This is a genomic window from Pseudomonas sp. P135 (assembly GCF_020312125.1).
GTDB classification, from domain to species: domain Bacteria; phylum Pseudomonadota; class Gammaproteobacteria; order Pseudomonadales; family Pseudomonadaceae; genus Aquipseudomonas; species Aquipseudomonas fragariae.
In genome coordinates this window covers 287,200-402,076 of the sequence record NZ_JAGPYR010000003.1, presented here as the reverse complement: position 1 = coordinate 402,076, position 114,877 = coordinate 287,200, and the positions used below count along the sequence as shown (strand labels likewise).

Genomic DNA, 114,877 nt, shown 5'->3' with positions numbered 1-114,877 from the left:
GCACCATGGCTGGCACCTTACGACCCCATCTATCAGAACACCGAGCTGCGCATGCTTGCCCCGCACCTCGCGCATCCGTTCGGCACCGACAATTTTGGTCGCGACATTCTGTCCAGGGTGATCTGGGCGGCACGCGTCGACCTGCAGATCTGCGTGATCGGGGTGATCTTCCCGTTCATGATCGGGACCTTCGTCGGCGCCTTGTCGGGCTACATCGGCGGACGTTTCGACAACCTGTGCATGCGCGTGATCGACATCGTGCTGGCATTCCCGTTTCTGGTGCTGATGCTGGCGATCATCGCGATTCTCGGGCCAGGCCTGGGCAGCTTCTACATTGCCATGGCACTGGTGGGCTGGGTGTCTTATGCGCGGCTGATCCGCTCACAGGTCCTGGTGCTCAAGGAAAGCGATTTCGCCCTGGCGGCCAAGAGCCTGGGCTTTGGTCACCTGCGTATCCTGTTCCGCCATCTGCTGCCCAACGCGATGTTCGGCTCGATTGTGTTTTCCATGTCTGACGCGGTTCTGGTGCTGCTCAGTGGCGCATCGGTCAGCTACCTGGGCCTGGGTGTGCAACCACCGATGGCGGAGTGGGGGACCATGGTCGCCGAAGGGCAGGCGTTCCTCACTTCTGCGTGGTGGATCTGCACCTTTCCGGGCCTGGCCATCGTGACCTTGGCCATGGGCTTCAGCCTGTTGGCGGACGGCGTCGCCGAAACCCTGGGAGAACGGCAATGAGTACGCCCGTGCTGCAGGTCAGCGAGATGAGCGTGGTGGCGAGCCATCGCGGCCGCGAAGTGACGCTGGTCGACCGGTTGTCGTTCGACCTGCACCAGGGCGAGATCCTCGGGCTGGTCGGTGAAAGCGGCTCTGGCAAGACCATGGCCTGCCGGGCGCTGATGCAATTGATGCCGTCGCCGGATCTGCACGTGCGTGGCGGCTCGGTACGGCTCAATGATGTCGACCTGTTGAAGCTGAGTGCCGCTGGAATGCGTGCCATGCGTGGGCGGCGGATCGGCATGATTTTCCAGAACCCCGCCAGCCATCTGGACCCGCTGATGCGTATCGGCGAGCAGATCGCCGAAGGTGTTCGTCTGCATCAGGGCGCATCGAAGCGTGAAGCCCGGGCGCAGGCGATCGATCTTTTGCGCCAGGTCGGTATTCCCGATCCGGCGTCCCGTGTGGATAACTTCCCCCATGAGTTTTCCGGTGGCATGCGCCAGCGCGCGATGATTGCCGTGGCACTGGGCTGTGGGCCGCAGGTCCTGATTGCCGACGAGCCGACGACTGCGCTGGATGTGACGGTGCAGGCGCAAATCCTGCGTCTGTTGCTGGACCTGCGCGATCGTCACGGGCTGTCGTTGATCATGATCACCCACGATCTCGGCGTGGTGGCGCAAACCTGCGACTCGATTGCGGTGATGTACGCCGGTCGCCTGTGTGAGCACGGCAGCAAGCGCGATGTGCTCGCCCGCGCACGTCATCCTTACACCCACGGTCTGATCGAATGCCAGCCCGCCAGCAGCGCGGGCAGCGAACTGCTACGGACCATTCCCGGCCAGCCGCCCTTGCTCGACGCACTGCCCGGCGGCTGCCGTTTCCATGCCCGCTGCAGTCATGCAGGAGCAGACTGTCCTGACAGGCTACCGCTGATGCGGCCGATGGGCGTTGCCCATGCGGCGGCCTGTCACTACCCGTTGGTGCAATCGCGGGAGGCCGTCTCATGAGCGGCCCAATACTGCTGAACGTCAATGATCTGGTGGTGCGCTTCCCGGCACCCGGCTCGGGTTTCATGGGCCTCAACAAGCGTTGGGTGCATGCCGTCAACGGTGTGTCACTGAGCATTTGCGCGGGTGAAACGCTGGGGCTGGTCGGCGAGTCCGGCAGCGGCAAGAGCACGCTGGGCCGCGCCATTCTGCGCCTGAATGACATTACCTCCGGGCAGATCGTCTTCGATGACGTCGACATGGCCCAGGGCAGCGGTATCAATCTGCAACGCCTGCGCAGCGAAACCGCGATGGTCTTTCAGGACCCGTCCTCTTCGCTCAATCCGCGCATGACCATCGGTGCGACGCTGGCCGAGGTGCTTGCCGTGCAGCGCAAGGTCGCCACTTCCGACATTCCGGCGCGGGTCACCGAGCTGCTCGACATGGTCGGTCTGCGGCCCGAATTTGCCGAACGCAAGCCGGGTGCCTTGAGCGGCGGACAATGTCAGCGTGTCGGTATCGCTCGCGCGCTGGCCATCGAGCCACGGCTGATCATTGCCGACGAATGCGTGGCGGCGCTGGACGTTTCGATTCAGGGGCAGATCATCAACCTGCTGCTGGAGCTGCGCCAGCGCATGAACCTGGCGATTCTGTTCATCGCCCATGACCTGGCCATCGTGCGTCGCCTGTGTGATCGGGTGGCGGTGATGTACCTGGGCAGAATCGTTGAAGAAGGCCCGGTCGAGGATGTCTTTGTTTCGCCGCGCCACCCCTATACCGCGGCGCTGATTCAGGCGATTCCGGAAATCGATCCGGATCGTCCTTTGTCCGGCGAGCCGTTGCAGGGTGAGCCGCCAAGCCCCCTGAATTTACCCGACGGCTGCGCGTTTCATCCGCGTTGCCGGTTTGCCAGGCCGACCTGCTCCAGCGTCGCGCCACCGACCCGGCATGTCGGCCAGCAGCGCTACGACTGCGTGCTGGAAGCCCCGGTTTTTTGATCTCAACCTGTAACGACATCTGTCCCGACATCGACAAGGAGTTCATGCGTATGAAAGCTCGACCAATGAAAATGCTGACCGTCGCCATGCTGGCGGCCTGTTCCCTGGCGGCGGGCGTGGCCGAAGCTGCGGGCGTGCTGACCATCGGCCGTCGTGAGGATGGCACCACGTTCGACCCGATCAAAAGTGCGCAGAACATCGACAACTGGGTGTTTTCCAACGTTTACGACGTGCTGATCCGGGTCGACGACAAAGGCACCAAGCTGGTGCCGGGGCTGGCGGAAAGCTGGTCGATCTCGCCTGACGGGCTGACCTACACGCTCAAGATGCGTCCGGCCAAATTCTCCGATGGCTCGGACCTGACGGCCAGTGACGCGGTGTTCAGCCTGCTGCGAATCCGCGACGACAAGGGTTCACTGTGGAGCGATTCCTACAAGATTATCGACAAGGCCATCGCGACAGATCCGCATACGCTGGTGATCACGCTGAAGAATCCTTCGGCCTCGTTCCTCTCGCAACTGGCCCTGCCCAACGTGTCGATTCTCTCCGAGAAAGCCATGAAGAGCATGGGCGAAGAGGCGTATGCCGAGCAGCCTGTCAGCTCCGGCGCATTTACCGTGAAGGAATGGCGGCGCGGTGACCGGGTGATTCTGGCGAAGAACCCCAACTTCTGGGAAGCACCGAGCGTGAGCCTGGACGGGGTCGAGTGGATCTCGGTGCCGGACGATAACACCCGCACGCTCATGGTCCAGAAGGGCGAGCTCGATGCTGCGATATGGATACCGTTCTCGCGCATCGAAAATCTGCAGAAGGACCCCGATCTGGTGGTCCATCTCGACCCCTCCACCCGTGAAGATCATCTGCTGATCAACCACGAACACGGCGCATTGGCCAAGCCTGAAGTGCGCCAGGCGCTGGACATGGCCATCGACAAGAAATCGCTGGTCGATGCCGCCACCTTCGGGCTGGGCACCGTGGCCAATTCCTACATTCCTAAAGGCGCGCTGTACCACTACGCCGACAACCTGCAACGCCCTTATGACCCGGTGAAGGCCAGACAGATGCTGGCGGACGCCGGTGCGTCTGACCTGAAACTCAATTACGTGGTCAACGCGGGCAACGAGGTCGACGAGCAAATCGCGGTCATGCTGCAACAGCAACTGGCCAAGGTCGGCGTGACCACAACGCTGCAGAAAGTCGACCCGAGCCAGAGCTGGGACATGTTGATTGCCGGTGACTACGACATCTCCGTGATGTACTGGACCAACGACATCCTCGACCCGGACCAGAAGACCACCTTCGTGCTCGGCCACGACACCAACAATAACTACATGACCCGTTACAAGAACGACAAGGTCAAGGAGCTGGTCGCTGCCGCACGGGTCGAGATGGACCCGAAAAAGCGTGAGCAGATGTACATCGACCTGCAGAAAATGGCCAAGGCGGACGTCAACTGGATCGACCTCTACTACAGTCCCTACATCAGCGTGTCGCGCAAGAACATCGAGCACTTCGGCCAGAACCCGCTGGGCCGCTTTACGCTCGAAGAAACGGTCAAGAACTGAGATGAGCAGGGCGCCTGTCTGAACGGCAGGCGCTATTCAGCAACGCTTTCCGATGCCTATTCGGCCGGGAAACGTTAATTTGTATCCTCAGGTTTACCAGGCCTTTGACAGGTTCTGCCGGTGGTAAAATTGCGGCCTTTTTGCGCTGTACCCCCGCGGAGCTGTCATGCACAAACCCACCCCTCGTACCGAATCTCCGAATGCACTAGCGTTCATCACGCGTTTCTTCGCTGCTGAATCCGCTGGCGGGCTGGTGTTGATGGCAGCCGCGCTGGCGGCCCTGATCGTTGCCAACTCACCGCTGGCCGACAGCTACTTCGCCGCGCTGCACGCAGTGTTCGCCGGTTTGTCGGTTTCGCACTGGATCAACGACGGTCTGATGGCGATCTTCTTCATGCTCGTCGGCCTGGAGATCAAGCGCGAGGTGCTCGCCGGTCAGCTTGCCTCCTGGAGCCAGAGAGCCTTGCCGGGCTTTGCGGCGCTTGGCGGCATGCTGGTTCCGGCGCTGATCTACGTGGCCTTCAACTGGGGGCGGCCAGACACCATCGGCGGCTGGGCCATTCCGGCAGCGACCGATATCGCGTTCGCCCTGGGTGTGCTGTCACTGCTGGGCAAGCGCGTGCCGCTGTCGCTGAAGATCTTCCTGTCGGCACTGGCGATTCTCGATGATCTCGGCGCGGTGCTGATCATCGCGCTGTTCTACACCAGCGATCTTTCCATTCCCATGCTGCTCGCAGCGCTGGGCTCCATCGCCGTGCTCGTCGCGCTGAATCGTCTGGGCGTTAAAAAACTGCTGCCTTACCTGGTTGTAGGCGCGCTGCTGTGGTTCTTCATGCTCCAGTCCGGTATCCACGCCACCCTCGCGGGCGTCGCGCTGGCGCTGTGCATCCCGCTGGGCAAACCCGATGAGGAGGCTCGCTCGCCGCTGCTGCACCTGGAAGAAAAGCTGCACCCGTGGGTGGCGTTTGCCGTCGTACCGATCTTCGGTTTTGCCAACGCTGGCGTGTCACTGTCAGGCATTACCGCCGACACGCTCGTGGACCCGGTCCCGCTCGGCGTTGCGCTAGGACTGCTGGTCGGCAAACAGGTCGGCATATTCGCCATGGCCGCGCTGGCGATTCGCGCTGGCCTGGCGCGCTTGCCGGATGGCAGCAACTGGGGCCAGCTTTATGGCGTTGCAGCCTTGTGTGGTATCGGCTTCACCATGAGCCTGTTCATTGGCGCACTGGCCTTCCCGGGCGCGCCGGAACTGGTCGATGAGGTCAAGGTGGGCGTGCTGATCGGTTCGGTGTTGTCGGCTGTGCTGGGTGTGGTGGTGTTGCGCAGGTTTGCGCAGCGGGGGTGAAGTTGCAGTAGTCCTTGGCACGATAGTTACAAGATTATCGTTCCTCACGCTCCAGCGTGGGAATGCCGTTCTGGACGCTCCGCGTCCGGGTAGCGGAGTCGGTGGCAGGGCGCAAACCGATCAGCAGGCCGTGAAGTTGATTCTGGATCGGATGTCCATGATCTGATCGCAATCCGACATACAGAAACCTCACGGCATGTCGATAAAGAAGTGACATGCCAGGGACTCGGCAAATCCGACTTTATTTTGAGAGCCCACAGCATGCTTCACCTGTTCAGCCCCCGTCGTGACAAAAAGGCCCTTCAGCAACTTATTTCCTCGCTCAAGGGCGGCACTGAGCCCGCGGTAGGGGGATGTGCTGAAAAAAGTGCGGTACTGGAATGCTGGAGCTCGCTGAGCACCCAGCGTCGTCTCGACGAGCAACGTATTGCCGCGCTTGAGCAAGAACTGGAAACCGCCCGCCATCTGTTGGGCGAAGCCTCTGCTTCGGCTGCCGCTTATGAAACCCGCTTTGATCTGGTCAACCGTGCGTCAAGTGAAGGCCTCTGGGACATGGAGGTGGTCGCGGGCGATCCGGTCAATCCGAACAATCGATTCTGGTGGTCGCAGCAATTTCGCACATTGCTCGGTTTCAACGACGAGCGCGATTTCCCCAACGTACTGGCGAGCTGGGCAGACCGGCTTCATCCTCAAGATAAACAAGCCTCGCTGGACGCATTTGCCAAACACCTGAATGACCGTTCCGGCAACACGCCGTATCGGATCAAGAATCGTCTGGCGATGAAGGACGGCACCTACCGCTGGTTCTATGCCCAGGGCGAAACATTAAGGGATGCGCGCGGAACGCCGCTGCGGGTCGCCGGTTCTCTTCGGGATATTCACGACGAGCTTGAGCGTGATCTTGAACACGATGTGATCATTACTCGCTTCGAACTCGCTCGGGAAATGCTCTCCGACGGTCTTTGGGACATGGAAGTCATTGCCGGTGACCCGGTCAATGCGCGCAATCCTTTCTGGTGGTCCCCCCAGTTCAGGCGCCTGCTGGGTTTTGAAACGGTCGAAGAGTTTCCTGACGTACTGGATAGCTGGGCGTCACGGCTGCACCCTGAAGACAAGGAGCGCAGTCTGACGGCATTCGGTGCGCACTTGAATGACCGGACTGGCAAGACGCCGTTCGATATCGAGTACCGCCTGAAGATGAAAACCGGCGAGTACCGCTGGTTCCGTGCGCGCGGCCAGACTCGGCGCAATCCCGAAGGTGTTCCGCTGAGGGTGGTCGGTGCGTTGGTGGATGTGCATTTGAAACATGAGCAGGACGCTCTTCGCGATACCGAAGCACAGCATCAGAAAAACCTGGAAGAGAACATCGCTCAACTGACCCAGATAGTTGGCACTATCCAGAGCATTGCCAGCCAGACCAACCTTCTGGCGCTCAATGCGGCAATCGAGGCTGCGCGCGCCGGTGAGGCAGGGCGGGGCTTTGCGGTTGTGGCGGATGAAGTCCGCAAGCTGGCGACCAGAACGACCGAAGCGACGGAGCAGGCGGCAAGCATGATGAGCCGCTGATAAAACCAGCGTTCGCTGGTTGATAGCGGCAAAAAAAACGCCTCCGCAAGGGAGGCGTTTTTTCAACTCAGCACATCAGATACATCAGGCCTGGTCGAAGCGGTCCAGGTTCATCACCTTGGTCCAGACTGCCACGAAGTCTTTGACGAACTTCTCGTGTGCATCCGAGCTGCCATACACTTCGGAAATCGCACGCAGTTGAGCATGCGAGCCGAAGACCAGATCGACACGGGTGCCGGTCCATTTCACTGCGCCAGTCTTGCGGTCACGGGCTTCGAACGTATCGGTGCCACCCGCAGTCGCTTTCCACTCCACGCCCATGTCCAGCAGGTTCTTGAAGAAGTCGTTGGTCAGGGTGCCCGGCTGATCAGTGAAGACGCCATGCTTGCTCTGTCCGACGTTGATGTTCAAGACTCGCAGGCCGCCCAGCAGTACAGTCATTTCCGGTGCAGTCAGGGTCAGCAGTTGCGCCTTGTCGACCAGCAACGATTCTGCCGAGACCTTGTAATGCCCCTTCTGGTAATTGCGGAAACCATCAGCGATCGGCTCGAGGAAGCTGAACGACTCAACATCGGTCTGCTCCTGAGACGCATCGGCACGGCCCGGTGCGAACGGAACGGTGACGTGCTGGCCTGCATTTTTTGCAGCCTGCTCGACACCTGCGTTACCGGCCAGGACGATCAGGTCGGCGATTGAAACCTTCTTGCCGCCCGACTGAGCTGCGTTGAATTCGCTCTGAATACCTTCAAGGGTCTTCAGCACGCCTGCCAGTTGCTCAGGCTGGTTGACTGCCCAATCCTTCTGCGGAGCCAGACGCAGACGGCCGCCGTTGGCACCACCGCGCTTGTCCGAGCCACGGAAGGTAGAAGCTGCCGCCCAGGCCGTCGACACCAGCTGCGAGACCGAAAGGCCCGAAGCGAGAATCTTGGCCTTGAGTGTGGCCACATCCTGATCATCCACCAACGCATGATCAACGCTTGGAATCGGGTCTTGCCACAGCAGCTCTTCGGCCGGTGTTTCCGGGCCGAGGTAGCGGGCAAGCGGGCCCATGTCACGGTGAGTCAGCTTGAACCAGGCGCGGGCGAACGCGTCGGCCAGTTGCTCAGGGTTGTTCAGGAAGCGACGGGAGATCTGCTCGTAAGCCGGATCGAAGCGCAGCGCCAGGTCAGAGGTCAGCATGCTTGGTGCATGACGCTTGGATGGATCGTGGGCATCCGGAATCTTGCCGGCGCCTGCGCCGTTCTTCGGCGTCCATTGATGCGCGCCTGCCGGGCTCTTGGTCAGTTCCCATTCGAAGCCAAAGAGGTTTTCGAGGTACTCGTTGCTCCATTTGGTTGGCGTCGAAGTCCAGGTCACTTCCAGGCCGCTGGTAATGGTGTCGCCACCCTTGCCGCTGCCGAATTTGTTTCTCCAGCCAAGACCCTGTTCTTCCAGGCCGGCTGCTTCAGGCTCCGGACCAACGTTGTCGGCAGGGCCGGCACCGTGGGTCTTGCCGAAGGCGTGGCCACCGGCGATCAGCGCCACGGTCTCTTCGTCATTCATCGCCATGCGACCGAAGGTTTCACGGATATCCCTTGCCGAAGCAACCGGGTCCGGCACACCTTCAGGGCCTTCAGGGTTCACGTAGATCAAGCCCATCTGCACGGCGGCAAGCGGGTTTTCCAGATTGCGTTCGCCACTGGCGGTACGGCTTTCTTCGTTGGCGTGATTCTCCGGCTCGGCCACCAGCGTGCCGTCGCCCGGTTGCTGCATTTTCTTCTGCGCGCCGTAGCGTTCTTCACCACCCAGCCAGGTGGTCTCGGAACCCCAGTACACGTCCTCTTCCGGTTCCCAGACATCCGCGCGACCACCGGAGAAACCGAAGGTCTTGAAGCCCATGGATTCGAGCGCGACGTTACCGGTCAGCACGATCAGGTCAGCCCAGGAGATCTTGCGGCCGTACTTCTGCTTGACCGGCCAGATGAGGCGGCGAGCCTTGTCCAGGCTGACGTTGTCGGGCCAACTGTTGAGCGGCGCAAAACGTTGCTGACCGGCACCTGCACCGCCACGACCATCGCCTGTCCGGTAAGTACCGGCGCTGTGCCAGGCCATACGGATGAACAGCGGGCCATAGTGGCCGAAGTCTGCCGGCCACCAGTCCTGGGACTGGGTCATGACGTTACGCAGGTCCTGTTTGACCGCTTCGATGTCAAGGCTCTTGAACTCCTTGGCATAGTCGAAATTCTCGCCCATCGGGTCGGAGAGCGTGGAATGCTGATGCAGAATTTTCAGGTTCAGCTGCTTGGGCCACCAGTCACGGTTGGTGGTGCCGCCGCCGGCAGCGTGGTTGAAGGGGCATTTCGATTCAGTTGACATGCTTGATACACCTTTTTGTCATTTGCATCCGGCCATCCAGTCCACTCGTGGGACCTCAGACAATGATGACGGAACTCAACAGCACTGGGTTCATGCCGGCCGCTCGGTGAACGATCAGGCCAGCTCTACAGATACGCGGCACAGCGATCGTCAGATTGCTGCGAGCCGAGCCCACAACGTGCATAGCAGACTTGAGCTCATTGTTATCTCCTTATCAGGGTGAAACCGCACGACTTTCGCCGATGCTTATGCAGATTAGCCTTCTTCACGAAGATTTCTAATAGAAAGAACATTACGGGGCGATAGGCAGACTCTGGCAGCGCTGTCATCAAGGCATCAAGCGGCTCTGCTAATCTGCTCAGCCCATGAGACCGCAGGCCTGGCTTATCCCATGATCACGATTCGCAGCATGACCCTGGACGACTACGATGCGGTCATCGAACTGATGCGCAGCACGCCAGGCATCTCCCTGCGCGACGCCGATTCGCGCGAAGCGACCGCTCGCTACCTCGAACGCAACCCCGGCATGAGCTTCGTCGCCGAGGCGGACGGCACCTTGTGCGGCTGCGTGATGTGCGGGCATGACGGGAGACGCGGTTATCTGCAGCATCTGATCGTGCTGCCCGAGTATCGCCGGCGGGGGATTGCCCATGAGCTGGTCGAACGCTGTCTCGAGTGTCTGGAGGCGCTGGGTATTTACAAGTGTCACCTGGACGTCATGAAGAGTAATGAAGCGGCCGGACGTTATTGGCAGGGGCAGGGGCAGGGATGGACATTGCGGGAGGATATCGATCGGTATTCGAAGGTGCGGCGGGGCGGGAATGTTTGAAGGGGAAGACGGGTGCTAGGCATGCGTAGGCTTTTCAACTGATTGCGTCGCTTGATTGTGCTTTGTCGTGCTGACAGCGTTCGATGAAACTATCCTGCCTTCAAAGGCGATACATGTTCTGCCACTGCGCTTGGCGTAATACAGGTTTTCATCGGCCTCTTTCAACAGGTCATTGATCGTTTCAACCCGCGACAAGCTCGCCACACCGGCACTGAATGAATAGGGGACTTGAGCCGCTTCATCATGTTGCGCGAGCATCAATAACCCTTCCAGTGCATGTATAGCGTCTGTGGCGTTCGCCGCCGATAAGATCACGCCAAACTCTTCCCCACCCAAACGACCGAAGCTGATGAGCCCCTTTGTGCTTTTCAGCAGTGTTGCAAAACTGATAAGAACATTGTCACCCACGTCGTGACCATGGGTGTCGTTGATACTTTTAAAGTGATCCAGATCAAGCATGGCAAACCACAACGACGATTTATCAGCAGATGCCAGCGCGGTATTCAGACCGGCAACCAGTGCACGACGGTTGGGGGCGTGCGTCAGGGTGTCGGTTTCGGACAGTTCCTGATAACGGTCCCTGGCTGCCATGGTCTGCATGATAAGGCTCAGGAAGGTTGCATTCAGGCAGCCGCCCAGTAACGTCGAGCTGATCAGGAACACATAAAACAGAGGTACATGGTCGACGCCGACGGCCGTCAGGTCCGTTTGCCACATGATTAACCAGATCAGCGCAGCCGCGGCGATGTAATCAATAAACTTGACGAAGAATACGCTCATTCCCGTGATGAGCAGGGAGGTGACAACCAGCCCCCACATCGACGCTTCCTCGCCCATGCGGTCGATCTGTTCATTGAACAGAAAGGTCAGTGATGCCATGTAAATGATGCCGAACAGGCGCCACGCCAGCATGCTCCTGCTATTAGACGTGACAATGATCGACAGCGCCGCCCCCGCCAGCGCGCAGCAGATGAGTATATCCAGTGATCGATCAATGGACGGATTCAGACACCAGCTGATAACCCAACTGAAAAGACCGATCAATTGAGACAGCTTCAAGGGTACGAAAATAGAGTTTTTCAGGTTTCTTCTTTGCGGCACGTGCAGTTTTCCATACTGATGCCAGCCGAACCGTTATCGACGGCACACGCCTTGGTCGAACAGGGTGATGATATATGGCCACTATACGTGATTGTCAGATGAGCGGGATGGCCGCTGGTCTTGCGGTGGGCAGTGCGCGCAGGCCTTGTTGAATGAGGGGCAGGGCAGCGGCCGGTCTGGTCTACAGTTGCTTGCGCAGCCAGACGTAGCCCTATGGTCAGATGTAGACCGCATGAGCGCTTCCGCCCTGGCCCATGAATGCGGGCAATACGAAGATTGCCTATCTCCCTGCTCTTGAGATGGGTCAGCCCTGTTGCCACTGGAATTCCATCGACGCGGGCCAGGTAAATAATCTTTTTCCACCCAGGAACTGTATTTATCCGAGGTTGACAGTGTTACGAAATACTCAGCCAATCCGATACGTTTTGCAACGCAAAGGGACAGGAGACGTTGAATAAAATCCCACGCAGACGTGAGACGCTTGAAACCTTAAACGTAAAGTGAGTTATTTAGAAAACAGCATTCTGGAAAAAGCGCAACGTCATCAGCTATATCGATCTATAAACCTGCTCGCCTAAAGCATTCTCGCCTAAAAGACGAGCGTCCGGTTTCAACCGGTCATCATGAATTTAATTTGTTCGCGTTGCTAAAGATTCATGGCTACGCTCAATTATCATGAACAACACTTGAGCGCCAGGCCCCTCACTTTGAGAGGTGGCAATGTATTTTCGACTGTAATTGTGACAGTGCTTTCATAGCCCCAAACACAGCCATGTGTGCGAATTTAATTATAAGGATATTTCCATGGGTCTTAATAGATTGTCCAGAATAAAACGCTTGTCAGCGCGTGCGGGGCTGGATTCATTGGCTGCACAGGCGTTGATATCCCCCGCAGCCTTTCGTAACAAACTATCGACGAGTGGTTTATCATTCCGTGAGGTCGATGAGCTGTATGAATCAGCCCGTGACGAGCGAGAGGCGGCGCTAATTTACGAGAAATGCTTGCTGACTCGCTCCTCTCCATTGCTGAAAAACGCAGTGCGTTTGGGCATCAACCCTCCGGACGCATCGCTACGTGATTATGAAGAGCAGTTTGGTCATCGCGCCAGTAGCTATACCTTGCCAGGCTCTGTGTCATCGATGTTCTCCCCAGCGGCCTACCTTTCGGCTCTCTACCGGAATGCTCGCGGCCTGTACCCGGAAGAGTCGCCTTATCACATTGACAAGCGCCGGCCCGACCTGAAGGGGTTATCACTCAGTCAAAGCAATATGAACAAGGAGGTTTCTGCGCTCTCGCTCTCGAACGAGGTGCTGATGACCCTGGCTGGAGAGTCGCTGAAGCTGGAAGTAACGGCAGAGGGTCAGGGGTCGGTATTGGAATGGCTGTCTACGTATCGACTCAGTGGCTCGACACCGTATCATCACCCCCATGCTCGTTTGCGTCAGAGTCAGATACAGAAGGATCCCAAGTTTAAACAGTTGGCGGCTAACCCACGAGTAACGGGTTTGTTTTCCGGGGCCACCATGGCGGGAATGGCGTTTGATATTTCCCCTGAGGTGTACGCCATATTGACGGAGGAAGTAACGGCGGGAAGCGCTGATGAGTTATACGCCAGAAACTTCGGCGCTATTGATCCGGAGACGTTGATCACGCCACAGAGTCTGCGTCGTTATTACGGACTTAGTGATGAGGAAGTGGCGCTATTTTCAACAGATTATGCCAGTGGGGAGGAGGGGGCTGAAGAATACATCAACAATTTATTGGTGACCAGGATAGGGGATAAGATTTATCGTCTACAAAGCGGACATCCTACGAATACGTTAAACTACGCTTGGTTACTGCCTCAGACGGACGGAACGTGGTTGTTGAGATTTAGCTTTAGTGATGCTCAGCCTGGTTATGATATTTTTCAGGTGAGGGTTGATACTGCAGACGCTATCATATATGAAGAAAACCAGGAGTGGGGGGATTTTGTTCCTGGGCAATCGTATACGGTAAGCATTGAGGCTTCGGATCTTCTGCAGGGTGAATTTACAATGTCCCTGCGACGTTATCATTATAACGGCTCCTATGTGGGTGGGGTCGTAAGTTATAATGTAAATATTATTGATTCGTTCCAGTTTTACGTGCTTAAATTGAATAAGGCCATACGCCTGTGGCGTGCCACGGGTCTGCATCCTAAAAGCTTGGAAGTCATTGTCAATAGCGTTAATCCTGTTAATATCACCGATGAGACTTTGCAGTTACTGTTTCAGGTTCAGCGATGCGTACAGCGCTATGGCGTTGAGCCTGAAGAAGCCTTGGTTCTCTGCGGAGGACTACTGTCCAACAACAGTTATGACGATAATCAAAGTCTGTTTGATCAGGTATTTAATAGCCCGCCGCTAAATGGCGAGACGTTCGCACCCTCAACGACCTCAATAAACCTGCTGCCGACGAACGCTACCGACAACACTGTTGAAAAAGCTATTTTGAAGCGCGCGCTTAACGTTGACGACGTGGGGCTGTTTGCCTTGCTCAGGATTTTTGACAACGCCGCCTCTTCAGGCGTATTGACTCTTAATCTTAAAAATTTGTCAGCGATGTATGCCCTGAGCCGCTGGGCCCAACTCCACGCGTTAAGTGTGACGGAGTTAGAACAATTATTGAAGGCTGCTGGCTTGCCTAGGCTCACCTCTGAGCTGGAAAGTACTCAGCTATGGTCAGGCTGGTTGCAAAAGGTCGACAGCCTGACGCAATGGCTGAACTCGCGAAAACTGTCCGTGGCCGACCTTGATTTGTTAACACGCCCGACATTTACGCAGGCGGCTACCACCGAAATTTCGGCGCTGTTGGACGAGCTTAAGGGTGTGATAAGTGCTCATCCTGACGCCGATACCTTGGAAAAGCGTATCGCCCTTCTAGCACCCGTTTTGGTTTCGTCTTTAGCGCTACCGTCCGCCCCAGTGGCTGAATCGGTTCTTGCTTGGGCCAATGGCCTCCAGCCAGCTGAGTGGACCGTGGATCAATTCTGGGACGGGGCGGAGACCGACGATGATAGCGTCGTTGCGTTTTGCTACGGTCTAGCGCAGTTGGCATTGATTTATCACGCCACAGGTATCAATCCTCAAGCCTTTTCATTGTTTGTAGCCACTCCTGCCCGGCTCTTGGGGCCTGCACCAGAAGTTGCGGTGTTGCCGCGTTCTTTGGCAACGGTACAAGCGCTTTGCAACTTCAGTGCCTGGCTAAAAAGCCTGGGTGATGGAGCGTCTGCCGTGCTGGCAGCCTTTGTGGCCGACACCCTCACTCCGGCTGATCTTGCAAGGGCGCTGAATGATGATGCGACAAGGTTCGAGCAGGCTACCAGGCAAGCCTATGCTAATACTCAAGCAGCTTCAGAAACGAAACTCAGTGCCTGGTCGGAGATCGACGTCGTGCTGCAGTGGGCGGCGTTGAGCACCACCTTTGGTGTGACACCCGTGAATATCGGGCAGCTTCTTGCGCTGAACTATACCGCAGGTAACCAGCCGCCATGGGACGACTGGGTGCGCGTTGCGGATGCGTTCACGGCAGGGCTGACACCCTACGAGACCAAAGGCATGGAGGCCGCTTTGGCCTCCGGACTGAGCGCCGCCCTGTGTGGCTATCTGCTCAAGTCCGGGATGACTGCCCAGTTGGCAAATAATTCGCGTGAAGGGCTCTATCAATATCTACTGTTAGACAACCTCAACGGGCCACAGGTAATGACCTCTCGCGTGGCTGAAGCCATCGTGAGCGTACAGACATTTATACAGCGGACCTTAAGTGCCGCCGAGTCACAAGGTACCGTAGATAAGGCGGCAGTCACGGGGCAATTCTTTACCGACTGGGAACGGTATAACCAGCGCTACAGCACCTGGGCTGGCGCGGCGAAGTTGGTCTACTACCCGGAAAACTATGTCGATCCCACGGTGCGTCTGGGCCAGAGCGGCATGATGAATACGATGCTGCAAACGTTGGGGCAGGCGCAACTCAATACCGATACGGTAGGGGACGCCTTTAACACCTACCTCAACAGTTTTGAGGAAGTGGCCAACCTCAGGGTGATCAGTGGCTATCACGATAACCTTGACGTTCATGAAGGGAAGACCTACTTCATCGGTACGAACCAGAGCGAAGTGCGTGAATTCTACTGGCGCAGCGCGGACGAAGGCCGGCGCAGTGAGGACGGGCAATTAGCGGCGAACGCCTGGACCGACTGGCGCAAGATTGAGTGTGCCGCACAGCCGTGGGGGGATTGCATCCGGCCGGTGATTTACAAATCGCGCCTTTATCTCTGCTGGTTAGAGCGAAAAGATGTCACTCCACCTAAGGCGGACGGCTCGCCGGGCGATCCAAAGATGTTTGATTACGCCATCAATATTTCCTACCTACGTTACGACGGTAACTGGACGTCACCGAAAATCATTGATGTGACCGAGGAGGAAAATGGCTTTGCGGCTGGCGGTAAGCCACCAGGGATTTATTGCACGAGTTTTGACGCAGAAACAACCATGGCAGTGCTGCTCTATAGAAAAGCAGATAGTTATGCGGATCAACTGCCAGTTCAAGCGGATATGCGTTTAGTCTACATTTATGAAGACATGGCATCGGATCAAAGACAAAGCTCTGCTGAAACTTTTCTTTCGTCTATGAAGTATGAGCTTGATCCCACTGAAGGCAACGTTGTCAATAATAAATATACTCACGGGTTGAGTTTGGGGGGCGAGTCAGTTCATGGATTATATGAACGGAATTATGATATCTCAGTCAGTTATGGAAGTTATACGCTCGATGTCAATGGATCTGAGGCTGTCGCGAAAATTTCCATACGTAAGCGGATTACGCTGGTGCCGAGAATTCCCAACCCGTTAAGGCTGCTGTATGAATACTATAGTTCGTTCGCTGAAACACCCTTTCTTCGCGCCCTGAGCTCTGACGACGGCAAGATATGGTTCGTCAGGCAGGGAGGGAAGATATATTTAGCGCTGAGTACTATTTTAACATGGGGAGTTCCTCTTTCTGTCTGGGTGTACTACGGTGATGCACATGCCAGGTTGTTAGTGCGTGAAGATGCTGTGAGTGCTGTGACGTTTGTGCTTGCGGTTTACAATGATCCGTATCCTGATTCGATGCTTTGTCCGAGTCCCGCAGGATTTACTGTAATGATACAACTTGTTACGGGTAGTTATCAATTTGATACGCCGCCTCAGTGGATGGCGAATCCTTTTTACCCTTTTTCTTTCGATCTTCTTCAGTTAAATATTTTTGATGTCAACGGACCTCAGGTTTTTTTGGCCGGAGATTATGTAAGTGCTCTTCCTCCCTTTGATATAAGTGGAATGGTTTTTGACTTTGATGTTAGCAATGTGTCGATTAGTAAAGAATGGGGTGTCCTTCCCTCTTATGATGTGGCGTTCAGCTTCAGCATTGGCGGGGTTGACAGTGATGATCGTATACAGTGGATTGTTCCCGTTACTCGAAATGCATCTGATTCAAAAAACATCATCAAAATAAAAAACACCCCTGAAAAAGCTCAGTATATGGAGTTCGACGCCTGTCGCACGCGCCTCAATACACTGTTTGCACGCCAATTAGTGGAAAGGGCTGCTGCAGGCATCGACACGATTCTTAGCTACGAGACGCAAGAGATTCAGGAGCCTCAATTGGGGGCAGGTTTCTTCACCACGCTCACACTCCCGATCCATAAGCCCGGTGTACACGGCGATGAGCCTTGGGTAAAAATTTACTACAACTATTTTCTTGCTGTTAATGATAGCTATTTGGCGTGGTCCGGTAGTCTTAGTGCTACGAGTACAACAGTGGTGAATCTATTTATACCCTATCCCGATGGCGGTTGGTTCACAACGAACGAGGTTCATCTGCGTTTACAATACAAAGAGGCTGACTACAATGGTCTAAATTCCCAGAGTGTTTGGTTGCTCTATGCGCCTGATACTGGAGTGGCTACTGTCAGCAGGCCTGGAACCAATTCTCTCTCAGAAGACATTGTCAAAAGTGTTACTGTTAAATCGCGTAGCACCGTGCCAATGGACTTCTCAGGCGCCAATGCCCTGTATTTCTGGGAGCTGTTCTACTACACCCCAATGATGGCGGCGCAACGCTTCCTTCAAGAACAACAGTTCACATTGGCGGACCCATGGCTACGTTATGTATGGAGCCCATCAGGTTATGTTGTTCGCGGTCAGCATGTCGACCGTAACTGGAACGTGCGCCCACTTCAAGAGGACACCAGTTGGAACGACGCCCCACTCAAAGCTGTAGATCCTGACGCAGTGGCGCAAAACGACCCTATGCACTACAAGGTCGCTACCTTCATGCGGGCGTTGGACTTGCTTATTGCGCGAGGCGACGCTGCCTACCGTAAGCTTGAGCGAGATACCCTCGCCGAGGCGAAAGTCTGGTACAGCCAGGCTCTGAACCTGCTGGGGGAACAGCCTTACATCCGCGCCAATGCGCTATGGGCTGAGCCATCGTTGGGCGAGGCATCCTCTGAGGCGTTGGCTGAGCAACACTTGACCGTATTGAGCTTGCTGCGTGACGGGCGAGTCGAAACCCTTAAGTCGATGGCATCGACAAAAACGGCAGCGGCGAGTGCCTTGTTCCTGCCGGAAATCAACGAGGTCATGCAGGGCTACTGGCTAACGTTGCGCCAACGGATGTACAACTTGCGGCATAACCTGACGCTGGACGGCCAGCCGCTGCTGTTGCCGCTATTCGCCAAGCCGGCGGATCCAAAGGCCCTGCTCAACGCTGCCGTGGCGGCGGAGAGTAGTGGCGGGTCAGATATCCCCGTGACATCTCTCCCTCTGTGGCGCTTCGAGCCGATGCTCGACAGTGCTCGCGGTTTGGTGTTCCAGCTCATACAGTTCGGTAATGCTGTTCTGGGTGTGCTTGAACGTCAGGATGCAGAGTCGCTGAACGCCTTGTTGCAAAATCAAGGCACTGAGCTGATGGCTAGCACTATCCAGGTACAAGAAGGCACGCTCAGAGAGCTGGAGGCTGAAAAAAAGGTCCTTTCTCGTTCCAAAGACAGTGCACAGCGACGATTTGACAGTTACTCCCGCTTATATGATGAAGACATCAATTCCCGCGAACGCCTGTCTATAAGTTCACTAGAAAGCGCCAAATCGCTTGGTGCTGGAGCTAAGGCGGCGTATATAGCCGCTGCGGCTTTGGATCTTGCCCCCAACATCTTTGGGCTGGCCAATGGTGGTATGAAGTTTGGTGCTGTCGGCACCATGGCGGGGCTTGGTATCTCTATAAGTGCTGAAAATCTAATGATGGATAGCTCGCGCATTTCCCAGGAAGAAATCTACCGTCGCCGGCGCCAGGAGTGGGAGATCCAGCGCAACAATGCAGAGGGCGAGATCCAGCAGATAGAGGCCCAGCTAGCATCGCTCGAGGTGCGCCGCGAGTCTACTGAACTGCAGAAAGCGCACCTGGAGATGCAACAAGGACAAGCACAGGCGCAGTTAGACTTCCTGCAGACCAAGTTTAGTAATGGCGCTCTTTACAGCTGGCTGCGTGGTCGTTTGGCAACCATTTACTTCCAGTTTTACGACCTGGCGGTGTCGCGCTGCCTGATGGCCGAAAAGGCGTGGCACTGGGAGAGTGGCAAGAGCGATACCTACATTCGCGGTGGTGGATGGCAGGGTACCTGGGCCGGACTTACCTGCGGGGAAGGGCTCATGCTCAATCTGGCGCAATTGGAAACTGCCCGGATGAAGTGGTCTAAACGCGCCCTTGAAATCACACGGACAGTTTCGCTGGCTGATTTTTACCGCAGCACATTGGCAGAAACCGATCAATTTGAACTGTCAGCAGCGGTGTCGGCGTTGCTGAACGGGGATACGCCCCCAGAGGGCAGCGCCGAGCGTGTCAGGCTGGACGAAAGCGGCGCGTTAACGGCTTCAATTACACTGGCAGATCTGAATATAGTTGATGACTACCCCGGCGGGCTGGGAGATCAGCGCCGAATCAAACAGGTCAGCGTATCACTGCCCGCCTTGTTGGGGCCTTACCAGGATATTCAGGCGGTACTCAATTACACCGGCGGGGGGAACGTTTTACCGCCGGGTTGCGACAACATGGCAATTTCGCGAGGAGTGAATGACAGCGGTCAGTTTCAACCCGACTTTAATGACCCACGTTGGTTACCGTTTGAAGGGGCAGATATCAGGGAGGGCAGCATGATAATCAGCTTCCCGCAGGCCGAAACGAAACAGAAGGCGCTGCTGGAAAGCCTGAACGATATCATTTTGCACATCAACTACACGATCCGCTCTTTATAGTCTCCCTGGCTGGACCCGTCTGCAAAGGGGCGGGTCCTTTGGGGAGTCGTATGAGTGACCCGGTGTTAGTGGCATGGCTGCACGTTGGCACTCCCGGGGTCATGATTGCTTCCACGTCGATAAGCGCTCAACCATCCGCAGCCCTGTACCAGATTTCTCCACCTCGCTGAACTCCATCACGGTTTTTCGGGGTTGGTGGCGTCCTTGCGTTAGCCAGACTCGCTGACGAATTTCCTGATAGTCATGTTGCGCTCATTCACGCGAATACCTGCTCAGGCATGCTTTAAGATAAGCACTACCTTGTCCTTATGCTAAACCCATTGATAGGAATTTCCTCGGTTTTGTTATAAATTGGCAAAGTGCTAAAGCTTTTTTGCTCAAGAGCTTCGCAGTTCCATGCCTTAGTTTGGGCTGCGTTATACAACATGCCTAAGGAAGGTCTGAAGTAGCCGGATGTTTTCCGGCTACCGAGTCCTCAGCACTTTTCAAAAAACGATGCATGTCGAAATTTGCTCAATTTTCTTCGTTTTTCAGCTCTTTCGGCCGCTGCAAAGCCCTTTGCAGTAACCATTTCCTGCATTACACGCGCACCTCTCCTGCGCTCGCCAACAAATGTCGGCGGGCCATCCACAGGTTTGACAGGGCGAACAACGTCACCATCTGCGCGGTGTTCTTGGCCAAGCCCCGAAAGCGCACTTTTTCATAGCCAAACTGGCGTTTGATTACCCGAAACGGATGCTCGACCTTGGCGCGAACCTGGGCCTTGGCCTTCTCGATTTTGCGGATCGCCTTGTACAAAACATTGCGTTTCCCGTGTTTTTTGTAAGTGCTACGGCGGGCGGCAATCTGCCAAATGACCTTGCGCCCAGTATGTTCTTCGCGCTTCTCGACCCCGGTGTAACCTGCGTCGGCGCAGACTACGTTTTCCTCGCCGTGCAGCAGTTTGGCAACCTGCGTGACGTCTGCCACATTGGCCGCTGTTACTACCACGCTGTGCACCAGGCCTGACTCGTCGTCGGCGCCGATGTGAGCCTTGGCGCCGAAATAGTACTGGTTACCTTTCTTGGTTTGATGCATCTCAGGGTCGCGTTTGCCATCTTTGTTCTTGGTCGAACTGGGCGCGTGAATCAGCGTGGCATCGACGATGGTGCCTTGACGCAACGACAAGCCACGGTCGCCCAGATAACCATTAATTACGCCGAGAATTCCAGTCGCCAACTCGTGCTTTTCCAGCAGACGACGGAAGTTGAGAATGGTGGTTTCGTCTGGAATGCGCTCCAGGCTCAGGCTTGAAAACTGACGCAGGATGGTCGTCTCATACAGTGCTTCTTCCATCGCCGGATCGCTGTAGCCGAACCAGTTCTGCATCAGATGAACACGCAGCATCGCCATCAGTGGGTAGGCGGGACGGCCACCTTCTCCTTTTGGATAATAGGGCTCAATCAGGGCAATCAAACCTTTCCAGGGCACCACCTGATCCATCTCGATCAGGAACAATTCCTTACGGGTCCGCTTGCGCTTGCCGGCGTATTCGGCGTCGGCGAAGGTCATCTGTTTCATCATCGAAAAGCTCGGCGACTGGTGTCCGGAGATTTTGCCAAATTAGGAAGTCTTTTTCAGAGTTTCCCTAACGTCATTACTGTCTTTGCGCGCCGATCTTTGGATCTGAAGAACACAAAAATATCGGTTCCTTCGGGCTTGAAATAACGATAGTGGTCGTAGTCACCGGGGGTAACACCAAAGTGTTCGAAAAAATCTTCCATAAAGTCACTGGCGTCGTCACCGTCAAGCCCTAGATCCCAACTGACTCTAGTGGCGAGGCTGAGCGTTTCAAACGCTTTTTTGCCAAATCCAACATAAAAGTAGATTCTCTCGATGAGATAATTAAGTATGTCATGGTTCAGATCGTTTTTATCCATCTTAAAAAACCTGATCTTGTTCATCTACGATAGAATAGAATTGTAGGTGTTCACGGTTATTTATTTTATCTTACCGAATTTTATTTGTTGTAGGATCATGCGATGACTAGTGCTGCCTGTACAGGGTGGTCCCTAGGCGCTGGTGTATCTCAAAACTTAACAATCAAAGTCGCTCCGCCCAGTCTAGAAGGTTTAACTGCTTAGGCCGGGCACAAATTATCAGTACAGCCAGCTCTAAAGGTAAAGTCTTATTTCTCAGTCCTTTGGCGTAGGATCTTCTTGAGTTAGCGTAATCCTGTAACTTCTAAGGTTGTCGCCTTCAGTGACATACTCCTTGCTAAAGTAACGGTAGACAGCACCCTTTACCGTAATTCCTACGCCATTGGGTGTATCATGGATGGCGACGTTTTCTAAAGAGCTATCCGTGATCAGAAATTCGCTTTCCTTATTAAGTTTATGCAGTACTTCTGAATCGTCGCCTTCAAGCGGTTTACTGATGAAAAAACGTAGTGTGTCCATGTCAGTGGCCATGGCGCCATAGCGTGTAATATACAGCCAATCACCCTGAGGAAGCGCCCGCTTCAACACTACTTCATCCGCGTCACTACCGAAATCAAAAAGGTCGCCAAGAAATGCCTTCGCTATTAAAAAGACTACAAGTATCCAAAACGAATTCTTGTAAGTAAATCTAAAGTTAGTATCCTTTGGATTTTGCATACAAGATCCCCATTTTTATCCATTTCTGGTCTTTGGGGTCATCCCCGTATGGAGGCAGCCAGAACCAATGGCCCCACTTATGTTTTCGTGTTTTGGCTTCTCCTTGGGCGAACCCAGCGGCTCTCAGTAGAAGCTGCTCAGTTAATTGGCCGGCTGTCCCCACAGCGCCGTAATGAAAATTGCCGAAGTCCTCCCACTCAGGATGTTTCTGCTTGTAGTCCCACGGGCCCTTGTTACGGACTTTGTAGTAAAACCAACTCATTAAAGCACCCGTGCTAGGATCTTTTTTCCACTGATCGTTCGCGAGCTTCATGTGGACATCTACATTGACTCCGGGAGGAATGAATGCTGGTATTTCGTAATTCATCGCCTGTCCCTGCGAAATCTAATGGGTGGTTATGAAAATATCTTGTTGCTGATAGCATCCCAGCCGCCAGCAATTTGTCCAGCGCTTTGCCCTGTTTTCCGACTTTGCTTGGAGTAAATAAGTTGAATTCTTCCATAGTTCAGAGCGATAAGTTCGCTTGGAAAGCTGTTGTCCTGGTCGCCATTGCCCGTTAATGAAAAAGAACTGATAATAACCTCTTCAAGTTTTATCTCCAGGTATTTGACTTTTGGGTCGCCTGCACGGAAAAGATGCACAGATACCTGCTTGAAGTGCTTACCACTGCAGCAAGCCTCATGAAGCTTTGGGGTGGCATTATCAACAGCCTTACGAACGAGCATGTCGCTCATGTAAGCCCTGCCCGAGGTTGCGCCGCCGGCTGACGTGGAGGTAGCTGAGGCCGTCTGACTAGCCGAAAGGTCGAAGTCTTGCAGCTCGATCCAGTTTTCGTAGCCTTCTGAGAGTGTCTCGCCGGGAACTCCTTCGATCTGCAGATATGCTTCCAATGACATATTCAATTCCTTTTAATGCGATCCTGAGCTTTTGATAATACACGGAAGCATTTTTGATGTGAATCGCTCGGTCGGTTGGGGCAGGGCGCGCATTGTGCAGAGAGGCTGGACAAAAATTGTCAGTAGAAAGCCGCGCCCGCCGCCAGCCTTTGGGGGCATTGGAGACGGTCATAAAGCTGGAATTACTGAGCCAATACGGCCCAACAAGGCACAAAAAAAGCACTTGCGATAAACGCTAAGTGCTTGATTTGTAACGCTTGTTTGGTGGAGCCGGGGGGATTTGAACCCCCGTCCGCCAGTACTCCGCTGTCGGTACTACATGCTTAGCCGTGTCTATTAAGTTAACCCTCAGCGACCCGACGGGCAGGGTGCTTTGGGCGAGTTGTGTAAGTTTTAGTCGCTTCGTCCACAACGTACTAGGCGACGATCCTGTTCTATATGACAATCATTTCGGGTTTACAGGCATCCCCTGATGATTGCTGGAGCCGAAGCTACCAGAAGGAAGGCTAGCACCGCTTACGCGGCGAGAGCGTATTCCCCGTAGGTTTCGTCATTGGCAACTATAGAAAGTTGCAACAGTGGATTTACGAGTTCTGTTACCAACTCGGCATGCACCTAAAGTTTCATCACCGGCGTCGAATCCAAATCGGCCCCGAGACTGCTTTCGCAATCACTGGGGCGCAGTGTACGCCAATTGGCGTGGCACGTCGACCCGTCTGCTGCAATCGTTCAGGCCAGCCTGGCTGGCCTGCTCGAAGCTTTACTTGGCGCCTTCGCTACCCGAGCCGGTGTTGTTCAATGACGTGATAGCTTTCTGAGTGATCTCAATGCATTTTTTCTCGTCTTTTTGAGCTTGGGCCGCCTTAGCGTTCTTCACCGTGGTTTCGAGCATGTCCGTGTTTCCGGTGCTCAGGTTTGTGTTGGTAGAGCCCACAGAGTTTTCAAGAGTCTTGATATTGGCAGAGCACAAATCATCGTCGGCAAAAACCGGCGAAGCCAACAGGGCGGCGCTGAGGAACAATCCAGTGAGGGCGGTACGCTTCATATGTCTCTCCTTGTAACCTGTGGACTCGGTATGGCCGGTGTTTGAGGCCGTCGCCCGAGGGGGTTGAAAGCCCGTTAACAGTTGGGCCTAAAGGATTGACTGTGGTGTAACGCAGGCGTTCTATTTTATTTTCGCAATACTGCGAAATAGCCACATTGCGCATTCAAGCACCAAAATGAGGCGATCTTCGCTTGGAGGTATCGAAAAGGTTGAAGCGGGGGAGTGGGGCGGGGTGTGGGGGTAAAGGGGTAGATATGAAGTGCCAAATATCCGGGTCAGGACATCTGGCACACGCCGGCGCCAGAAACTAGTCGTCCTTGCCCTTGGAGCGCACGGCACGCTGCAGCTCACGGTCCGAATCGCGTTCGCGTTCGGTGTGACGCTTGTCGTATTCCTTCTTGCCTTTACCCAGCGCAATTTCGCACTTGACCAGGTGCTCCTTCCAGTAAACGGAAAGGGCGACGCAGGCATAGCCTTTCTGCTGAACCGAGCTGGTGAGCTTTTCGAGCTCGCGCTTGTTCAGCAGCAGTTTGCGGGTGCGTGTCGGGTCAGCGATGACGTGTGTGCTGGCAGTCTTGAGAGGCGTGATGTGGCAACCCATCAGCCAGGCCTCGCCATCCTTGAGCAGCACATAACTGTCGACCAGCTGTACCTTGGTGGCACGCAGGCTTTTTACTTCCCAGCCAGACAGGACCAGACCGGCCTCGAACTTGTGTTCGATGAAGTAATCGTGACGCGCTTTCTTATTCTGCGCGATGGTCCCTGTAGGGTGTTTCTTGAGCTTAGCCATAGGGGGCGCATTATAGGCAGTTGCATCAATGTCGGCTACGGGAAAGCGCGTGCTTGAGCACAAAGGTTGAATCCCGGACAATGCGCGATCTTTTTTGGCTGGGCGTTTCGATAATGTCGACGGACAAGGTTTCGGTCCACGGTAGCTGGGCAAGCCGCTGGGTGTTCATCCTGGCTGCCACCGGCTCTGCTGTGGGGCTGGGCAGTATCTGGAAATTTCCGTACATGGTCGGTGCCTACGGCGGCGGTGCATTTGTACTGGTTTTTCTGGCGTGCATCGCGCTGATCGGTATTCCGGTCATGATCGCCGAGACGCTGATTGGTCGTCGTTCCCGGCTCAGTCCTGCGAATGCGCTCAAGACGCTGGCGCAGGAAGCGGGGCATTCGCCGCGCTGGTCCTGGGGTGCGTTTGCCGGGATGATCACGGCGCTGCTGATTCTCTCCTTTTATAGTGTGGTGGGCGGTTGGTCGCTGGATTACATCATCGACATGGGGCGCGGCGACTTTCAGGGTGTGTCGCCGGATCAGGTCGGTGCGTATTTCGGTGCGGTGATTGCCGACCCATGGCGTCTGATTCTGTGGCACACCATTTTCATGCTGCTGTCGGCGGTGGTGATCGGCAAGGGTGTCGAGGCCGGGCTGGAGAAAAGCCTGCGTATCATGATGCCGATGCTGTTCCTGCTGATGCTGGCGCTGTTGGGCTACAGCCTGACCACCGGGCATTTCATGGAAGGCGTGCATTTCATGTTCGACTTCAATCCCGAGAAGGTGCTGGATGGCTTGCTGCCCGCGATGGGGCATGCGTTCTTTTCCCTGAGCGTCGGTGTGGGCTCGATCATGGTCTACGGCGCGTACATGACCAAAGGCGCGTCGATCAGCAGCACGGTCGTCGGCATCGCGTTGCTCGATACCTTCGTTTCGCTGTTGGCCGGCCTTGCGCTGTTCCCCATCGTGTTCGCAGCAGGCCTGAACCCCAGCGAGGGGCCGGGCCTGATGTTCGTCACGTTGCCGTATGCATTCGGCAACGTCGCGTTCGGCCAGTTGATGGGCATCGTGTTCTTCGTATTGGTGGCCGTTGCAGCCTGGAGTTCGGCAATTTCGTTACTTGAGCCGATGGTCGCCTATCTGGTCGAGCGCACCCGTATTCGTCGCGCCTGGGTGACGTTCTGGCTGGCCTTTACCTGCTGGTTTGTCGGGCTGGGCACGGTGTTCTCGTTCAATATCTGGCAAAAAGCCAAGTTTTTCGTGAACGATGGAGGCGCATTCCACCTCTATCAATGGGGCGCATCGACTGGCCTGGACTTCTTCGGAGTCATTGATTTCTTCACTTCGCGGATCATGTTGCCGCTGGGTGGGTTGTGTTTTGTAGTATTCGCTGGTTGGGTGATGAGCCGTGAGACGGTGCGCGACGAATTGTCGATTCGCAGTCCGCTGTTCTTCAACCTGACGTACTTTTTGATGCGCTACGTGGCGCCGCTCGGCATTCTTGTGGTGTTTGCCGCTCAGCTCTGGAAATGACGCTCACATGACTACGCATATACAACGCTCTGCTTTACTGCCGTACCCGGCCGGGTTTCTTTATGACCTGGTCAATGATGTGGCTCGTTATCCCGAGTTTCTGCCGTGGTGTTCGTCCGCTACCGTGGTTGAAGCCAGTGAGGCGCAGATGCGCGCCAGCCTGGAGATCGCCAAGGGCGGTCTGAGCCAGAAGTTCATGACGCGCAACACGCTGGTTCCCGGTGAGTCGATCGTGATGGACCTGGTCGAAGGGCCGTTCGAACAGTTTCACGGTGTCTGGACATTCAAGCCGCTGGGCGAGAAAGCCTGCAAGATCAGTCTGGATCTGTCCTTCGATTATGCCGGCACCATCGTTCGCGCCACACTGGGGCCGCTGTTCAATCAGGCGGCCAACACGCTGGTGGATGCGTTCTGCCAGCGAGCGAAAGAGCTGCATGGCTGACGCATCGATTCAGATAGAGGTGGTCTACGCCTCTGTACAGCGCCAGGTATTGAAGACGGTCTATATCCCGGCCGGCTCTTCGGTGCGTCAGGCGCTGGCACTCAGCGGCATCGACAAGGAGTTTCCCGAACTGGATCTGAGCCAGTGCGCCGTGGGTATTTTCGGCAAGGTGGTGACTGATCCTGCTGCGCGGGTGCTGGAGGCGGGGGAGCGGATAGAGATTTATCGTCCGCTGGTGGCCGACCCCATGGAGATCAGGCGTCTGCGTGCCGCCAGGGCGCGTGAGAAAAGAGGGCTTCCCGGCTGAACGCAGGCTGAATGGAAAGCACAAAAAAGCCCGGCATGCCGGGCTTTTTGTTGGACGCTTTGGACTACCGGGAGTTGGTGTCCAGCGGTTCCTGAGTCGGGACCGGTACGGTCTCGACGCTGTCCACGTCTTTCTGGATTTTATCCAGCAACGAACCTGGCTTGGCCGGCTCTTCAGGCTGCTGCACTGGCTGGTTCTCTGCCGGGACAGTGGTGTTGCTGTCCTTGCCGAGAATGGCTTCATCGCGGCTGACGCCGGGCATGAAGTCGCCAGACAGGCTCACGAGCTGGTCATTGCCGTTGAATATGAGGCTGACACGCTCCTGCTGGCGTTCACCGCCACCTGGCTGCAGGCTGTACAGGTAATCCCACCGATCGGAGTGGAAAGTGTCGGTCAGCAGGGGGTTGCCCATGATAAACCGTACTTGCCGCCGGGTCATTCCGGGGCGTAACTGGTCTATCATGTCCTGCGTGACGACATTACCCTGCTGGATGTCGATTTTGTAAACCCCGGGGAATGAACAACCGGCGAGTGCGAGCAGTCCCACGAAGGTGAAACTGGTTAGCAAGAGCTTGGTGTTTTGCATCGGTGGGCGACTTCCACTATCTTGGCTGGGACAACGTAAACTCCGATCATACCTGCATTAAGAGAAGCTGCGAAGCAGCGTCTGCGAGAAAGCTGACCATGGTTGAAAATAGCGAACTACGTAAAGTAGGACTCAAGGTAACCCTACCGCGGGTCAAAATACTGCAAATGCTCGATTCTGCAGAGCAACGCCACATGAGTGCCGAGGATGTCTACAAGGCTCTCATGGAGGCTAGCGAGGACGTCGGTCTGGCCACGGTTTACCGTGTTCTGACTCAGTTCGAGTCCGCTGGGCTGGTGGTGCGCCACAATTTCGACGGCGGTCATGCTGTGTTCGAGCTGGCTGATGGCGGCCACCACGACCACATGGTCAATGTGGAATCGGGTGAGGTGATCGAATTCTTCGACGAAGAAATCGAGAAGCTTCAAAAAGCCATTGTCGAGAGACACGGCTTTGACCTGGTGGACCACAATCTGGTGCTTTACGTCCGCAACAAGAAGGCGTAATCAGCAACAGGGGCGACCGCGGTCGCCTTTGTGCGTTCTATAGCTCAGCTTTTCGCCGTAACGACCATCTTTTTGGCGTGCGCCAGAGATTCCTTGGTCAGATCGATGCCGCCCAGCATTCGGGCGACTTCCTCTATACGTTCAGTCTTGCTGAGCCTGGACACCGCTGTGCGCGTTGCGTCGTTGTCGCGCACCTTGTGCACGAACAGGTGCTGATGACCCTGCGCCGCGACCTGCGGCAGGTGAGTGACGGTCATGACCTGGCCGCGCTCGCCCAGGCGACGCAGCAGTTGCCCTACGATCTCGGCGGTCGGTCCGCCAATCCCCACATCCACTTCATCGAATACCAGCGTCGGCACCCGCGAAGTTTGTGCGGTGATGACCTGGATCGCCAGGCTGATGCGCGACAGCTCACCCCCCGACGCGACTTTTGCCAGCGCTTTCAGTGGTTGGCCGGGGTTGGCGCTGACCAGTAGCTCCACCTGCTCCAGGCCGTGAGGCGAGGGTTCAACGCTGGCATTGGCTTTGAGGTCGATCTGGAAACGGCCGCCGGGCATGCCAAGGCGATGAATTTCCTGTTCCACAGCGCTGGCCAGTTTCGTCGCCGAATTGTGGCGCAGGTCGCTCAGCTCACGGGCTTTATCCTGATAGTGCCGGGCGAATGCCTGCACTTCATGCTCCAGGCGTTCGATGGATTCGTCGTTGGCATTCAGCGTTTCTATTTCATCCAGCAGCTTTTGTTGCAGTGTCGCCACTTCGCCCGGCTGGATGCGGTGCTTGCGCGCCAGTGTGTAAATGGCATCGAGGCGTTCTTCGAGCTGTTGCAGCCTGGCTGGGTCGGCATCGAAGTGATCCAGAAAGCGGTTCAGTTCTCCTACCGCTTCTTCTACCTGGATCTGTGCGCTGGACAGCAGGCCTGTGGCTTCGCTCAGGGCGGACGGGGAATGGTCGACGCTGCCAAGACGATGCAGGCTGGCGGTCAGGGCATTGAGCACGTTGCCGGAATCGCTTTCGCTGCACTGCTCGACCACTTGTCGGCAAATGCTCAGCAGGCTTTCGGCGTTGGTCAGGTCCTTGTGTTCCTGTTCGAGCTGTTCAAGCTCGTTTTCGCCCAGGCTCAGGCTTTCCAGCTCTTCGAGCTGATAGCTCAGCAACTGATGCCGTGCGCGTTGCTCGTCACCCGAGTTGGAAAGACGCTCGAGCTCCTGCCGCGTCTGCCGCCAGCGCTGTGCGGCGAGATGGACCTGACGGGCCAGATCGGTTGCGCCCGCGTATTCGTCGAGCAGGCGCCGATGGGTATCGGTCTTGAGCAGCGACTGGTGCTCATGCTGGCTGTGAATATCGATGAGCAGTTCGCCCAGCGCCTTCAGGTCGCCCTGAGGGCAGGGCGAGCCATTGATATAGGAGCGTGACCGACCTTCGGCAGTGATGACCCGGCGCAGGATGCAGGGGCCGTCGTTGTCCAGGTCGCGCTCTTTGAGCCAGGTCTGTGCCTCGGGAATGTCGCCCAGGTCGAACGTGGCCAGGATGTCGGCCTTGTCGGCGCCGGGCCTGACCACGCCGCTGTCGGCACGGTCGCCCAGGGTCAGGCCCAGGGCGTCGAGCATGATCGACTTGCCAGCGCCGGTTTCGCCGGTGATGACGCTCATGCCTCGATCCAGTTCAAGATCAAGGTGTTCGACAATGGCGTAGTTGTGTACGGAAAGGTGCACCAGCATTGAGCGGCTCCCGGGCTGTTTGTCTGGTTATTTATACAGTGTTTTATTTATGGCTGACAATGCCCTTGCTTAGCTCGATTTCATCGGTCTGCAGTGGTTTTTAGTCTCTCTTGAGTCGTTTCGCCATTTTTTGTCGGGCTGGAATCCGGATTATTTGTCAGGGGATGCGTATCTCGATCGCACGAAACCCTTGAAGCCGGAAAATCCGATCCCATATAGGTGGGCAGAAGCGCGAATCGGGATCGCGGACGTTTTTAGAGGAGAACATGTATGGCTGACGAACAGAATCTGGATGCGCAGGCTCAGGATCAGGCTGCCGAGGCGGGCGCGGGTGACGAACTGACAACCCGCGTGCAGGTGCTCGAAGAGCAACTGGCTGCTGCGCAGGACCAATCCCTTCGCGTGGCTGCGGATCTGCAGAATGTCCGCCGCCGTGCCGAACAGGATGTTGAAAAGGCGCACAAGTTTGCGCTGGAAAAATTTGCCGGTGATCTGTTGCCGATCATCGATAGTCTGGAGCGAGGCCTTGATCTGTCCAGTCCGGACGATGAAAGCATTCGCCCGATGCGTGAAGGCATCGAGCTGACCTTGAAGATGTTCCAGGACACCCTCAAGCGTTATCAGCTGGAAGCCATCGATCCGCACGGCCAACCGTTCAGTGCCGACCAGCACCAGGCGATGGCCATGCAGGAAAGTGCCGACGTTGAGCCCAACACAGTGCTCAAGGTATTTCAGAAGGGTTATCAGCTTAATGGTCGCCTGTTGCGCCCGGCCATGGTCGTGGTCAGCAAGGCACCATCGCCTGCAACGCCGTCAATCAACGAGCAGGCTTGAAATCAGCTGTAAGGCCCCCATTTAAAGGTCAAGCGTTTAAGAGCTACCGCACGGTGTAAACGCACTGGCGGCAACCAAATCCAAGTTTTGCAAGTTTCGGGAGAGTCAAAGATGGGCAGAATTATCGGTATCGACCTGGGGACTACCAACTCCTGCGTCTCCATTCTGGAAAACGGTAACGTCAAGGTTATCGAGAACGCCGAAGGTACACGTACTACACCTTCGATCATTGCTTACGCAAATGATGGCGAGATTCTGGTCGGCCAGTCCGCGAAGCGTCAGGCGGTCACCAACCCGCACAACACGCTGTACGCGGTTAAGCGTCTGATCGGTCGCAAGTTCGAAGAGGATGTCGTTCAGAAAGACATCCAGATGGTCCCTTACAAGATCGTCAAGGCTGACAACGGTGATGCCTGGGTTGAAGTGAATGGCCAGAAAATGGCGCCTCCTCAGATTTCCGCTGAAATCCTGAAGAAAATGAAAAAGACTGCCGAAGACTATCTCGGTGAAGCGGTTACCGAAGCGGTCATCACCGTTCCGGCCTACTTCAACGACAGTCAGCGTCAGGCTACCAAGGACGCTGGCCGTATTGCCGGTCTGGACGTCAAGCGCATCATCAACGAACCTACCGCAGCCGCGCTGGCTTACGGGATGGACAAGGCCAAGGGCGACCACACTGTCATCGTGTATGACCTGGGTGGCGGTACCTTCGACGTCTCGGTCATCGAGATCGCTGAAGTCGATGGCGAGCACCAGTTCGAAGTGTTGGCCACCAACGGCGACACGTTCCTGGGCGGTGAAGACTTCGACATTCGTCTGATCGACTACTTCGTCGACGAATTCAAGAAAGAAAGCGGCATGAACCTCAAGGGTGATCCGCTGGCCATGCAGCGTCTGAAAGAAGCTGCCGAAAAAGCCAAGATCGAGCTGTCTTCCAGCACCCAGACCGAAGTCAACCTGCCGTACATCACTGCAGACGCAACCGGTCCGAAGCACCTGGTAGTGAAGATTTCCCGCTCCAAGCTGGAATCGCTGGTTGAAGACCTGGTTCAGCGCACCATCGCTCCTTGCGAAATGGCGCTGAAAGATGCTGGCATCGACAGAAGCAAGATCAACGACGTGATTCTGGTCGGTGGTCAGACACGTATGCCGCTGGTTCAGAAGCTGGTGACCGAGTTCTTCGGCAAAGAAGCACGCAAAGACGTCAACCCTGACGAAGCCGTTGCCATGGGTGCTGCCATTCAGGGCGCAGTCTTGGCCGGTGATGTCAAAGACGTTCTGCTGCTGGACGTCAGCCCGCTGACTCTGGGCATCGAAACCATGGGCGGCGTGATGACTGCGCTGATCGAGAAAAACACCACGATTCCTACCAAGAAATCCCAGGTGTTCTCGACTGCCGATGACAACCAGAACGCGGTAACCATTCACGTCCTGCAGGGTGAGCGTAAGCAAGCCGCTCAGAACAAGTCTCTGGGCAAGTTCGACCTGGCCGAGATTCCACCTGCTCCACGTGGCGTGCCACAGATCGAAGTAACCTTCGACATCGACGCAAACGGTATTCTGCACGTTGGTGCGAAAGACAAGGCCACCGGCAAGCAGCAGTCCATCGTTATCAAGGCCAACTCCGGTCTGTCCGAGGAAGAAATTCAGCAGATGGTTCGCGATGCTGAAGTCAACTCCGAAGAAGATCGCAAGTTCGAAGAGCTGGCCTCTGCCCGTAACCAGGGTGATGCGCTGGTCCACTCGACTCGCAAGATGATCGCTGACGCGGGTGACAAGGTCACTGCTGAAGAGAAGACTGCGGTAGAAGCTGCGCTGGTTGCTCTGGAAGCCGCTATCAAGGGCGACGACAAGGCTGCCATTGAAGCCAAGGTCGAAGAGCTGTCGAAGGTTTCCGCGCCAATCGCTCAGAAGATGTATGCCGAGCAGGCTGAAAACCCGGACGCTGCGGCCAAGCCAGCTGAAGAAACTGCCAAGGCTGACGATGTTGTCGACGCCGAGTTTGAAGAAGTAAAAGACCACAAGTAAGCGCAGGCTCACTTGAACGCCGGTTGACCTCTTTCGAGCGCTGACTGGTAGGATGTCGCCGCGCGGGAGCTTGCTCCCGCGTTGGCGTGTCTGGAACAGGCAAAAATTTCGGCGTGTGGAGTTGCTCCGCACGCCACGTGGCAAGATCGCGACGCTCCTGCGTGGCGAATCATTCTGCCGCTTTCTCGGCCGGATGCATCTGGCTGCTGAACGAAGACCAGGATCGTTGAATCGACGTGAGTTGGGTCCGGGCCTGTATGGGGCTCAACGAGTTTGGTGCGGCTCAGGAGAGCCTTCGCCGAACGTCCTCAAGAGTGCGGAAGAATTATGGCAAAGCGTGATTATTACGAAGTGTTGGGAGTGGAGCGAGGCTCCAGCGAGGCGGACCTGAAGAAGGCTTATCGCCGTCTGGCGATGAAGCATCACCCTGACCGCAACCCTGATGACAAAGCATCGGAAGAGCTGTTCAAAGAGGCCAACGAAGCCTACGAAGTGCTTTCCGACGCCAGCAAACGCGCGGCCTACGATCAGTATGGCCATGCCGGTGTCGACCCGAGCATGGGTGGCGGCGGTGGTTTTGGTGGCGGTGCCGGTGGCGCCAACTTCTCCGATATCTTCGGCGATGTGTTCAGCGACTTCTTTGGCGGCGGCCGTGCCGGTGGCGGCGGTGGTCGTGGCGGCGCTCAGCGTGGCAGCGACCTGCGCTATACGCTGGAGCTGAATCTGGAAGAGGCGGTTCGCGGTACTAACGTGAATATCCGCGTTCCGACGCTGGTCAACTGCAAGCCGTGCGACGGCAGCGGCGCCAAGAAAGGTTCTTCGCCGGTCACATGCCCTACGTGCGGCGGCATTGGTCAGGTGCGCATGCAGCAGGGGTTCTTCTCTGTGCAGCAAACCTGTCCGCGCTGCCACGGCCACGGCAAGATCATCTCTGACCCGTGCGATTCCTGCCATGGCGAAGGCCGCGTCGAAGAGTCCAAGACGCTTTCCGTCAAAGTGCCGCCAGGTGTTGATACTGGTGACCGCATTCGTCTGTCTGGCGAAGGCGAGGCGGGTACCCAGGGTGGCCCGACCGGCGACCTGTATGTCGTGATCAATGTGCGCGAGCACGCGATCTTCCAGCGTGACGGCAAGCACCTGTTCTGCGAAGTGCCTATCAGCTTTACCGATGCAGCGCTGGGCGGCGAGCTTGAGGTGCCGACGCTCGACGGTCGCGTCAAACTGAAGATCCCCGAAGGTACCCAGACCGGCAAGCAGTTCCGCTTGCGTGGCAAGGGCGTCGCTCCGGTGCGTGGTGGTGGTGCCGGTGACTTGATGTGCCGTGTTGCCGTCGAAACCCCGGTTAACCTGAGCAAGCGTCAGCGCGAGCTGCTTGAAGAGTTCCGCACCTCGCTTGAAAACGACGAGTCCCACTCTCCGAAAGCCAGTGGCTGGTTTGAGGGTGTGAAGCGTTTCTTCGGCGATCTGTAAGGCTATCAACGGGAGCAGGGCATGCGACGTATTGCTGTAGTTGGCGCCGCCGGGCGTATGGGCAAGACCTTGATCGAGGCGGTTCAGCAGGCGCCGGGCGCCGGGTTGACCGCCGCTATCGATCGTCCTGACAGCACGCTGGTGGGGGCTGATGCGGGCGAACTGGCTGCGCTGGGCCGTATCGGTGTGCCGCTTTCAGGTGATCTGGCAAAGGTGGCGGACGAGTTCGACGTCCTGATCGACTTTACCCACCCGTCGGTGACGCTGAAAAATCTGGCGTTCTGTCGCAAGGCAGGCAAGGCGATGATTATCGGCACCACCGGTTTCAGCGCCGAAGAGAAGCAGCGTCTGGAAGAGGCGGGCAAAGACATTCCCATCGTCTTTGCTGCCAATTTCAGTGTCGGCGTGAATCTGTGTCTGAAGCTGCTCGACACCGCTGCGCGCGTTCTGGGTGATGAGGTCGATATCGAAATCACCGAAGCGCACCACCGGCACAAGGTCGATGCGCCGTCCGGCACCGCCTTGCGCATGGGTGAAGTGGTTGCCAATGCGCTGGGTCGCGATCTGGAAAAAGTCGCGGTCTACGGCCGTGAAGGTCAGACCGGTGCGCGTGATCGTCAGACCATCGGGTTTGCGACCCTTCGTGCCGGTGACATAGTGGGTGATCACACCGTGCTGTTCGCCGCGGACGGTGAGCGGGTCGAGATCACGCACAAGGCGTCCAGTCGCATGACCTTCGCCAAGGGTGCTGTGCGGGCTGCAATGTGGCTCGACGGCAAGGCGCCAGGGCTTTACGACATGCAGGATGTGTTGGGTCTGCATTGATTTCATACAGGGCCATTCGTGGCCCTGTCGCATTTCCCCGCATTTCAGGCTCATTGGTGGTAGACCAAAATGGGCCTTTTCTGTAAGCTACAGCTTTAGTGTGTCCACTAAAAGCGCGCAGATGATTCCATAAGAAAGCGGGGTGACGTAACTACGTCATTCCGCTTTTTTGCAGCCTGCGATCGCCCTTTCAGGTTTTATTTACGGGAGGTCTTCTTGACTAAGCCAGCCATACTCGCCCTTGCTGATGGCAGCATTTTTCGCGGCGAAGCCATTGGAGCCGACGGTCAGACCGTTGGTGAGGTGGTGTTCAACACCGCAATGACAGGCTATCAGGAAATTCTTACCGATCCTTCCTACGCCCAGCAGATCGTTACCCTGACTTACCCGCATATCGGCAACACCGGCACCACCCCTGAAGACGCAGAGTCGGATCGCGTCTGGTCCGCCGGCCTGGTCATTCGCGACCTGCCTCTGGTCGCCAGCAACTGGCGTAACAAGCTGTCCCTCGGTGATTACCTGAAAGCCAACAACGTCGTTGCCATCGCTGGCATCGATACGCGTCGCCTGACCCGCATCCTGCGTGAGAAAGGCGCCCAGAACGGCTGCATCCTGGCCGGCGATAACATCACCGAAGAGGCAGCCATCGCCGCTGCCCGCGGCTTCCCGGGCCTCAAGGGCATGGACCTGGCCAAGGAAGTCTGCACCAAGGACACCTACGAGTGGCGTTCCAGCGTCTGGGATCTGAAAACCGACAGCCATCCTGAAATCGCCGCGTCCGAGCTGCCTTATCATGTGGTCGCCTACGATTATGGCGTCAAGGTCAACATTCTGCGCATGCTGGTCGAGCGCGGTTGCCGGGTAACCGTGGTGCCGGCGCAAACGCCTGCCAGTGAAGTGCTCGCCTACAAGCCGGACGGCGTTTTCCTGTCCAACGGCCCAGGTGACCCGGAGCCGTGCGATTACGCCATCAAGGCGATCAGGGAAGTGCTGGAAACCGACATTCCGGTGTTCGGCATCTGCCTTGGCCACCAGTTGCTGGCACTGGCCGCGGGTGCCAAGACCGTGAAGATGGGCCACGGCCACCACGGTGCCAACCACCCGGTCCAGGATCTGGACACCGGTGTGGTCATGATCACCAGCCAGAACCACGGTTTTGCGGTGGATGAGGCAACCCTGCCGAGCAACGTTCGCGCCATTCACAAGTCGCTGTTCGACGGCACCCTGCAGGGTATCGAACTGACCGACAAGAGCGCATTCAGCTTCCAGGGTCACCCTGAAGCGAGTCCGGGCCCGAACGACGTCGCGCCTTTGTTCGATCGCTTTATCGAAGCCATGGCCAAGCGCCGCTGACCGGTTGCCTTGAGACTGTAATACGCAGGTGCCCAGGGCGGCCCCGGACTCAGTGTCCGGTCGCTGCCGCCCAGGCCACCTCAGACAAATGTTCAAGACGGCTTGCCGACTGACCTGCGGATTTGAGTGACAACCCATGCCAAAACGTACAGATATTAAAAGCATCCTGATTCTCGGCGCCGGCCCCATCGTGATCGGCCAGGCCTGTGAATTCGACTACTCCGGCGCCCAGGCCTGCAAGGCTCTGCGTGAGGAGGGTTACCGCGTCATCCTGGTGAACTCCAACCCGGCCACCATCATGACCGACCCGGCCATGGCCGACGCCACCTACATCGAGCCGATCAAGTGGCAGACCGTTGCCAAGATCATCGAAAAAGAACGTCCGGACGCACTGCTGCCAACCATGGGCGGCCAGACCGCTCTGAACTGCGCACTGGATCTTGAGCGCGAAGGCGTTCTGGAGAAGTTCGGTGTCGAAATGATCGGCGCCAACGCTGACACCATTGACAAGGCAGAAGACCGTTCGCGCTTCGACAAGGCGATGAAGTCCATCGGCCTGGCGTGCCCGCGCTCCGGCATCGCGCACAGCATGGAAGAAGCCAACGCGGTTCTTGAAAAGCTCGGCTTCCCTTGCATCATCCGTCCGTCGTTCACCATGGGTGGCACCGGCGGCGGTATCGCTTACAACCGTGAAGAGTTCGAAGAAATCTGCGCCCGTGGTCTGGACCTGTCGCCGACCAAGGAACTGCTGATCGACGAATCGCTGATCGGCTGGAAAGAGTACGAAATGGAAGTTGTCCGCGACAAAAAGGACAACTGCATCATCGTCTGCTCGATCGAAAACTTCGACCCGATGGGCGTGCACACCGGTGACTCGATCACCGTTGCGCCGGCACAGACCCTGACCGACAAGGAATACCAGATCCTGCGTAATGCCTCGCTGGCAGTGCTGCGCGAGATCGGCGTTGAAACCGGTGGCTCCAACGTTCAGTTCGGCATCTGCCCGAACACCGGCCGCATGGTCGTGATCGAGATGAACCCGCGTGTATCGCGCTCCTCGGCGCTGGCCTCCAAGGCGACCGGCTTCCCGATCGCTCGCGTTGCCGCCAAGCTGGCAGTCGGCTACACCCTCGACGAGCTGTCGAACGAAATCACTGGCGGCAAGACCCCGGCATCGTTCGAACCGTCAATCGACTACGTCGTCACCAAGCTGCCGCGCTTTGCCTTCGAGAAATTCGCCAAGGCCGATGCGCGTCTGACCACTCAGATGAAGTCGGTCGGTGAAGTCATGGCCATCGGTCGTACCTTCCAGGAATCCCTGCAGAAAGCCCTGCGCGGCCTGGAAGTCGGTGTGTGCGGTCTTGATCCGAAGCTGGACCTGAGTCATCCGGAAAGCATGAGCACGCTCAAGCGCGAGCTGACCGTGCCGGGCGCCGAGCGTATCTGGTACGTCGCCGATGCCTTCCGCGCCGGCATGACGGTCGAAGAAATCTTCGCCATGAACATGATCGACCCATGGTTCCTGGTGCAGATCGAAGACCTGATCAAGGACGAAGAGAAGATCAAGACTCTGGGGCTGTCGGCGATCGACCGCGACGTCATGTTCCGTCTCAAGCGCAAGGGCTTCTCCGACGCGCGTCTGGCCAAGCTGCTGGGCGTTACCGAGAAGAACCTGCGCACGCACCGTCACAAGCTCGAAGTGTTCCCGGTCTACAAGCGCGTCGACACCTGCGCCGCCGAGTTCGCAACCGACACCGCGTACCTGTACTCGACCTACGAGGAAGAGTGCGAAGCCAACCCTTCGACGCGTGACAAGATCATGATCCTGGGTGGCGGCCCGAACCGCATCGGCCAGGGTATCGAGTTCGATTACTGCTGCGTACACGCCGCGCTGGCACTGCGTGAAGACGGTTACGAGACCATCATGGTCAACTGCAACCCGGAAACCGTGTCCACTGACTACGACACCTCGGACCGTCTGTACTTCGAGCCTGTCACCCTGGAGGACGTGCTGGAAATCGTCCGTGTCGAGAAGCCGAAAGGTGTGATCGTCCAGTACGGTGGCCAGACGCCTCTGAAACTGGCGCGTGCTCTTGAAGCCGCCGGCGTACCGATCATCGGCACCAGCCCTGATGCCATCGACCGTGCCGAAGACCGCGAGCGCTTCCAGCACATGGTCGAGCGTCTGAACCTGCGTCAGCCGCCAAACGCCACTGTGCGCAGCGAAGACGAAGCGATTCGTGCCGCAGCGAAGATCGGTTATCCACTGGTGGTGCGTCCGTCCTATGTACTGGGTGGCCGTGCGATGGAAATCGTTTACCAGGAAGACGAACTCAAGCGTTACCTGCGCGAAGCGGTTCAGGTGTCCAACGACAGCCCGGTGCTGCTCGACCACTTCCTGAACTGCGCAATCGAGATGGACGTCGACGCGGTCTGCGACGGTACTGACGTAGTGATCGGTGCGATCATGCAGCACATCGAGCAGGCGGGCGTTCACTCCGGTGACTCCGCGTGCTCGCTGCCGCCGTACTCGCTGCCGGCTCACATCCAGGACGAAATGCGCGAGCAGGTCAAGAAGATGGCACTGGAGCTGGGCGTTGTCGGCCTGATGAACGTGCAGCTGGCGCTTCAGGGCGAAGACATCTACGTCATTGAAGTCAACCCGCGTGCATCGCGTACCGTGCCGTTCGTTTCCAAGTGCATCGGTGTTTCCCTGGCAATGATCGCTGCCCGCGTGATGGCAGGCAAAACGCTGAAAGAGCTGAATTTCACCAAGGAAATCATTCCGAACTTCTACAGCGTGAAAGAGGCAGTGTTCCCGTTTGCCAAATTCCCTGGTGTTGACCCTATCCTCGGCCCGGAAATGAAATCGACCGGTGAAGTGATGGGCGTGGGTGATACCTTCGGTGAAGCGTTTGCCAAGGCCCAGATGGGCGCAAGCGAAGTGCTGCCGACTGGCGGTACCGCGTTCATCAGCGTACGTGACGATGACAAACCTCTGGTTGAAGCGGTCGCTCGTGACCTCATCAATCTCGGCTTCGAGATCGTCGCCACCGCAGGCACTGCCAAGCTGATCGAAGCGGCGGGCCTGAAAGTGCGTCGCGTCAACAAGGTGACCGAAGGCCGTCCGCATGTGGTCGACATGATCAAGAATGACGAAGTCACTCTGATCATCAACACCACCGAAGGTCGCCAGTCGATCGCGGATTCCTACTCCATCCGTCGCAACGCCCTGCAGCACAAGATTTACTGCACCACTACCATTGCAGCAGGCGAAGCGATCTGTGAAGCGCTCAAGTTCGGTCCGGAGAAGACCGTACGTCGCTTGCAGGATCTCCATGCAGGATTGAAGGCATGATCAAATACCCAATGACCGTCCAGGGCGCTCGCGCCCTGGAAGAAGAGCTGACCCACCTGACCAAGGTGGTCCGTCCCAAGTTGAGCCAGGACATCGGTACTGCGCGCGAACTGGGCGACCTCAAGGAAAACGCCGAATACCATGCTGCCCGCGAGCAGCAGGGGATGGTCGAGGCGCGTATTCGTGATATCGAAGGCCGCATGCAGAACGCTGTGATCATCGACGTCACGACGATTCCGCACACCGGCAAGGTGATTTTCGGCACGACAGTCGAAATCGCCAACGTCGAGACTGACGAAAGTGTGGTCTATCAGATCGTGGGTGAGGACGAAGCGGATATCAAGAAAGGCAAGATTTCAGTGGGTTCGCCCATTGCCCGTGCCTTGATTGCCAAGGAAGAGGGTGACGTCGTCGTGGTGAAAACGCCGAGTGGCGTTATCGAGTACGAAATCATCGAAGTGCGTCATATCTGATGCTGGCGCCCGTTTTTACGGGCGCTTTCGGCGGCAAAAAAGAGTCAGGGCGCGCTTTTGGCGGCCCTGACTTCTGTTTTTATCCGTGCGCGCGGTGGACGTTGGACAGTTGCTTGTTTACCTTTGGGTTCTTGCGATAGATCAACGCCATTTTGCCGATGACCTGAACCAGGTCGGCAGAACCGGCCTTGCACAGTTCTGCGATGGCGCCGAGACGGCTTTCGCGGTCGAGGATGTTGAGCTTGATCTTGATCAGCTCATGATCGCTCAGGGCGCGTTCAAGCTCTGCAAGTACACCTTCAGTCAAACCATTGTCAGCCACGATCAATACCGGTTTCAGATGGTGGCCAATGGATTTGTATTGTTTCTTCTGCTCTGGAGTGAGCGGCATAATCTGACCTCTGCGTCTGATCTTTTAAAAGCGGCGGCCAGTTTACCCGAGCGAGTCCGGGACCGCCCAGTTAATCACGACTCGTTTATTTTTGAGGTGCCCCGTGGCCCGTTCCAAGACAAGCCATAACTGGCTCAAAGAACACTTCGACGACAAGTACGTCAAAATGGCGCAGAAGGACGGCTACCGTTCGCGCGCCAGTTACAAGCTGCTCGAGATCCAGGAAAAGGACAAACTCATCCGTCCGGGCATGACCGTGATCGACCTCGGCGCAGCGCCGGGAGGCTGGTCACAAGTGACCAGTCGTCTGATCGGCGGTCAAGGTCGTCTGATCGCTTCCGACATCCTTGAAATGGACAGCATCCCCGACGTGACCTTCATTCAGGGGGATTTTACCGAGGATGCGATTCTTGAGCAGATCCTCGAGGCAGTCGGTAATACGCAGGTAGACCTTGTGATTTCCGATATGGCCCCCAATATGAGTGGATTGAGCGCTGTAGATATGCCGCGTGCAATGTTTCTCTGCGAATTGGCGCTCGATCTTGCCGGTCGGGTACTGCGTCCCGGTGGCGATTTTCTGATCAAGGTCTTCCAGGGTGAAGGCTTCGATGTCTACCACAAGGACATTCGCAAGCTGTTCGACAAGGTGCAGATGCGCAAACCGTCGTCGTCCCGCGACAGGTCACGCGAGCAATACCTGCTGGCTCGCGGCTTTCGCGGAATTGATGGCGCGGCCAGCATCGAACGTTTTTGACAAGGCGCGATAGCTTTTTTCAAATGGCGTTACCGATGCAGCATGACTGAACATTATGTTGTCAAAGTTTCACAAAGGGTTACAGACGGTGTCTGCCGCATCTGTAGGTTCTGTAGTAAGTTAGGCCGGTGAATATCATGCGAGGCACGCTTGCTGCGTGGAGCTTGCTTCAGAGGGTAGCTAATTGAACGATATGGCAAAGAATTTGATCCTGTGGTTGATCATCGCGGCTGTCCTTGTGACGGTGATGAACAACTTCTCCAGCCCGAACGAGCCGCAGAACCTCAACTATTCCGAGTTCATCCAGCAGGTCAAGGATGGCAAGGTCGAGAAGGTTTCTGTAGACGGCTACGTCATTACGGGCAAGCGCAGCGATGGCGACACCTTCAAGACCATCCGCCCGAACATCCCGGACAATGGCCTGATCGGTGATCTGGTCAGCAATAACGTCGTGATCGAAGGCAAGCAGCCTGAGCAGCAGAGCATCTGGACCCAGTTGCTGGTGGCCAGCTTCCCGATACTGGTGATCATCGCGGTGTTCATGTTCTTCATGCGCCAGATGCAGGGCGGGGCGGGCGGCAAGGGCGGCCCGATGAGCTTCGGCAAGAGCAAGGCGCGTCTGTTGTCAGAAGATCAGGTCAAGACGACCCTGGCTGACGTTGCCGGTTGCGACGAAGCCAAGGAAGAAGTGGGCGAGCTGGTCGAATTCCTCCGCGATCCGGGCAAGTTCCAGCGCCTGGGCGGTCGGATTCCGCGCGGCGTGCTGATGGTCGGCCCTCCGGGTACCGGTAAAACGCTGATCGCCAAGGCCATTGCCGGCGAAGCCAAGGTTCCGTTCTTCACGATCTCCGGTTCCGACTTCGTCGAGATGTTCGTGGGTGTTGGTGCGAGCCGCGTTCGCGACATGTTCGAGCAAGCCAAGAAACACGCGCCATGCATCATCTTCATTGACGAAATCGACGCGGTCGGTCGCCATCGTGGCGCCGGCATGGGCGGTGGTCATGACGAGCGTGAGCAGACTCTCAACCAGTTGCTGGTCGAGATGGACGGTTTTGAAATGAATGACGGCATTATTGTCATTGCCGCAACCAACCGCCCTGACGTACTGGATCCGGCGCTGCTGCGTCCAGGTCGTTTCGACCGCCAGGTGGTTGTAGGTCTGCCGGACATTCGTGGCCGCGAGCAGATCCTCAAGGTTCACATGCGCAAGGTGCCAATGGGCGAAGACGTCAACCCGGGCGTTATCGCTCGCGGTACGCCGGGCTTCTCCGGTGCGGACCTGGCTAACCTGGTCAACGAAGCTTCGCTGTTCGCTGCTCGCTCCGGCAAGCGCGTTGTAGAGATGAAAGAGTTCGAACTGGCCAAGGACAAGATCATGATGGGCGCCGAGCGCAAATCGATGGTCATGTCCGATAAGGAAAAGCGCAACACGGCTTACCACGAGGCGGGTCACGCTATCGTCGGTCGTCTGGTGCCAGAGCATGATCCGGTCTACAAGGTTTCCATCATCCCGCGCGGTCGTGCGCTGGGTGTGACGATGTTCCTGCCGGAAGAAGACCGTTACAGCCTGTCCAAGCGTGCGTTGATCAGCCAGATCTGCTCGCTGTACGGTGGTCGTATCGCGGAAGAAATGACTCTGGGTTTCGATGGCGTCACAACCGGTGCCTCCAATGACATCATGCGTGCCAGCCAGATCGCCCGGAACATGGTCACCAAGTGGGGTCTGTCTGAAAAGCTCGGCCCGCTGATGTACTCGGAAGACGAAGATGCAGGTTACCTGGGGCGCGGCGGCAGCCAGAACTCCAGTGTTTCCGGCGATACTGCCAAGCTTATCGACTCCGAAGTGCGCAGCATCATCGATCACTGCTATGGCACCGCCAAGCAGTTGTTGACGGACAATCGCGACAAGCTGGAAGCGATGGCCGACGCGCTGATGAAGTATGAAACCATTGATGCCGACCAGATCGACGACATCATGACCGGTCGTACTCCGCGCGAGCCGCGTGACTGGGGTGGTGGTTCAGGTACCAACGGTACTCCGATCACGCCTGACCCTCGTCCGGAAACTCCGATTGGCGGCCCTGCTGCCGAGCACTAAGGTCTGACATGACATCTGCGCTGTACCCAACCCGGTTGCCTTGCGGCAACCGGGTTCTTGATTTGGCCCATACGCACGTGATGGGCATCCTCAACGCAACCCCAGACTCATTTTCCGATGGCGGCCGCTACAGCCAGCTCGATGCGGCGCTGCGTCACGCCGAGGCAATGGTGCAGGCTGGCGCGACGCTTATCGATATCGGTGGCGAGTCAACGCGTCCAGGCGCGCGTCCAGTCTCTGCATCTGAAGAGGTCGAACGTGTGGCCCCGCTGGTCGAGGTCATCGCGCGCGAGCTGGATGTGATCATCTCGGTGGATACCTCCACGCCTGAGGTCATGCTGGCGACGGCTGGGCTGGGTGCCGGGCTCATCAACGACGTTCGCTCGCTGCAGCGCCCAGGCGCGCTTGAGGCGGCCGCAAGCACCGGTTTGCCGGTCTGTCTCATGCATATGCTGGGCGAGCCCGGAACCATGCAGAATGACCCGCACTACGATGACCTGGTGGGCGAGGTCTGTGCCTTCCTGGCTGAGCGCATGAAGCAGTGCGTCGCTGCAGGCATCGGTCAGCAGCAGATCATTCTTGATCCGGGCTTTGGCTTTGCCAAGACACTGGAGCACAATCTGAGCCTGTTCAAGCATATGGAAGCGCTGCATGCGCTCGGCCGGCCTTTGCTGGTGGGTGTTTCGCGCAAGAGCATGATCGGTGCTGTGCTGGGGCGTCCCGTCGACCAGCGTCTGTCCGGCGGGCTCGCCCTGGCGGTTCTGGCGATGGCCAAAGGGGCAAGAATTCTACGTGTGCATGATGTCGCCGAAACGGCTGACGTGGTGCGCATGATCGCAGCTGTCGAAGCAGCTGAATAACAACAGTGGGGCATCCATGACTACCAGAAAATATTTCGGAACCGACGGCATTCGCGGTCGTGTAGGGCAATTCCCGATCACTCCCGAGTTCATGCTGAAACTGGGTTGGGCCGCCGGCATGGCTTTCCGCAAGATGGGCGCCTGCCGGATTCTCGTCGGCAAGGACACGCGCATCTCCGGCTACATGTTCGAGTCGGCCCTCGAGGCCGGCCTCTCCGCTGCGGGCGCTGACGTTCTCTTGCTGGGCCCGATGCCGACACCGGCCATCGCCTACCTGACACGTACCTTCCATGCCGAGGCAGGCATCGTCATCAGCGCCTCGCATAACCCGCACTACGACAACGGCATCAAGTTCTTCTCCGGTCAGGGCACCAAGCTCCCTGACGAGATCGAAATGATGATCGAAGAGCTGCTCGACGCACCGATGACCGTGGCTGAGTCCGAGAACCTCGGCAAGGTCTCGCGGATCAACGATGCGGCCGGGCGTTACATCGAATTCTGCAAAAGCAGCGTGCCTACCAGCACCGACTTCGCCGGCCTCAAGGTCGTCATCGACTGCGCTCACGGTGCGACCTACAAGGTGGCGCCCAACGTATTTCGTGAGCTGGGCGCGCAGGTCGTGGTGCTTTCCGCGCAACCTGACGGGCTCAACATCAACAAGGACTGCGGCTCTACGCATATGGAAGCCCTGCAGGCGGCCGTGCTTGCCGAGCATGCGGATATGGGCATCGGTTTCGACGGTGACGGCGACCGCGTGTTGATGGTCGATCACACCGGGACCATCGTCGATGGCGACGAATTGCTCTACATCATCGCCCGCGACCTGCATGAGCGGGGTCGCTTGCAGGGCGGCGTCGTCGGCACATTGATGAGTAACCTGGGGCTTGAACTGGCCCTGGCCGAGCAGGGCATTCCCTTTGTTCGGGCCAATGTCGGTGACCGTTATGTGATCGCCGAACTGCTCGAGCGCAACTGGCAGATTGGCGGTGAAAACTCCGGTCATATCGTCTGTTTCCAGCACGCTACCACCGGTGACGCGATTATCGCCTCATTGCAGGTGATACTGGCCCTGCGTCGCAGTGGTGTAAGCCTGGCTGAGGCGCGTCTGAAATTGCGTAAGTGCCCGCAAATCCTGATCAATGTGCGCTTCGCCGGGTCGGCTGTTGACCCGGTTTCGCATCCGTCGGTCCAGGAGGCTTGCGCCCGTGTCACCGAGCAGATGGCCGGGCGTGGCAGGGTGCTGCTGCGCAAATCGGGTACCGAGCCGTTGGTGCGCGTCATGGTCGAAGGCGAGGACGAAACGCAGGTCAGGGCGTACGCCGAAGAACTCGCAAAACTGGTTACTGAAGTTTGCGCCTGATTTCGGCTTGCCAGTGTCGGAACTGTTGGGTAACATCTGCGCCCACTTTGACCCACGAGGTGTAGCATGCGTCGCCCAATGGTAGCTGGTAACTGGAAAATGCACGGTACCCGCGCCAGCGTCGCTGAGCTGATCGAGGGTTTGTGCAAGCAGTCGTTGCCAGGCAGCGTCGATATCGCCGTGATGCCTGCCAGTCTGTTTACCTGTCAGGTGGTCGATGGGCTCAAGGCCACGTCGATCATCGTCGGTGCGCAGGACGCAGCCATTCAGGCTGAGCAGGGCGCGCTGACGGGTGAAGTTGCATCTAGCCAGCTGGCTGATGCAGGTTGCAAGCTGGTACTTGTCGGTCACTCCGAGCGTCGTCAGTTGATTGGCGAACAGGATGATGTTCTGAACAAGAAGTTTGCGGCAATCCAGGCGAAAGGTCTGACACCTGTGCTTTGCGTAGGTGAAACCCTGGAAGAGCGCAAGGCGGGGCAAACGCTTGAAGTGGTAGGGCGTCAGCTGGACAGTGTTATCGCCGAGTTTGGCGTCAATGCACTGGTCAACGCCGTCATTGCCTACGAGCCGGTCTGGGCCATTGGCACCGGATTGACTGCTTCGCCTCAGGAAGCGCAGGAAGTGCACGCAGCCATCCGTGCGCAACTGGCAAAAGAGAATGCCGAAGTCGCACAAGGCGTGCGACTTCTCTATGGCGGCAGCGTGAAGGCGGCCAATGCGGTCGAGCTCTTCAGCATGCCGGATATCGATGGGGGGCTCATTGGTGGAGCTTCCCTGAATGCAGATGAGTTCGGTGCGATCTGTCGCGCCGCGGGAAACTGAAAAAATGCTGGAAACAGTCGTAATCGTTTTTCACCTGTTGGGCGCTCTGGGCGTTGTCGCTCTGGTATTGCTGCAGCAGGGTAAAGGTGCCGACGCAGGCGCGTCGTTCGGAGCAGGTGCATCAAATACTGTCTTCGGAGGTCAAGGAACCTCTACCTTTCTCAGTAAGTTTACTGCTATACTTGCGGCATGTTTTTTCATAACCAGCTTGGGGTTAGGTTACTTTGCTAAAGAGAAAGCTCAACAGCTGACTCAGGTAGGTTTGCCAGACCCGGCAGTACTGGAAGTGAAGCAAAAGCCGGCAGCAGATGATGTACCGGTTCTCGAAGGGCAAAAGCCAGCCGCTGTTCCAGCTGACGTACCTCAAGCCCCAGAGAAGAAGTAATACAGAATTCGGCGATGTTCGTGAGGTCGCCAAAAAGAGTTGTAATGCCGAGGTGGTGGAATTGGTAGACACGCAACCTTGAGGTGGTTGTGCCCATAGGGTGTAGGGGTTCGAGTCCCCTTCTCGGTACCAATTAACAGGAGAGCCCGCACTAGCGGGCTTTCTTGTAGGTGGATGTTGGATTGACCCAGCAATGGATCGGTCGTATACTTCCGCCCCAGCTTTGTCGCGGGGTGGAGCAGTTTGGTAGCTCGTCGGGCTCATAACCCGAAGGTCGTTGGTTCAAATCCAGCCCCCGCAACCAGTTTTAGCGGAGCCCCTTTTAAGGGGCTTTTTGTTAGCTGGACAGTACATGACGTCGATGTTCAGCGGCGTTTTCAGGGATGGGCTTTTGCCCATTTTTTTATTTCTAAAGCATGCACGAGGGGGTTCAGGTGTCGAGCAAGCTAGAACAGTTGCAGGACTTGTTGGCCCCAGTGGTCGTGGCCCTTGGCTACCAATGCTGGGGAATCGATTTCAGTTCCCAGGGCAAGCATTCGGTGCTGCGCATTTATATCGACAAGGAAGGGGGCGTTCTGGTCGACGACTGTGCAATCGTCAGTCGCCAGATCAGCGGTGTGTTGGACGTAGAAGATCCAATCAGCACCGAGTACACCCTTGAAGTATCTTCTCCTGGCATGGAGCGCCCGCTGTTCACTATTGAGCAGTTTGCTTCGTACGCCGGGGAACAAGTGAAAATAAAGCTGCGTTCACCTTTCGAAGGTCGACGCAACTTTCAAGGCCTTCTCCGCGGGGTGGAGGAGCAGGATGTCGTGGTGCAGGTTGAAGACCATGAGTTCCTGTTGCCGATCGACATGATCGACAAGGCCAACATTATTCCCACGTTTGACTGAGACGTGCCGGTTACTGCGGATCCCGCGGATCCAATGGCTTGCGAAAGGCGAGGCGTACGATGAGCAAAGAAGTACTGCTGGTTGTTGAGTCGGTGTCCAATGAAAAGGGCGTTCCGGCTAGTGTCATTTTTGAAGCGCTGGAGCTGGCTCTGGCCACCGCTACCAAGAAGCGTTTTGAAGATGAAGTAGAACTGCGTGTAGAGATCAATCGCCAGACAGGCAACTACGAGACTTTCCGTCGCTGGACAGTTGTCGAAGACGAAGATCTGGACGATCCTGCCTACGAATTGGCTGTGGATCAGGCTCAGGCGAAAAAGCCGGGTGCTGTTGCAGGCGACCTGATCGAAGAAAAAATCGATTCCATCGAATTCGGTCGTATCGCGGCGCAGACCGCCAAGCAAGTCATTGTGCAGAAAGTTCGCGAAGCCGAGCGTGCTCAGGTAGTCGATGCCTACCGCGAGCGTCTGGGTGAAATCATTTCTGGTACTGTTAAAAAGGTTACACGTGACAATGTCATCGTTGACCTGGGTAACAATGCCGAAGCCTTGCTGGCTCGTGAAGACATCATTTCCCGGGAAACTTTCCGGGTCGGTGTTCGCGTCCGTGCTCTGCTGAAGGAAATTCGCACCGAAAACCGTGGCCCTCAGCTGATCCTGTCGCGTACTGCGCCAGAGATGCTGATCGAGCTTTTCCGCATTGAAGTGCCGGAAATTGCCGAAGGTCTCATCGAGGTGATGGCTGCCTCCCGTGACCCGGGTTCTCGTGCGAAAATCGCTGTTCGCTCCAAGGATAAACGAATCGACCCGCAAGGTGCCTGTATCGGCATGCGCGGTTCGCGAGTTCAGGCTGTTTCCGGCGAGCTGGGTGGCGAGCGTGTGGATATCGTTCTTTGGGACGATAACCCGGCGCAGTTCGTGATCAATGCAATGTCCCCTGCAGAAGTAGCGGCAATCATCGTAGATGAAGACGCGCATGCAATGGATATCGCAGTGGGAGCGGACAACCTGGCCCAGGCTATTGGTCGTGGCGGTCAGAACGTGCGTCTGGCAAGTCAGCTGACTGGCTGGACCCTGAACGTAATGACCGAATCGGACATCCAGGCCAAGCAGCAAGCTGAAACCGGTGACATCCTGCGCAACTTCATCGAAGAGCTCGAAGTCGATGAAGAATTGGCACAGGTGCTGGTTGATGAAGGCTTCACCAGCCTGGAAGAGATTGCCTACGTACCGTTGGAAGAAATGCTCAACATCGACGGCTTTGACGAAGACATCGTCAACGAGCTTCGCGCTCGTGCCAAGGATCGTTTGTTGACTAAAGCCATCGCTACAGAGGAAAAGCTGGCAGACGCCCATCCGGCCGAAGACCTGCTCTCGCTTGAGGGTATGGACAAGGATTTGGCGATGGAACTGGCGGTGCGCGGCGTAATTACCCGCGAAGACCTGGCCGAGCAGTCTATAGATGACCTGCTCGACATCGACGGCATTGACGATGATCGTGCCGGCAAGTTGATCATGGCCGCCCGAGCCCACTGGTTCGAGTAATTGGGCGCGGCCTGAGGAGAGAAGTGCATGACGCAAGTCACGGTGAAAGAACTGGCCAAAGTGGTCGACACACCGGTAGAGCGCCTGTTACAGCAGATGCGTGAGGCAGGTCTGCCGCACACCGCCGCCGAGCAAGTTGTGACCGATAACGAAAAACAAGCCTTGTTGACGCACCTGAAAAGCGGTCACAAGGCCAAGGTGGAAGAGCCTCGCAAGATTACCTTGCAGCGCAAGACCACCAGCACCCTGCGCGTTGCTGGCAGCAAGAGCATCAGCGTTGAAGTGCGCAAGAAGAAAGTCTTTGTGCAGCGTAGCCCGGAAGAGATCGAAGCCGAGCGCAAGCGCGAGATGGATGAACGCCGTGCGGTAGAAAACGCCGCCCGTCAAAAGGCTGAAGAAGAAGCCAAGCGTCGCGCTGAAGAAGATGCGCGCAGCCAGCCTGCTGCCAGCCAGTCGGCTCCGGCTGCTGCCGAGCCTGTTGCCGCCGCCGAGCCTGTGCGCGAAGCAGCGCCAGCCGCTGCTCCGGCACCGGCCAGCGCCGCGCCTTCTGCCGATGCTCGCAAGCGTGACGAACAGCGTCGCCCTGACAAGCCTCGTGCTGACGACCGCAACGCCCGTGGCGGCGACGGCGAGCGTAAAAACGCTCCGCATCGCGCTTCGGTCAAGGAGAAGGCTCCGGCCCCTCGCGTTGCTCCTCGCACTACCGACGAAGAAAGCGACAGCTTCCGTCGTGGTGGTCGTGGCAAGGGCAAGCTGAAGAAGCGTAACGCGCATGGTTTCCAGAGCCCTACCGGCCCGGTCATCCGTGACGTTGCCATTGGCGAGACCATCACTGTCGGCGAATTGTCGGCACAGATGTCGGTCAAGGCCGCTGAAGTCATCAAGTTCATGTTCAAGATGGGCACCCCGGTGACCATCAACCAGGTACTGGATCAGGAAACTGCCCAGTTGATCGCTGAAGAGTTGGGCCACAAGGTCACGCTGGTCAGCGACAACGCTCTGGAAGATTCCCTGGCTGAATCGCTGAAGTTCGAAGGTGAGTCGTTCTCCCGTGCACCGGTTGTGACCGTAATGGGCCACGTCGACCATGGTAAGACCTCGCTGCTCGACTACATCCGTCGTGCCAAGGTTGCAGCTGGCGAAGCCGGCGGCATCACCCAGCACATCGGTGCCTACCACGTTGAAACCGAGCGCGGCATGGTCACGTTCCTCGACACCCCTGGTCACGCTGCGTTTACCGCCATGCGTGCTCGTGGTGCCAAGGCAACGGATATCGTGATTCTGGTTGTTGCAGCTGACGACGGCGTGATGCCTCAGACCATCGAAGCTGTTCAGCATGCTGTTGCGGCTGGCGTTCCGCTGGTTGTTGCGGTGAACAAGATCGACAAGCCTGGTGCTGACCTCGATCGTATCCGCAGCGAGCTGTCGGTCCATGGCGTGACGTCCGAAGAGTGGGGCGGTGATACGCCTTTCGTTTCGGTCTCCGCGAAGATGGGTACTGGCGTCGACGAATTGCTGGAAGCTGTTCTGCTGCAGGCCGAAGTCCTGGAACTCAAGGCAACCCCGTCGGCCCCTGGTCGTGGTGTTGTTGTCGAGTCCCGTCTGGACAAGGGTCGTGGCCCGGTCGCTACTGTTCTGGTTCAGGACGGTACGCTGCGTCAGGGCGACATGGTGCTGGTCGGTTCGAACTTCGGCCGCATCCGCGCCATGCTCGACGAGAACGGCAAGCCGGTCAAAGAAGCAGGTCCTTCGATTCCGGTCGAAATCCTGGGTCTTGACGGTACACCGGACGCTGGCGACGAGATGAGCGTGCTGTCGGACGAGAAGAAAGCCCGTGAAGTGGCTCTGTTCCGTCAAGGCAAGTTCCGCGAAGTCAAACTGGCCCGTGCTCACGCTGGCAAGCTGGAAAACATCTTCGAGAACATGGGTCAGGCAGAGAAGAAGACGCTCAATATCGTCCTCAAATCTGACGTACGCGGTTCCCTCGAGGCGTTGAACGGCGCCTTGAACGGTCTGGGTAACGACGAAGTGCAAGTGCGCGTGGTCGGTGGCGGTGTCGGTGGTATCACCGAGAGCGACGCCAACCTGGCACTGGCCTCCAACGCTGTACTATTCGGCTTCAACGTGCGTGCCGATGCCGGCGCGCGCAAGATCGTCGAGCAGGAAGGTCTGGACATGCGTTACTACAACGTGATCTACGACATCATCGAAGACGTCAAGAAAGCCCTCACCGGCATGCTTGGCAGCGACGTCCGGGAGAATATCCTGGGTATCGCCGAAGTCCGCGATGTGTTCCGTTCGCCGAAATTCGGCGCGATCGCAGGGTGCATGGTTCTGGAAGGCACCGTCTACCGTAACCGTCCGATTCGTGTTCTGCGCGAAGACATCGTTATCTTTGAAGGCGAGCTGGAATCCCTGCGCCGCTTCAAGGACGACGCTGCCGAAGTACGTGCAGGCATGGAATGCGGTATCGGCGTCAAGAGCTACAACGACGTCAAGGTCGGTGACAAGATCGAAGTCTTCGAGAAGGTCCAAGTGGCTCGCAGCCTCTAAATCGCGAGCTTCAGGAGTCATGGTGGGAGCCTCGCATGCAAATGCCCTGCTTTCCCCATGGGCTCTAAACGCAACGCCCGGTCTGGCAATTGTCAGGCCGGGCGTTTGCCGCTTTCAGACTGTCAGGGTTTGGTCCCGGATCAGTAACAGGTAACAAGCATGGCAAAAGAATACAGCCGTACCCAACGTATCGGCGATCAGATGCAGCGCGAACTGGCGCAGCTGATCCGTCGCGAAATCAAGGACCCACGCGTGGGTCTGGTCACCATCACCGCCGTAGACGTCAGCCGTGACGTGGGTCATGCGAAGATTTTCATGACCGTCATGGGCCAGGACAGCGCCGAAGAGATCGCGCAGACCATCAAGGTGCTCAACTCTGCCGCAGGTTTCCTGCGCATGCAGCTGGCCCGCGAAATGAAGCTGCGCAGCGTGCCTCAACTGCATTTCCACTATGACGAAAGCGTCGTGCGTGGCGCGCATCTCTCGGCACTGATCGAGCGTGCCGTGGCAGAAGACGGTCAGCATCAGGAAGACCCTGCATCGGCGGATGCAAAGCCTGAAAGTACCGAGGAATAAAGAGTGGCTCAGGTCAAGCGTATACGCCGCAATGTCAGCGGGATCATCCTGCTCGACAAGCCACTGGGTTTCACCTCCAACGCCGCTCTGCAAAAGGTTCGCTGGCTGCTCAACGCCGAGAAAGCCGGGCACACCGGCAGCCTCGATCCTCTGGCAACGGGCGTTCTGCCGTTGTGCTTTGGTGAGGCGACCAAGTTCTCTCAGTACCTGCTCGATTCGGACAAGTCCTACGAGACCCTGGCGCAACTGGGCAAGACCACTACCACTGCCGACTCTGAAGGCGAGGTTTTGCTCACGCGTCCGGTGACCGTTGGTCGCGACGATATCGAAGCGGCTCTGCCGCATTTTCGCGGACAAATCAGCCAGATACCTCCCATGTACTCGGCCCTCAAGCGTGATGGCCAGCCACTTTACAAGCTGGCACGTGCAGGGGAAGTAGTGGAGCGCGAGCCCCGTTCTGTTACTATTGCGCGCCTGGAATTACTTGCTTGTGACGGTGACACAGCACGTCTGTCCGTCGATTGCAGCAAAGGCACCTATATCCGCACGCTGGTCGAGGATATCGGTGAGAAGCTTGGTTGTGGTGCTTACGTCGCAGAGCTGCGTCGTACCCAGGCCGGGCCTTTCACGCTGGCTCAGACAGTGACGCTGGAAGAGCTCGAGCAGGTGCATGCCGACGGCGGCAATGAAGCGGTTGACCGTTTCCTGATGCCATCGGACAGCGGTCTGCTGGACTGGCCGCTGTTGAAGTTTTCGGAACACAGTTCGTTTTACTGGTTGCATGGTCAGCCAGTACGCGCGCCGGACGCACCGAAATTCGGTATGGTTCGCGTGCAGGATCACGAAGGTCGCTTCATCGGTATCGGTGAAGTCGCCGAAGACGGGCGCATTGCGCCGCGTCGCCTGATTCGGTCAGAGTGACCGAAACCAGTCCAGCCGTCGGCTTGCCGGCGAGTGGGGTGGAACGAGGATGGCTGTCAACAGGCACGGTCATACCTCATTTTTTAATACGAGGATCTGTCCTCGGCCTGTTGGAAACGTTTCTCCGGAAGCGCTTCCTTGCACAAAAGGATTGCCCACATGGCACTCAGCGTTGAAGAAAAAGCTCAGATCGTAACCGACTACCAGCAAGCTGTTGGTGATACTGGTTCGCCAGAAGTGCAAGTTGCACTGCTGACCGCCAACATCAACAAACTGCAAGGCCACTTCAAGGCCAACGGTAAGGACCACCACTCGCGTCGTGGTCTGATCCGTATGGTAAACCAGCGTCGCAAGCTGCTGGATTACCTGAAAGGTAAGGACGTTAGCCGTTACAGCGCCCTGATCGGTCGTCTGGGTCTGCGTCGCTAATAACGACGCTGCTAGAGGTTGGTTGTCTGTCACGATCCGTCGGGTTTGCCCGGTGGTTCTGGCAGGCTCCCAGCCTCAAGTTTTATCTGGGCTGTGGAAGGGGCCGATTCCCCACGCTGCCCAAGAATTCGCAAGAAACCAGTTCCCCAAGAGCCACAAAGAAAGGTAGGAAACCGTGAACCCGGTAATCAAAAAGTTTCAGTTCGGTCAATCGACCGTAACCCTCGAGACAGGCCGTATCGCCCGTCAAGCCTCTGGTGCAGTATTGGTCACCGTTGACGACGACGTCAGCGTACTCGTGACTGTGGTCGGCGCCAAACAGGCTGACGCTGGCAAAGGCTTCTTCCCTCTGTCCGTGCACTATCAGGAAAAAACCTACGCTGCCGGCAAGATTCCTGGTGGTTTCTTCAAGCGTGAAGGCCGTCCTTCCGAGAAAGAAACCCTGACTTCGCGCCTGATCGACCGTCCGATCCGCCCGTTGTTTCCAGAAGGCTTCATGAACGAAGTGCAGGTCGTCTGCACCGTCGTCTCCACCAGCAAGAAAATCGATCCGGACATCGCTGCGATGATCGGTACTTCGGCTGCCCTGGCCATCTCCGGTATCCCGTTTGACGGTCCGGTCGGTGCTGCCCGCGTTGCTTTCCACGAAAGCACCGGCTACCTGTTGAACCCGACTTACGAGCAGCTGCAGGCTTCGAGCCTGGACATGGTCGTTGCCGGTACTTCCGAAGCCGTTCTGATGGTCGAGTCGGAAGCCAAAGAGCTGACCGAAGACCAGATGCTGGGCGCCGTGCTGTTCGCGCATGACGAGTTCCAGGTCGTGATCAACGCCATCAAGGAACTGGCTGCCGAAGCCGCCAAGCCTACCTGGGACTGGCAGCCAAAGCCTGAAGCGACTGCACTGCTGGGCGCTATCCGTGCCGAGTTCGGCGACGCGATCTCCCAGGCTTACACCATCACCGTCAAAGCCGACCGCTATGCGCGTCTGGGCGAACTGAAAGATCAGGTCGTTGCCAAGCTCGCTGTCGAAGACGGCAGCCCGTCTGCCAGCGAAGTCAAAGCGGCTTTCGGCGAAATCGAATACCGCACCGTTCGCGAAAACATCGTTAACGGCAAGCCGCGTATCGATGGTCGTGACACGCGCACCGTTCGTCCTCTGAACATCGAAGTCGGCGTTCTGCCGAAGACTCACGGTTCGGCACTGTTCACCCGTGGCGAAACTCAGGCGCTGGTGGTTGCCACGCTGGGTACTGCACGTGACGCACAGCTGCTCGATACCCTCGAAGGCGAGAAAAAAGACCCCTTCATGCTGCACTACAACTTCCCTCCGTTCTCGGTGGGCGAGTGTGGTCGCATGGGCGGCGCAGGTCGTCGTGAAATCGGTCACGGCCGTCTGGCCCGTCGCAGTGTCCAGGCCATGCTGCCAGGCGCTGACGTGTTCCCGTACACCATCCGTGTCGTGTCGGAAATCACTGAGTCCAACGGCTCCAGCTCCATGGCTTCGGTCTGCGGTGCTTCCCTGGCTCTGATGGACGCTGGTGTGCCGATGAAGGCGCCGGTTGCCGGTATCGCCATGGGTCTGGTCAAGGAAGGCGAGAAGTTCGCGATTCTGACCGACATCCTGGGTGACGAAGACCACCTGGGCGACATGGACTTCAAGGTAGCCGGTACCTCCAAAGGTGTTACCGCGCTGCAGATGGACATCAAGATCAAAGGCATCACCGAAGAAATCATGGAGATCGCCCTGGGCCAGGCCCTGGAAGCTCGCCTGAACATCCTCGGCCAGATGAACCAGATCATCGGTCAGTCGCGTAACGAACTGTCGGCCAACGCTCCGACCATGATCGCGATGAAGATCGACACCGACAAGATCCGTGACGTGATCGGCAAGGGCGGCGCAACCATCCGTGCCATCTGCGAAGAGACCAAGGCTTCGATCGACATCGAAGACGATGGCTCGATCAAGATCTTCGGCGAGTCCAAGGAAGCGGCTGAGGCAGCACGTCAACGCGTTCTGGGCATCACCGCAGAAGCGGAAATCGGCAAGATCTACGTCGGTAAGGTTGAGCGCATCGTCGATTTCGGCGCATTCGTCAACATCCTGCCGGGCAAGGATGGTCTGGTTCACATCTCGATGCTGAGCGATGCTCGCGTAGAGAAAGTGACCGACATCCTCAAGGAAGGTCAGGAGGTCGAAGTACTGGTACTGGACGTGGACAACCGCGGCCGTATCAAGCTGTCGATCAAGGACGTAGCCGCAGCGAAAGCGTCGGGCGTCTGATTGATCTGAGCGGCATGTGAAAAAGGACTCTTCGGAGTCCTTTTTTTATGAGCGCAATTAAAGGCTTACACATGGAGCATGCAAACTGCTCGGTGCAAACATGCATCTTGCAACCCCGGGTTTGAGCGAACGGGCAATCTGCACGACTCAGCAAAATAGAGAAAAACATAAGCTATTGATTATAAAGGTTATTTTGACTGTCTCATTTTTGGCACACCGCTTGCGATACACCTGTTAACCCTGCCACCACATGCTGGTGCAGATTTTGAGAAAAACAGGAGTTATCGTATGAAGAAGTTTGCTATTGCCGCTGCTACCGCTACTGCCCTGACTCTGACCATGGCCAATGCTGCTTTCGCACAGACCTCGGCCCAAGCGCCAATGGTTCTGGCAGCTAACACCACTACTCAAGAAGTCAAAGAAGACGTGTCCGATTCCTGGATCACCGGCAAAGTCAAAGCTGATCTGGTAACCGAGAAAGGCATCCCTGGCACCGACATCAAGGTTGAGACCAACAAAGGCGTGGTTTCCCTGTCCTCCATGGTAAAAGTGACTGAAGCTCAGAAAACTACTGCCGTCGCTATCGCCAAGAAAATCAAAGGCGTTAAAGACGTATCGGCTGCTGGCCTGAAAGCCGAGTAATCGAATACTGCTCATGAACAGCCGCAGTCATTGATTGATGGAAGGTTCATGCGAGGCTACAAGGATGTAGCCATTAAAGGCCCCGACTGAAGAGTCAGGGCCTTTTCTATGGGCGCTACGAAACAGATGAAGGGCCGGGAAGCAAGGCGGGGATCAGTTGCGGCGTTTGCTCTCGATGCCTATCAGGCGACCGCCTTCGAAGCGCAGGTATTGATACATGCCGTTATCAGGACCGTAGATCCATTCCTCGATCCTCACGGCTTCGGACCTTCGATAATTGCTATTGAAGGTTTCCTGAGTGCCGAGCACCTCCTGGCTGACCGGTTCGCCGCATTTCTGCTGGACTTCGAACGCCCGGTCACCGGTGCTGACCAGCTGGCTGCCGCAACGCAGGGTTGAGCTGGCATATGCCGAGGCGACAATTGACCCGGCCATGGCGGCGAGGGTCAGGTTGATCAGTCGTTTGATCCGGGTGTGTGCCAAAGGCTTCATTCGCTGTCGAGGTGCAGAGGGCTGATGACTTTACCATCCGGTTGGGCCTGGCCCAGGCGGGCATCGACGAAGTACACGCGAGCGTCTTCGAGCTTGCCCTTGTCCACCAGGTAATCCTTGATGCTACTGGCTCTGCTCTGGCCCAGTTCGCGCAGCAGCACCTCATTGCTGCTCCAGAACTTGAGCACGGCGGCACGCATCTGGGCAGCACGTTGCTCCTTGCCCAGACTGGCCCATTCAGCGGGCGGTTGCTGTTTCAGGCGTGTCCTGTAGATACCCTCGAGCATAGGCGCCTTTTCCTCTTCCGGGACCTGTACCAAGCCGGCCCTGGCTGGAACCTTGTCGCCACGTCGCTGGAGGATCTTGTAATACGTGTACTGGTATTCGCGTTCCAGCCTTTGCTGGGCGATCAATGGACCGTCACTGCTGGCGGCGCTGGTGCCTTCGATCTCCAGCTTCAGGTCCGGACGCTCCTTGAGCGCTACCGAGAGCTTGTCCAGGGCATTTTGCGCCTCTGCCGACAAGTCACTGGTGCCTGGCGCGAAACTTACGCTGCCGAGGTCCTCGGAGCTTCCACCGGCGACCAGCCCGCCGAGCATCTTGAACGGTGCCTGTGCGGCACGCAGCACCAGATTGCGCAGGGTCTGCCAGACAATCGGCATGACGCTGAACTGCGGGTTGTTCAGGTCGCCTTCGATGGGCAGCTCAAGGGAAATACGCCCCTGGGTATCCTTGAGCAGCGCGACCGCCAGACGAATAGGCAGGTCCAGCGCATCCGGGCTGTCGACCCGCTCACCCAGTTGCAGCTGCTCCACCAGCACCTTGTTCTGGGCCTTGAGCTGGCCCTTGGTGATCAGGTAGTGCAGGTCGAGATTGAGCCGGCCCTTGCGGATCCGGAAACCTGCGAACTTGCCGGAGTAGGGAGTCAGGTTGGTCAGCTCGACGCGCTTGAAGCTGGTGGTGATATCCAGGCTGGCCATCGGGTCGAACGGGTTGAGGCTGCCCTTGATGGTCACCGGCGCATAGCGGTCGACCTTGCCCTCGATGTTCACCGGGGCCGGTGTAGGCTTGCGGTTGTCGATGGTGCCGATACGACCGTTGAGCTGCTGCACGGCGGTGGCGAAGTTGGGGGTCAGGGTCATGTCGGCAAAGTTTGCCGAGCCATCGTTGATATTCACTTCACCCACGTAGATCGCCAGCGGGTTTTCCTTCTTGCCTGCGGCTTGGGTTCTGGCTGCCTTTGGCTGGCTGGCGGTCTTGCCAGTAGCTGCGTCGGCTGGCTGCGGGATCAACAGATCGTCGATGTTAGTGGTCCGGTCCTCATTGATCATGAAGCGTGCGTAAGGCTGATCCATGTTCACTTTGGCAATCGACAGGCCCTTGCCGTGCTGGTAGTCCAGCCCCTCCAGCGCCAGTTGCTGCCACTTCAGGAAGTCGCGCTGTTTGAGCGTATCCAGCGTGTGCAACTGATTAACCTGTGCTTTACCGGTGACGCTGAACGCCAGTGGCTCGGTGCTTTTCAGGTCGACCGCCAGATCGCTGCCGAGCATGCCGCTGCGCAGCTCCAGACGAATGAACGGGCTGATGTAGGCCTGGGCGAGGCGCAGGTCGATGTCGCGGGTGGTTACGTTGAGTCGTGCGCTGACCGGATTGAGGTTCACGTCACCGGCGGCAGTGAGATTGCCCTGTTTGCCCAGCCCGGTATCCAGCTTGAGCGTGAAGGGCGCCTTGTTCAGGCTGTCGAAATTCTGGATGTCCAGATTCAGCGGGCCAACGTCCAGCGCGACCGGCTCTTGAGGCACGCGATCTGCCAGATGGACCATGTAGTTGCGCAATTGCACATCCCGCAACAGGACCTGCCAGGGTTTGCTCTGCGCCACGGGTTGAGCGCTGACTTTGGCTGAGGCCTCGGTGGCAGGCGCCGGCTCGGCGGCTTTTTCGTCCACGGCTGGGGTGTGCGGCGCTGCGGGCTTGCCCGGTTGGCTGGCGAACAGTTTTTGCCAGTCCAGTTGCCCGTCGGCTTCACGCGCGGCCCAGGTTTCCAGTTTCTGGCTGCGGACCTTGCCTACGGTAACCAGCTGCTTTGCCAGGTCGACCGATGTTTCGCTGACGTCCAGGCGTTGCAGGCGTACCAGGGGGCGACCGTCGGGAGCGTTGAGCGCGAACGGCGCAACACTGGCCGAGACGTTGGTCAACTTCAGTTCGGTTTCCTTGGACAGGTTCAATGTGTAGGCCGTGCTGAAATTCAGCACGCCGTCCTCGAGCGCCAGTGGCAAGGCATCGCGCACATAAGGCCACCACAGTTTCATCTTGCTGTCGGTGACTTTCAGTGTGCCCTCAGAGGTGATCGGGATCAGGCTGATACGGCCGACCCAGTCGATCTGCCCACCGTCCGGACCCGCCGCGACCAGGGTCATATCGGCATTGTCTTCAGGCAGTGTGCTGAGGTTCTTGAGCTCGAAATCCAGCGCGTCGTAGAGAAACTCGATGGGCTGGCTGGGACGCAGGTCCTGGAAGTGAACGTAGCCTCCCGCCAGTTTGATTTCGTCGATACGCAGCGGGAATGGCTTGCTGGCGGGTTGGTCCTGTGTCGGTTCGCTGGCGGGCAGCTTGAACAGCTGCGCCAGATTGAGCTTGCCCTGTTTGTCGAACAGCAGCTCGGTGCGCGGTTTGATCAGCTCGACGCGTTGCAGATGCAGGGCCCGTGTCCACAGGCTGTTGATTTGCAGATTGGCATAAAGCTTTTCAAACGCCACCTGCTCCTTGCCTGGCGTGCCGATGTTCAGGCCCCAGAGTGTCAGCTCCAGGGTGAAGGGGTTGAACTCCAGGCGTTCAAGCTTTGCCGGCACCGTGGCGTAATTGGCCAGTTGCTGGTTGGCGATCCGCAGAGCGACGCCGGGAAGAATGAAAAACCCCAGCAAACTGTAGAGCGCGATCACAGCCAGCAGGGAGCCGAGTGTGCGTTTCAATCCTCTGGACATGGGCAGCGGCGTCTCTCTCTTTTGGAAGCCCTTGGAGTATGGCATGCCTGTTCGGTTCCCAAGGCATTGCCCTCGCGGCTTGTAGGATTTTTCCGGTTGCGCTTGACGATATCAGGCGCCGAGTCAGAGTTGCAGAATCAGCGTTTTCAGCGGTGGTTGATTATCCTGAGACGGGAAGTCTGCGGCGGGACGCATTTCCTGGCAGTCGCGCACTGGACGCCCGGCCTTGGTGGCGCAGCGCAGCACCTGCTCGCGCCAGTCCTGCATGCTGACTTTCGCCAGATTGTTGCAGCAGATCAGCACGCCATCGTCTGCTGTGGTCAACAGTGCAGGTTTGAGCAGGCTCTGATAGTCGCGCAGCAAATCAACGGTGCCGAACGCACTCTTGGCCCAGGCCGGTGGATCGAGCAGGACCAGATCATATTGGCGCTGTTGCAGTTTCACGTAGCTGGGCAATTGCTGGCTGCGGCGCGCAGCAATGGGCAACCCGGCCAACTGGCGGATCGCCGGAAAATAATCCGACTGGATGAATTGCATGGGTGGCAGTTGCGGGTTGAGCGCACCATTCTCGCGACCCACCGCCAGATTGCCCTCGGCGAAATCGAGATTGCACACTTCACTCGCGCCACCGGCCGCCGCACTCAGGCCGACGCCGCAGGTGTAGGCGAACAGGTTCAGCACGCTTTTGCCGGCGCTGTGCTGCTTGACCCAGCCGCGGGTGTTGCGCAGGTCCAGAAACAACAGCGGGTCCTGGCCTGCATGCCGACCGCGGACCCGGTAATTGAGCCCCCATTCGTGGCCGACATGATCGGCCAGAGCCGCGTCTTCAGCCTTGTACACGGTGTCGTGGCGATCGACGCGCGAGTTGCCTTGCGAGCGATCGTTATAGACCAGCAGGGTGTCCAGGCCCAGGCGCGTGTTGACCCGTTCATGCAGCGCCAGCAGGGCATCGCGATCCAGGCGGGTGTGAAAGCTCTGTACCAGCAATTGCGGGCCGTAGCGGTCGATGGTCAGCCCGCTGGCACCCTCCTGGCTGCCGTGAAACAGTCGATAGCAGTCCGTGCCCTGTCCATGCAATTGGTCAAGCAACGCCTGGCGATTGTCGAGGGCGACGCTGAGCGCCTGATTCAAGGAAGACATGCTGAGCGCCTCGGGCTGGAATAAGGCGCGGGAGTTTACCAGTTACCGGGCGCCGGGGGTTTTTGGCGTCTGCCATGCGCTTGATCTCCTGCGTTGTCATACAGCGCCAATATTCCCCTGCTACGGTGCTTTTTTGCCTGTCAGCGAGGGGATAACCGTGAGCCAGTTCGATCTCAAGCGTCGCCGTGTCATCCAGGCCGTCGGAACGGTAGGTGCCGGTCTGCTGTTACCGGGTGTTGCACCGGCGGTCATCGCCTCGGTGCAGGATCGTCCGAAGATGATGGATGGCGTGCAGTCCGGCGATGTGTTCGGTGACAAGGCGATCGTCTGGAGCCGCAGCGACCGGCCTTCGCGCATGGTCGTCGAGTGGGACACGCGCAGCATGTTCACCCAGCCACGCCGCGTGGTGTCGGCGCTGGCCGATCAGCGTAGCGACTTTACCGCGCGGGTCGAGTTGAGCGGGCTGCCTGTCGATCAGGCGATTTTCTACCGGGTGTCTTTCGAGGATGCGCAGAGCGGTGTCGTCAGCGAGCCGTGGTTCGGTCATTTGCGCAGCACGCCGCAGCAGCGCCGCGACATCCGCTTCGTCTGGAGCGGCGACACGGTGGGGCAGGGCTTTGGCATCAACCCCGACATTGGCGGCATGCGTATCTATGAAGCCATGCGTTTGCGCTTGCCGGACTTTTTTATCCACAGCGGTGACACCATTTACGCCGACAGCCCGGTGCCGGAGCAGCTCACCACGGAGGGCGGGCGTGTCTGGCGCAACATCACCACCGAGGCGAAGAGCAAGGTGGCGGAGACTCTCGACGAATACCGGGGCAATTACCGCTACAACCTGATGGATGAAAACCTGCGCCGCTTCAACGCCGAAGTGCCGCAGATCTGGCAGTGGGACGATCACGAAGTGACCAACAACTGGTCGCCCAGCAAACAGCTCGATGATCGCTACAAGGTCAAGGACATCGGCCTGCTGTCCTCGCGTGCCCGCCAGGCTTATCTGGAATACGCGCCGCTGCGCTTGCAGGAAGCCGACAACGGCGGGCGCATTTATCGCAAGATCCCCTACGGTCCGATGCTCGACGTCTTCGTCCTCGATATGCGCAGCTACCGCGCCGGCAACGATGCCAACCTGGCCGACAAGCCGGGGCCGACCACCGCATTCATGGGCCGTGAGCAACTGGACTGGCTCAAGCGTGAGCTCAATGCGTCGCGCGCGCAGTGGAAAGTCATCGCGGCGGACATGCCCATCGGCCTGGGTGTGCCGGATGGTGAGGTCAGCCCCGGCGTGCAACGTTGGGAGGCCATCGCCAACGGCAATGACGGTCCGGCGTTGGGGCGTGAGCTGGAGGTCGCCGAATTGCTGGCGTACCTGCGCGCGCAGAAGATTCGCGATTGCGTCTGGCTGACCGCCGACGTGCATTACTGCGCGGCGCATCATTACCAGCCGGACCTGGCCGTGTTTCAGGACTTCGACCCGTTCTGGGAGTTCGTCGCCGGGCCATTGAACGCCGGTAGCTATGGTCCCAACGTGCTGGACAAGACCTTTGGTCCCGAGCTGGTGTTCCAGAAAGCGCCACCTGCGCAGAACACCTCGCCGTTTGCGGGTTTTCAGTTTTTTGGCGAAGTGAATATCGACGGGCAGACCGGTGAGATGACCGTGGCGCTGCGCGATCTGGACGGGGTCTCGGTCTTCGAGCGCAAGCTCCAGCCTGTGAAGGAAGTCAGCCGCATCGTCTGATGAACAACAGACGCGGCGCGGTGATCAGGGTTTCGGAAATTCCGTGCAACATGCTCGTCCTCGGTGGCCTATCATGAGCTACCTAACGACGGGACCGGATGCGTTGCATGCTGGCTATTTTTCTCGAAACCCTGAACATCACCGCCCCGGTGTTTGCCATGCTGTTTCTGGGCGTGTTCCTCAGGCGTATCGGCGCGATCAATGATGGCTTCATCGTTGCGGCTTCCGGGCTGGTGTTCAACGTCACCATGCCTGCACTGCTGTTTCTGGGCATTATTCACGCCGACCTGCGCACCGCCCTGCAGCCCAAGCTGCTGATTTTTTTCAGCATCGCTACGCTCCTGAGTTTTGCATTCGCCTGGTGCTGGGCGATCTGGCGTTGCCCGCACGAAGAGCGCGGGATCTACGTCCAGGGCGCGTTTCGTGGCAATAACGGGGTCATCGGTCTGGCCCTGGCGGCCAGCATGTACGGGCCTGATGGCATTTCACTGGGCGCGATTCTCGCCGCGCTGGTCATCGTCTTCTACAACACGTTATCGACGGTAGTACTGGCGGTTTACAGCCCGGTGATCAAGTCCGATCCCTGGAGCATCTTCAAAAGCGTGCTGGCCAACCCGCTGATCATCAGCGTGATCATCGCCTCACCCTTCGCTTACTTCGCCATCGGCCTGCCCAAATGGCTGGAAACCTCCGGCAGCTACCTGGCCCAGATGACCCTGCCTCTGGCACTGATCTGCATCGGTGGCACATTGTCGCTGGCGTCATTGCGCAAGAGTGGGAAACTGGCTGTCAGTGCTAGCGTCATGAAAATGATCACGCTGCCAGTGCTGTGCACGCTGGCCGCCTGGCTGGCCGGTTTTCGCGGCGCTGAACTGGGGATTCTGTTCCTGTATTTCGGCAGCCCGACGGCGGCTGCCAGCTACATCATGGCGCGCACGGCCAACGGCAATTACGAGCTGGCTGCCGCGATCATTGTCATCACCACACTGGCTGCCGCGGTCACGACCAACGTGGGGATTTTCATCCTGCAATGGGGCGGCTGGATCTAATCCGCTTTGACGTAGCTGTCGATCACTTCCTGCGCCGCACGAAACGCGTCGATGGCCGCTGGCACGCCGGCGTACACCGCGCAGTGCAGCAGCGCTTCGCGAATCTCCTCGACCGTGCAGCCATTGTTCAGTGCGCCACGAACGTGGCCCTTCAGTTCTTGCGGGCATTTCAGGGCGGTGAGGGTGGCCAGGGTGATCAGGCTGCGGGTTTTCAATGGCAGGCCCTCGCGACTCCAGACGCTGCCCCAGGCGTGCTCGTTGACGAAATCCTGCAGTGGCTGGCTGAACTCGGTGGCATTGCCCAGCGCGCGGTCGACGTAGACATCGCCCATCACCTGGCGACGGATCTGTTCGCCGTCACTGATCGTCTTGTCTGTCATGGCCTTGCTCCTTGTATCGATGCGGGTTGGAGGTCAGTGCTGACGTCGCCAGGCGCGAATCGTGCCCCAGACAACCACAGCGCCCAGCACAGGTAACACCAGCGTGAGCATTTTGCTTTCAAGCCGTTCGGCCAGCGCCATACCGGTGCTGATCGACAGGATATGCAGCCCGTAGGTCAGGTACAACGACAGCAGAAACAGGCCTTCCAGACGGTCTATCCGGTATCCGGAATAAAACAGCGGCACACACAGCAGCGACACGCCGAGCATGATCGGCAGGTCGAACACCAGTGCATTTGGCGAGATCGTCAGCGGCACCGGGGCGACCAGTGCGGTCAGCCCCAGCACGCCCAGCAGATTGAACAGGTTGCTGCCGATCACGTTGCCCACGGCAATATCGCGTTCGCCGCGAAACGCTGCGATCAGCGAGGTCATCAGTGCCGGCAATGAGGTGCCGATGGCAATGATGGTAAGGCCGACGATGCGTTCGGACAGCCCAAGATGGATGGCAATCACCACTGACGCGTCGACCAGCAGGTGTCCGCCAGCGGTCAACAGCAGCAAGCCAGTGGCAAGCATGAGGATACGCGTGAAGGTACGAGGTTTTGCGGTTGTCTCGGCATGTCCGTGACGCGGCGCATGACCGCCCTGACGGATGATGACGATCAGGCAGAACAGCAACCCGGCGAGCAGCAGTGCGCCGTCAAGCTTGCTGAATTCGCCGCTCCACGACAGGCCGATAGCCAGCAGGCAGGCACCGATCATCAGCGGAATGTCGACGTGCAACACCTGACGGGCAACGCGTAACGGAATGATCAGCGCGCACAGGCCCAGGATCACCAGTACATTGAAAATGTTACCGCCGATGACACTGCCCACCGCGATGTCGGTGTTATCGGCAAACGCGGCTTGCAGGCTTACTGCCATCTGCGGCGCGCTGGTGCCCATTGCCACGACGGTCAGGCCGACGATCAGTGGCCGGACCTTGAAAATCGCCGCCAGATGCACCGCTGCACGCACTGACAGTTCTGCCCCGATCAGCAGCAATAACAAGCCACTGAGCATCTGGATAAGTGCGGGGGCGGGCAGGGCCGATAGCTGGAGAATACGAGTGTCCTTGTTGGCGGTGATCGGGGGTTGGGTTTAATCCAGGGCCTGCACACGGACTGGCGCTGTCCCGCTGCGCAGCATACCCAGTTGTTCGGCCGCTTCGCGAGAGACATCGATCAGACGACCACGGGTGTGAGGGCCGCGATCGTTGACGCGCACGACTACCGACCTGTCGTTGTCGAGGTTGGTGACCTTGACGCGCGTGCCGAAGGGCAGTTGGCGATGTGCAGCGGTCAGCGCGTTCTGATTGAACGGCTCGCCGCTGGCAGTGCGGTTGCCGTGATGGCGGGCGCCGTAATAGGCGGCGGTGCCGGTCTCGTCATAACCATGGGGGTCGATGATGTGATTGGCGCACCCTGCCAGTAACGTCAGCAGGCTGCAGGTAAAAATAAGGCGGCGCATGGGGTGGGTTCCTGAGTGCCGGAGTAGTTGTGGTTGACGCTCGTGCCAATCCTCCATGCTGGCATGCATTTCGTGACGCTCCGCGTCGCAACTCAGTGTTGCAGTGCGTACTCAACAGCGGACGCAGAGCGTCCAGAACTGCATTCCCACGCAGAGCGCTCATCGTTATACACAAGTCATGAAGAGCCCAGAAGGCGGGGTCTTTGACCCTAATCGCGATGTGAATAAAGACCTCTGTGGGAGTGAGCTTGCTCACGAAGACCTTGGTCCAAACGCCCTGTCTCTAGAGGCTGTACCGGCCTATTCGCGAGCAAGCTCGCTCCCACAAGACTCGTGTATAACGCTGATCGCATAGTGTGGGAACGAGAGTGACGAGGATCAGCCCTCCAGCTTGGCCTTCAGCAGTTCGTTGACCTGCTGCGGGTTGGCCTTGCCTTTGGAGGCTTTCATCGCCTGACCGACGAAGAAGCCGAACATCTTGCCGCGCTTGGCTTCATCGGCGGCGCGATACTGTTCGACCTGTTCCGCGTTGGCTGCCAGTACCTCGTCGAGCATCGATTCAATGGCGCCGCTGTCGGTGACCTGCTTCAGGCCGCGCTTTTCGATGACTTCATCGGCGCTGCCTTCACCATTGGCCATCGCCTCGAAGACCATTTTCGCGATCTTGCCGGAAATGGTGTTGTCGGTGATGCGCTTGAGCATGCCGCCCAACTGCTCGGCACTGACCGGCGACTGGTCGATTTCCAGGCCCTGCTTGTTGAGCAGGCTGCCCAGCTCGACCATGACCCAGTTGGCTGCCAGTTTGGCGTCACCGCTGATGCTCACCACCTGTTCGAAGTAATCAGCCTGCTCGCGGCTAGAAGCCAGTACGCTGGCGTCGTAGGTCGACAGACCGAACTGGCTCTGGAAGCGTTCGCGTTTCTGCGGTGGCAGCTCCGGCAAGGTGGCGCGGGTTTCTTCGAGGAACGAGTCCTCGATGATCACCGGCAACAGATCCGGGTCGGGGAAGTAACGGTAGTCGTTGGCTTCCTCCTTGCTGCGCATGGCGCGGGTTTCGTTGGTGTTCGGGTCATACAGGCGTGTCTGCTGGATAACCTTGCCACCGTCTTCGATCAGGTCGATCTGGCGCTGAATCTCGCTGTTGATCGCTTTTTCGATGAAGCGGAACGAGTTGACGTTCTTGATCTCGCAACGCGTGCCGAACTCGACCTGACCCTTGGGGCGAATCGATACGTTGCAGTCGCAGCGCAGCGAACCTTCGGCCATGTTGCCGTCACAGATGCCCAGGTAGCGGACAATCGCATGGATGGCCTTGACGTAAGCCACGGCTTCCTTGGCGTTGCGCATGTCCGGCTCGGAAACGATCTCCAGCAACGGGGTGCCGGCACGGTTCAGGTCGATACCGGTCATGCCCTGGAAGTCTTCGTGCAGGCTCTTGCCCGCGTCCTCTTCCAGGTGCGCACGGGTGATGCCGATGCGCTTAACGGTGCCGTCTTCAAGGGGGATGTCCAGGTGGCCCTTGCCGACAATCGGCAGCTCCATCTGGCTGATCTGATAGCCCTTGGGCAGGTCCGGGTAGAAGTAGTTCTTGCGGGCAAACACGTTGTGCTGGCCGATTTCGGCGTTGACGGCCAGGCCGAACTTGACGGCCATGCGCACGGCTTCCTTGTTCAGCACCGGCAATACGCCGGGCATGCCCAGGTCGACGAGGCTGGCCTGCGTGTTGGGCTCGGAGCCGAACGTGGTCGCGCTACCGGAAAAAATCTTTGATTGGGTCGAAAGCTGGGTATGAATCTCCAGCCCGATGACGACTTCCCATTGCATGTGTTTCTCCTCAGAAGCCTTCAGGTGCGCGAGTGTGCCAGTCGGTGACTTGCTGATACTGATGCGCCACATTCAAGAGGCGGCCTTCCTGGAAATACGGAGCGAGCAGCTGCACGCCGACCGGCAGGCCGTCGACGAAGCCCGCAGGCATGGACAAGCCGGGCAGGCCCGCCAGGTTGGCGGTGATGGTGTAGAAGTCTTCCAGGTATTCGGCAATCGGTTCGTGGGTCTTGGCGCCGATTTTCCAGGCCGGGTTGGGCGTGGTCGGACCGAGAATCACGTCGACATCGGCGAACGCGTTCATGAAATCGTTCTTGATCAGGCGACGGATTTTCTGCGCCTGCAGGTAGTAGGCGTCGTAGTAACCCGCTGACAGCGCGTAGGCGCCTACCATGATGCGTCGCTGGACTTCCGGGCCGAAGCCTTCGGCGCGCGAGCGCTTGTACAGGTCGGTCAGGTCTTTCGGGTCTTCGCAGCGGTAGCCGAAACGCACACCGTCGAAACGCGACAGGTTGGACGAGGCTTCAGCCGGGGCGATGACGTAGTAGGCCGGGATCGCGTGTTGCAGGTTCGGCAGGCTGACTTCCTTGACGATCGCGCCGAGTTTTTCCAGCTCCTTGACGCTTTCATGCACCAGTTGCGCGATGCGCGGGTCAAGGCCTGCGCTGAAATACTCTTTCGGCACACCGATACGCAGGCCCTTGAGCGAGGTATTGAGGCTGGCGGAGTAGTCCGGAACCGGTTCGTCGATGCTGGTGGAGTCCTGCGGGTCGAAACCGGCCATGCCTTGCAGCAGCAGCGCACAGTCTTCGGCCGTGCGTGCCATCGGCCCCGCCTGATCGAGGCTGGACGCGTAGGCAATCATGCCCCAGCGCGATACGCGGCCGTAGGTCGGCTTGAGGCCCGTGAGGTTGGTCAGTGCTGCAGGCTGGCGAATCGAGCCGCCGGTGTCGGTGCCGGTTGCGGCAGGCAACAGGCGTGCAGCGACCGCGGCTGCCGAACCACCCGAAGAGCCACCAGGGACGCATTCCAGGTTCCACGGGTTTTTCACCGCGCCGTAATGGCTGGATTCGTTGGCCGAACCCATGGCGAATTCGTCCATGTTGGTCTTGCCCAGCGTCACTGTGCCGGCCGATGCCAGACGCGACACGACCGTGGCGTCGTAGGGTGCCTTGAAATTGTCGAGCATCAGCGAGCCGCAACTGGTGCGGATGCCCTGGGTGCAGAACAGGTCCTTGTGGGCCAGCGGAGCACCGAGCAACGGGCCGTTTTCACCGGCGGCACGGCGCGCGTCTGCCGCCTGCGCCTGGGTGATGGCCAGGTCTTCGGTGAGGCTGATGAAGCTGTTGAGCTGCGGGTCGAGCGTCGCGATGCGCGACAGCAGAACACGAGTCAGCTCTTCGGAAGAAAACTTTTTATCGGCGAGTCCGCGAGCGATCTCGGCCAGAGTCATTTGGTGCATGCAGGCGCTTTCCCTTACTCGATGACTTTCGGAACCAGATAGAGGCCGTCTTGGACCGCTGGTGCGATGGCTTGGTAAGTGTCACGGCGATTTCGCTCGGTGACGGCGTCTTCGCGCAGGCGCTGGGTGGCTTCCAGCGGGTGAGCCAGCGGCTCGATGCCAGCGGTGTCGACCGCTTGCATCTGATCGACCAGCCCAAGAATGCTGTTCAGTGCTTCGGTGGTACGCGGGATATCGGCGTCATTGAGACCCAGTCGGGCCAGATGAGCGATCTTTTCCACGTCGGAGCGTTCAAGCGCCATGGGGTATCTCCAGTGGAATGCTTATGGATTTGCTTTGTTGCCAATTGCGGAACACTATCGCGTTATTACTGTCTCAAGCCGCTAACGTCGAGGGTGGTGTTCGGAAAACCGCCAATTTAGCATATTGGCTCCTTGCCCAAAATCCCTGTCGTTGTTAGAGTTTGCCGCACTTTTTTTACCACGCGTTCCCTAGGGTCCCTTTCCCATGTTCAAGAAACTGCGTGGCATGTTTTCCAGTGATCTATCCATCGACCTGGGCACTGCCAACACCCTTATTTACGTGCGTGAGCGCGGTATCGTTCTGAATGAACCCTCTGTCGTTGCCATTCGTACTCACGGCAACCAGAAGAGTGTCGTGGCCGTCGGTACCGAAGCCAAGCGCATGCTGGGCCGTACTCCAGGCAACATCGCAGCCATTCGTCCAATGAAAGACGGCGTTATCGCCGACTTCAGCGTCTGCGAAAAAATGTTGCAGTACTTCATCAACAAGGTTCATGAAAACAGCTTTCTGCAGCCCAGCCCTCGTGTGCTGATCTGCGTTCCGTGCAAATCCACCCAGGTTGAGCGTCGCGCGATTCGCGAGTCGGCCCTGGGTGCAGGCGCACGCGAAGTCTTCCTGATCGAAGAGCCAATGGCCGCTGCAATCGGTGCCGGTCTGCCGGTGGAAGAAGCTCGCGGTTCGATGGTTGTCGACATCGGCGGCGGCACCACCGAAATTGCCCTGATCTCCCTGAACGGTGTGGTGTATGCCGAATCCGTCCGTGTTGGCGGTGACCGTTTCGACGAAGCGATCATCACCTACGTGCGCCGCAACTACGGCAGCCTGATCGGCGAATCGACTGCCGAGCGCATCAAGCAGGAAATCGGTACTGCCTATCCGGGCGGTGAAGTACGTGAAGTCGACGTGCGTGGCCGCAACCTGGCTGAAGGCGTTCCACGTGCGTTCACCCTGAACTCCAACGAAGTGCTCGAGGCACTGCAGGAGTCGCTGGCGACCATCGTTCAGGCGGTCAAGAGCGCTCTGGAGCAATCGCCTCCGGAACTGGCCTCGGACATCGCCGAGCGTGGTCTGGTCCTGACCGGTGGTGGTGCGCTGCTGCGTGATCTGGACAAGTTGCTGGCTCAGGAAACCGGTCTGCCGGTGATCGTCGCCGAAGACCCGCTGACCTGTGTAGCGCGTGGCGGTGGCCGTGCGCTGGAAATGATGGATAAGCACACCATGGATCTGCTCTCCAGCGAATAATTCGCCGGGGTGCCTTTCACGGAGTCTTTTGTATGCAGGTGGCGGATATGCTACCTGTATGCTTCAGGCTGACGCCGAAACAGGGTGCCTATCTCTTTCATTTGTCCAGGCCGGTTACATACCGCATGAATAATTGCCAATCGAAGTTCGATCCAACGATCGCATGCCCCGGAGGAGCGGCCTATTAAACCGCTTTTCTCAAAAGGCCCGTCGCTGGGTGTACGTCTGCTGGTGCTGGCCGTTCTGTCGGTTGCGTTGATGGTTGTCGACGCCCGCTTTACGATCCTCAAGCCCGTGCGCAGCCAGATGTCGATGGTGCTCATGCAGTCCTACTGGATCGTCGACCTGCCGCAGCGTCTGTATCAAGGCGTCGCCAGCCAGTTCGGCAGCCGCACAGAGCTGATCGCCGAAAACGAAAAACTCAAGACCGAAGCCCTGCTCCTGCAAGGTCGCCTGCAAAAGCTGGCGGCACTGACCGAGCAGAACGTTCGGCTGCGTGAGTTGCTGAACTCCTCGGCGCTGGTCAACGAAAAGGTCGAGGTCGCCGAGCTGATCGGCATGGACCCGAACCCCTTCACCCATCGCATCATCATCAACAAGGGCGAACGCGACGGCGTGGTGCTCGGCCAGCCTGTGCTCGATGCGCGCGGCCTGATGGGGCAGGTGGTCGAGTTGATGCCCTATACCTCACGCGTCTTGTTGCTGACTGACACCACCCACAGCATCCCGGTGCAGGTCAACCGCAACGGTCTGCGTGCCATCGCCAGCGGCACCGGTAACCCGGAGCGTCTGGAGCTTCGGCATGTGGCGGACACTGCAGACATCAAGGAAGGCGACCTGCTGGTCAGTTCGGGCCTTGGGCAGCGTTTCCCGGCCGGTTACCCGGTGGCGACGGTCAAGGAAGTGATTCACGACTCCGGCCAGCCGTTTGCGATCGTTCGTGCAGTGCCGACCGCTGCGCTGAATCGCAGTCGCTATCTGTTGCTGGTGTTCTCCGACGGGCGCTCGCCGGAAGAGCGCGCTGCCGATGCCGCGCAAGCACAGGAATCCCTCGACAAGGGCGTCGAGCCCTCCGTGATGGCGACACTGCCGCCGCCGACACCCGCCTTCCCGATGTGGCCGCAGGCCGTCGTTCCGGTCTTTCCGGGCAGTACGCTGACGCACAAGCCTGCAGCGCAATCGGCAACACCTGCACCTGCACCTGCACCGGCGGCCACGCCCGCGACACCGGCAAGGCCTGCTGCCCGGCCTGCGGCGTCACAGCCGCCTGCTTCACGACCTTCCACTGCCCGGGAGCCTATCGATGGTTAGTCATGTTTCCGGGCGCAATGGCTGGGTGGTCTGGCTGACGTTTGCGATCGGTCTGCTGCTGAGCGTTTCGCCGCTGCCGCAATTCATGGAAATCTTCCGGCCACTGTGGCTGGCCCTGCTGCTGACCTTCTGGGTTCTGGCGCTGCCGCACAAATACGGCATGACCACCGCGTGGATACTGGGCCTGATGGAGGATGTGCTGTACGGCACATTGCTCGGCCAGAATGCCCTGATCCTCAGTCTGATCACCTTTCTGGTGATGTCCTTGCAGCAGCGCCTGCGCATGTTTCCCATGTGGCAACAATGCCTGGTGCTGCTGGTGGTATTCGGTCTGGCACAGCTTGCGCAACTCTGGCTCAGCGCGCTGACCGGCAACCGTCAGCCAACGCTGGCGCTGGTGCTGCCCGCGTTGGTCAGTGCTCTGTTGTGGCCCTGGATCAGTTATGGCCTGCGTGGATTGCGCAAACGTTTGAAAATCAATTAAGCGCAAGGTGAGCGCGACGCCCCGCTGCGTTGTTCGCGCTCACCCGCACAGACACGGAGATGTCCTTATGCCCTCGCTTTATCTGGCTTCTGGCTCGCCGCGCCGCCGCGAACTTCTGACTCAGATCGGTGTGCCCTTTACCGTACTGAGCGCTCAGATCGACGAAACCCCCTTCGACCATGAAACCCCGGCTGCCTATGTCGAGCGTCTTGCGCTGGGCAAGGCTCAGGCCGGGCTGTCCCTGCTGCCAGCCGAACAACAGGCCTGCGTGATGGGGGCCGACACGGCGGTGGTGCTCGATGGACGCATTCTCGGCAAGCCGGTCGATGAAGCGGATGCCCAGGCCATGCTCATGGCCCTGTCCGGGCGCGAGCATCAAGTGCTGACGGCTGTCGCGCTCTGTGATCGGCAACGCAGCGACACCCGTATTGTTACCAGTCGTGTGCGCTTTCGCCCGATTCAAATCCATGAAGCTCAGGCCTACTGGACCAGTGGCGAGCCCGCCGACAAGGCTGGCGGCTATGCCATCCAGGGGTTGGCAGCGATTTTCGTCGAGGGCCTGCAAGGCAGCTATTCTGGGGTGGTGGGTCTGCCCCTGTGCGAAACCGCAGAACTGCTTGGCCATTTCGGCATACCCTGCTGGCAATGCCTGGAAGGTGACAAGTCATGAGTGAAGAGATTCTGATCAACATCACGCCGATGGAATCGCGCGTGGCCGTGGTGGAAAACGGGGTTCTGCAAGAAGTGCATGTCGAGCGTACCCAGCGTCGCGGCATCGTCGGCAATATCTACAAAGGCAAGGTTGTGCGGGTGCTTCCCGGCATGCAGGCGGCGTTCATCGACATTGGTCTGGATCGCGCGGCGTTCATTCATGCATCGGAAATATCCATGCGTGAAGGGCCGGCGGTCGAGAGCATTGCGTCGCTGGTACATGATGGCCAGAGCCTTGTCGTGCAAGTCACCAAAGACCCGATCGGCAGCAAGGGCGCACGGCTGACCACGCAACTCTCCATTCCGTCGCGTTATCTGGTGTACATGCCGCGCACGGCGCATGTGGGCATCTCGCTGAAAATCGAGGACGAAGCCGAGCGCGAACGACTCAAGAAAGTGGTCAGTGATTGTGTTGCCCAGGAAGGTATCAAGGAAGCCGGAGGTTTCATTCTGCGCACCGCTGCCGAAGGCGCCGGGGCTGATGAAATCCTCATGGACATCCGTTATCTGCGCAGGCTCTGGGACCAGATCGGCGAGCAGATCAAGACGGTCAGCCCGCCCACGGTGATTTACGAAGACCTGGGCCTGGCGCTGCGCACCTTGCGCGATCTGGTCAGCCCGCGCATCGAGAAGATCCGTATCGACTCGCGGGAAACTTTTCAGAAAACCACCCAGTTCGTCGCCGAGCTGATGCCGGAAATAGCCGACAGGCTCGAGCACTATCCGGGCGAGCGGCCGATCTTCGACCTCTATGGGGTCGAGGACGAAATCCAGAAGGCCCTCGAGCGCAAGGTGCCGCTCAAGTCGGGCGGCTATCTGGTAATCGATCCAGCCGAAGCGATGAGCACCATCGACGTCAACACCGGCGCGTTCGTAGGGCATCGCAACCTCGAAGAAACCATCTTCAAGACCAATCTGGAAGCTGCCACGGCCATCGCCCGGCAGCTGCGCCTGCGCAATCTGGGCGGCATCATCATCATCGATTTCATCGACATGGAAGACGGTGAACACCAGCGTCAGGTGCTGCGCACGCTGGAGAAACAGCTGGAACGCGATCACGCCAAGACCAACATCATCGGCATCACCGAGCTGGGTCTGGTGCAGATGACCCGCAAGCGCACCCGCGAAAGTCTCGAACAGGTGCTGTGCGAACCGTGTCATTGCTGCGCAGGGCGGGGCAAGCTGAAGACCCCCGAGACCATCTGCTACGAAATCTTCCGGGAAATCCTGCGCGAGGCCAGGGCCTATCAGGCAGTGGGCTATCGCGTTCTGGCCAATCAGCGCGTGGTGGATCGCCTGCTCGACGAGGAGTCCGGCAACGTGGCTGAACTGGAGAGCTTTATTGGCCGCACTATCCGTTTTCAGGTAGAAACCATGTACTCGCAGGAACAATACGACGTGGTGCTGCTCTGAGGGTGCTGATCGTTTGAAATCTATGACAAGTGCCCTACGGGTTTCTGGCAGGTATGCCGTTTTATCGAGAATGATGCGTGGCGAATGAGCAAAACCTGTACCTGACCGCACCTGCGCATCCGAGCCTGACTCCGTTCGCCGATTCTGCTCTTTGCACCCCGCAGTGGAGGACCTCCTGAGATGGGACGTCTTCCTCGCCTCGTTGCAACCCTGACCCGCTGGGGGCTGAGCCTGTGCGCACTGATTCTGGTGCTTGCGGCGCTGTACGTGAGCCTCGGCCGTCAGTTGACGCCGCTGGTTGCCGAATACCGTGTCGATGTGGAAACCCGTGCCAGCAGCGCGCTGGGCATACCGCTGAGCATCGGCAGTCTGGAAGGTAGCTGGAGCCGCTTTGCCCCGGTACTGCTGGCCCACGACGTGATGGTCGGCGAGGGTGCCAGTGCTCTGCGTCTGGATCGCGTAAGGGTGGTTCCCGACCTTTGGGAAAGCCTGCTGGCGCGTGACGTGCGCATCGCTCATCTTGAAGTGGACGGCCTGCAGTTCAGCCTCAGGCAGGACAAGGACGGCGCGTGGTCGATTCAGGGCTTGCCGGTGCACAACGACAGCCCGTTCGATCCCGAGCAGGCGCTCAAGCAGATGCAGATGGTCGCGCATGTGTCGTTGCTCGACAGCCAGGTCACGGTGCAACCGTTTGACGCTGCGCCGCTGACCCTCACCTATGTAAACCTCAGCCTGGACACCGGCAGCTATGCCCAGCGACTTGACGCACGCCTGACTCTGCCGGATGGTCAGCCGGTCGCGCTGAACGTGCGCTCGCGCATCCAGGCCAGTCAGTGGAAGGACGGCGAGGCCGATATCTACGCCAGCCTGCCGCAAAGCGACTGGGCCAGGTGGCTGCCGAAAAGCCTTACGCGCGAATGGACGCTGGCGAAGCTGCAGGCCGGCGGCGAGGTCTGGTTGAGTTGGGGCAAGGGCACCGTGCAAAGCGCGACCACGCGCCTCAATGCACCACAGGTCAAAGGCGTTTATGCCGGTCGCAAACCGTCGACGATCAATAACCTTGCGCTGAACGCATGGTTTGCACGCACTGAAACAGGTTTCGACCTGAACCTCGATTCACTGGCGATGAGCCTTGGCGACGCGCGTTGGGAAAGTCGTGTGCAACTGACGCAAACCGCCGCGACGCCTGACAGCGAAGAGCTCTGGCACGTACAGGCGGATCGTCTGGACCTGACCCCCGTCACGCCGCTGATCGACTCGCTCGCGCCCCTGCCTGACAAGGCCATGGCAGTGGTCGACGGCCTCAAGGTGACAGGCGGGCTGCATAACGTGCTGCTCGACTACCGGCCACAGGCAATCGGTGACCAGCGCCTGAGCTTTGCGGCCAATCTGGACAAGGTGGGTTTCAACGCGTATCGCGGAGCGCCTGCGGCCGGAAATGTCAGCGGTGCCATCAGCGGCGATCTGGGGCAGGGCGAGCTGCGCCTCGACACCGATGACTTCATGCTGCACCTGGACCCGATCTTCGCCAAACCCTGGCATTACCAGAAGGCCAATGCCCGTCTGACCTGGAAACTGGATGATCAGGCATTCACGCTGATTGCCCCGTACATCAAGGTGCTCGGCGACGAAGGCAAGATTGCGGCGGACTTTCTGATCAAGATTCATCTCAATCATGATCAGGAAGACTACATGGACCTGCGGGTCGGTATGGTCGACGGCGACGGCCGTTACACCAGCAAGTACCTGCCGACCGCGCTCAGTCCGGAGCTTGATCACTGGTTGCGTACCGCCGTGGTCAGTGGCGCGGTCAAGCAGGGTTTCTTCCAGTATCAAGGGTCGCTGAACAAGAACTCGCCCGATACGGCGCGTGTCATCAGCCTGTTCTTCGATGTCAGCAACGCAACGCTGGCGTTCCAGCCGGGCTGGCCGTCGCTGACCGGGGTGGATGGCAAGGTCTACGTCGAAAACAGCGGTGTACGTGTCAAGGCAAGCAAAGGCCAGTTGCTGGATACCAAGGTCAGCAACGTGCTGGTCAATATTCCTCATGTGCCGTCAGGTCAGGACAGTCACTTGCTGGTGGACGGTAATTTCTCCGGAAACCTGATCGACGGCCTGAAGATTCTTCAGCAGGCGCCCATCGGTACGGGCAGCACGTTTGCCGGATGGCAGGGCGAGGGCCCGCTGGACGGTAAGCTGAAGCTGGATATCCCGCTGGCCAAGGGCGTCGAGCCAAAGGTCGTGGTGGACTTCAGCACCGACAATGCGCGCTTGAAACTGGCCGACCCGGTGCTGGAGCTGACTCGCCTGAAAGGCGACTTCCGTTTTGACAGCTCCAGCGGGCTGAGTGGCAAGGGCATCAAGGCCCAGGCATTCGATCGCCCTGTGACCGCAGAGATCGCCGCCGAGGGCAAGCCTGGCGGCAACGTGACGCGCATTGTGGCGAACGGACAAATCACCTTGAAGCGGCTCACCGATTGGCTGAACGTGACCCAACCGCTGCCGGTCTCCGGTGACCTGCCATATCAGTTGCAGCTGATTCTGGACAGCAAGGACAGCCCGCTGGTAATCAACTCCACGCTCAAGGGCGTGGCGATCGATTTGCCCGCACCGTTTGGCAAGACCGCCGAGCAGGAGCGTCCCAGCGAATTTCGCATGACCCTGCAAGGCGCGGAGCGCAGGCTCGGCGCGGCCTATAACGATCAGGCCAACTTTGCGTTCGCAGCACCGAATGGCAAGTTTGCCGAAGGTCGTGGCGAGCTTTATCTGGGGCGCGGCGGGGCGATCGTGCCGGACGCCAAGGGCTTGCGGATCCGTGGAGAGTTGTCCGAACTGGACATCGCGCCCTGGCAGGAACTGGCCGCTCGCTACACCGGGAATGATCCGGGCGGCAACGCAAAACAACTGCTTAACAGCGTTGATCTGCAGATCGGCAAGCTGACCGCGATGGGCACCACACTCAATGACGTGCGTGTCCAGTTGCAGCGCAACGCGGCAGCCTGGGCCCTGTCGCTGGACAGCGCAATGGCCAAAGGCACGGCAACGCTGCCCGACGCCAAGTCTGCACCGATCGGCGTCAACATGCTCTACGTTCGACTGCCTGCATCAGATCCGACAGCGACCGTGGTGGAAAACGCGCCTGATCCTCTGGCGGATATCGACCCGCACAATATCCCTGCGCTGGACGTGAAGATCTCCCAGCTGTTTCAGGGCGATCAGTTGCTCGGGGCCTGGGCATTGAAAACCCGGCCGACGCCTGCCGGCATGCGCATGTCGGACATGAGCCTGGGGCTCAAAGGTATTCTGCTGGAGGGTGACGCTACCTGGGAGGGTACGCCCGGGAACAGCAGCAGTTCGTTCAAAGGCCGTCTGGCGGGCAAGAACCTCGCGGATGTGCTCAAGGCCTGGAACTTCGCACCCACTGTTACCAGTGAACGCTTCGAGATGAACGTGGACGGGCGCTGGCCGGGTTCGCCTGCCTGGGTTGGTCTGAAGCGCTATTCCGGCAGTCTGGATGCCACGCTCAACAGAGGCCAGTTTGTCGAGGTCGAGGGCGGCGCTCAGGCATTGCGGGTGTTCGGGCTGTTGAATTTCAACTCCATCGGCCGGCGTCTGCGTCTGGACTTCTCCGACCTATTGGGCAAAGGCCTGAGCTACGACCGGGTCAAAGGGCTGTTGGTCGCCAGCGACGGTGTCTATGTGACGCGCAACCCGATCACCCTGACCGGGCCGTCGAGCAATCTGGAGCTCAACGGTACGCTGGACATGGTCCGCGATCGTGTCGATGCGAAGCTGCTGGTGACCTTGCCGGTCACCAACAACCTGCCTATCGCTGCACTGATTGTCGGCGCGCCGGCCATTGGCGGGGCGCTGTTTCTGGTCGACAAGCTGCTGGGCGACCGGGTTGCGCGTTTCGCCAGCGTGCAATACAAGGTCGAAGGGCCTTGGAAAGAGCCGAAGATCACCTTCGACAAGCCATTTGAAAAGCCCCAGTAGCGTCTCATGGAGTACAGTGGTGGCCATCTCATTCAGGAGCGGGTTGCCATGTCCTTCGCGGTGATTCAGATGGTCAGCCAAAGCGATGTCCTGGCCAATCTGGCCAGCGCTCGGCGTTTGCTGGAGCAGGCAGCCGACGGTGGCGCGCGGCTGGCGGTGCTGCCCGAAAACTTCGTTGCGATGGGGCGCCGTGACGTCGCCGATATCGGGCGTGCCGAGGCTCAGGGGCACGGACCGATCCTGCCATGGTTGAAACTGGCCGCTCGCGACCTCAAGTTATGGATTGTTGCCGGAACCTTGCCACTGCCGCCGGATGAGCGGCCGGATGGCAAGGTGACGGCGTGTTCGCTGTTGATCGATGAGCACGGTGAGCAGGTGGCCCGTTATGACAAACTGCATCTGTTCGATGTGGATGTCGCTGACAACCGTGGCCGCTATCGTGAATCGGATGACTATGCTCATGGGAGCAGGGTGGTGGTGGCCGACACGCCGGTGGGGCGTCTGGGGCTGACCGTCTGTTATGACCTGCGCTTTCCCGAACTGTATACCGCGCTGCGTGAAGCCGGTGCTGAACTGATTACCGCGCCGTCAGCGTTCACTGCGGTAACGGGGGCCGCGCACTGGGACATTCTGATCCGCGCGCGTGCCATCGAAACCCAGTGTTACGTGCTGGCGGCGGCACAGGGCGGGGTCCATCCGGGACCTCGCGAGACTTACGGACACGCGGCCATCGTTGATCCATGGGGCCGCGTACTGGCCGAGCAGGCACAGGGTGAAGCGGTACTGCTGGGCACACGTGACAGTGAAGAACAGGCGTCCATACGGGCGCGGATGCCGGTGTCCAGTCACCGGCGCTTTTTTTCGCAGGACGCCATGCGGCCTGCTTCGGAGTGAATATGAGTGATCTGTCCTCAGTCAGCGAACACCTTCTGGCACCCGGCGGCCTGAACCTCGACAGCCTGCAGTCCGTGCTGGGCGATCTGGCCGGACCAGGCATCGACGCGGCCGATCTGTATTTTCAGGGCATGATCTCCGAGTCCTGGTCGCTCGAAGACGGGATCGTCAAGGAAGGCAGTTTCAATCTCGATCAAGGCGTGGGCGTGCGTGCCCAGTCGGGTGAGAAAACCGGCTTTGCGTACAGCAACGCGATCACCGCCGAGGCCCTGCGCACCGCCGCACAGGCCGCGCGCTCTATTTCCCGCGCAGGCCAGAATGGTCGCGTGCAGGCTTTCACCTCGCAGGACGTGGCACAGTTGTATGCCCCGGACAACCCGCTGGAAGTACTGAGCCGCGCCGAGAAAGTCGAGTTGCTCAAGCGCATCGACGTCGCAACGCGCGCGCTGGACTCGCGTATCCAGCAGGTTTCGGTGAGCATGGCCGGTGTCTGGGAGCGCATCCTGGTGGCCGCCGCGGATGGCAGCCTGGCCGCCGATGTGCGCCCGCTGGTGCGTTTCAACGTCAGTGTCATCGTCGAGCAGAATGGCCGTCGCGAGCGGGGCGGGCATGGCGGCGGCGGGCGTACCGATTACCGTTATTTCCTGACCGACGATCGCGCCATGGGCTACGCCCGTGAGGCCCTGCGTCAGGCACTGGTCAACCTGGAAGCGATTCCTGCACCGGCAGGCACCTTGCCGGTGGTACTCGGCTCTGGCTGGTCCGGTGTGCTGCTGCACGAAGCGGTCGGTCACGGCCTTGAGGGTGACTTCAACCGCAAGGGCAGCTCGGCCTACAGCGGGCGCATGGGCGAGATGGTTGCGTCGAAACTCTGCACCATCGTCGACGACGGCACCCTGGCGGGGCGTCGTGGCTCGCTGAGCGTCGATGACGAAGGCACACCAACCGAATGCACTACGCTGATCGAGAACGGCGTACTCAAGGGCTACATGCAGGACAAGCTCAATGCACGCCTGATGGGCGTGGCGCGCACCGGCAACGGCCGTCGCGAGTCCTATGCCCACCTGCCGATGCCGCGCATGACCAACACCTACATGCTGGGCGGGCAGAGCGATCCACAGGAAATCATCGCTTCAGTGAAGCGCGGCATCTACTGCGCCAACCTGGGCGGTGGTCAGGTGGATATCACCAGCGGCAAGTTCGTGTTTTCGACCAGTGAGGCCTATTTGATCGAAGATGGCAAGATCACTGCGCCGGTCAAAGGCGCGACCTTGATCGGTAACGGGCCGGAAGCCATGAGCAGGGTATCGATGGTGGGTAACGATCTGTCGCTGGACAGTGGCGTCGGCACATGCGGGAAGGATGGCCAGTCGCTGCCGGTCGGTGTGGGTCAGCCTACGCTGAAAATCGACGCGATTACCGTGGGTGGCACCGGTAGCTGAAGGTGAGTCGGGGCCGGCTGCTTGCTGCCGCCGGCCCCGAGGGCGAAGTCAACGCAGACCGCGTTGAAGTTCGTCCAGCTCACGGATGTATTTGAAGATTTTGCGGCTGGTGGCCGGCGGTTTGTTGCGTGCAACTTCGTGTTGCGCCTGACGGATCAGCGAACGCAGCTGCTGACGGTCGGCATCGGGGTATTCGACAACGAATTTCTCGAGGTCGGCGTCATCGCCCGCGATCAGGCGGTCACGCCAGCGCTCCAGATTGTGGAAACGTTCATTGTATTGGCGAGTGGAGGCATCGAGTTGGTCCAGCAACACCAGAATGGCTTCCTGGTCCTGATCGCGCATCAGCTTGCCGATGAACAGAATGTGCCGCTTTCGCGCGATGTTCGCCGTGTGCTTGGGCGCTTCGGCCAGGGCCTTGCGCAAAGCGTCGGTCAGCGGCAGCTTGGCCAGCACATCGGCTTTGAGTGTTGTCAGTCGCTCGCCGAGGTCGACCAGAGCATGCAGCTCTCGTTTGACCTGGGTTTTGCTTTTCTCCCCGTCGAGGGAGTCGTCGTAAGAATCAACCATGGGGGCAGTCCGCAAAGAAACGCCGCCATGATAACCAGTCGTGGGCCGCTTGTCCGGCCCGGTCGGTACTCGGCCTGTGCTGAAAGAAGAATTTGATGGAGAAAGTCATGAGTGCAACCCAAAGCGTCGGCCCACAAGCCTTGCCCGAGCTGCAGGAACAGGTCGAGCAGATCATTGCCGAAGCCCGGCGTCAGGGCGCCAGCGCCTGCGAAGTCGCAGTCTCGGTGGACCAGGGGCTGTCGACCTCGGTCCGTCAGCGTGAAGTTGAAACCGTCGAGTTCAACCGCGATCAGGGCTTTGGTATCACCCTGTATGTCGGGCAGCGCAAGGGCTCGGCCAGCACGTCGGCAACCGGTGCCGATGCCATTCGTGAAACGGTCGCCGCTGCACTGGCGATTGCCGAACACACCTCCGAAGATGACAGCTCCGGGCTGGCTGACGCTGCGCTGATGGCCAAAGAGGTTATGGATTTTGACCTTTATCACACCTGGGACATCACGCCCGAGCAGGCCATCGAGAAAGCGCTGCTCTGCGAAGCGGCGGCCTTCGATGCCGACAGCCGCATCAAGAATGCCGACGGCACTACGCTCAATACCCATCAGGGCTGCCGTGTGTACGGCAACAGCAATGGCTTCATCGGTGGCTATGCGTCAACGCGGCACAGCCTCAGCTGTGTGATGATCGCCGAGGGCGAAGGTCAGATGCAGCGCGATTACTGGTATGACGTCAACCGCCAGGGCGAGCTGCTGGCCGATGCGCAGAGCATTGGTCGCAAGGCGGCGTTGCGTGCAGCGAGCCGTCTGGGCGCGCGTCCTGTGCCGACCTGTGAAGTGCCGGTGCTGTTTGCTGCAGAGCTGGCAGGCGGCCTGTTCGGCAGCTTTCTCGGCGCCATTTCCGGGGGTACCCTGTATCGCAAGTCGTCGTTCCTCGAAGGCGCGCTGGGTGAGCGCCTGTTTCCTGAGTGGATGACCATCGATGAGCGCCCGCACCTCAGGCATGCGATGGGCAGCTCAGCGTTCGACAGCGATGGTCTGGCGACCTTCGCCAAACCGTTCGTGGCAGGTGGCGATCTGGTTTCCTATGTGTTGAGCACGTATTCCGGCCGCAAGCTGGGCATGCCGAGCACCGCCAACGCGGGCGGTGTGCACAACCTGTTCGTTAGCCATGGCTCGGACGACCAGGCTGCGCTGATCCGGCGTATGGGACGTGGCCTGCTGGTGACCGAATTGATGGGCAGCGGTCTGAACATGGTCACCGGCGACTATTCACGCGGCGCGGCAGGCTTCTGGGTCGAAAACGGCGAGATTCAGTTCCCGGTTCAGGAAGTGACCATTGCCGGCAACATGCGCGACATGTTCAAGCAGATCGTCGCCGTTGGCAGCGATCTTGAGCTGCGCAGCAACATCCGCACCGGCTCGGTACTGATCGAGCGCATGATGGTGGCGGGGAGCTGACAGATCCCCGATTCAGGCTATCGTTCCTCACGCTCCCGCGTGTGAATGCAGTTCACGACGCTCTGCGTCGTCAAGAGGACGCAGAGCGTCCGGAAAGGCATGCGACGCGGAGCGCCGCACGATAGTTGAGGTTATCGTTCCCTACGCTCCAGCGTGGGAATGCAGTTCACGACGCTCTGCGTCGCCAGGATGACGCTGAGCTTCTAGAAAGGCATGCGACGCGGAGCGCCGCACGATAGTTGCGATGGTCGTTCCGCACGCTCCAGCGTGGGAGTGCAGTGCTCGACGCTCTGCGTCGCAAGAGGACGCAGAGCGTCCGGAAAGGCATGCGACGCGGAGCGCCGCACGATAGTTGAGGTTATCGTTCCCTACGCTCCAGCGTGGGAATGCAGTTCACGACGCTCTGCGTCGCCAGGATGACGCTGAGCTTCTAGAAAGGCATGCGACGCGGAGCGCCGCACGATAGTTGAGGTTATCGTTCCCTACGCTCCAGCGTGGGAATGCAGTTCACGACGCTCTGCGTCGTCAAGAGGGCGCAGAGCGTCCGGAAAGGCATGCGACGCGGAGCGCCGCACGATAGTCAGGCTGATCGTTCCTCACGCTCCCGCGTGGGAATGCCGTTCGTGACGCTCTGCGTCACCCATCCACCTCCGGTTTTGGCCGCCCATAACCTTCGTCCGAACCCGCGTGTTACGTCTCCCTCAAAGCATGTTCACGCTCACCGGCGCAAGGCGGTGAAGCGATCGGGCTTGTGTTGATTCTGTATCTCATTTAATAATGAATATCATTTCTAAAATGAACTGCGATCATGGGGTCTGTTCTGCACGAGTTGTCTTATCTGGAAACCAGCGTGGCTTGAGTCTGCGGATTCGTTGTGCGCTTGAAACCGACGAGCCTTGGCTGATCGAGCATTACCTCGCCGAGGGGCGTTACCTGGCGCGATTGAGCGCCCCGCCCCGGCCCATGGTCGCTGCCCAGTCAATGTTCCTGGAGGTACCTCATGCAGCATTGGAAACGCACCATCGAGCTGGCCAATCGCTGTTTCAATCTTGGCGATTGGGTCGAAGCTCGCGAGTTGTACCTTCAGGCGCTGGCGTTGGCGCAGGTCTTGTTCGAGCGCTGGGCGGATGTCGATGAAGCGGTCGCGGCCTGTGTGATTTCTCACCATAACCTGGCGGATCTGCACCTGAGTCTGGGCCAGCCGGAGGAGAGCGTCGAGTACCTGTGTGCCATCCACCAGCACCTGTTGCAGACCATGCAGAATCAACGCCTCCCGCCCGCGTTACGCGAGGCAGCCTTGCGCCACAGCAGCAAAACATACGCCGAGCTGCTGAGTTTCATCAGCGAACACGGCGAATACCCGCGCACTCATCGGTTGCTGAACAGCGGCAGCGAGCACACCCGTTCATCGCTACAGCGCCATTCGGCAAGCCCTTCCGGACTTTTCTACGGAGCACATTGAAATGCCATACACCTTGCCTGCACTGCCTTACGCATACGATGCCCTTGAACCACATATCGATGCGCAAACCATGGAAATCCACTACACCAAGCATCACCAGACGTACATCAATAACCTCAATGCCGCGGTCGAAGGGACGGAGTTCGCCGACTGGTCGGTGGAGAAGCTGGTGGCCAGTGTCCAGCAGTTGCCTGAAAACCTGCGTCCAGCGGTGATCAATCAGGGTGGCGGCCATGCCAATCACTCGTTGTTCTGGGAAGTCATGGTGCCGGGCGGCGGCGGCTTGCCCACGGGCGCTGTCGCGTCTGCCATCAATGAGCAACTGGGTGGCTACGAAAGCTTCAAGGAGGCATTCACCAAGGCCGCATTGACCCGTTTCGGCAGTGGCTGGGCATGGCTGAGCGTCACGCCTGACAAAAAGCTGGTGGTGGAAAGCAGTGGTAACCAGGACAGCCCGCTGATGAACGGCAACACGCCGATTCTGGGGCTGGACGTGTGGGAGCACGCTTACTACCTGCGCTATCAGAACCGTCGTCCCGAATACATCAATGCGTTCTACAACGTGATCAATTGGGATGAGGTGTCCCGCCGTTATCAGGCCGCTCTGGCCTGAGCCTGGCAGCCGGACCCAAGGCGGCGTATGCGCTCCGGATTCCTCACGCTCAGCAATGTGCGGTTATTTCGTCTGGCAGTCGGGAGCGTGCTGCTGTTGGCGGGTATGGCGCTACTGATTGCCCACGGGCTGAGCTGGATGCGCGTGCAAGGCTGGTGGTGACGGATACCGCGTTTGTACGAGGGCTTATTCGCCCTCATCAAACCGGTTGTCGATCAGCTCGATCAGGCCATCAAGCGCTTCCTGTTCGAATTCGCCTTCGGTGTGCAGGTGGATCTCGGTGCCCTTGCCGGCAGCCAGCATCATCACGGCCATGATGCTTTTACCGTCGACCATGCTCTCCGGAGTGCGGCCGACCCTGATCTTGCAGGGAAACTTGCCTGCGACCCCGACGAATTTGGCGGCAGCGCGGGCGTGCAGGCCCAGTTTGTTGATGATGGTGATTTGACGAGCGGGCATCGCAGTGAAAATCCTTCAGCTGAGGTCGCGGTGGCGGACCTGAACGTTCTTGAGTGATTGTTGCAAGACCTGACCAAGCCGCTCGGTCAGGTAGACCGAACGGTGGTGTCCGCCGGTACAGCCGATGGCAATGGTAACGTAAGAACGGTTACTGGCTGCAAACCGGGGTAGCCATTTGTTCAGGTAAGCGAAGATGTCCTGAAACATTTCTTCGACGTCAGGCTGCACCGACAGGTAGTCGATAACGGGTTGTTCAAGCCCCGAGTGGTCGCGCAGTTCTGGCTTCCAGTACGGATTGGGCAGGCAGCGCACATCGAATACCAGGTCTGCATCGACAGGCATGCCGCGCTTGAAACCAAAGGACTCGATCAGAAATGCAGTGCCTGGCTCGGGCTTGTTCAGCAGACGAAGCTTGAGCGCGTCGCGCAACTGATAGAGATTCAGGTGGGTGGTGTTGATCTTCAGGTCGGCCAGATCGATGATCGGGCCAAGCAGTGCGGTTTCGTCACGTATCGCTTCGGCCAGCGAACGATCTGCCGTGCTCAGCGGGTGGCGGCGCCGGGTTTCCGAGAAGCGCTTGAGCAGGGTGGCTTCGTCTGCATCCAGATACAGCACGTCGCACTGAATATTGCGCGAGCGTACTTCGCTCAGCATCTGCGGAAAACGGGTCAGGTGGCTGGGCAGATTGCGGGCATCTATCGAAACCGCCAGCAGCGGTTCGGCGAGTTCGGTGTTGATCAGCGCGCGCTCGGCAAGCTCCGGCAGCAGGCCGGCCGGCAGGTTATCGACACAGTAAAAGCCGTTGTCTTCCAGCACATCGAGCGCCGTACTCTTGCCTGAGCCGGAGCGACCGCTGACGATGATCATGCGCATGGTCAGTTTCCGTTCTGCACGTCCAGCACCACTTGATAAAGCGCCTCAGCGCTTTCGGCACTGCGCAGGCGCTTACGCACATCTTTGTCGTCGAGCATGCTGGCGATCTGGCGCAGCAGCTCCAGGTGTTCATCGGTGGCAGCTTGCGGGACCAGCAAGACGAACAGCAGGTCGACCGGCGCACCATCGATGGCGTCGAAATCCACAGGGGTGGAGAGGTGAATCACTGCACTGACAGGCTCGCTGCAGTCAGCGAGGCGGCAGTGGGGGATGGCAATACCGTTGCCAAAACCGGTCGAGCCCAGTTTTTCCCGGGCGACGAGACTTGCGAATACTGTGTCCGACACCATGCCCGGCACTTCACGGCCGATCAGGTTGGCAATTTCTTCGAGTACACGCTTTTTACTGCCGCCCGGCACGTTCACAAGGGAGCGGCCGGGGGTCAGGATATTTTCGATTCGGATCATTAAATGGGCGTTAGCGAGCGGCCGCACCTTTGAGGATGCTTTGCTGCTTTTCCTTATGCTTGAGCAATTGTCGGTCTAGCTTGTCAGTGAGCAGGTCGATGGCAGCATACATGTCATCATGTTCAGCATTGGCAACGACCTCTCCACCATGGATGTGCAACGTGGCTTCGATCTTCTGCTTGAGCTTTTCGACCGTCATCGTGACCTGCACGTTGGTAATCTTGTCAAAATGCCCCTCGAGCTTCTTGAGCTTGAGCTCAACGTATTCACGAAGGGGTTTGGTCACTTCCAGTTGGTGTCCACTGATGTTGACTTGCATACAGCTTTCTCCTTTGCCAGTGCATAAAGAGGCAGGCATGGCGCATGCCTCTGGGACGCTGTGGCTCGGCCTGCATCACATCAGCCGCTTACGCTCACTGGAAGGGGCGATCCCGAGAGACTCACGGTACTTGGCGACTGTGCGACGGGCTACTTGAATGCCTTGTGCCTCCAGTAAACCAGCGATCTTGCTATCACTCAACGGCTTTTTCTGATTTTCCGCCGCAACCAGTTTTTTGATGATTGCGCGAATTGCCGTGGACGAGCATTCACCGCCCTCGGAGGTGCTCACATGGCTTGAGAAGAAGTATTTCAGCTCGTAAATGCCGCGTGGGGTGTGCATGAACTTCTGGGTGGTTACGCGTGAGATGGTCGACTCGTGCATGCCCACTGCCTCGGCGATGTCGTGCAGGACGAGCGGCTTCATGGCCTCGTCGCCGTACTCGAGAAAGCCGCGCTGATGTTCGACGATTTGCGTGGCGACCTTCATCAACGTTTCGTTGCGGCTTTGCAGGCTCTTGATGAACCAGCGCGCTTCCTGCAACTGATTGCGCATGAAGGTGTTGTCTGCGCTGGTATCGGCGCGCCGTACGAAGCCCGCGTATTGCGGATTGACGCGCAGGCGCGGCACCGACTCCTGATTGAGTTCGACCAGCCAGCGTTCATTGTCCTTGCGCACGATCACATCCGGAATGACGTATTCGGCTTCTGTGGATTCGATCTGCGAGCCTGGACGCGGGTTGAGGCTCTGCACCAGTTCGATGACCTGACGCAACTCGTCTTCCTTGAGCTTCATGCGTCGCATCAGCTGGCCGTAGTCGCGGCTTCCGAGCAGGTCGATGTAGTCGCTGACCAGGCGTTGTGCTTCTGTCAGCCAGGGTGTTTTTGCTGGCAGCTGGCGCAGTTGCAGCAGCAGGCATTCGCTCAGGTTGCGAGCGCCGATGCCGGCAGGTTCAAACTGCTGGATGCGGTGCAGGACGGCCTCGATCTCGTCGAGCTCGATGTCCAGTTCGGGGTCGAAGGACTCGAGAATCTCATCGAGCGTCTCGTCGAGATAACCCTGGTTGTTGATGCAGTCGATCAGCGTAACCGCTACCAGACGGTCCTTGTCGGACATCGGCGCGACATTCAGTTGCCACAGCAGGTGGCTTTGCAGGCTTTCGCCCACAGAGGTGCGCGTGGTGAAGTCCCACTCGTCGTCATCGTTGCTTGGCAGGCTGCTGGCGCTGGTCTGGTAGATGTCTTCCCATGCGGTATCGACGGGCAGCTCGTTGGGAATGCGTTCGTTCCATTCACCTTCTTCAAGGTTGTCCACGGTAGGCGCGGATTCCTGATAGGTCGGTTCCTGAACGTCGGGGTTGGGCTTTTGTTCGATGTTGTCGGCAAGCGGGTCGGAATGGTCGAAGTCGTCGCCTTCTTCCTGCCGCTCCAGCATAGGGTTTGACTCCAGCGCCTCCTGGATCTCCTGCTGGAGATCCAGAGTGGAAAGCTGAAGTAAGCGGATTGCCTGTTGCAGCTGCGGTGTCATCGTCAGCTGCTGGCCCATTCTCAAGACTAGCGATGGTTTCATGGCAGGGGCTAAACACCTTATTCGCCGGCGCGCATGCGCCATCTACTACAGGCGCCGTGGCGCCAACTTAAGCAAATTATATGCCTGAAACCTGTGCATTTGCCTAGAGTGATATGACAAATAAAATGTTGTCAATACACTGCGTAGGCATCAATCGGCTGCGAAGCGCAAAGGGCAGTCGATTAAAGGCGGAACTCGTGGCCGAGGTAGACCTCTTTCACCAGCTGATTCGCCAGAATGGTCTCCGAATCGCCTTCCGCAATCAGCTGTCCATCGTTGACGATGTAGGCTGTTTCGCAGATATCCAGCGTTTCCCGGACGTTGTGGTCAGTGATCAGTACACCGATACCCTTGGCCTTGAGATGGTGAATGATCTGCTTGATGTCGCCTACCGAAATAGGGTCGACACCTGCAAACGGTTCATCCAGCAGGATGAATTTAGGCGCGGTGGCCAGAGCCCGGGCGATTTCCACACGGCGACGTTCACCACCCGACAGGCTCATGCCCAGGTTGTCACGGATATGGGTGATGTGGAACTCCTGCAGGAGGCTTTCCAGCTCCTTGCGGCGAGCACCGGCATCGAGCTCCTTGCGGGTCTCGAGAATCGCCATGATGTTGTCGGACACCGACAGCTTGCGGAAGATCGAGGCTTCCTGAGGCAAGTAGCCGATGCCTGCGCGGGCGCGACCGTGCATGGGTTGATGGCTGACATCCAGATCGTCAATCAGCACGCGCCCCTGATCAGCCTGGACCAGACCCACGATCATGTAGAAGCAGGTGGTCTTGCCGGCGCCGTTCGGGCCCAGCAGGCCGACGATCTGGCCGCTGTCGATGGAGATGCTCACATCGCGCACGACCTGCCGGCTTTTGTAGCTTTTAGCCAGATGCTGGGCTTTGAGCGTCGCCATTTACTGGGCCTTCTGAGGTTGATCGGTTTTCTTTTTCGGCTGGATGACCATGTCGATACGCGGACGTGGCGTGGTCACCTTGGCGCCGCCATTGGCCCGACCGGCACTGACGACCTGTCTGACCGTGTCGTAGACGATTTTCTCGCCTTCCGAGGTGTTGCCGTCATTGATGACCTTGGCCTTGTCGATCAGGACGATACGGTCCTGGCCGGCGTAATACTGGATGGTGACGGCATAGGCCTGCACGATCGGCTTGTCCACGGCAGGCTTCTGCTCGTAGTAGGCCAGGTTGCCGACGGAGGTAAATACGTCGACTTCGCCCTGGGCATTACGCGTGATCGTCACGGTGTTGCCCGTGATTTTCATCGAGCCCTGAGTGATGATGACATTGCCCTTGTAAGTCGCCACGCCTTTCTTGTCATCGAGCTGAGCATCGTCAGACTGGATGTGGATAGGCTGATCTCGGTCGGTTGGCAGGGACCAGGCGCTCGCGCTTCCCAGTGCTGCGCCCAGGCCGAGCAATAAAGGAAGAGTTTTAACGAGCCTCATACTGTCCTCTTACGTTGGACAGCAGGTCCATCCTGCTGTCTTTCAAATACGCTTTCATTCCCTTGGCCGTGGTCACACCGCCTGCGCCGTCGATTCTAACGTCTTGGTCGGTCTGCGCATATTGCTTCTGAGGGAATACGGTCATGCGACTACTGGTGATAATAGTCGTACGTTGTTTTTCATCGGTACGTTCGACGCGCACGGAATCGATCAGCTCGACCTGGTCGCCGCCGGACGAAACCTCGCCTTTCTTGCTCTGTACGTGCCAGGGAAACTCGCCGCCGCGGTACATGTGCAGGTCGGGCGTGGTCAGCAGGGTCACGTCAGTGGCTTTCACATGCTCCACCTTGTCGGAGGTCATGTCGTACTGAAGTGTGCCGTCGGGCAGGTACTGAACGCTGTGGGCGTTGATTGCATAGTAGTCGATGACCGTGTCGTCGACCGTCGAGACCGGTTGATCCATGAAGCTTTCCGGGCTGATGTTCCAGTAACCGACCGCTGCCAGCAGCAGCGCCAGTATCCCGAGAAGCAGGAACTTGCGAATTTTTTTAGTGAACATAATGGCTTCTATAAATAGGCGGAGTGAGCCGCTTCAAGGTTGCCTTGCGCATTCAGAATCAGTTCGCAGAATTCGCGCGCTGCACCTTCGCCGCCTCGCGCTCTGGTTATCCCGTGTGCATGCTCGCGTACAAAGCCGGCAGCATTGGCCACTGCCATGCCCAGACCGACGCGTCTGATGACGGGCAAGTCTGGCAGATCATCACCCAGATAGGCGACCTGTTCGTAACTAAGGTTGAGTTCTGCAAGCAACTTGTCCAGCACCACCAGCTTGTCTTCACGTCCCTGGAACAGGTGTTCAATGCCCAGGCTCTTTGCCCGGCGCTCGACTATCGCGGTCTTGCGGCCACTGATGATCGCCGTGGTGACGCCCGAGGCTATCAGCATTTTAATGCCCTGGCCGTCGAGGGTATTGAATGTCTTGATCTCGCTGCCGTCTTCCATGAAGTAAAGGCGGCCATCGGTCAGCACGCCATCGACATCGAAGACTGCCAGCTTGATGGCCTTGCCGCGTTGCATGAGATCCTGAGTCATTATTTCGGTTTCCATTACATGACGCCTGCGCGCAGGAGATCCTGCAGGTTGAATGCGCCAACCGGCCGGTCGTTCTGGTCTACGACAACAAGCGCACTGATTTTGTTGTCCTCCATGATTTTCAGCGCCTCGGCGGCGAGCATCTCGGCATGGGCGGTCTTGCCATGAAGCGTCATGACCTCGTCGATGATGGTCTGGCGGATATCGACGGGGCGGTCCAGTGTCCGGCGCAAGTCACCGTCCGTGAAGATGCCGGCCAGTGTGCCGTCGGCTTCGACGATGGCCGTCATGCCCAAACCTTTACGAGTCATTTCAAGCAGTGCGTCGCGCAACAGGGTGCCACGTTGCACGCTGGGCAGTGATTCGCCGGAGTGCATCACATTCTCGACCTTGAGCAGCAGGCGGCGACCCAGTGCGCCGCCTGGGTGGGAGAATGCGAAATCTTCGGCAGTGAAACCGCGCGCGTCGAGCAGCGCCACGGCGAGGGCGTCGCCCATGACCAGTGCGGCGGTTGTCGAGGACGTCGGTGCCAGGTTGAGCGGGCAGGCCTCATGCACGACATGCGCGTTGAGGTTGATGTCGGCAGCCTTGGCCAGAATGGACTCGGGGTCGCCGGTCAGGCTGATCATCTTTATGCCCAGGCGCTTGATCAGTGGCAGCAGGGTGACGATTTCGTTGGTGCTGCCGGAGTTCGACAGGGCCAGGATGATGTCATCACGGGTGATCATGCCCATGTCGCCATGGCTGGCTTCGGCCGGATGCACGAAAAACGAGGTGGTGCCGGTGCTCGCCAGCGTGGCGGCGATCTTGTTGCCGATGTGTCCGGACTTGCCCATGCCGACCACGACCACGCGCCCTTTGCTGGCGAGGATCATTTCGCACGCGCGCACAAAATCGCCGTCAAGACGTTCAAGCAAGCCTTGCATGGCTTCTATCTCAAGGCGAATGGTGCGTTGCGCCGATTGGATCAGGTCACTGGATTGGTTCATGTCTGGAAAGGGTCAGCCTGCTGAAAGGCGGCGATTATAGCGGTAATGAACGATTCCCTCACGTCTGATCGTCGTTGTGTTGTTTTTAAACGAATTTCCTACGTACTTGCGGGTCTGTATTCAAGCCTGTGGCCATAACATTGTGGTACAGAATAATTCAGCGAATACCTGAACCGCTCGGTTCTCTTCTTGGGGGCGGGTGGCTGCGGTGATATAGTTCGCGGCCTGTTCGGCACGCCTGGACAGCCTGTCGGTGTTCAACAACCGGCGGCTTGTGGCGGAAGCTGTATCGCAAGGAGTTTAGATGAGTCCTGATGACGCCTATGCGGTCGAGTTGAAAGGTGTGTCTTTCAAACGCGGTGCGCGCAGCATTTTCAATAACGTTGATATTCGTATTCCGCGCGGCAAGGTCACCGGGATCATGGGGCCGTCAGGCTGCGGCAAGACGACCCTGCTGCGCCTGATGGGTGCCCAGTTGCGCCCGAGCGAAGGGCAGGTGTGGGTCAATGGCCAGAATCTGCCTGAGCTATCGCGCAGTGATCTGTTCGATGCCCGCAAGCAGATGGGCGTTTTGTTTCAGAGCGGTGCGCTGTTTACCGATCTGGATGTTTTCGAAAACGTCGCCTTTCCCCTGCGCGTGCATACCGAGCTGCCGGAAGAAATGATCCGCGACATCGTTCTGCTCAAGCTTCAGGCCGTGGGCCTGCGCGGTGCGGTGGAACTGATGCCGGACGAATTGTCGGGGGGCATGAAGCGTCGTGTCGCGCTCGCGCGCGCAATCGCTCTCGACCCGCAGATTCTCATGTATGACGAGCCTTTCGTCGGGCAGGACCCGATTGCGATGGGGGTGCTGGTGCGTCTGATCCGCCTGCTCAACGACGCGCTGGGTATCACCAGTATCGTGGTGTCCCATGACCTCAGCGAGACGGCGAGCATTGCCGACTATCTCTATGTTGTCGGCGACGGGCAGGTGCTGGGGCAGGGGACGCCTCAGGAACTGATGTCCTCGGACAATCCACGTATTCGTCAATTCATGACCGGCGAGCCGGACGGCCCTGTACCGTTCCACTATCCGGCGCCGGATTTTCGCGAAGATCTATTGGGGAAGCGCTGATGCGCAATAAGTCACTGATGGACCGGGTTCGCCTGCTGGGGCGCTCGGCCATTGATATTGTTACTGTTCTGGGGCGTTCCGGTCTGTTTCTGGTGCATGCCTTGCTCGGTCGCGGCGGTGCGGGCAGCAGTTTCCAGTTGCTGGTCAGGCAGCTGTATTCGGTTGGCGTCATGTCGCTGGTCATCATTGTGGTGTCCGGCATGTTCATCGGCATGGTGCTGGCGCTGCAGGGCTTCAGCATCCTGACCAAATACGGTTCGGAGCAGGCGGTCGGCCAGATGGTTGCCCTGACGCTGTTGCGTGAACTCGGCCCTGTGGTGACGGCCTTGCTGTTCGCCGGTCGTGCAGGCTCTGCGTTGACCGCCGAGATCGGCAACATGAAGTCCACCGAGCAGCTATCGAGCCTTGAAATGATCGGTGTCGATCCGCTCAAGTACATCGTGGCGCCGCGTCTGTGGGCCGGGTTCATCTCGCTGCCGATTCTGGCGATGATCTTCAGCGTGGTCGGTATCTGGGGCGCTTCCTGGGTGGCGATCGATTGGCTGGGAGTCTATGACGGTTCTTTCTGGTCGAACATGCAGAACAGCGTTTCTTTCACGAACGATGTGCTCAATGGGGTGATCAAAAGCGTCGTATTTGCCTTCGTGGTGACATGGATTGCCGTTTTCCAGGGTTACGATTGCGAGCCTACTTCCGAGGGGATCAGTCGCGCGACGACCAGAACCGTCGTTTACGCCTCGTTGGCCGTGCTGGGACTGGACTTTATTTTGACCGCTTTGATGTTTGGAGATTTCTGATGCAAAACCGTGCCATCGAAACCGGAGTCGGTCTGTTCCTGCTGGCGGGGATACTGGCTCTGCTCCTGCTGGCCCTGCGAGTCAGTGGTCTGAGCACAAGCGCGAGCACCGACACCTATAAACTTTATGCCTACTTCGACAATATTGCCGGTTTGACTGTCAGAGCCAAGGTAAGCATGGCTGGCGTCACGATCGGCAAGGTGACGGCGATCGATCTGGATCGCGATACCTTCACCGGTCGCGTCACGCTGGAGATTCAGAAGAAGGTCGATAACCTGCCTTCGGACTCGACTGCGTCGATTCTGACGGCTGGTTTGCTGGGTGAAAAATACATCGGTCTCAGCGTCGGTGGTGATGACAAGCTGCTCAAGGATGGCGGGACTATCCATGACACGCAGTCGTCGCTGGTGCTGGAAGACCTGATCGGAAAATTCCTGCTCAATACTGTTAGTAAAGACGCCAAGTGAGGAGCTTCAAATGATCTCTATTCTGCGCCGTGGTCTGCTGGTATTGCTGGCCACTCTGCCAATGCTGGCGAATGCCGCGGCGACCCCGTCGGCTCATGACCTGGTGGAGCGCACCACCAAGGAACTGTTGAGTGACCTGGCGACCAATCGCGAGCAGTACAAATCCAACCCAAGCGCGTTCTACGATGCCCTGAACCGCATCGTCGGTCCTGTCGTGGATGCCGACGGCATCTCCAAAAGCATCATGACCGTGAAGTATTCCCGCAAGGCCAGCCCTGAACAGGTGAAGCGTTTCGAGGAAAACTTCAAGCGCAGCCTGATGCAGTTCTATGGCAATGCGTTGCTTGAATTCAACAACCAGGGCATCACCGTCGCACCTGCCAAGGATGAAGGCGATGACCGCACCAGCGTGGACATGCAGGTCAAGGGCAATAACGGCGCGGTCTATCCGGTCTCCTACACGCTGGTCAAGCTGAACGGCGAGTGGAAAGTGCGTAACGTCGTCATCAACGGCATCAATATCGGCAAGCTGTTCCGTGACCAGTTCGCCGATGCCATGCAGCGCAACGGCAACAACCTGGACACCACCATCAACAACTGGGCTGGCGAAGTGGCCAAGACCAAATCTACCGTTGATGCCACGCAGAAGCCGGTGCAATGACCGAATCTGCCGTTCGCCTTGTCGGGCCGGGTGAGCTCAGGCTGATCGGGGTGCTGGATTACCGCACAGGGCCGCAACTGCGCAAGCAGGGTGCGGCACTGATCAAATCCGGTGATCTGGCAGACCTCACGCTTGACTGCTCGGGGGTCGAGAAGTCCAGCAGCGTCGGCCTGGCCTTGTTGCTGGCGTTCATGCGCGATGCCCGGGATGCGGGAAAGTCGATGACCCTCCGCTCGCTCCCCGAAGACATGCGCCAGATAGCTCGCGTATCAGGTTTGACCGAGCTGCTGGACGCCCACTGAAAGGCACTATCGAAAAAGCCCTTTATCCGGGACCTGCTTGTCGGGCTTCGCATAACATGGGCTTTTTTTGTATGATGCCAGACCCGCGCGCGTACAGCGCCGATCGAGGTTAAGCATGCAGGCCGTAGAAGTTAAAAGCTTCCTTGAAGGAAAGCTGCCGGAAATCAAAGTGGAAGTCGAAGGCGAAGGCTGTAACTTCCAGCTGAATATCATCAGCGACGAGTTGGCCGGCCTGAGCCCGGTCAAGCGTCAGCAACAGATTTATACCCATCTGAACCCCTGGATTGCCGATGGCAGCATCCACGCGGTGACCATGAAATTTTTCAGCCGCGCTGCATGGGCCGAGCGTTCCTGAGCCAATTGGTGTCGAGACTCTAATGGATAAACTGATTATTACCGGCGGCGTTCGTCTTGATGGCGAAATTCGCATTTCCGGGGCAAAGAACTCTGCCCTGCCGATCCTTGCCGCCACGTTGCTGGCGGACGGACCCGTCACCGTTCAGAACCTGCCGCACCTGCACGACATCACGACCATGATCGAGCTGTTCGGTCGCATGGGCATCGAGCCTGTGATCGACGAAAAGCTCAGTGTCGAGATCGACCCGCGCACCATCAAGACCCTGGTCGCCCCGTACGAGCTGGTGAAAACCATGCGCGCGTCGATTCTGGTGCTGGGCCCGATGGTCGCTCGTTTCGGCGAGGCTGAAGTCGCTCTGCCGGGTGGCTGTGCCATCGGTTCGCGCCCGGTAGACCTGCACATTCGCGGTCTTGAGGCCATGGGCGCGATCATCGACGTAGAAGGTGGCTACATCAAGGCCAAGGCACCTGAGGGTGGCTTGCGCGGTGCCAACTTCTTCTTCGATACCGTGAGCGTGACCGGTACCGAAAACATCATGATGGCTGCCAGCCTCGCCAACGGTCGCAGCGTGCTGCAGAACGCCGCGCGCGAGCCAGAGGTTGTCGATCTGGCCAACTTCCTGATCGCAATGGGTGCCAAGATTCACGGCGCAGGTACCGACACCATCACCATTGATGGCGTCAAGCGTCTGGGCCCGGCCACTTACAAGGTCATGCCTGACCGTATCGAGACCGGCACCTACCTGGTGGCCGCTGCCGTTACCGGCGGTCGCGTCAAGGTCAAGGACACCGATCCGACCATCCTCGAAGCTGTGCTGCTCAAGCTTCAGGAAGCGGGTGCAGAAGTCACGACCGGTGAAGACTGGATCGAGCTGAACATGCACGGCAAGCGTCCGAAGGCGGTCAATGTGCGTACCGCGCCTTACCCGGCGTTCCCGACCGACATGCAGGCGCAGTTCATCTCGCTCAACGCGATTGCCGAAGGCACGGGGGCGGTCATCGAGACCATCTTCGAAAACCGCTTCATGCACGTGTATGAAATGCACCGCATGGGCGCTCAGATTCAGGTCGAAGGCAATACCGCTATTGTTACCGGCACCGAAGTACTCAAGGGCGCGCCAGTCATGGCCACCGACCTGCGTGCATCGGCCAGTCTGGTGATCTCGGCGCTGGTTGCCCAGGGTGACACGCTGATCGACCGCATCTACCACATAGACCGTGGTTACGAGTGCATCGAAGAGAAGCTGCAAATGCTGGGTGCCAAGATCCGCCGCGTTCCGGGCTAGCAGCACGCGGCCCTGATGCCGCTGGCATCGGGGCCGCCTGTTCTGTCGCGGGTGTGATTTCTGATTCGTTTCACTTCAGGTCAACAGGCCTGAGGGTTGTCATGCGCCGCTTGCGTCGTGACAAAAGTTTCCTGATAAGGACTTACGTTTCCCATGTTGACCATCGCACTGTCCAAGGGCCGCATTCTTGACGACACCCTGCCGCTTCTCGCTGAAGCGGGCATCGTGCCGACCGAGAATCCGGACAAGAGCCGCAAGCTCATCATCCCCACGACTCAGGCCGATGTGCGCCTGCTGATCGTACGCGCCACCGACGTGCCGACCTATGTCGAGCATGGTGCCGCCGATCTGGGCGTCGCAGGCAAGGATGTGTTGATGGAATACACCGGTCAGGGCCTGTATGAGCCGCTGGACCTGCAGATTGCCAAATGCAGGCTGATGACTGCGGGTGCCATTGGGGCGGTCGAGCCCAAGGGCCGTCTGCGCGTAGCGACCAAGTTTGTCAACGTTGCCAAGCGTTACTACGCCGAGCAGGGGCGTCAGGTCGATATCATCAAGTTGTATGGCTCCATGGAGCTGGCGCCTCTGATTGGTCTGGCAGACAAGATCATCGACGTGGTCGACACCGGTAACACCTTGCGCGCCAACGGCCTCGAGCCTCAGGAACTGATCGCGACCATCAGCTCGCGTCTGGTGGTGAACAAGGCCTCCATGAAGATGCAGCACGCACGCATTCAGGCCCTCATCGACACCCTGCGCAAGGCAGTGGAGTCGCGACACCGTAGCTGATTCATTCACGCAACGTTGAGTTGCGTCCAGCTATCCGTGTCATAGCCAGATTTCTCAGGTGCCTGCGCGGATAGCTTGGTAGCTTTAGGCTCCTGAGCATCCGCCAATTATTGAGGCCCCGCTATGACCACTCCCACTGCAATTCGCCGACTCGACGCTGCTGACCCGGATTTCGCACGACATCTGGATCATCTGCTGAGCTGGGAAAGTGTGTCTGACGATTCGGTCAACCAGCGCGTGCTCGACATCATCAAGGCGGTGCGTGAGCGTGGCGACGCGGCGCTGGTCGAGTTCACCCAGAAGTTCGACGGGCTGCAGGTCGCGTCGATGGCGGACCTGATCCTGCCTCGCGAGCGTCTGGAACTTGCGTTGACGCGCATTACCCCGGGTCAGCGCGAAGCCCTGGAAAAGGCCGCCGAGCGTGTGCGCAGCTACCACGAAAAGCAGAAGCAGGACTCCTGGAGCTACACCGAGGCCGACGGCACGGTGCTGGGCCAGAAGGTTACGCCGCTGGACCGTGCAGGCCTGTACGTGCCGGGTGGCAAGGCTTCCTACCCGTCGTCGGTTTTGATGAACGCCATACCGGCCAAGGTGGCAGGTGTGACCGAGGTGGTGATGGTCGTGCCGACGCCGCGTGGTGAAATCAACGAGCTGGTGCTGGCCGCTGCCTGCATTGCAGGTGTCGACCGGGTGTTTACCATCGGCGGTGCGCAGGCTGTTGCAGCGCTGGCTTACGGTACTGAAAGCGTGCCGAAAGTCGACAAGGTGGTCGGCCCTGGCAACATTTATGTGGCCACCGCCAAGCGTCACGTGTTCGGCCAAGTCGGGATCGACATGATCGCCGGTCCTTCCGAGATTCTGGTGGTGTGTGACGGCCAGACCGATCCTGACTGGATTGCCATGGACCTGTTCTCGCAGGCCGAACACGACGAAGATGCCCAGGCCATTCTGGTCAGTCCGGATGCCGAATTTCTCGACAAGGTGGCGGCCAGCATCACCCGTCTGCTGCCGACCATGGAGCGGGCGGCCATCGTCGAAACGTCGATCAACGGTCGCGGCGCGCTGATAAAGGTGGCTGACATGGCCCAGGCCATCGAAGTCGCCAATCGCATTGCGCCCGAGCACCTCGAACTGTCGGTCGCCGATCCGGAAGCCTGGCTGCCGCAGATTCGCCATGCGGGTGCGATCTTCATGGGGCGTCACACCTCCGAAGCACTGGGCGACTATTGCGCAGGTCCCAACCACGTGCTGCCGACCTCCGGCACGGCGCGTTTTTCCTCGCCGCTGGGCGTCTACGATTTCCAGAAGCGCTCGTCGATCATCTATTGCTCGCCGCAAGGTGCGTCCGAGCTGGGCAAGACGGCGTCCGTGCTGGCTCGTGGCGAATCCCTGAGCGGCCACGCGCGCAGTGCCGAATATCGAATCACTGACCCTGACTGGACAGCAGGCAACAAAGAGGACGGCAAATAATGAGCAAATTCTGGAGCCCTTTTGTCAGCGATCTGGTGCCTTATGTGCCGGGCGAACAGCCGAAACTGACCCGACTGGTCAAGCTCAATACCAATGAAAACCCGTATGGCCCTTCGCCAAAGGCCATCGACGCCATGCGCACTGCGCTGACCGACGACTTGCGCCTGTACCCGGACCCCAACAGCGATCTGCTCAAGCACGCTGTCGCCGATTACTACAAGGTGCAGCCCAGTCAGGTATTCCTGGGCAACGGCTCGGATGAAGTGCTGGCGCACATTTTCCATGCCTTGTTTCAGCACGATGCTCCGCTGCTGTTCCCGGATATCAGCTACAGCTTCTATCCAGTGTATTGCGGCCTGTATGGCATCGACTATGAAACGGTCCCGCTGGACGAACAGTTCCAGATTCGTGCCGAAGACTACGCCAGACCGAATGCCGGGATCATCTTCCCCAACCCGAATGCGCCGACCGGTTGTCTGCTCGGTCTGGACAAGGTCGAGCAGATCATCAAGGCCAGCCCGGATTCGGTGGTGGTCGTCGATGAAGCGTATATCGACTTTGGTGGCGAGACAGCCATTACGCTGGTCGATCGTTACCCGAACCTGCTGGTCACCCAGACCCTGTCCAAGTCGCGCTCGCTGGCCGGCCTGCGCGTCGGCCTGGCGGTGGGGCATCCTGACCTGATCGAGGCGCTGGAGCGGGTCAAGAACAGCTTCAACTCCTATCCGCTGGACCGTATGGCCAATGTGGGCGGGGCGGCCGCTTTCGAGGATCGCGAGCACTTCGAGACGACCCGTAACAAGGTCATCGAAAGCCGCGAGGCACTGGTCGAGCAGTTGCAGGGCAAAGGCTTTGAGGTGCTGCCATCGGCAGCCAACTTCATCTTCGCCCGCCACCCGCGACACGATGCCGCAGCACTGGCCGCCAGACTGCGCGAGCAGGGCGTCATCGTCCGCCACTTCAAACAGCAGCGAATCGCCCAGTTCCTGCGCATCAGCATCGGCACGCCAGAGCAGCACCAGGCGTTGCTGGAAGGTCTGAGCGACCTCTGAGAAGCGGATCGGTCAGCCCGAAAACGGGCTGACTCTGCGCCGTCACTCATCGCCGACCTGTGTGAGTAATCCACATGGCTCGAAAACACCTCGGACCTGTGGGAGCGAGCTTGCTCGCGAAAGGGTCTGCACAAACGCCGAAAATGCATCGACTGAAACACCGCCTTCGCGAGCAAGATCAGCGCCGCTGCAGAACATCTACGTGGCTCGAAAACACCACCGACCTGCGGGAGTGATCCACAGGGCTTGAAAACACGCCGGACCTGTGGGAGTGAGCTTGCTCACGAAGAGGCCGGGGCAGTCGCTGAAAATCTATATATCCGTGACTAAGCCTTCGCGAGCAAGCTCGCTCTCACAAGATCAGCGCTGCTGCAGAACATCTACGTGGCTCGAAAACACCCCCGACCTGCGGGAGTGATCCACAGGGCTTGAAAACACGCCGGACCTGTGGGAGTGAGCTTGCTCACGAAGAGGCCGGGGCAGTCGCTGAAAATCTATATCCGTGACTACGCCTTCGCGAGCAGTTGGCTCCCACGTCCTTTGGGCAGAAGCCTGGACGCCCTTTATTTCGGGCGTCACTGATCTGTGCTGTACCTCATTTTGAGGTACTGGCGCATCACTCCGGCGCTGCGACCGGGGTAGGGGCGGGCGGTGGGCGCAGGCCGACTTCGGCGCTCAGGCGCATTTCCTTGCCGTTACGCATTACGTCGATAGCAATCTTGTCCTTGGGTTTGGTGCGCGCCACCTGGTTCATCGAGCGACGACCGTCGCCGGCAGGTTCGCCATTGATGCTCAGGATCACGTCGCCCAGTTGCAGCCCGGCTTTCTGCGCCGGGCCGTCGCGGAAGATGCCCGCCACGACGATACCTGGACGATCCTTCAGCCCGAAGGATTCGGCCAGTTCCTGAGTCAGGGGTTGAACTTCGATGCCCAGCCAGCCACGAATGACCTGACCGTGCTCGATGATCGACTTCATGACATCCATGGCCAGCTTGGTCGGAATGGCGAAGCCGATGCCCTGCGAGCCGCCGGACTTGGAAAAGATCGCGGTATTGATACCGATCAGGTTGCCGCTGGCGTCCACCAGCGCACCCCCCGAGTTACCCGGGTTGATGGCCGCATCGGTCTGAATGAAGTCTTCATAGGTGTTGAGGCCCAACTGATTGCGCCCGGTGGCACTGATGATGCCCATGGTCACGGTCTGGCCGACCCCGAACGGGTTGCCGATCGCCAGTGCCACGTCGCCGATGCGGATGCTGTCAGAGCGCGCGATGGTAATCGCCGGCAGATTTTTCAAGTCGATCTTGAGCACCGCCAGGTCGGTTTCCGGGTCATTGCCGATGACCCGGGCAATGGTTTCACGGCCGTCCTTGAGCGCGACCACGATCTGGTCAGCGCCGGTGGTGACGTGGTTGTTGGTCAGTATGTAGCCTTCGGGGCTCATCATGACGCCAGAACCCAGGCTCGATTCCATACGCTTCTGCTTGGGCGTGTTGTCGCCGAAGAAGCGTCGGAACTGCGGGTCTTCGAAAAGCGGGTTGTTGCCCTTGTTGACCATCTTGGTGGTATAGAGGTTGACCACCGCGGGCGCTGCGGCAATGACCGCGTCGGCATAGGAAGACGGACCTTGCATGACATTGGTGGTCTGTGGAGCCTGTTGCAGATTGACATCCAGGCTCGGCAGACCGACCCACTGCGGGTAGCGCTGAATAATCAGCATGGCGATAAGCACGCCAGCCAGCAATGGCCAGCCGAAAAAACGCAGTGCCTTGAACATTTAACAAGTCCTGATGGTTGCGGGCGCAGAAAGTTTTGCCACGGGTGCGCCATAATGGCGGGCATTATACGAGTACAACGCAGCTCTGAACTGCATATTTAGGAGTCTTTTATGGCTGTTGCCCTGAGCACCCTGGTCGAAGAAGCCGACCGCTATCTGAACAGTGCCCGGATTCAGGATTACTGCCCCAATGGCCTGCAGGTCGAAGGGCGCCCGCAAGTCATGCGCATCGTCAGCGGCGTGACGGCCAGTCAGGCCCTGCTGGACGCGGCAGTCGACGCTCAGGCTGATCTGGTTCTGGTCCACCACGGTTATTTCTGGAAGGGCGAAAACCCGTGTGTCGTCGGTATGAAGCAGCGTCGCCTGAAAACCTTGCTCAAGCATGACATCAGCCTGCTGGCCTACCACCTGCCGCTGGATGTGCACCCCGAGGTGGGCAACAACGTGCAACTGGCGCGTCAACTGGACATCACGGTCGAAGGCCCTCTGGACCCTGAAAACCCGCGTGTGGTCGGGCTGATCGGCTCGTTGTCCGAGCCCGTGACTGCGCGGGATTTCGCCCGCCGCGTGCAGGATGCGCTGGGTCGTGAGCCGTTGCTCATTGAAGGCAGTCAGATGATTCGCCGTGTCGGCTGGTGCACGGGCGGTGGTCAGAACTATATCGATCAGGCGGTGCTGGAAGGCGTCGATCTGTTCCTCAGTGGCGAAGCGTCGGAGCAGACGTTTCATAGTGCACGCGAGAATGACATCAGCTTCATTGCCGCCGGTCATCATGCCACCGAGCGCTACGGCGTGCAGGCGCTGGGCGATTATCTGGCGCGGCGGTTTGCGCTCGAACATATCTTTATCGACTGCCCGAACCCGATTTGAACGATCAAACAGCAGGGCATATGCATAGATCGTTTCGATCTAGTTGCATCGCTGATTAGCGATATCACGCATGTTAAAGTGCGCGGCTCGAATACGGCCCGCTGGCCGCCCCGGGGTTTCCCGGTCCATAACGAACGCAATCCGTGAGTAGCCATGGTTGACAAACTGACGCATCTGAAACAGCTGGAGGCGGAAAGCATCCACATCATCCGCGAGGTCGCCGCCGAGTTCGATAACCCGGTGATGCTGTACTCGATCGGCAAGGATTCGGCCGTGATGCTGCACCTGGCGCGCAAGGCATTCTTCCCCGGTAAACTGCCATTCCCGGTCATGCACGTCGATACGCGCTGGAAATTCCAGGAGATGTATCGCTTTCGTGACCAGATGGTCGAGGAAATGGGCCTGGACCTGATCACCCACATCAACCCCGATGGCGTGGCACAGGGCATCAATCCGTTCACCCACGGCAGCGCCAAACACACCGACATCATGAAGACCGAGGGCCTGAAGCAGGCGCTCGACAAGCATGGTTTCGACGCCGCCTTTGGCGGTGCCCGACGCGACGAAGAAAAGTCCCGGGCCAAGGAACGCGTCTACTCGTTCCGTGACAGCAAGCACCGCTGGGACCCGAAAAACCAGCGTCCCGAGCTGTGGAACGTCTACAACGGCAACGTCAACAAAGGTGAGTCGATTCGTGTGTTCCCGCTCTCCAACTGGACCGAGCTGGACATCTGGCAGTACATCTACTTGGAAGGCATCCCGATCGTGCCGCTGTATTTCGCCGCCGAGCGCGACGTTATCGAGAAGAACGGCACGCTGATCATGATCGACGACGAGCGCATCCTCGAGCATCTCACCGATGAAGAGAAGTCGCGCATCGTCAAGAAAAAGGTCCGTTTCCGCACTCTGGGCTGCTACCCGCTGACCGGTGCCGTCGAGTCCGAAGCGACCAGCCTGACCGACATCATTCAGGAAATGTTGCTGACGCGAACTTCCGAACGCCAGGGCCGGGTCATTGACCATGACGGCGCTGGTTCGATGGAAGAAAAGAAACGTCAGGGTTATTTCTAAGGGGTGTCACATGTCGCATCAATCTGATTTGATCAGCGAGGACATCCTCGCCTACCTGGGCCAGCACGAACGCAAGGAAATGCTGCGCTTTCTTACCTGTGGCAACGTCGATGACGGCAAGAGCACGCTGATCGGGCGTCTGCTGCACGACTCCAAGATGATCTACGAAGACCATCTGGAAGCCATCACCCGTGACTCGAAGAAGTCCGGCACCACCGGCGATGATGTCGATCTGGCGTTGCTGGTGGATGGCCTGCAGGCCGAGCGGGAGCAGGGCATCACCATCGATGTCGCTTATCGCTATTTCTCCACCGCCAAGCGCAAGTTCATCATCGCCGACACCCCGGGCCACGAGCAGTACACCCGCAACATGGCTACCGGTGCGTCGACCTGTGACCTGGCGATCATTCTGGTGGACGCCCGCTATGGCGTGCAGACCCAGACCCGTCGTCACAGCTATATCGCCTCGCTGCTGGGCATCAAGCATATCGTCGTCGCCATCAACAAGATGGACCTCAACGGCTTCGATGAAAGCGTTTTCGAGTCGATCAAGGCCGATTACCTGAAGTTTGCCGAGGGCATCGCGTTCAAGCCGACCACCATGGCTTTTGTGCCGATGTCGGCGCTCAAGGGCGACAACGTAGTGAACAAGAGCGAGCGTTCGCCGTGGTACACCGGCCAGTCGCTGATGGAAATTCTCGAAACTGTCGAAATCGCCAGCGACCGCAACTATGCGGACCTGCGTTTCCCGGTGCAGTACGTCAACCGTCCGAACCTCAACTTCCGCGGTTTCGCCGGTACGCTGGCCAGCGGCATCGTGCACAAGGGCGACGAGATCGTCGTGCTGCCGTCGGGCAAAAGCAGCCGTGTGAAGTCCATCGTCACCTTTGAGGGCGAGCTGGAGCAGGCGGGGCCGGGTCAGGCGGTGACGCTGACCATGGAAGACGAGATCGACATTTCCCGTGGTGACCTGCTGGTGCATGCCGACAACGTTCCGCAGGTCAGCGATGCGTTCGATGCCATGCTGGTGTGGATGGCCGAAGAGCCGATGCTGCCGGGCAAGAAGTACGACATCAAGCGCGCCACCAGCTATGTGCCGGGCTCCATCGCCAGCATCACCCACCGGGTCGATGTGAACACGCTGCAGGAAGGCCCTGCCAGCTCGTTGCAGCTGAACGAGATCGGCCGGGTCAAGGTCAGCCTTGATGCGCCTATCGCGCTGGACGGCTACAGCAGCAACCGCACCACGGGTTCGTTCATCGTCATCGATCGTTTGACCAATGGCACCGTTGCTGCAGGCATGATCATCGCCAAGCCGGTTTCAGGTGGTGGCTCGCAGCACCATGGCGAACGGGCTCACGTCTCCACTGAGGAGCGCGCGCAGCGCTTCGGCCAGCAACCGGCCACCGTGTTGTTCAGCGGCCTGTCCGGTGCGGGCAAGAGCACCCTGGCCTATGCCGTCGAGCGCAAGCTGTTCGACATGGGCCGTGCGGTCTATGTGCTGGACGGTCAGAACCTGCGTCATGACCTGAACAAGGGCTTGCCACAGGACCGTGCCGGTCGTACCGAGAACTGGAGCCGTGCCGCTCATGTGGCGCGTCAGTTCAACGAAGCCGGCCTGCTGACCCTGGCGGCATTCGTTGCACCGGATGCAGAAGGGCGTGAGCGCGCCAAGGCGCTGATCGGCAAGGATCGTCTGCTTACCGTCTATGTGCAGGCATCGCCAGCGGTCTGCCGCGAGCGTGATCCACAGGGCCTGTATGCCGCCGATGGCGACAACATTCCTGGCGAGTCCTTCCCGTATGACGTGCCGCTGAATGCCGATCTGGTGATCGACACGCAGACACTCAACGTCGAAGAAAGCGTCAGGCAGGTGCTGGAGCTGCTGCGCAGCCGCGGCGCGATCTGATTCATAGCCTCTAGCGGGGCAAGGGATTGCAGTTTCAATCCACAGAAAAGCCCGCCGCAGATGCTCTCTGCGGCGGGCTTTTTGTGTGGCTGCGAAAGCTTACTTCTTCAAGCCGTAATGCTCATCGAGCATGCCCGGGGTGTTGGGCGACTTGGGGGCGTAATCCTTGGGTGTTTCAGTGTCGCGTGGCGGGGTCAGGCGGTCGCGATGATCGCGGTGCGCATGACTGGCCTCAGGGTGCAGGGCGGCCAGCAGGCGTTGGCGGGTCAGCTCGTCGAGAGCCAGGCGGTTGGCGCCCTCGGCAAGGTGTTCCTGAACATCCTGATAGCTCTGTGAAAGCTTTTGGACCAGATTGGCCGTGCTGTTGAAGTGCGTGACTACCTCGTTCTGATAGGCGTCGAAACGCTCCTGAATGTCATCCAGCTGGCGCTGGGTGCTGTTCGGAACGGTGTTGGGCAGCAGGCGTGCCACCAGAAAACCAATGACGACACCGGCCACCAGGGCGAGCGTCGGCAACAACCAGACTAAGAGCGAGTGTTCCACGAGTCCTTCCTCTATAAACGGCTTTGCTTTACGTTAACGGCTCGAACCTGCGCTGTATACCCGCGACGTATCGTTGATATGCAAGCCGCAGACAATCAGCTAGACGAGTCGACCCATTTCGAGGTCACGGAGTTCTGTTTTGCTCATGCGTGAAACCCCATTATTTATCGATGGCCCTGAAGGCCAGCTCGAAGCGCTGTACCAGGACGTCCCCGACGCCCGAGGTGTTGCACTGATCTGCCATCCTAACCCGATACAGGGCGGAACGATGCTCAATAAAGTCGTCTCGACATTGCAGCGGACCGCACGCGATCAGGGTTTGATCACGTTGCGCTTCAATTATCGCGGCGTCGGTGCCAGTGCCGGTACCTCGGTTGCCGGGCCGGGCGAGATCGATGATGCCCAGGCTGCCGCCCAATGGCTGCGGGCGCAACATCCAGATCTGCCGATGACCCTGTTCGGATTTTCCTTTGGCGGCTACGTCGCTGCCAATCTGGGTGGCAGGCTGGAAGCGCAGGGTGAAACGCTCACCCATCTGTTTCTGATTGCGGCTGCGGCGTCGCGCCTCGAGGATCAGAGCGTACTGCCCAAGGCCTGCCCGCTGACGATCATTCAGCCGGAGAACGACGAAGTGATCGATCCCGAGACGGTCTATGCATGGTCCGCCGCGTTGCAACGTCCCCATGAGCTGCTGAAAGTGGCAGAATGCGGACACTTTTTTCACGGCAAGCTGACTGATCTGAAAGATCTGCTCCTGCCGCGACTTTCCAGCTGATTGCAGCCCGTATTGCATCCTATTGATAAGCGACCTGCCATGACCACTCGTATCCTGACCGGTATCACGACCACCGGCACTCCCCATCTGGGCAACTACGCGGGCGCCATTCGCCCGGCCATTGTCGCCAGCCGTCAGAGCGATTTCGACTCGTTCTACTTTCTGGCCGACTACCACGCGCTGATCAAATGCGATGACCCGCTGCGCATTCAGCGCTCGCGTCTGGAAATCGCCGCGACCTGGCTGGCGGCGGGGCTGGACGTTGATCGTGTGACCTTCTATCGCCAGTCGGACATTCCTGAAATCCCGGAACTGACCTGGTTGCTCACCTGCGTCGCGGCCAAGGGCCTGCTCAATCGCGCCCACGCCTACAAGGCGTCGGTAGACAAGAACGTGGAAGGTGGTGAAGACCCGGATGCAGGCATCACCATGGGGCTGTACAGCTACCCGGTGCTGATGGCTGCCGACATCCTGATGTTCAATGCGCATCAGGTTCCGGTAGGCCGCGATCAGATTCAGCACATTGAAATGGCCCGCGACATCGGCCAGCGTTTCAATCACCTGTTCGGCAATGGCAAGGAATTCTTCGTCATGCCCGAGGCGCTGATCGAAGAGAGCGTGGCGACGCTGCCCGGTCTGGACGGTCGCAAGATGTCCAAGAGCTACGACAACACCATCCCGTTGTTCAGCGCTGCCAAGGACATGAAAGGCGCGATATCGCGCATCGTCACTGACTCGCGTGCGCCGGGCGAAGCGAAAGACCCGGACACCTCGCACCTGTTTACCCTGTATCAGGCCTTCTCGACCGCCGAGCAGTGCGCTGAATTCCGTTCCGACCTGTTGCAGGGCCTGGGTTGGGGTGAAGCCAAGAATCGTCTGTTCACGTTGCTGGATGCGCAGCTGAGCGAGCCCCGTGAAAAGTATCTGGGGCTGATCGAGCGTCCTGCCGACCTCGAAGACATCCTGCTCGCTGGCGCACAGAAAGCCCGACGTGTCGCCACCCCTTTCCTCGAGGAGTTGCGCGAGGCGGTGGGCCTGCGGTCGTTCCGTACCGTGGTGCAGAACGCCGACACCGGCAAGAAGAAGGCCACTAAAGGCGCCCGTTTCGTCAGCTTCCGTGAAGACGACGGCAGCTTCCGTTTCCGTCTGCTGGCAGCCGATGGCGAGCAGTTGCTGTTGTCGCGCAATTTTGCCGATGGCAAGGCGGCTGGCGTGGTCAGCAAGCAGTTGCAGCAGGGCGGTGAACTGGACCTGCGCAGCGAAGACGATCGCTTCACGCTGTGGCTGAACGGCGCCTGTGTGGCGGACAGTCCGGTATTCGCCGACGCTGCCACGCGCGACAGTGCCATCGAAACGCTCAAGCTGGCGCTCGCTCCCCAACAGGACTGATTGCCAATCCCCGGGGTCGTCGCTACAGTGACGACCCGTTTTTGTTGCCTTGCTAACGAATTATGACGCCCCTAGAACGATATCAAGCTGATCTGAAACGCCCGGACTTCTTTCACGATGCCGCTCAGGAAAACGCTGTGCGTCATTTGCAGCGCCTGTACGACGATCTGATCGCCGCTCACGACAGCAAGCCCGGCCTGTTCGGCAAACTGTTCGGCAAGAAAGAGCAGACGCTGGTCAAGGGGCTGTACTTCTGGGGTGGCGTAGGTCGCGGCAAGACGTATCTGGTCGATACGTTCTTCGACGCGCTGCCGTTCCAGGACAAGGTCCGTACGCACTTCCACCGCTTCATGAAGCGCGTGCACGAAGAGATGAAGACCCTCAAGGGCGAGAAAAACCCGCTGACGATCATCGCCAGGCGTTTTTCCGACGAGGCGCGGGTCATCTGTTTCGACGAATTTTTCGTCTCCGATATCACTGATGCCATGATCCTCGGCACGCTGATGGAAGAGCTGTTCAAGAACGGCGTGACGCTGGTGGCGACTTCCAACATCGTTCCGGACGGTCTGTACAAGGACGGCCTGCAGCGGGCGCGCTTCCTGCCGGCCATCGCGCTGATCAAGCAGAACACCGACATCGTCAACGTCGACAGTGGCGTCGATTACCGTCTGCGGCATCTGGAGCAGGCCGAACTGTTCCACTTCCCGCTCAACGAAGTTGCACAGGAAAGTCTGCGTAAAAGCTTCAAGGCACTGACGCCGGATTGCGCAGAAACCATCGAAAACGATGTGTTGATGATCGAAAACCGCGAGATCCGTGCGCTGCGCACCTGTGACGATGTGGCATGGTTCGACTTCCGTGAGTTGTGCGACGGCCCGCGCAGTCAGAACGACTACATCGAGCTGGGCAAGATCTTCCATGCCGTGCTGATCAGCGGTGTCGAGCAGATGGACGTTGCCACTGACGACATCGCCCGACGCTTTATCAACATGGTCGACGAGTTCTACGATCGCAACGTCAAGCTGATCATCTCGGCCGAGGTTGAATTGAAGGACCTGTACACCGGTGGCCGCTTGATGTTCGAGTTCCAGCGCACCTTGAGCCGTCTGCTGGAAATGCAGTCCCACGAGTTCCTCTCGCGGGCGCACAGGGCCTAGTCGCAGCGGCAAGTTTCAAGCTGCAAGCCGCAAGCTAAAAGCCCAGGCTCTTGCAGCTTGCAGCTTGCAGCTTATAGCTTCTCCCTCTGACTCTCGAACTGTTGCCGGTACTGATTGGGTGACAGCTCGGTGTGCTGGCGGAACAGTCGGGCAAAGAAGCTGGCGTCGTCGTAGCCTACTTCGTAGCTGATGGTCTTGATGCTCTTGCGCGTCCCCGAGAGCAATCCCTTTGCTGTTTCGATCCGCAGCCGTTGCAGGTAATGCAGCGGCTTGTCGCCTGTGGCGGTCTGAAAGCGGCGCATGAAATTGCGAATGCTCATGCCGTGCTCGCGGGCCACGTCTTCAAAACGGAACTTGTCGGCAAAGTGCTCTTCCAGCCAGTGCTGAATCTGCAGAATGACCACGTCCTGATGAAGCTTCTGACCGCCAAAACCGATTCGCCCCGGCGAGTACGTGCGCCGCACTTCATAGAGGATGTCGCGGGCGACGGCCTGGGCGACATTGGCGCCGCAGAAGCGCTCGATCAGATAAATGTACAGATCGCAGGCTGAGGTCGTGCCGCCCGCGCAATACACGTTGTCGGCGTCGGTCAGGTGCTTTTCCTGATTGAGCAGGACCTTGGGATAGCGCTCGGCGAATGCGCTGAAAAAGCGCCAGTAGGTCGTCGCTTCCTTGCCGTCCAGCAAGCCGGCTTCGGCAAGCCAGTAGACACCGGTGGCTTCGGCGCAGAGTACGGCACCGTTGGCGTGCTGCTCGCGCAACCACGGCAGGATCTGTGGGTAACGCTGGCAGAGGGTTTCAAAATCGTCCCAAAAGGCCGGGATGACGATGATGTCGCTCTGGCATAGCGCGCCGTCGACCGGCAGGGTGACGTCGCTGAAGCTGCTGACCGAAAGCCCGTCCGGGCTGACCAGGCGCGTTTCGAAGGCGGGTACGAGGCCGTGGCCCAATTGCTTGCTGTAGCGCAGGCTCGCCAGATGGAAGAAGTCCTTGGCCTGCATGACGGTCGAGGCAAACATCTTGTCCGTGGTCAGGATGCTTACGCGGCGCAGAAGAGTGGCGTGTCGGATCGGCATAGTCGTTATTCTTATATGGGTAAATGGTCAAGCAACGGCTGGATCGTCTTATTTTTTGCCAAAACTGTCCAGCCTCGTTAAGTGGGGCTCCTTGGCAGGGTACCCATGATGGCTTTGTGCTAAGGGGGGTAAATATCCGCCAATCCACGCCCCGCAGGCAATAAACAGAATGTGAACAAAAAATCCGGTTGAGGTTATTTTTACAGTCTGTATAATCCGCCAGCTCTTTGCAGTGGAAGTGATGCGCCGTCTGCCGAAGAATCTTGCCGTATAACGGACGCGCTGACCCGAGCCCCCGATAGCGTCTGTTTCCGGCTGCCTTTGACTTGTCAAAGTACGCACTATTCAGTAAGATCCGCCGTCTAATTTTCAGGGCGGCCCCTGAGGCTATAAAGAATGAAAACTTTTACTGCTAAACCGGAAACAGTTAAGCGCGACTGGTTCGTCGTCGACGCTGCTGGTCAGACCCTGGGTCGTCTGGCCACCGAAATCGCGAGCCGTCTGCGTGGCAAGCACAAACCGGAATACACTCCGCACGTTGATACCGGCGACTACATCGTCGTGATCAATGCCGAGCAGATCCGCGTTACTGGTGCCAAGACCACCGACAAGATCTACTACTCACACTCCGGTTTTCCGGGCGGGATCAAGTCGATCAACTTCGAAAAGCTGATCGCCAAAGCTCCTGAGCGCGTGATCGAGACCGCGGTCAAAGGCATGCTGCCTAAGAACCCGCTGGGTCGCGACATGTATCGTAAGCTGAAAGTCTATGCGGGCGCTGTACACCCTCATACTGCTCAGCAGCCCCAAGAACTGAAGTTTTAACGGAATAGTTCATTATGTCGGCGACTCAAAATTACGGCACTGGCCGTCGCAAGACCGCAACCGCTCGCGTTTTCCTGCGTCCGGGTACTGGTAACATCTCGATCAACAACCGCTCCCTGGACAATTTCTTCGGTCGCGAAACTGCCCGCATGGTAGTTCGTCAGCCGCTGGAACTGACCGAGACAGTTGAAAAGTTCGACATCTACGTCACTGTTATCGGTGGCGGTGTAAGTGGTCAGGCTGGCGCAATCCGCCACGGTATCACTCGCGCTCTGATGCAGTACGACGAGACACTGCGTGGCGCTCTGCGTAAAGCAGGCTTCGTGACTCGCGATGCTCGTGAAGTTGAACGTAAGAAAGTCGGTCTGCGTAAAGCGCGTAAGCGTCCGCAGTACTCGAAGCGTTAATACGCTCTTCGTTCAAAGAAAGAACGTCCATCCCCTCGCGGGGCTGGGCGTTTTTTTATGGGCGTGTGTTTTGCGGTTAAGGTGTTTTTGGGCTGCTTGTTTTACGTCGATATTGTGAAATTTATCCGCCTGTCGACGAAGATTACGGAATTTACATCGCGTAAATGAGCTATCTTGTGGCCCGCGACGAACACCTGTCCTGTTGCGTTCATTATCGGATGCGCCTTTGAAGCGCGTTCGTTCGTCTGTCCGATAAATTTTAACAAGCGAGGAGGATCGCCATGGGCGTGACCAACCGGTTGGCCTGCTACTCCGACCCCGCCGACCACTATTCTCATCGCGTACGCATTGTGCTCGCCGAGAAGGGTGTCAGCGCCGAAATCATTGAAGTGGTGGCAGGTCGTCATCCGCCGCAACTGATTGAAGTAAATCCGTACGGCAGCGTGCCGACCCTCGTCGATCGTGACTTGGCGTTGTACGAGTCGACCGTGGTGATGGAGTATCTGGATGAGCGCTATCCACATCCGCCTCTGCTGCCCGTCTATCCGGTTGCCCGTGCCAACAGTCGTTTGCTGATCCATCGTATCCAGAGAGACTGGTGCGGCCTTGTCGACCTGATTCTGGACACGCGCAGCAAAGAGCCTGCTCGTGTTCAGGCGCGCAAGGAGCTTCGCGAGAGTCTGGCCGGGGTTTCCCCGTTGTTCGCGGAAAAAGCTTTTTTCATGAGCGACGAGCTAAGTCTCGTTGACTGCTGTCTACTCCCCATACTCTGGCGTTTGCCAATTTTGGGTATTGAATTGCCGCGGCCTGCCAAGCCGTTGCTTGATTACATGGAGCGCCAATTTGCGCGTGAGGCTTTTCAGACGAGTCTGTCTGCTGCCGAACGTGAAATGCGCTAAGGCTTAAGGAGCCGTTGATGAACTCCAGTCGCCCTTATCTTGTTCGTGCTCTCTATGAGTGGATCGTCGATAACGATTGCACCCCGCATGTGCTGGTCAATGCGGATTACCCGTCGGTGCAGGTCCCGCAAGGGTTTGCCAATGACGGGCAGATTGTCCTGAATGTTTCGCCCAGTGCCGTGCGTCATCTGCATATGGATAACGAAGCGGTCAGTTTCGAAGGCCGCTTCGGCGGCGTGCCGCACACGCTTTACGTACCTGTCGCTGCCATCCTGGGTATTTATGCCCGCGAGAACGGTCAGGGCATGGTTTTCGATCTGGAGCCTTCCATGGAAGAGGGCGAGGAAATCGAGATCGAGATCGAAGACGATACGCCTCCGCCAGACAGCGAACCGCCACGTCCGAGTGGCAGGCCGAGTCTGAAGGTCGTGAAGTAAAAAACGGGCAATAAAAAAGGCGATCTTCGGATCGCCTTTTTCATGCCTGTCGGTCACCCGTCAGTCGATGTACTCGAAGAGTTTGACGATCTTCTGCACACCGGAGACGCCCTGTACCAGGTTGGTGGCGCGATTGGCTTCGTCCTGGGTCACCAGGCCCAGCAGGAACACGATGCCGTTCTCGGTCACTACCTTGATGCGCGAGCCGGGGATGGACGCGTCAGCGATCATCTGGCTTTTGATCTTGGTCGTCAGCCAGGCGTCGTTGTTGCGCGCCAGCAGCGAGGAGGGTGCCATCACCTGCAGTTCGTTGTTGACCTTCTTGACGCGCTGAACCGCGCTGGCGGCCTGTTCGGCCATGGCCTTGAGGTCGGCACGCGGTGTCTGGCCAGCCAGCAGCACGATGCCGTTGAAGCTGGTCACAACGATGTGGGAACCGTCTGCGAGGTCAGGGCTGGCCTTGGAGATGTTGACGGCTGCCTTGGTTTCGATCAGCGAGTCATCGATCTTGCTGCCGAAGGTGCGCGTGCCGCGATCATCTTCGATCGGTTTTTCGCGAGTGGCCGTGATCACCGAACTGCATCCGGTGACGCTGAGGCACAGTGTCAGAACCAGTAGGCTGAGACGATTAGGGGTCATTCTTCACTCCCGAACAGTTGGCTGTCGATCAAATCGCAAAG

Annotated in this window: 102 protein-coding genes, 2 tRNA genes, 1 other RNA gene and 3 pseudogenes (2 of these 108 running past the window's edge); 70 read left to right on the top strand and 38 right to left on the bottom strand. The window is 58.4% G+C overall.

The genetic code is table 11. The features are described from left to right. From KBY08_RS06610 to KBY08_RS26655, 7 genes and pseudogenes are all read left to right on the top strand, one after another. A protein-coding gene (locus KBY08_RS06610; RefSeq protein WP_024640294.1) for an ABC transporter permease crosses the window boundary here: on the top strand, positions 1-735 show its 3' portion. Its footprint begins 129 nt before the window's first position; the window shows 735 of its 864 coding nt (coding positions 130-864); its start codon lies beyond the left edge, outside the window; its stop codon occupies positions 733-735. Next, positions 732-1,724, top strand: coding sequence for an ABC transporter ATP-binding protein (locus KBY08_RS06605; RefSeq protein ID WP_024652655.1), 993 nt, complete (start codon positions 732-734; stop codon positions 1,722-1,724). The genes KBY08_RS06610 and KBY08_RS06605 overlap by 4 nt, the downstream gene beginning before the upstream one ends. Next, complete coding sequence (locus KBY08_RS06600) at positions 1,721-2,701, top strand: ABC transporter ATP-binding protein (protein ID WP_096127371.1); 981 nt, start codon at positions 1,721-1,723, stop codon at positions 2,699-2,701. Before KBY08_RS06605 ends, KBY08_RS06600 begins: the two co-directional genes overlap by 4 nt. A gap of 50 nt (positions 2,702-2,751) precedes the next feature. After that, entirely contained in the window at positions 2,752-4,266 is a 1,515-nt protein-coding gene (locus tag KBY08_RS06595; protein ID WP_096127370.1) for an ABC transporter substrate-binding protein, read from the top strand. 166 nt (positions 4,267-4,432) lie between these two features. Further along, complete coding sequence (gene nhaA / locus KBY08_RS06590) at positions 4,433-5,611, top strand: Na+/H+ antiporter NhaA (protein ID WP_111522114.1); 1,179 nt, start codon at positions 4,433-4,435, stop codon at positions 5,609-5,611. A gap of 261 nt (positions 5,612-5,872) precedes the next feature. Beyond that, positions 5,873-6,835: pseudogene (locus KBY08_RS26480) on the top strand (PAS domain-containing protein); the annotation flags it as partial. After that, positions 6,809-7,171: pseudogene (locus KBY08_RS26655) on the top strand (methyl-accepting chemotaxis protein); the annotation flags it as partial. The pseudogenes KBY08_RS26480 and KBY08_RS26655, both read left to right, overlap by 27 nt. 90 nt (positions 7,172-7,261) lie before the next feature. On the opposite strand, the gene katG reads toward KBY08_RS26655, so the two are convergent. Beyond that, the gene (katG, locus tag KBY08_RS06575; protein WP_111522112.1) at positions 7,262-9,532 is read right to left on the bottom strand and encodes a catalase/peroxidase HPI; all 2,271 of its coding nucleotides are present in this window, start codon (positions 9,530-9,532) and stop codon (positions 7,262-7,264) included. Positions 9,533-9,923: 391 nt separating this feature from the next. Between katG and KBY08_RS06570 the strand changes: the two genes are divergently transcribed. Next, positions 9,924-10,361 carry a GNAT family N-acetyltransferase gene (locus KBY08_RS06570; RefSeq protein ID WP_111522111.1) on the top strand — a complete coding sequence of 146 codons (438 nt, stop codon included), beginning with the start codon at positions 9,924-9,926 and terminating at the stop codon, positions 10,359-10,361. Between the two features lie 15 nt (positions 10,362-10,376). On the opposite strand, the gene KBY08_RS06565 is transcribed toward KBY08_RS06570, so the two are convergent. Then, entirely contained in the window at positions 10,377-11,462 is a 1,086-nt protein-coding gene (locus KBY08_RS06565; RefSeq protein ID WP_111522110.1) for a GGDEF domain-containing protein, read from the bottom strand. Between the two features lie 804 nt (positions 11,463-12,266). Here KBY08_RS06565 and KBY08_RS06560 point away from each other — a divergent pair. Continuing rightward, on the top strand, positions 12,267-19,775 hold the full coding sequence (locus tag KBY08_RS06560) for a neuraminidase-like domain-containing protein (RefSeq protein ID WP_225651092.1): 7,509 nt from the start codon (positions 12,267-12,269) through the stop codon (positions 19,773-19,775). Between the two features lie 579 nt (positions 19,776-20,354). Here the strand turns inward: KBY08_RS06560 and KBY08_RS06555 are convergent. From KBY08_RS06555 to smpB, 8 genes and pseudogenes are all read right to left on the bottom strand, one after another. Further along, positions 20,355-21,335, bottom strand: a complete 981-nt coding sequence (locus KBY08_RS06555) for an IS5-like element ISPsy2 family transposase (RefSeq protein WP_111522125.1) — start codon at positions 21,333-21,335, stop codon at positions 20,355-20,357. Positions 21,336-21,394: 59 nt separating this feature from the next. Beyond that, positions 21,395-21,718 (bottom strand): annotated as a pseudogene (locus KBY08_RS06550) (DUF1493 family protein); the annotation flags it as partial. Between the two features lie 231 nt (positions 21,719-21,949). Next, the gene (locus KBY08_RS06545) at positions 21,950-22,411 is read right to left on the bottom strand and encodes a hypothetical protein (protein WP_003400119.1); all 462 of its coding nucleotides are present in this window, start codon (positions 22,409-22,411) and stop codon (positions 21,950-21,952) included. Continuing rightward, positions 22,389-22,778, bottom strand: a complete 390-nt coding sequence (locus KBY08_RS06540; protein WP_003400121.1) for a polymorphic toxin type 44 domain-containing protein — start codon at positions 22,776-22,778, stop codon at positions 22,389-22,391. Before KBY08_RS06540 ends, KBY08_RS06545 begins: the two co-directional genes overlap by 23 nt. A 29-nt stretch (positions 22,779-22,807) precedes the next feature. After that, on the bottom strand, positions 22,808-23,308 hold the full coding sequence (locus tag KBY08_RS06535) for an Hcp family type VI secretion system effector (protein ID WP_003313651.1): 501 nt from the start codon (positions 23,306-23,308) through the stop codon (positions 22,808-22,810). 262 nt (positions 23,309-23,570) lie between these two features. Beyond that, positions 23,571-23,962, bottom strand: a transfer-messenger RNA (tmRNA) gene (ssrA, locus tag KBY08_RS06530). Between the two features lie 106 nt (positions 23,963-24,068). Next, on the bottom strand, positions 24,069-24,353 hold the full coding sequence (locus KBY08_RS06525; RefSeq protein WP_003400145.1) for a hypothetical protein: 285 nt from the start codon (positions 24,351-24,353) through the stop codon (positions 24,069-24,071). 307 nt (positions 24,354-24,660) lie between these two features. Beyond that, a complete protein-coding gene (gene smpB / locus KBY08_RS06520; RefSeq protein WP_003400147.1) occupies positions 24,661-25,143 on the bottom strand; it encodes an SsrA-binding protein SmpB in 483 nt (160 codons plus the stop codon). 113 nt (positions 25,144-25,256) lie between these two features. On the opposite strand from smpB, the gene KBY08_RS06515 reads away from it, so the two are divergent. The 3 genes from KBY08_RS06515 to KBY08_RS06505 are packed head-to-tail and all read left to right on the top strand — an operon-like array spanning position 25,257 to position 27,409. Beyond that, on the top strand, positions 25,257-26,660 hold the full coding sequence (locus KBY08_RS06515; RefSeq protein ID WP_024650992.1) for a sodium-dependent transporter: 1,404 nt from the start codon (positions 25,257-25,259) through the stop codon (positions 26,658-26,660). Positions 26,661-26,667: 7 nt separating this feature from the next. Beyond that, positions 26,668-27,102 carry a type II toxin-antitoxin system RatA family toxin gene (locus tag KBY08_RS06510; protein ID WP_003400153.1) on the top strand — a complete coding sequence of 145 codons (435 nt, stop codon included), beginning with the start codon at positions 26,668-26,670 and terminating at the stop codon, positions 27,100-27,102. Continuing rightward, the gene (locus KBY08_RS06505) at positions 27,095-27,409 is read left to right on the top strand and encodes an RnfH family protein (RefSeq protein ID WP_111522108.1); all 315 of its coding nucleotides are present in this window, start codon (positions 27,095-27,097) and stop codon (positions 27,407-27,409) included. The genes KBY08_RS06510 and KBY08_RS06505 overlap by 8 nt, the downstream gene beginning before the upstream one ends. Before the next feature lie 64 nt (positions 27,410-27,473). Here KBY08_RS06505 and KBY08_RS06500 read toward each other — a convergent pair whose 3' ends face one another. Next, positions 27,474-27,995, bottom strand: a complete 522-nt coding sequence (locus KBY08_RS06500) for an outer membrane protein assembly factor BamE (protein ID WP_003400155.1) — start codon at positions 27,993-27,995, stop codon at positions 27,474-27,476. Between the two features lie 98 nt (positions 27,996-28,093). Here KBY08_RS06500 and fur point away from each other — a divergent pair, with 98 nt between their 5' ends. Continuing rightward, on the top strand, positions 28,094-28,501 hold the full coding sequence (gene fur / locus KBY08_RS06495; RefSeq protein WP_003400156.1) for a ferric iron uptake transcriptional regulator: 408 nt from the start codon (positions 28,094-28,096) through the stop codon (positions 28,499-28,501). A 44-nt stretch (positions 28,502-28,545) separates the two neighbouring features. Here fur and recN read toward each other — a convergent pair whose 3' ends face one another. Continuing rightward, positions 28,546-30,219: a DNA repair protein RecN gene (recN, locus tag KBY08_RS06490; RefSeq protein WP_003418848.1), complete on the bottom strand. Its 1,674-nt coding sequence runs from the start codon at positions 30,217-30,219 to the stop codon at positions 28,546-28,548. Positions 30,220-30,489: 270 nt separating this feature from the next. Between recN and grpE the strand changes: the two genes are divergently transcribed. The 7 genes from grpE (at position 30,490) to greA (ending at position 40,560) form a co-directional block, all read left to right on the top strand. Further along, positions 30,490-31,053 (top strand): nucleotide exchange factor GrpE, encoded by a 564-nt coding sequence (grpE, locus tag KBY08_RS06485; protein WP_003313642.1) that lies wholly within the window; start codon positions 30,490-30,492, stop codon positions 31,051-31,053. Between the two features lie 111 nt (positions 31,054-31,164). Continuing rightward, positions 31,165-33,081 (top strand): molecular chaperone DnaK, encoded by a 1,917-nt coding sequence (gene dnaK / locus KBY08_RS06480; RefSeq protein ID WP_003400158.1) that lies wholly within the window; start codon positions 31,165-31,167, stop codon positions 33,079-33,081. A 327-nt stretch (positions 33,082-33,408) separates the two neighbouring features. Continuing rightward, the gene (gene dnaJ, locus KBY08_RS06475) at positions 33,409-34,551 is read left to right on the top strand and encodes a molecular chaperone DnaJ (protein ID WP_003395180.1); all 1,143 of its coding nucleotides are present in this window, start codon (positions 33,409-33,411) and stop codon (positions 34,549-34,551) included. Between the two features lie 21 nt (positions 34,552-34,572). Next, positions 34,573-35,376 (top strand): 4-hydroxy-tetrahydrodipicolinate reductase, encoded by an 804-nt coding sequence (gene dapB, locus KBY08_RS06470; RefSeq protein WP_003400159.1) that lies wholly within the window; start codon positions 34,573-34,575, stop codon positions 35,374-35,376. 216 nt (positions 35,377-35,592) lie between these two features. Then, positions 35,593-36,729, top strand: a complete 1,137-nt coding sequence (carA, locus tag KBY08_RS06465; RefSeq protein WP_003400160.1) for a glutamine-hydrolyzing carbamoyl-phosphate synthase small subunit — start codon at positions 35,593-35,595, stop codon at positions 36,727-36,729. A gap of 136 nt (positions 36,730-36,865) precedes the next feature. Further along, positions 36,866-40,087: a carbamoyl-phosphate synthase large subunit gene (gene carB, locus KBY08_RS06460; RefSeq protein ID WP_003340565.1), complete on the top strand. Its 3,222-nt coding sequence runs from the start codon at positions 36,866-36,868 to the stop codon at positions 40,085-40,087. Further along, complete coding sequence (gene greA, locus KBY08_RS06455) at positions 40,084-40,560, top strand: transcription elongation factor GreA (RefSeq protein WP_003400161.1); 477 nt, start codon at positions 40,084-40,086, stop codon at positions 40,558-40,560. Before carB ends, greA begins: the two co-directional genes overlap by 4 nt. Before the next feature lie 79 nt (positions 40,561-40,639). On the opposite strand, the gene KBY08_RS06450 is transcribed toward greA, so the two are convergent. Continuing rightward, positions 40,640-40,951, bottom strand: a complete 312-nt coding sequence (locus KBY08_RS06450) for a YhbY family RNA-binding protein (protein WP_003340569.1) — start codon at positions 40,949-40,951, stop codon at positions 40,640-40,642. A gap of 103 nt (positions 40,952-41,054) precedes the next feature. On the opposite strand from KBY08_RS06450, the gene rlmE reads away from it, so the two are divergent. From rlmE to KBY08_RS06370, 16 genes are all read left to right on the top strand, one after another. Continuing rightward, the gene (gene rlmE, locus KBY08_RS06445; protein WP_003313635.1) at positions 41,055-41,705 is read left to right on the top strand and encodes a 23S rRNA (uridine(2552)-2'-O)-methyltransferase RlmE; all 651 of its coding nucleotides are present in this window, start codon (positions 41,055-41,057) and stop codon (positions 41,703-41,705) included. Between the two features lie 193 nt (positions 41,706-41,898). Then, complete coding sequence (ftsH, locus tag KBY08_RS06440) at positions 41,899-43,803, top strand: ATP-dependent zinc metalloprotease FtsH (RefSeq protein ID WP_003313633.1); 1,905 nt, start codon at positions 41,899-41,901, stop codon at positions 43,801-43,803. An 8-nt stretch (positions 43,804-43,811) separates the two neighbouring features. Continuing rightward, positions 43,812-44,663 carry a dihydropteroate synthase gene (gene folP / locus KBY08_RS06435; RefSeq protein WP_024639746.1) on the top strand — a complete coding sequence of 284 codons (852 nt, stop codon included), beginning with the start codon at positions 43,812-43,814 and terminating at the stop codon, positions 44,661-44,663. A 16-nt stretch (positions 44,664-44,679) separates the two neighbouring features. Further along, entirely contained in the window at positions 44,680-46,023 is a 1,344-nt protein-coding gene (glmM, locus tag KBY08_RS06430; RefSeq protein WP_024659418.1) for a phosphoglucosamine mutase, read from the top strand. A gap of 66 nt (positions 46,024-46,089) precedes the next feature. Continuing rightward, positions 46,090-46,845 (top strand): triose-phosphate isomerase, encoded by a 756-nt coding sequence (gene tpiA, locus KBY08_RS06425; protein ID WP_011268882.1) that lies wholly within the window; start codon positions 46,090-46,092, stop codon positions 46,843-46,845. A 4-nt stretch (positions 46,846-46,849) separates the two neighbouring features. Next, positions 46,850-47,230, top strand: a complete 381-nt coding sequence (secG, locus tag KBY08_RS06420) for a preprotein translocase subunit SecG (protein ID WP_003313628.1) — start codon at positions 46,850-46,852, stop codon at positions 47,228-47,230. Positions 47,231-47,276: 46 nt separating this feature from the next. Continuing rightward, positions 47,277-47,362, top strand: a tRNA-Leu gene (locus KBY08_RS06415). Between the two features lie 95 nt (positions 47,363-47,457). After that, positions 47,458-47,534, top strand: a tRNA-Met gene (locus KBY08_RS06410). Positions 47,535-47,664: 130 nt separating this feature from the next. Beyond that, entirely contained in the window at positions 47,665-48,123 is a 459-nt protein-coding gene (gene rimP / locus KBY08_RS06405) for a ribosome maturation factor RimP (RefSeq protein WP_002555126.1), read from the top strand. Between the two features lie 59 nt (positions 48,124-48,182). Next, the gene (nusA, locus tag KBY08_RS06400; RefSeq protein WP_003340582.1) at positions 48,183-49,664 is read left to right on the top strand and encodes a transcription termination factor NusA; all 1,482 of its coding nucleotides are present in this window, start codon (positions 48,183-48,185) and stop codon (positions 49,662-49,664) included. Positions 49,665-49,691: 27 nt separating this feature from the next. Then, positions 49,692-52,217 carry a translation initiation factor IF-2 gene (gene infB / locus KBY08_RS06395; RefSeq protein ID WP_024639744.1) on the top strand — a complete coding sequence of 842 codons (2,526 nt, stop codon included), beginning with the start codon at positions 49,692-49,694 and terminating at the stop codon, positions 52,215-52,217. Positions 52,218-52,376: 159 nt separating this feature from the next. After that, the gene (rbfA, locus tag KBY08_RS06390) at positions 52,377-52,793 is read left to right on the top strand and encodes a 30S ribosome-binding factor RbfA (RefSeq protein WP_225651091.1); all 417 of its coding nucleotides are present in this window, start codon (positions 52,377-52,379) and stop codon (positions 52,791-52,793) included. Positions 52,794-52,796: 3 nt separating this feature from the next. Continuing rightward, positions 52,797-53,714 (top strand): tRNA pseudouridine(55) synthase TruB, encoded by a 918-nt coding sequence (truB, locus tag KBY08_RS06385; protein WP_024641932.1) that lies wholly within the window; start codon positions 52,797-52,799, stop codon positions 53,712-53,714. 159 nt (positions 53,715-53,873) lie between these two features. After that, positions 53,874-54,143 (top strand): 30S ribosomal protein S15, encoded by a 270-nt coding sequence (rpsO, locus tag KBY08_RS06380; protein WP_002555121.1) that lies wholly within the window; start codon positions 53,874-53,876, stop codon positions 54,141-54,143. 175 nt (positions 54,144-54,318) lie between these two features. Continuing rightward, positions 54,319-56,424, top strand: a complete 2,106-nt coding sequence (gene pnp / locus KBY08_RS06375; RefSeq protein ID WP_024639743.1) for a polyribonucleotide nucleotidyltransferase — start codon at positions 54,319-54,321, stop codon at positions 56,422-56,424. A 288-nt stretch (positions 56,425-56,712) separates the two neighbouring features. Continuing rightward, positions 56,713-57,066 (top strand): BON domain-containing protein, encoded by a 354-nt coding sequence (locus tag KBY08_RS06370; protein WP_003400195.1) that lies wholly within the window; start codon positions 56,713-56,715, stop codon positions 57,064-57,066. Positions 57,067-57,219: 153 nt separating this feature from the next. On the opposite strand, the gene KBY08_RS06365 is transcribed toward KBY08_RS06370, so the two are convergent. From KBY08_RS06365 to KBY08_RS06355, 3 genes are all read right to left on the bottom strand, one after another. Next, positions 57,220-57,558 carry a DUF2845 domain-containing protein gene (locus tag KBY08_RS06365; RefSeq protein WP_104652837.1) on the bottom strand — a complete coding sequence of 113 codons (339 nt, stop codon included), beginning with the start codon at positions 57,556-57,558 and terminating at the stop codon, positions 57,220-57,222. Continuing rightward, complete coding sequence (locus KBY08_RS06360) at positions 57,555-60,539, bottom strand: DUF748 domain-containing protein (protein ID WP_177410921.1); 2,985 nt, start codon at positions 60,537-60,539, stop codon at positions 57,555-57,557. The genes KBY08_RS06365 and KBY08_RS06360 overlap by 4 nt, the downstream gene beginning before the upstream one ends. 123 nt (positions 60,540-60,662) lie before the next feature. Beyond that, positions 60,663-61,679 carry a class I SAM-dependent rRNA methyltransferase gene (locus tag KBY08_RS06355; protein WP_024659420.1) on the bottom strand — a complete coding sequence of 339 codons (1,017 nt, stop codon included), beginning with the start codon at positions 61,677-61,679 and terminating at the stop codon, positions 60,663-60,665. 157 nt (positions 61,680-61,836) lie between these two features. Here KBY08_RS06355 and KBY08_RS06350 point away from each other — a divergent pair, with 157 nt between their 5' ends. Further along, positions 61,837-63,420, top strand: coding sequence for an alkaline phosphatase D family protein (locus KBY08_RS06350; RefSeq protein WP_024639740.1), 1,584 nt, complete (start codon positions 61,837-61,839; stop codon positions 63,418-63,420). Between the two features lie 107 nt (positions 63,421-63,527). Beyond that, positions 63,528-64,469 (top strand): AEC family transporter, encoded by a 942-nt coding sequence (locus tag KBY08_RS06345; protein WP_024639739.1) that lies wholly within the window; start codon positions 63,528-63,530, stop codon positions 64,467-64,469. Here the strand turns inward: KBY08_RS06345 and KBY08_RS06340 are convergent. The 6 genes from KBY08_RS06340 to gatC form a co-directional block, all read right to left on the bottom strand. Further along, on the bottom strand, positions 64,466-64,849 hold the full coding sequence (locus KBY08_RS06340) for a carboxymuconolactone decarboxylase family protein (RefSeq protein ID WP_003400208.1): 384 nt from the start codon (positions 64,847-64,849) through the stop codon (positions 64,466-64,468). The genes KBY08_RS06345 and KBY08_RS06340 overlap by 4 nt on opposite strands. A gap of 33 nt (positions 64,850-64,882) precedes the next feature. Beyond that, entirely contained in the window at positions 64,883-65,914 is a 1,032-nt protein-coding gene (locus KBY08_RS06335) for a calcium/sodium antiporter (protein WP_011268872.1), read from the bottom strand. Positions 65,915-65,992: 78 nt separating this feature from the next. Next, positions 65,993-66,361 carry a septal ring lytic transglycosylase RlpA family protein gene (locus KBY08_RS06330; RefSeq protein WP_024641676.1) on the bottom strand — a complete coding sequence of 123 codons (369 nt, stop codon included), beginning with the start codon at positions 66,359-66,361 and terminating at the stop codon, positions 65,993-65,995. A gap of 378 nt (positions 66,362-66,739) precedes the next feature. Next, positions 66,740-68,185, bottom strand: a complete 1,446-nt coding sequence (gatB, locus tag KBY08_RS06325; protein ID WP_003313612.1) for an Asp-tRNA(Asn)/Glu-tRNA(Gln) amidotransferase subunit GatB — start codon at positions 68,183-68,185, stop codon at positions 66,740-66,742. 10 nt (positions 68,186-68,195) lie between these two features. Beyond that, positions 68,196-69,647, bottom strand: coding sequence for an Asp-tRNA(Asn)/Glu-tRNA(Gln) amidotransferase subunit GatA (gene gatA, locus KBY08_RS06320; RefSeq protein ID WP_024659423.1), 1,452 nt, complete (start codon positions 69,645-69,647; stop codon positions 68,196-68,198). Positions 69,648-69,661: 14 nt separating this feature from the next. Further along, positions 69,662-69,949 (bottom strand): Asp-tRNA(Asn)/Glu-tRNA(Gln) amidotransferase subunit GatC, encoded by a 288-nt coding sequence (gene gatC, locus KBY08_RS06315; protein ID WP_003400217.1) that lies wholly within the window; start codon positions 69,947-69,949, stop codon positions 69,662-69,664. Positions 69,950-70,154: 205 nt separating this feature from the next. Between gatC and mreB the strand changes: the two genes are divergently transcribed. The 8 genes from mreB to tldD all read left to right on the top strand — a co-directional run bounded on the left by mreB (position 70,155) and on the right by tldD (position 81,443). Next, positions 70,155-71,192: a rod shape-determining protein MreB gene (gene mreB / locus KBY08_RS06310; protein ID WP_002555108.1), complete on the top strand. Its 1,038-nt coding sequence runs from the start codon at positions 70,155-70,157 to the stop codon at positions 71,190-71,192. A 231-nt stretch (positions 71,193-71,423) separates the two neighbouring features. After that, entirely contained in the window at positions 71,424-72,503 is a 1,080-nt protein-coding gene (gene mreC, locus KBY08_RS06305) for a rod shape-determining protein MreC (protein ID WP_024651008.1), read from the top strand. Further along, positions 72,496-72,987 carry a rod shape-determining protein MreD gene (gene mreD, locus KBY08_RS06300; RefSeq protein WP_003364106.1) on the top strand — a complete coding sequence of 164 codons (492 nt, stop codon included), beginning with the start codon at positions 72,496-72,498 and terminating at the stop codon, positions 72,985-72,987. Before mreC ends, mreD begins: the two co-directional genes overlap by 8 nt. Positions 72,988-73,054: 67 nt before the next feature. After that, positions 73,055-73,657: a Maf family protein gene (locus tag KBY08_RS06295; RefSeq protein ID WP_024659424.1), complete on the top strand. Its 603-nt coding sequence runs from the start codon at positions 73,055-73,057 to the stop codon at positions 73,655-73,657. Then, positions 73,654-75,111 carry a ribonuclease G gene (gene rng, locus KBY08_RS06290; RefSeq protein WP_003364105.1) on the top strand — a complete coding sequence of 486 codons (1,458 nt, stop codon included), beginning with the start codon at positions 73,654-73,656 and terminating at the stop codon, positions 75,109-75,111. Before KBY08_RS06295 ends, rng begins: the two co-directional genes overlap by 4 nt. Before the next feature lie 180 nt (positions 75,112-75,291). Then, entirely contained in the window at positions 75,292-79,107 is a 3,816-nt protein-coding gene (locus KBY08_RS06285) for a YhdP family protein (protein ID WP_024659425.1), read from the top strand. Between the two features lie 48 nt (positions 79,108-79,155). Then, positions 79,156-80,001, top strand: a complete 846-nt coding sequence (locus KBY08_RS06280; protein ID WP_111522105.1) for a carbon-nitrogen hydrolase family protein — start codon at positions 79,156-79,158, stop codon at positions 79,999-80,001. Positions 80,002-80,003: 2 nt separating this feature from the next. After that, a complete protein-coding gene (tldD, locus tag KBY08_RS06275) occupies positions 80,004-81,443 on the top strand; it encodes a metalloprotease TldD (RefSeq protein ID WP_003400228.1) in 1,440 nt (479 codons plus the stop codon). Positions 81,444-81,491: 48 nt separating this feature from the next. On the opposite strand, the gene yjgA is transcribed toward tldD, so the two are convergent. Further along, positions 81,492-82,013, bottom strand: coding sequence for a ribosome biogenesis factor YjgA (yjgA, locus tag KBY08_RS06270; protein WP_003364101.1), 522 nt, complete (start codon positions 82,011-82,013; stop codon positions 81,492-81,494). 107 nt (positions 82,014-82,120) lie between these two features. Here yjgA and pmbA point away from each other — a divergent pair, with 107 nt between their 5' ends. The 4 genes from pmbA to KBY08_RS26380 all read left to right on the top strand — a co-directional run bounded on the left by pmbA (position 82,121) and on the right by KBY08_RS26380 (position 85,704). Then, positions 82,121-83,467, top strand: a complete 1,347-nt coding sequence (gene pmbA, locus KBY08_RS06265) for a metalloprotease PmbA (RefSeq protein WP_111522124.1) — start codon at positions 82,121-82,123, stop codon at positions 83,465-83,467. A gap of 1,000 nt (positions 83,468-84,467) precedes the next feature. Beyond that, positions 84,468-84,929 carry a tetratricopeptide repeat protein gene (locus tag KBY08_RS06255; protein ID WP_060406347.1) on the top strand — a complete coding sequence of 154 codons (462 nt, stop codon included), beginning with the start codon at positions 84,468-84,470 and terminating at the stop codon, positions 84,927-84,929. Position 84,930: 1 nt separating this feature from the next. Continuing rightward, a complete protein-coding gene (locus KBY08_RS06250; RefSeq protein WP_011268863.1) occupies positions 84,931-85,542 on the top strand; it encodes a superoxide dismutase in 612 nt (203 codons plus the stop codon). A gap of 27 nt (positions 85,543-85,569) precedes the next feature. Further along, positions 85,570-85,704 carry a hypothetical protein gene (locus KBY08_RS26380; RefSeq protein WP_003400238.1) on the top strand — a complete coding sequence of 45 codons (135 nt, stop codon included), beginning with the start codon at positions 85,570-85,572 and terminating at the stop codon, positions 85,702-85,704. Positions 85,705-85,728: 24 nt separating this feature from the next. Here KBY08_RS26380 and KBY08_RS06245 read toward each other — a convergent pair whose 3' ends face one another. The 10 genes from KBY08_RS06245 to KBY08_RS06200 all read right to left on the bottom strand — a co-directional run bounded on the left by KBY08_RS06245 (position 85,729) and on the right by KBY08_RS06200 (position 92,767). Continuing rightward, positions 85,729-86,001: an HPr family phosphocarrier protein gene (locus tag KBY08_RS06245; RefSeq protein WP_003400240.1), complete on the bottom strand. Its 273-nt coding sequence runs from the start codon at positions 85,999-86,001 to the stop codon at positions 85,729-85,731. 15 nt (positions 86,002-86,016) lie between these two features. Continuing rightward, positions 86,017-86,874, bottom strand: coding sequence for an RNase adapter RapZ (gene rapZ, locus KBY08_RS06240; protein WP_024661037.1), 858 nt, complete (start codon positions 86,872-86,874; stop codon positions 86,017-86,019). Positions 86,875-86,876: 2 nt separating this feature from the next. Continuing rightward, a complete protein-coding gene (gene ptsN / locus KBY08_RS06235) occupies positions 86,877-87,341 on the bottom strand; it encodes a PTS IIA-like nitrogen regulatory protein PtsN (RefSeq protein WP_003400244.1) in 465 nt (154 codons plus the stop codon). 10 nt (positions 87,342-87,351) lie between these two features. Further along, complete coding sequence (hpf, locus tag KBY08_RS06230) at positions 87,352-87,660, bottom strand: ribosome hibernation-promoting factor, HPF/YfiA family (RefSeq protein ID WP_002555091.1); 309 nt, start codon at positions 87,658-87,660, stop codon at positions 87,352-87,354. Positions 87,661-87,735: 75 nt separating this feature from the next. Then, positions 87,736-89,229, bottom strand: a complete 1,494-nt coding sequence (locus tag KBY08_RS06225) for an RNA polymerase factor sigma-54 (protein ID WP_003340639.1) — start codon at positions 89,227-89,229, stop codon at positions 87,736-87,738. Positions 89,230-89,411: 182 nt separating this feature from the next. After that, complete coding sequence (gene lptB, locus KBY08_RS06220) at positions 89,412-90,137, bottom strand: LPS export ABC transporter ATP-binding protein (RefSeq protein WP_002555089.1); 726 nt, start codon at positions 90,135-90,137, stop codon at positions 89,412-89,414. Next, entirely contained in the window at positions 90,138-90,686 is a 549-nt protein-coding gene (gene lptA, locus KBY08_RS06215; RefSeq protein ID WP_002555088.1) for a lipopolysaccharide transport periplasmic protein LptA, read from the bottom strand. Beyond that, complete coding sequence (gene lptC / locus KBY08_RS06210; RefSeq protein WP_111522104.1) at positions 90,673-91,245, bottom strand: LPS export ABC transporter periplasmic protein LptC; 573 nt, start codon at positions 91,243-91,245, stop codon at positions 90,673-90,675. Before lptC ends, lptA begins: the two co-directional genes overlap by 14 nt. A gap of 8 nt (positions 91,246-91,253) precedes the next feature. After that, complete coding sequence (locus tag KBY08_RS06205; RefSeq protein WP_024661039.1) at positions 91,254-91,793, bottom strand: KdsC family phosphatase; 540 nt, start codon at positions 91,791-91,793, stop codon at positions 91,254-91,256. Further along, positions 91,793-92,767, bottom strand: coding sequence for a KpsF/GutQ family sugar-phosphate isomerase (locus KBY08_RS06200; protein ID WP_003400250.1), 975 nt, complete (start codon positions 92,765-92,767; stop codon positions 91,793-91,795). The genes KBY08_RS06205 and KBY08_RS06200 overlap by 1 nt, the downstream gene beginning before the upstream one ends. A gap of 304 nt (positions 92,768-93,071) precedes the next feature. Between KBY08_RS06200 and KBY08_RS06195 the strand changes: the two genes are divergently transcribed. The 10 genes from KBY08_RS06195 to hisC all read left to right on the top strand — a co-directional run bounded on the left by KBY08_RS06195 (position 93,072) and on the right by hisC (position 101,062). Next, positions 93,072-93,881 carry an ATP-binding cassette domain-containing protein gene (locus KBY08_RS06195; RefSeq protein ID WP_003313589.1) on the top strand — a complete coding sequence of 270 codons (810 nt, stop codon included), beginning with the start codon at positions 93,072-93,074 and terminating at the stop codon, positions 93,879-93,881. Beyond that, entirely contained in the window at positions 93,881-94,678 is a 798-nt protein-coding gene (gene mlaE / locus KBY08_RS06190) for a lipid asymmetry maintenance ABC transporter permease subunit MlaE (protein WP_003313588.1), read from the top strand. The genes KBY08_RS06195 and mlaE overlap by 1 nt, the downstream gene beginning before the upstream one ends. Continuing rightward, the gene (gene mlaD / locus KBY08_RS06185) at positions 94,678-95,145 is read left to right on the top strand and encodes an outer membrane lipid asymmetry maintenance protein MlaD (RefSeq protein ID WP_003313587.1); all 468 of its coding nucleotides are present in this window, start codon (positions 94,678-94,680) and stop codon (positions 95,143-95,145) included. Before mlaE ends, mlaD begins: the two co-directional genes overlap by 1 nt. Positions 95,146-95,155: 10 nt before the next feature. Beyond that, positions 95,156-95,806 (top strand): phospholipid-binding protein MlaC, encoded by a 651-nt coding sequence (locus KBY08_RS06180; protein ID WP_003400251.1) that lies wholly within the window; start codon positions 95,156-95,158, stop codon positions 95,804-95,806. Further along, complete coding sequence (locus KBY08_RS06175; protein ID WP_003313585.1) at positions 95,803-96,108, top strand: lipid asymmetry maintenance protein MlaB; 306 nt, start codon at positions 95,803-95,805, stop codon at positions 96,106-96,108. Before KBY08_RS06180 ends, KBY08_RS06175 begins: the two co-directional genes overlap by 4 nt. Positions 96,109-96,223: 115 nt before the next feature. After that, a complete protein-coding gene (locus KBY08_RS06170; RefSeq protein WP_002555079.1) occupies positions 96,224-96,463 on the top strand; it encodes a BolA family protein in 240 nt (79 codons plus the stop codon). A gap of 22 nt (positions 96,464-96,485) precedes the next feature. After that, complete coding sequence (murA, locus tag KBY08_RS06165) at positions 96,486-97,751, top strand: UDP-N-acetylglucosamine 1-carboxyvinyltransferase (RefSeq protein ID WP_002555078.1); 1,266 nt, start codon at positions 96,486-96,488, stop codon at positions 97,749-97,751. 153 nt (positions 97,752-97,904) lie between these two features. Then, positions 97,905-98,540, top strand: coding sequence for an ATP phosphoribosyltransferase (hisG, locus tag KBY08_RS06160; RefSeq protein WP_005739058.1), 636 nt, complete (start codon positions 97,905-97,907; stop codon positions 98,538-98,540). 123 nt (positions 98,541-98,663) lie between these two features. Further along, complete coding sequence (gene hisD, locus KBY08_RS06155; protein WP_011268859.1) at positions 98,664-100,010, top strand: histidinol dehydrogenase; 1,347 nt, start codon at positions 98,664-98,666, stop codon at positions 100,008-100,010. Next, the gene (gene hisC, locus KBY08_RS06150) at positions 100,010-101,062 is read left to right on the top strand and encodes a histidinol-phosphate transaminase (RefSeq protein ID WP_024640787.1); all 1,053 of its coding nucleotides are present in this window, start codon (positions 100,010-100,012) and stop codon (positions 101,060-101,062) included. Before hisD ends, hisC begins: the two co-directional genes overlap by 1 nt. A gap of 616 nt (positions 101,063-101,678) precedes the next feature. On the opposite strand, the gene algW is transcribed toward hisC, so the two are convergent. Continuing rightward, on the bottom strand, positions 101,679-102,839 hold the full coding sequence (gene algW, locus KBY08_RS06145) for a Do family serine endopeptidase AlgW (protein ID WP_003340656.1): 1,161 nt from the start codon (positions 102,837-102,839) through the stop codon (positions 101,679-101,681). A 111-nt stretch (positions 102,840-102,950) separates the two neighbouring features. On the opposite strand from algW, the gene KBY08_RS06140 reads away from it, so the two are divergent. The 3 genes from KBY08_RS06140 (at position 102,951) to cysN (ending at position 106,689) form a co-directional block, all read left to right on the top strand. After that, on the top strand, positions 102,951-103,709 hold the full coding sequence (locus tag KBY08_RS06140) for a Nif3-like dinuclear metal center hexameric protein (protein ID WP_003406058.1): 759 nt from the start codon (positions 102,951-102,953) through the stop codon (positions 103,707-103,709). A gap of 153 nt (positions 103,710-103,862) precedes the next feature. Next, positions 103,863-104,780 carry a sulfate adenylyltransferase subunit CysD gene (cysD, locus tag KBY08_RS06135; protein ID WP_003313577.1) on the top strand — a complete coding sequence of 306 codons (918 nt, stop codon included), beginning with the start codon at positions 103,863-103,865 and terminating at the stop codon, positions 104,778-104,780. Positions 104,781-104,790: 10 nt separating this feature from the next. Continuing rightward, the gene (gene cysN / locus KBY08_RS06130) at positions 104,791-106,689 is read left to right on the top strand and encodes a sulfate adenylyltransferase subunit CysN (RefSeq protein ID WP_011268855.1); all 1,899 of its coding nucleotides are present in this window, start codon (positions 104,791-104,793) and stop codon (positions 106,687-106,689) included. A 99-nt stretch (positions 106,690-106,788) separates the two neighbouring features. On the opposite strand, the gene KBY08_RS06125 is transcribed toward cysN, so the two are convergent. Next, positions 106,789-107,232 (bottom strand): YhcB family protein, encoded by a 444-nt coding sequence (locus tag KBY08_RS06125; protein ID WP_003406053.1) that lies wholly within the window; start codon positions 107,230-107,232, stop codon positions 106,789-106,791. A 145-nt stretch (positions 107,233-107,377) separates the two neighbouring features. Between KBY08_RS06125 and KBY08_RS06120 the strand changes: the two genes are divergently transcribed. The 3 genes from KBY08_RS06120 to zapE all read left to right on the top strand — a co-directional run bounded on the left by KBY08_RS06120 (position 107,378) and on the right by zapE (position 110,553). Then, on the top strand, positions 107,378-108,007 hold the full coding sequence (locus KBY08_RS06120; RefSeq protein WP_024651836.1) for an alpha/beta hydrolase: 630 nt from the start codon (positions 107,378-107,380) through the stop codon (positions 108,005-108,007). Between the two features lie 39 nt (positions 108,008-108,046). After that, positions 108,047-109,396, top strand: coding sequence for a tryptophan--tRNA ligase (locus KBY08_RS06115; protein ID WP_111522103.1), 1,350 nt, complete (start codon positions 108,047-108,049; stop codon positions 109,394-109,396). 62 nt (positions 109,397-109,458) lie between these two features. Beyond that, entirely contained in the window at positions 109,459-110,553 is a 1,095-nt protein-coding gene (zapE, locus tag KBY08_RS06110; RefSeq protein ID WP_003406046.1) for a cell division protein ZapE, read from the top strand. A gap of 71 nt (positions 110,554-110,624) precedes the next feature. Here the strand turns inward: zapE and KBY08_RS06105 are convergent, their stop codons facing one another. After that, the gene (locus tag KBY08_RS06105) at positions 110,625-111,530 is read right to left on the bottom strand and encodes a GlxA family transcriptional regulator (protein WP_161632426.1); all 906 of its coding nucleotides are present in this window, start codon (positions 111,528-111,530) and stop codon (positions 110,625-110,627) included. Between the two features lie 495 nt (positions 111,531-112,025). Between KBY08_RS06105 and rplM the strand changes: the two genes are divergently transcribed. From rplM to KBY08_RS06085, 4 genes are all read left to right on the top strand, one after another. Then, positions 112,026-112,454 carry a 50S ribosomal protein L13 gene (gene rplM, locus KBY08_RS06100; protein ID WP_002555065.1) on the top strand — a complete coding sequence of 143 codons (429 nt, stop codon included), beginning with the start codon at positions 112,026-112,028 and terminating at the stop codon, positions 112,452-112,454. Positions 112,455-112,468: 14 nt separating this feature from the next. Beyond that, entirely contained in the window at positions 112,469-112,861 is a 393-nt protein-coding gene (rpsI, locus tag KBY08_RS06095) for a 30S ribosomal protein S9 (RefSeq protein WP_002555064.1), read from the top strand. 281 nt (positions 112,862-113,142) lie between these two features. Then, on the top strand, positions 113,143-113,760 hold the full coding sequence (locus KBY08_RS06090) for a glutathione S-transferase N-terminal domain-containing protein (protein ID WP_003406040.1): 618 nt from the start codon (positions 113,143-113,145) through the stop codon (positions 113,758-113,760). A gap of 17 nt (positions 113,761-113,777) precedes the next feature. Continuing rightward, a complete protein-coding gene (locus KBY08_RS06085; RefSeq protein ID WP_003313571.1) occupies positions 113,778-114,197 on the top strand; it encodes a ClpXP protease specificity-enhancing factor in 420 nt (139 codons plus the stop codon). Positions 114,198-114,257: 60 nt separating this feature from the next. Here the strand turns inward: KBY08_RS06085 and KBY08_RS06080 are convergent, their stop codons facing one another. Further along, complete coding sequence (locus KBY08_RS06080; protein WP_003406039.1) at positions 114,258-114,836, bottom strand: BON domain-containing protein; 579 nt, start codon at positions 114,834-114,836, stop codon at positions 114,258-114,260. After that, positions 114,833-114,877, bottom strand: partial view of a phosphoheptose isomerase gene (locus KBY08_RS06075; RefSeq protein ID WP_003418801.1) — the 3' portion only. Its footprint extends 549 nt past the window's final position; the window shows 45 of its 594 coding nt (coding positions 550-594); its start codon lies off the right edge, out of view; its stop codon occupies positions 114,833-114,835. The genes KBY08_RS06080 and KBY08_RS06075 overlap by 4 nt, the downstream gene beginning before the upstream one ends.

Excerpts from the sequence above, each read along its gene's own strand:
- KBY08_RS06115 (WP_111522103.1), top strand. The coding sequence starts at position 108,047 with ATGACCACTCGTATCCTGACCGGTATCACGACCACCGGCACTCCCCAT.
- algW (WP_003340656.1), bottom strand. The coding sequence starts at position 102,839 with ATGTTCAAGGCACTGCGTTTTTTCGGCTGGCCATTGCTGGCTGGCGTG.
- lptB (WP_002555089.1), bottom strand. The coding sequence starts at position 90,137 with ATGGCGACGCTCAAAGCCCAGCATCTGGCTAAAAGCTACAAAAGCCGG.
- rapZ (WP_024661037.1), bottom strand. The coding sequence starts at position 86,874 with ATGCGCATGATCATCGTCAGCGGTCGCTCCGGCTCAGGCAAGAGTACG.
- KBY08_RS06195 (WP_003313589.1), top strand. The coding sequence starts at position 93,072 with ATGAGTCCTGATGACGCCTATGCGGTCGAGTTGAAAGGTGTGTCTTTC.
- pmbA (WP_111522124.1), top strand. The coding sequence starts at position 82,121 with ATGAGTGCAACCCAAAGCGTCGGCCCACAAGCCTTGCCCGAGCTGCAG.
- KBY08_RS06255 (WP_060406347.1), top strand. The coding sequence starts at position 84,468 with ATGCAGCATTGGAAACGCACCATCGAGCTGGCCAATCGCTGTTTCAAT.
- KBY08_RS06605 (WP_024652655.1), top strand. The coding sequence starts at position 732 with ATGAGTACGCCCGTGCTGCAGGTCAGCGAGATGAGCGTGGTGGCGAGC.
- yjgA (WP_003364101.1), bottom strand. The coding sequence starts at position 82,013 with ATGGTTGATTCTTACGACGACTCCCTCGACGGGGAGAAAAGCAAAACC.
- KBY08_RS06120 (WP_024651836.1), top strand. The coding sequence starts at position 107,378 with ATGCGTGAAACCCCATTATTTATCGATGGCCCTGAAGGCCAGCTCGAA.
- lptA (WP_002555088.1), bottom strand. The coding sequence starts at position 90,686 with ATGAGGCTCGTTAAAACTCTTCCTTTATTGCTCGGCCTGGGCGCAGCA.
- nusA (WP_003340582.1), top strand. The coding sequence starts at position 48,183 with ATGAGCAAAGAAGTACTGCTGGTTGTTGAGTCGGTGTCCAATGAAAAG.
- KBY08_RS06560 (WP_225651092.1), top strand. The coding sequence starts at position 12,267 with ATGGGTCTTAATAGATTGTCCAGAATAAAACGCTTGTCAGCGCGTGCG.
- KBY08_RS06245 (WP_003400240.1), bottom strand. The coding sequence starts at position 86,001 with ATGCCCGCTCGTCAAATCACCATCATCAACAAACTGGGCCTGCACGCC.
- hisC (WP_024640787.1), top strand. The coding sequence starts at position 100,010 with ATGAGCAAATTCTGGAGCCCTTTTGTCAGCGATCTGGTGCCTTATGTG.
- folP (WP_024639746.1), top strand. The coding sequence starts at position 43,812 with ATGACATCTGCGCTGTACCCAACCCGGTTGCCTTGCGGCAACCGGGTT.
- KBY08_RS06355 (WP_024659420.1), bottom strand. The coding sequence starts at position 61,679 with ATGTCTTCCTTGAATCAGGCGCTCAGCGTCGCCCTCGACAATCGCCAG.
- smpB (WP_003400147.1), bottom strand. The coding sequence starts at position 25,143 with ATGGCTAAGCTCAAGAAACACCCTACAGGGACCATCGCGCAGAATAAG.
- tpiA (WP_011268882.1), top strand. The coding sequence starts at position 46,090 with ATGCGTCGCCCAATGGTAGCTGGTAACTGGAAAATGCACGGTACCCGC.
- mreB (WP_002555108.1), top strand. The coding sequence starts at position 70,155 with ATGTTCAAGAAACTGCGTGGCATGTTTTCCAGTGATCTATCCATCGAC.
- KBY08_RS26380 (WP_003400238.1), top strand. The coding sequence starts at position 85,570 with ATGCGCTCCGGATTCCTCACGCTCAGCAATGTGCGGTTATTTCGTCTG.
- dnaJ (WP_003395180.1), top strand. The coding sequence starts at position 33,409 with ATGGCAAAGCGTGATTATTACGAAGTGTTGGGAGTGGAGCGAGGCTCC.
- fur (WP_003400156.1), top strand. The coding sequence starts at position 28,094 with ATGGTTGAAAATAGCGAACTACGTAAAGTAGGACTCAAGGTAACCCTA.
- KBY08_RS06295 (WP_024659424.1), top strand. The coding sequence starts at position 73,055 with ATGCCCTCGCTTTATCTGGCTTCTGGCTCGCCGCGCCGCCGCGAACTT.
- rpsO (WP_002555121.1), top strand. The coding sequence starts at position 53,874 with ATGGCACTCAGCGTTGAAGAAAAAGCTCAGATCGTAACCGACTACCAG.
- KBY08_RS06330 (WP_024641676.1), bottom strand. The coding sequence starts at position 66,361 with ATGCGCCGCCTTATTTTTACCTGCAGCCTGCTGACGTTACTGGCAGGG.
- KBY08_RS06180 (WP_003400251.1), top strand. The coding sequence starts at position 95,156 with ATGATCTCTATTCTGCGCCGTGGTCTGCTGGTATTGCTGGCCACTCTG.
- KBY08_RS06335 (WP_011268872.1), bottom strand. The coding sequence starts at position 65,914 with ATGCTCAGTGGCTTGTTATTGCTGCTGATCGGGGCAGAACTGTCAGTG.
- KBY08_RS06510 (WP_003400153.1), top strand. The coding sequence starts at position 26,668 with ATGACTACGCATATACAACGCTCTGCTTTACTGCCGTACCCGGCCGGG.
- KBY08_RS06600 (WP_096127371.1), top strand. The coding sequence starts at position 1,721 with ATGAGCGGCCCAATACTGCTGAACGTCAATGATCTGGTGGTGCGCTTC.
- nhaA (WP_111522114.1), top strand. The coding sequence starts at position 4,433 with ATGCACAAACCCACCCCTCGTACCGAATCTCCGAATGCACTAGCGTTC.
- rbfA (WP_225651091.1), top strand. The coding sequence starts at position 52,377 with ATGGCAAAAGAATACAGCCGTACCCAACGTATCGGCGATCAGATGCAG.
- grpE (WP_003313642.1), top strand. The coding sequence starts at position 30,490 with ATGGCTGACGAACAGAATCTGGATGCGCAGGCTCAGGATCAGGCTGCC.
- KBY08_RS06225 (WP_003340639.1), bottom strand. The coding sequence starts at position 89,229 with ATGAAACCATCGCTAGTCTTGAGAATGGGCCAGCAGCTGACGATGACA.
- dnaK (WP_003400158.1), top strand. The coding sequence starts at position 31,165 with ATGGGCAGAATTATCGGTATCGACCTGGGGACTACCAACTCCTGCGTC.
- ptsN (WP_003400244.1), bottom strand. The coding sequence starts at position 87,341 with ATGATCCGAATCGAAAATATCCTGACCCCCGGCCGCTCCCTTGTGAAC.
- KBY08_RS06080 (WP_003406039.1), bottom strand. The coding sequence starts at position 114,836 with ATGACCCCTAATCGTCTCAGCCTACTGGTTCTGACACTGTGCCTCAGC.
- hisG (WP_005739058.1), top strand. The coding sequence starts at position 97,905 with ATGTTGACCATCGCACTGTCCAAGGGCCGCATTCTTGACGACACCCTG.
- murA (WP_002555078.1), top strand. The coding sequence starts at position 96,486 with ATGGATAAACTGATTATTACCGGCGGCGTTCGTCTTGATGGCGAAATT.
- lptC (WP_111522104.1), bottom strand. The coding sequence starts at position 91,245 with ATGTTCACTAAAAAAATTCGCAAGTTCCTGCTTCTCGGGATACTGGCG.
- cysD (WP_003313577.1), top strand. The coding sequence starts at position 103,863 with ATGGTTGACAAACTGACGCATCTGAAACAGCTGGAGGCGGAAAGCATC.
- mlaE (WP_003313588.1), top strand. The coding sequence starts at position 93,881 with ATGCGCAATAAGTCACTGATGGACCGGGTTCGCCTGCTGGGGCGCTCG.
- zapE (WP_003406046.1), top strand. The coding sequence starts at position 109,459 with ATGACGCCCCTAGAACGATATCAAGCTGATCTGAAACGCCCGGACTTC.
- rplM (WP_002555065.1), top strand. The coding sequence starts at position 112,026 with ATGAAAACTTTTACTGCTAAACCGGAAACAGTTAAGCGCGACTGGTTC.
- KBY08_RS06280 (WP_111522105.1), top strand. The coding sequence starts at position 79,156 with ATGTCCTTCGCGGTGATTCAGATGGTCAGCCAAAGCGATGTCCTGGCC.
- KBY08_RS06285 (WP_024659425.1), top strand. The coding sequence starts at position 75,292 with ATGGGACGTCTTCCTCGCCTCGTTGCAACCCTGACCCGCTGGGGGCTG.
- mreD (WP_003364106.1), top strand. The coding sequence starts at position 72,496 with ATGGTTAGTCATGTTTCCGGGCGCAATGGCTGGGTGGTCTGGCTGACG.
- KBY08_RS06505 (WP_111522108.1), top strand. The coding sequence starts at position 27,095 with ATGGCTGACGCATCGATTCAGATAGAGGTGGTCTACGCCTCTGTACAG.
- rng (WP_003364105.1), top strand. The coding sequence starts at position 73,654 with ATGAGTGAAGAGATTCTGATCAACATCACGCCGATGGAATCGCGCGTG.
- KBY08_RS06555 (WP_111522125.1), bottom strand. The coding sequence starts at position 21,335 with ATGAAACAGATGACCTTCGCCGACGCCGAATACGCCGGCAAGCGCAAG.
- cysN (WP_011268855.1), top strand. The coding sequence starts at position 104,791 with ATGTCGCATCAATCTGATTTGATCAGCGAGGACATCCTCGCCTACCTG.
- KBY08_RS06175 (WP_003313585.1), top strand. The coding sequence starts at position 95,803 with ATGACCGAATCTGCCGTTCGCCTTGTCGGGCCGGGTGAGCTCAGGCTG.
- KBY08_RS06535 (WP_003313651.1), bottom strand. The coding sequence starts at position 23,308 with ATGTCATTGGAAGCATATCTGCAGATCGAAGGAGTTCCCGGCGAGACA.
- gatB (WP_003313612.1), bottom strand. The coding sequence starts at position 68,185 with ATGCAATGGGAAGTCGTCATCGGGCTGGAGATTCATACCCAGCTTTCG.
- dapB (WP_003400159.1), top strand. The coding sequence starts at position 34,573 with ATGCGACGTATTGCTGTAGTTGGCGCCGCCGGGCGTATGGGCAAGACC.
- KBY08_RS06370 (WP_003400195.1), top strand. The coding sequence starts at position 56,713 with ATGAAGAAGTTTGCTATTGCCGCTGCTACCGCTACTGCCCTGACTCTG.
- KBY08_RS06090 (WP_003406040.1), top strand. The coding sequence starts at position 113,143 with ATGGGCGTGACCAACCGGTTGGCCTGCTACTCCGACCCCGCCGACCAC.
- KBY08_RS06500 (WP_003400155.1), bottom strand. The coding sequence starts at position 27,995 with ATGCAAAACACCAAGCTCTTGCTAACCAGTTTCACCTTCGTGGGACTG.
- KBY08_RS06450 (WP_003340569.1), bottom strand. The coding sequence starts at position 40,951 with ATGCCGCTCACTCCAGAGCAGAAGAAACAATACAAATCCATTGGCCAC.
- katG (WP_111522112.1), bottom strand. The coding sequence starts at position 9,532 with ATGTCAACTGAATCGAAATGCCCCTTCAACCACGCTGCCGGCGGCGGC.
- rpsI (WP_002555064.1), top strand. The coding sequence starts at position 112,469 with ATGTCGGCGACTCAAAATTACGGCACTGGCCGTCGCAAGACCGCAACC.
- mlaD (WP_003313587.1), top strand. The coding sequence starts at position 94,678 with ATGCAAAACCGTGCCATCGAAACCGGAGTCGGTCTGTTCCTGCTGGCG.
- KBY08_RS06360 (WP_177410921.1), bottom strand. The coding sequence starts at position 60,539 with ATGTCCAGAGGATTGAAACGCACACTCGGCTCCCTGCTGGCTGTGATC.
- greA (WP_003400161.1), top strand. The coding sequence starts at position 40,084 with ATGATCAAATACCCAATGACCGTCCAGGGCGCTCGCGCCCTGGAAGAA.
- hisD (WP_011268859.1), top strand. The coding sequence starts at position 98,664 with ATGACCACTCCCACTGCAATTCGCCGACTCGACGCTGCTGACCCGGAT.
- secG (WP_003313628.1), top strand. The coding sequence starts at position 46,850 with ATGCTGGAAACAGTCGTAATCGTTTTTCACCTGTTGGGCGCTCTGGGC.
- KBY08_RS06140 (WP_003406058.1), top strand. The coding sequence starts at position 102,951 with ATGGCTGTTGCCCTGAGCACCCTGGTCGAAGAAGCCGACCGCTATCTG.
- tldD (WP_003400228.1), top strand. The coding sequence starts at position 80,004 with ATGAGTGATCTGTCCTCAGTCAGCGAACACCTTCTGGCACCCGGCGGC.
- hpf (WP_002555091.1), bottom strand. The coding sequence starts at position 87,660 with ATGCAAGTCAACATCAGTGGACACCAACTGGAAGTGACCAAACCCCTT.
- ftsH (WP_003313633.1), top strand. The coding sequence starts at position 41,899 with ATGGCAAAGAATTTGATCCTGTGGTTGATCATCGCGGCTGTCCTTGTG.
- KBY08_RS06525 (WP_003400145.1), bottom strand. The coding sequence starts at position 24,353 with ATGAAGCGTACCGCCCTCACTGGATTGTTCCTCAGCGCCGCCCTGTTG.
- infB (WP_024639744.1), top strand. The coding sequence starts at position 49,692 with ATGACGCAAGTCACGGTGAAAGAACTGGCCAAAGTGGTCGACACACCG.
- KBY08_RS06595 (WP_096127370.1), top strand. The coding sequence starts at position 2,752 with ATGAAAGCTCGACCAATGAAAATGCTGACCGTCGCCATGCTGGCGGCC.
- recN (WP_003418848.1), bottom strand. The coding sequence starts at position 30,219 with ATGCTGGTGCACCTTTCCGTACACAACTACGCCATTGTCGAACACCTT.
- glmM (WP_024659418.1), top strand. The coding sequence starts at position 44,680 with ATGACTACCAGAAAATATTTCGGAACCGACGGCATTCGCGGTCGTGTA.
- KBY08_RS06340 (WP_003400208.1), bottom strand. The coding sequence starts at position 64,849 with ATGACAGACAAGACGATCAGTGACGGCGAACAGATCCGTCGCCAGGTG.
- KBY08_RS06345 (WP_024639739.1), top strand. The coding sequence starts at position 63,528 with ATGCTGGCTATTTTTCTCGAAACCCTGAACATCACCGCCCCGGTGTTT.
- KBY08_RS06085 (WP_003313571.1), top strand. The coding sequence starts at position 113,778 with ATGAACTCCAGTCGCCCTTATCTTGTTCGTGCTCTCTATGAGTGGATC.
- KBY08_RS06545 (WP_003400119.1), bottom strand. The coding sequence starts at position 22,411 with ATGCAAAATCCAAAGGATACTAACTTTAGATTTACTTACAAGAATTCG.
- KBY08_RS06570 (WP_111522111.1), top strand. The coding sequence starts at position 9,924 with ATGATCACGATTCGCAGCATGACCCTGGACGACTACGATGCGGTCATC.
- gatC (WP_003400217.1), bottom strand. The coding sequence starts at position 69,949 with ATGGCGCTTGAACGCTCCGACGTGGAAAAGATCGCTCATCTGGCCCGA.
- gatA (WP_024659423.1), bottom strand. The coding sequence starts at position 69,647 with ATGCACCAAATGACTCTGGCCGAGATCGCTCGCGGACTCGCCGATAAA.
- KBY08_RS06540 (WP_003400121.1), bottom strand. The coding sequence starts at position 22,778 with ATGAATTACGAAATACCAGCATTCATTCCTCCCGGAGTCAATGTAGAT.
- KBY08_RS06250 (WP_011268863.1), top strand. The coding sequence starts at position 84,931 with ATGCCATACACCTTGCCTGCACTGCCTTACGCATACGATGCCCTTGAA.
- KBY08_RS06365 (WP_104652837.1), bottom strand. The coding sequence starts at position 57,558 with ATGAAGCCTTTGGCACACACCCGGATCAAACGACTGATCAACCTGACC.
- KBY08_RS06205 (WP_024661039.1), bottom strand. The coding sequence starts at position 91,793 with ATGGAAACCGAAATAATGACTCAGGATCTCATGCAACGCGGCAAGGCC.
- KBY08_RS06515 (WP_024650992.1), top strand. The coding sequence starts at position 25,257 with ATGTCGACGGACAAGGTTTCGGTCCACGGTAGCTGGGCAAGCCGCTGG.
- KBY08_RS06170 (WP_002555079.1), top strand. The coding sequence starts at position 96,224 with ATGCAGGCCGTAGAAGTTAAAAGCTTCCTTGAAGGAAAGCTGCCGGAA.
- KBY08_RS06200 (WP_003400250.1), bottom strand. The coding sequence starts at position 92,767 with ATGAACCAATCCAGTGACCTGATCCAATCGGCGCAACGCACCATTCGC.
- carB (WP_003340565.1), top strand. The coding sequence starts at position 36,866 with ATGCCAAAACGTACAGATATTAAAAGCATCCTGATTCTCGGCGCCGGC.